This is a genomic window from Pseudomonas sp. C32, from assembly GCF_030417915.1.
In the GTDB taxonomy this organism is placed as follows: Bacteria; Pseudomonadota; Gammaproteobacteria; order Pseudomonadales; family Pseudomonadaceae; genus Aquipseudomonas.
Window position 1 is genome coordinate 170,742 of sequence record NZ_JAUHUK010000004.1, and the last position, 114,688, is coordinate 285,429.

96 protein-coding genes (1 of these 96 running past the window's edge) are annotated in these 114,688 nt (G+C 60.7%); 48 read left to right on the top strand and 48 right to left on the bottom strand.

Annotated elements, in window-relative coordinates; translation table 11 throughout:
- The 4 genes from QYH43_RS06290 to QYH43_RS06305 form a co-directional block, all read left to right on the top strand.
- Positions 1-1,009, top strand: the 3' portion of a protein-coding gene (locus QYH43_RS06290; RefSeq protein WP_095059600.1) for a ferredoxin--NADP reductase. Its footprint begins 14 nt before the window's first position; only the last 1,009 of its 1,023 coding nucleotides appear in the window; its start codon lies off the left edge, out of view; its stop codon occupies positions 1,007-1,009.
- Between the two features lie 16 nt (positions 1,010-1,025).
- A complete protein-coding gene (locus tag QYH43_RS06295) occupies positions 1,026-2,642 on the top strand; it encodes a FadD3 family acyl-CoA ligase (protein WP_095059599.1) in 1,617 nt (538 codons plus the stop codon).
- A gap of 94 nt (positions 2,643-2,736) precedes the next feature.
- Entirely contained in the window at positions 2,737-4,383 is a 1,647-nt protein-coding gene (locus QYH43_RS06300) for a DUF1302 family protein (RefSeq protein WP_095059598.1), read from the top strand.
- A gap of 73 nt (positions 4,384-4,456) precedes the next feature.
- Entirely contained in the window at positions 4,457-5,686 is a 1,230-nt protein-coding gene (locus QYH43_RS06305) for an NADH:flavin oxidoreductase (RefSeq protein ID WP_095059597.1), read from the top strand.
- Positions 5,687-6,468: 782 nt separating this feature from the next.
- Here the strand turns inward: QYH43_RS06305 and QYH43_RS06310 are convergent.
- Positions 6,469-7,302: an alpha/beta hydrolase gene (locus QYH43_RS06310; RefSeq protein ID WP_095061769.1), complete on the bottom strand. Its 834-nt coding sequence runs from the start codon at positions 7,300-7,302 to the stop codon at positions 6,469-6,471.
- Between the two features lie 260 nt (positions 7,303-7,562).
- Here QYH43_RS06310 and QYH43_RS06315 point away from each other — a divergent pair, with 260 nt between their 5' ends.
- Genes QYH43_RS06315 through QYH43_RS06325 form a run of 3 tightly spaced genes read left to right on the top strand, consistent with a single transcriptional unit; the run spans position 7,563 to position 9,720 of the window.
- Complete coding sequence (locus tag QYH43_RS06315) at positions 7,563-8,297, top strand: SDR family NAD(P)-dependent oxidoreductase (protein WP_095061768.1); 735 nt, start codon at positions 7,563-7,565, stop codon at positions 8,295-8,297.
- A 14-nt stretch (positions 8,298-8,311) separates the two neighbouring features.
- Positions 8,312-9,085 (top strand): SDR family NAD(P)-dependent oxidoreductase, encoded by a 774-nt coding sequence (locus tag QYH43_RS06320; RefSeq protein WP_301156660.1) that lies wholly within the window; start codon positions 8,312-8,314, stop codon positions 9,083-9,085.
- Positions 9,086-9,090: 5 nt separating this feature from the next.
- On the top strand, positions 9,091-9,720 hold the full coding sequence (locus tag QYH43_RS06325; RefSeq protein ID WP_218232140.1) for a nuclear transport factor 2 family protein: 630 nt from the start codon (positions 9,091-9,093) through the stop codon (positions 9,718-9,720).
- A gap of 761 nt (positions 9,721-10,481) precedes the next feature.
- Here the strand turns inward: QYH43_RS06325 and QYH43_RS06330 are convergent.
- Positions 10,482-11,675 (bottom strand): acyl-CoA dehydrogenase family protein, encoded by a 1,194-nt coding sequence (locus QYH43_RS06330; RefSeq protein WP_301156661.1) that lies wholly within the window; start codon positions 11,673-11,675, stop codon positions 10,482-10,484.
- Positions 11,672-12,844: an acyl-CoA dehydrogenase family protein gene (locus QYH43_RS06335; protein WP_301156662.1), complete on the bottom strand. Its 1,173-nt coding sequence runs from the start codon at positions 12,842-12,844 to the stop codon at positions 11,672-11,674. The genes QYH43_RS06330 and QYH43_RS06335 overlap by 4 nt, the downstream gene beginning before the upstream one ends.
- A 263-nt stretch (positions 12,845-13,107) precedes the next feature.
- Here QYH43_RS06335 and QYH43_RS06340 point away from each other — a divergent pair, with 263 nt between their 5' ends.
- The 16 genes from QYH43_RS06340 (at position 13,108) to QYH43_RS06415 (ending at position 29,844) form a co-directional block, all read left to right on the top strand.
- A complete protein-coding gene (locus QYH43_RS06340) occupies positions 13,108-13,998 on the top strand; it encodes a VOC family protein (protein ID WP_301156663.1) in 891 nt (296 codons plus the stop codon).
- Between the two features lie 12 nt (positions 13,999-14,010).
- Positions 14,011-14,886: a CoA transferase subunit A gene (locus QYH43_RS06345; protein ID WP_095152838.1), complete on the top strand. Its 876-nt coding sequence runs from the start codon at positions 14,011-14,013 to the stop codon at positions 14,884-14,886.
- A gap of 12 nt (positions 14,887-14,898) precedes the next feature.
- Positions 14,899-15,696 carry a CoA-transferase subunit beta gene (locus QYH43_RS06350; RefSeq protein ID WP_095061062.1) on the top strand — a complete coding sequence of 266 codons (798 nt, stop codon included), beginning with the start codon at positions 14,899-14,901 and terminating at the stop codon, positions 15,694-15,696.
- 15 nt (positions 15,697-15,711) lie between these two features.
- Positions 15,712-16,620: an enoyl-CoA hydratase gene (locus QYH43_RS06355; RefSeq protein ID WP_301156664.1), complete on the top strand. Its 909-nt coding sequence runs from the start codon at positions 15,712-15,714 to the stop codon at positions 16,618-16,620.
- A complete protein-coding gene (locus QYH43_RS06360) occupies positions 16,617-17,729 on the top strand; it encodes a nitronate monooxygenase family protein (RefSeq protein ID WP_301156665.1) in 1,113 nt (370 codons plus the stop codon). Before QYH43_RS06355 ends, QYH43_RS06360 begins: the two co-directional genes overlap by 4 nt.
- The gene (locus QYH43_RS06365; RefSeq protein ID WP_095152839.1) at positions 17,726-18,478 is read left to right on the top strand and encodes an enoyl-CoA hydratase family protein; all 753 of its coding nucleotides are present in this window, start codon (positions 17,726-17,728) and stop codon (positions 18,476-18,478) included. The genes QYH43_RS06360 and QYH43_RS06365 overlap by 4 nt, the downstream gene beginning before the upstream one ends.
- A 9-nt stretch (positions 18,479-18,487) precedes the next feature.
- Complete coding sequence (locus tag QYH43_RS06370) at positions 18,488-19,651, top strand: acyl-CoA dehydrogenase family protein (protein ID WP_060543480.1); 1,164 nt, start codon at positions 18,488-18,490, stop codon at positions 19,649-19,651.
- 10 nt (positions 19,652-19,661) lie between these two features.
- The gene (locus QYH43_RS06375) at positions 19,662-20,720 is read left to right on the top strand and encodes an acyl-CoA dehydrogenase family protein (protein WP_301156666.1); all 1,059 of its coding nucleotides are present in this window, start codon (positions 19,662-19,664) and stop codon (positions 20,718-20,720) included.
- A gap of 3 nt (positions 20,721-20,723) precedes the next feature.
- A complete protein-coding gene (locus QYH43_RS06380) occupies positions 20,724-21,875 on the top strand; it encodes an acetyl-CoA C-acetyltransferase (protein ID WP_060543482.1) in 1,152 nt (383 codons plus the stop codon).
- Between the two features lie 56 nt (positions 21,876-21,931).
- Positions 21,932-22,810 carry an SDR family oxidoreductase gene (locus QYH43_RS06385; RefSeq protein WP_095152842.1) on the top strand — a complete coding sequence of 293 codons (879 nt, stop codon included), beginning with the start codon at positions 21,932-21,934 and terminating at the stop codon, positions 22,808-22,810.
- Positions 22,811-23,386: 576 nt separating this feature from the next.
- On the top strand, positions 23,387-24,172 hold the full coding sequence (locus tag QYH43_RS06390) for an SDR family oxidoreductase (RefSeq protein WP_095152843.1): 786 nt from the start codon (positions 23,387-23,389) through the stop codon (positions 24,170-24,172).
- Positions 24,173-24,182: 10 nt separating this feature from the next.
- On the top strand, positions 24,183-24,653 hold the full coding sequence (locus tag QYH43_RS06395) for a MaoC family dehydratase (RefSeq protein WP_095152844.1): 471 nt from the start codon (positions 24,183-24,185) through the stop codon (positions 24,651-24,653).
- 7 nt (positions 24,654-24,660) lie between these two features.
- A complete protein-coding gene (locus QYH43_RS06400) occupies positions 24,661-25,869 on the top strand; it encodes an acetyl-CoA C-acyltransferase (protein WP_095152845.1) in 1,209 nt (402 codons plus the stop codon).
- 75 nt (positions 25,870-25,944) lie between these two features.
- Complete coding sequence (locus tag QYH43_RS06405) at positions 25,945-27,147, top strand: helix-turn-helix transcriptional regulator (protein WP_095152846.1); 1,203 nt, start codon at positions 25,945-25,947, stop codon at positions 27,145-27,147.
- Between the two features lie 101 nt (positions 27,148-27,248).
- The gene (locus QYH43_RS06410) at positions 27,249-28,625 is read left to right on the top strand and encodes a DUF1329 domain-containing protein (RefSeq protein WP_095152847.1); all 1,377 of its coding nucleotides are present in this window, start codon (positions 27,249-27,251) and stop codon (positions 28,623-28,625) included.
- Between the two features lie 178 nt (positions 28,626-28,803).
- On the top strand, positions 28,804-29,844 hold the full coding sequence (locus tag QYH43_RS06415; RefSeq protein WP_095061040.1) for a Rieske 2Fe-2S domain-containing protein: 1,041 nt from the start codon (positions 28,804-28,806) through the stop codon (positions 29,842-29,844).
- Between the two features lie 307 nt (positions 29,845-30,151).
- On the opposite strand, the gene QYH43_RS06420 is transcribed toward QYH43_RS06415, so the two are convergent.
- The 18 genes from QYH43_RS06420 to paaF all read right to left on the bottom strand — a co-directional run bounded on the left by QYH43_RS06420 (position 30,152) and on the right by paaF (position 50,442).
- Positions 30,152-31,042 (bottom strand): DUF2950 domain-containing protein, encoded by an 891-nt coding sequence (locus QYH43_RS06420; RefSeq protein ID WP_095152848.1) that lies wholly within the window; start codon positions 31,040-31,042, stop codon positions 30,152-30,154.
- 26 nt (positions 31,043-31,068) lie between these two features.
- The gene (locus QYH43_RS06425) at positions 31,069-32,535 is read right to left on the bottom strand and encodes a DUF3300 domain-containing protein (protein WP_301156667.1); all 1,467 of its coding nucleotides are present in this window, start codon (positions 32,533-32,535) and stop codon (positions 31,069-31,071) included.
- Positions 32,536-32,804: 269 nt separating this feature from the next.
- Complete coding sequence (locus QYH43_RS06430) at positions 32,805-33,365, bottom strand: YSC84-related protein (protein WP_095061034.1); 561 nt, start codon at positions 33,363-33,365, stop codon at positions 32,805-32,807.
- 356 nt (positions 33,366-33,721) lie between these two features.
- Positions 33,722-35,791: a phenylacetic acid degradation bifunctional protein PaaZ gene (gene paaZ / locus QYH43_RS06435; RefSeq protein WP_095152850.1), complete on the bottom strand. Its 2,070-nt coding sequence runs from the start codon at positions 35,789-35,791 to the stop codon at positions 33,722-33,724.
- Between the two features lie 58 nt (positions 35,792-35,849).
- Positions 35,850-37,103, bottom strand: a complete 1,254-nt coding sequence (locus QYH43_RS06440) for an OprD family porin (protein WP_095061030.1) — start codon at positions 37,101-37,103, stop codon at positions 35,850-35,852.
- A 34-nt stretch (positions 37,104-37,137) separates the two neighbouring features.
- Positions 37,138-38,784 carry a cation acetate symporter gene (locus tag QYH43_RS06445; RefSeq protein WP_095152851.1) on the bottom strand — a complete coding sequence of 549 codons (1,647 nt, stop codon included), beginning with the start codon at positions 38,782-38,784 and terminating at the stop codon, positions 37,138-37,140.
- Positions 38,781-39,089 carry a DUF485 domain-containing protein gene (locus QYH43_RS06450; RefSeq protein WP_095061026.1) on the bottom strand — a complete coding sequence of 103 codons (309 nt, stop codon included), beginning with the start codon at positions 39,087-39,089 and terminating at the stop codon, positions 38,781-38,783. Before QYH43_RS06450 ends, QYH43_RS06445 begins: the two co-directional genes overlap by 4 nt.
- Before the next feature lie 148 nt (positions 39,090-39,237).
- A complete protein-coding gene (paaE, locus tag QYH43_RS06455) occupies positions 39,238-40,314 on the bottom strand; it encodes a 1,2-phenylacetyl-CoA epoxidase subunit PaaE (protein WP_301156668.1) in 1,077 nt (358 codons plus the stop codon).
- 34 nt (positions 40,315-40,348) lie between these two features.
- Complete coding sequence (paaD, locus tag QYH43_RS06460) at positions 40,349-40,882, bottom strand: 1,2-phenylacetyl-CoA epoxidase subunit PaaD (protein ID WP_095152853.1); 534 nt, start codon at positions 40,880-40,882, stop codon at positions 40,349-40,351.
- Positions 40,869-41,630 (bottom strand): 1,2-phenylacetyl-CoA epoxidase subunit PaaC, encoded by a 762-nt coding sequence (gene paaC / locus QYH43_RS06465; RefSeq protein WP_095152854.1) that lies wholly within the window; start codon positions 41,628-41,630, stop codon positions 40,869-40,871. The genes paaD and paaC overlap by 14 nt, the downstream gene beginning before the upstream one ends.
- Positions 41,631-41,638: 8 nt before the next feature.
- Positions 41,639-41,920 (bottom strand): 1,2-phenylacetyl-CoA epoxidase subunit PaaB, encoded by a 282-nt coding sequence (gene paaB / locus QYH43_RS06470; protein ID WP_007943393.1) that lies wholly within the window; start codon positions 41,918-41,920, stop codon positions 41,639-41,641.
- A 126-nt stretch (positions 41,921-42,046) separates the two neighbouring features.
- The gene (paaA, locus tag QYH43_RS06475) at positions 42,047-43,036 is read right to left on the bottom strand and encodes a 1,2-phenylacetyl-CoA epoxidase subunit PaaA (RefSeq protein ID WP_095152855.1); all 990 of its coding nucleotides are present in this window, start codon (positions 43,034-43,036) and stop codon (positions 42,047-42,049) included.
- A 1,209-nt stretch (positions 43,037-44,245) separates the two neighbouring features.
- Positions 44,246-45,571, bottom strand: coding sequence for a phenylacetate--CoA ligase PaaK (gene paaK / locus QYH43_RS06480; protein WP_095061016.1), 1,326 nt, complete (start codon positions 45,569-45,571; stop codon positions 44,246-44,248).
- A gap of 99 nt (positions 45,572-45,670) precedes the next feature.
- Positions 45,671-46,882 (bottom strand): 3-oxoadipyl-CoA thiolase, encoded by a 1,212-nt coding sequence (pcaF, locus tag QYH43_RS06485; RefSeq protein WP_095152857.1) that lies wholly within the window; start codon positions 46,880-46,882, stop codon positions 45,671-45,673.
- On the bottom strand, positions 46,875-47,324 hold the full coding sequence (gene paaI, locus QYH43_RS06490) for a hydroxyphenylacetyl-CoA thioesterase PaaI (protein WP_095061013.1): 450 nt from the start codon (positions 47,322-47,324) through the stop codon (positions 46,875-46,877). Before paaI ends, pcaF begins: the two co-directional genes overlap by 8 nt.
- Positions 47,317-48,834 carry a 3-hydroxyacyl-CoA dehydrogenase PaaH gene (gene paaH, locus QYH43_RS06495; protein WP_301156669.1) on the bottom strand — a complete coding sequence of 506 codons (1,518 nt, stop codon included), beginning with the start codon at positions 48,832-48,834 and terminating at the stop codon, positions 47,317-47,319. Before paaH ends, paaI begins: the two co-directional genes overlap by 8 nt.
- Before the next feature lie 3 nt (positions 48,835-48,837).
- Positions 48,838-49,629, bottom strand: a complete 792-nt coding sequence (paaG, locus tag QYH43_RS06500; protein ID WP_301156670.1) for a 2-(1,2-epoxy-1,2-dihydrophenyl)acetyl-CoA isomerase PaaG — start codon at positions 49,627-49,629, stop codon at positions 48,838-48,840.
- A 39-nt stretch (positions 49,630-49,668) separates the two neighbouring features.
- Complete coding sequence (gene paaF, locus QYH43_RS06505; RefSeq protein ID WP_301156671.1) at positions 49,669-50,442, bottom strand: 2,3-dehydroadipyl-CoA hydratase PaaF; 774 nt, start codon at positions 50,440-50,442, stop codon at positions 49,669-49,671.
- A 348-nt stretch (positions 50,443-50,790) separates the two neighbouring features.
- Between paaF and paaY the strand changes: the two genes are divergently transcribed.
- The 3 genes from paaY (at position 50,791) to feaR (ending at position 53,486) form a co-directional block, all read left to right on the top strand.
- Positions 50,791-51,387, top strand: a complete 597-nt coding sequence (gene paaY, locus QYH43_RS06510) for a phenylacetic acid degradation protein PaaY (protein WP_095152861.1) — start codon at positions 50,791-50,793, stop codon at positions 51,385-51,387.
- A gap of 158 nt (positions 51,388-51,545) precedes the next feature.
- The gene (gene paaX / locus QYH43_RS06515; RefSeq protein WP_150703186.1) at positions 51,546-52,469 is read left to right on the top strand and encodes a phenylacetic acid degradation operon negative regulatory protein PaaX; all 924 of its coding nucleotides are present in this window, start codon (positions 51,546-51,548) and stop codon (positions 52,467-52,469) included.
- A gap of 102 nt (positions 52,470-52,571) precedes the next feature.
- Positions 52,572-53,486 (top strand): transcriptional regulator FeaR, encoded by a 915-nt coding sequence (gene feaR, locus QYH43_RS06520; protein WP_095152862.1) that lies wholly within the window; start codon positions 52,572-52,574, stop codon positions 53,484-53,486.
- A gap of 126 nt (positions 53,487-53,612) precedes the next feature.
- Here feaR and tynA read toward each other — a convergent pair whose 3' ends face one another.
- A complete protein-coding gene (gene tynA, locus QYH43_RS06525; RefSeq protein ID WP_095152863.1) occupies positions 53,613-55,901 on the bottom strand; it encodes a primary-amine oxidase in 2,289 nt (762 codons plus the stop codon).
- Between the two features lie 306 nt (positions 55,902-56,207).
- Between tynA and QYH43_RS06530 the strand changes: the two genes are divergently transcribed.
- Together QYH43_RS06530 and QYH43_RS06535 are read left to right on the top strand one after the other, a co-directional pair.
- The gene (locus QYH43_RS06530; RefSeq protein WP_095152864.1) at positions 56,208-58,247 is read left to right on the top strand and encodes an FAD-dependent oxidoreductase; all 2,040 of its coding nucleotides are present in this window, start codon (positions 56,208-56,210) and stop codon (positions 58,245-58,247) included.
- A gap of 64 nt (positions 58,248-58,311) precedes the next feature.
- Positions 58,312-59,238: a 1-aminocyclopropane-1-carboxylate deaminase/D-cysteine desulfhydrase gene (locus QYH43_RS06535; protein ID WP_301156672.1), complete on the top strand. Its 927-nt coding sequence runs from the start codon at positions 58,312-58,314 to the stop codon at positions 59,236-59,238.
- Positions 59,239-59,360: 122 nt separating this feature from the next.
- On the opposite strand, the gene QYH43_RS06540 is transcribed toward QYH43_RS06535, so the two are convergent.
- The 3 genes from QYH43_RS06540 to QYH43_RS06550 form a co-directional block, all read right to left on the bottom strand.
- The gene (locus tag QYH43_RS06540; protein ID WP_095060994.1) at positions 59,361-59,921 is read right to left on the bottom strand and encodes a cytochrome b; all 561 of its coding nucleotides are present in this window, start codon (positions 59,919-59,921) and stop codon (positions 59,361-59,363) included.
- Between the two features lie 199 nt (positions 59,922-60,120).
- Entirely contained in the window at positions 60,121-60,948 is an 828-nt protein-coding gene (phnX, locus tag QYH43_RS06545; RefSeq protein WP_095151648.1) for a phosphonoacetaldehyde hydrolase, read from the bottom strand.
- 152 nt (positions 60,949-61,100) lie between these two features.
- Complete coding sequence (locus tag QYH43_RS06550) at positions 61,101-62,210, bottom strand: 2-aminoethylphosphonate--pyruvate transaminase (protein WP_301156673.1); 1,110 nt, start codon at positions 62,208-62,210, stop codon at positions 61,101-61,103.
- A gap of 109 nt (positions 62,211-62,319) precedes the next feature.
- Between QYH43_RS06550 and QYH43_RS06555 the strand changes: the two genes are divergently transcribed.
- Entirely contained in the window at positions 62,320-63,183 is an 864-nt protein-coding gene (locus tag QYH43_RS06555; RefSeq protein WP_301156674.1) for a LysR substrate-binding domain-containing protein, read from the top strand.
- Between the two features lie 119 nt (positions 63,184-63,302).
- On the opposite strand, the gene QYH43_RS06560 is transcribed toward QYH43_RS06555, so the two are convergent.
- On the bottom strand, positions 63,303-64,175 hold the full coding sequence (locus tag QYH43_RS06560) for a LysR family transcriptional regulator (protein ID WP_095151645.1): 873 nt from the start codon (positions 64,173-64,175) through the stop codon (positions 63,303-63,305).
- A 269-nt stretch (positions 64,176-64,444) separates the two neighbouring features.
- On the opposite strand from QYH43_RS06560, the gene QYH43_RS06565 reads away from it, so the two are divergent.
- Positions 64,445-65,770 carry an MFS transporter gene (locus QYH43_RS06565; protein ID WP_301156675.1) on the top strand — a complete coding sequence of 442 codons (1,326 nt, stop codon included), beginning with the start codon at positions 64,445-64,447 and terminating at the stop codon, positions 65,768-65,770.
- Between the two features lie 68 nt (positions 65,771-65,838).
- Positions 65,839-67,230: an FAD-dependent oxidoreductase gene (locus QYH43_RS06570; RefSeq protein WP_095059592.1), complete on the top strand. Its 1,392-nt coding sequence runs from the start codon at positions 65,839-65,841 to the stop codon at positions 67,228-67,230.
- A gap of 2 nt (positions 67,231-67,232) precedes the next feature.
- Here QYH43_RS06570 and QYH43_RS06575 read toward each other — a convergent pair whose 3' ends face one another.
- Positions 67,233-68,645 carry a type VI secretion system Vgr family protein gene (locus QYH43_RS06575; protein WP_301156676.1) on the bottom strand — a complete coding sequence of 471 codons (1,413 nt, stop codon included), beginning with the start codon at positions 68,643-68,645 and terminating at the stop codon, positions 67,233-67,235.
- Positions 68,646-68,861: 216 nt separating this feature from the next.
- On the opposite strand from QYH43_RS06575, the gene QYH43_RS06580 reads away from it, so the two are divergent.
- The gene (locus tag QYH43_RS06580) at positions 68,862-69,566 is read left to right on the top strand and encodes a YebC/PmpR family DNA-binding transcriptional regulator (RefSeq protein WP_053161495.1); all 705 of its coding nucleotides are present in this window, start codon (positions 68,862-68,864) and stop codon (positions 69,564-69,566) included.
- 129 nt (positions 69,567-69,695) lie between these two features.
- Here the strand turns inward: QYH43_RS06580 and QYH43_RS06585 are convergent, their stop codons facing one another.
- The 4 genes from QYH43_RS06585 to QYH43_RS06600 all read right to left on the bottom strand — a co-directional run bounded on the left by QYH43_RS06585 (position 69,696) and on the right by QYH43_RS06600 (position 73,559).
- Positions 69,696-71,009 (bottom strand): leucine-rich repeat-containing protein kinase family protein, encoded by a 1,314-nt coding sequence (locus tag QYH43_RS06585; protein ID WP_301156677.1) that lies wholly within the window; start codon positions 71,007-71,009, stop codon positions 69,696-69,698.
- An 80-nt stretch (positions 71,010-71,089) separates the two neighbouring features.
- Positions 71,090-72,214 carry a cell division protein ZapE gene (zapE, locus tag QYH43_RS06590; protein ID WP_301156678.1) on the bottom strand — a complete coding sequence of 375 codons (1,125 nt, stop codon included), beginning with the start codon at positions 72,212-72,214 and terminating at the stop codon, positions 71,090-71,092.
- Between the two features lie 89 nt (positions 72,215-72,303).
- A complete protein-coding gene (locus tag QYH43_RS06595; protein ID WP_095059588.1) occupies positions 72,304-73,056 on the bottom strand; it encodes an anti-sigma factor in 753 nt (250 codons plus the stop codon).
- Positions 73,053-73,559, bottom strand: coding sequence for a sigma-70 family RNA polymerase sigma factor (locus QYH43_RS06600; protein WP_095059587.1), 507 nt, complete (start codon positions 73,557-73,559; stop codon positions 73,053-73,055). The genes QYH43_RS06595 and QYH43_RS06600 overlap by 4 nt, the downstream gene beginning before the upstream one ends.
- Positions 73,560-73,717: 158 nt before the next feature.
- Between QYH43_RS06600 and QYH43_RS06605 the strand changes: the two genes are divergently transcribed.
- Complete coding sequence (locus QYH43_RS06605; RefSeq protein ID WP_301156679.1) at positions 73,718-74,812, top strand: catalase family peroxidase; 1,095 nt, start codon at positions 73,718-73,720, stop codon at positions 74,810-74,812.
- Positions 74,809-75,354, top strand: a complete 546-nt coding sequence (locus QYH43_RS06610; protein WP_301156680.1) for a cytochrome b — start codon at positions 74,809-74,811, stop codon at positions 75,352-75,354. The genes QYH43_RS06605 and QYH43_RS06610 overlap by 4 nt, the downstream gene beginning before the upstream one ends.
- Positions 75,355-75,427: 73 nt before the next feature.
- Here QYH43_RS06610 and QYH43_RS06615 read toward each other — a convergent pair whose 3' ends face one another.
- Positions 75,428-76,579, bottom strand: coding sequence for a M14-type cytosolic carboxypeptidase (locus QYH43_RS06615; protein ID WP_301156681.1), 1,152 nt, complete (start codon positions 76,577-76,579; stop codon positions 75,428-75,430).
- 484 nt (positions 76,580-77,063) lie between these two features.
- Complete coding sequence (locus QYH43_RS06620; RefSeq protein WP_095059583.1) at positions 77,064-77,405, bottom strand: DUF3077 domain-containing protein; 342 nt, start codon at positions 77,403-77,405, stop codon at positions 77,064-77,066.
- 129 nt (positions 77,406-77,534) lie between these two features.
- On the opposite strand from QYH43_RS06620, the gene QYH43_RS06625 reads away from it, so the two are divergent.
- Positions 77,535-78,182, top strand: coding sequence for a LexA family transcriptional regulator (locus QYH43_RS06625; protein ID WP_095151636.1), 648 nt, complete (start codon positions 77,535-77,537; stop codon positions 78,180-78,182).
- Between the two features lie 39 nt (positions 78,183-78,221).
- On the opposite strand, the gene QYH43_RS06630 is transcribed toward QYH43_RS06625, so the two are convergent.
- The 4 genes from QYH43_RS06630 to QYH43_RS06645 are packed head-to-tail and all read right to left on the bottom strand — an operon-like array spanning position 78,222 to position 83,786.
- Positions 78,222-80,177 (bottom strand): acetyl/propionyl/methylcrotonyl-CoA carboxylase subunit alpha, encoded by a 1,956-nt coding sequence (locus QYH43_RS06630; protein WP_301156682.1) that lies wholly within the window; start codon positions 80,175-80,177, stop codon positions 78,222-78,224.
- The gene (locus tag QYH43_RS06635; RefSeq protein ID WP_301156683.1) at positions 80,177-80,989 is read right to left on the bottom strand and encodes a gamma-carboxygeranoyl-CoA hydratase; all 813 of its coding nucleotides are present in this window, start codon (positions 80,987-80,989) and stop codon (positions 80,177-80,179) included. The genes QYH43_RS06630 and QYH43_RS06635 overlap by 1 nt, the downstream gene beginning before the upstream one ends.
- Before the next feature lie 13 nt (positions 80,990-81,002).
- Positions 81,003-82,610, bottom strand: coding sequence for a carboxyl transferase domain-containing protein (locus QYH43_RS06640; protein WP_095059579.1), 1,608 nt, complete (start codon positions 82,608-82,610; stop codon positions 81,003-81,005).
- 12 nt (positions 82,611-82,622) lie between these two features.
- Positions 82,623-83,786, bottom strand: coding sequence for an isovaleryl-CoA dehydrogenase (locus QYH43_RS06645; RefSeq protein ID WP_095059578.1), 1,164 nt, complete (start codon positions 83,784-83,786; stop codon positions 82,623-82,625).
- A gap of 340 nt (positions 83,787-84,126) precedes the next feature.
- Between QYH43_RS06645 and QYH43_RS06650 the strand changes: the two genes are divergently transcribed.
- Complete coding sequence (locus QYH43_RS06650) at positions 84,127-85,821, top strand: AMP-binding protein (RefSeq protein WP_301156684.1); 1,695 nt, start codon at positions 84,127-84,129, stop codon at positions 85,819-85,821.
- Positions 85,822-86,484: 663 nt separating this feature from the next.
- On the opposite strand, the gene QYH43_RS06655 is transcribed toward QYH43_RS06650, so the two are convergent.
- The 3 genes from QYH43_RS06655 to QYH43_RS06665 form a co-directional block, all read right to left on the bottom strand.
- Positions 86,485-87,384, bottom strand: a complete 900-nt coding sequence (locus QYH43_RS06655; RefSeq protein ID WP_301156685.1) for a hydroxymethylglutaryl-CoA lyase — start codon at positions 87,382-87,384, stop codon at positions 86,485-86,487.
- A gap of 145 nt (positions 87,385-87,529) precedes the next feature.
- A complete protein-coding gene (locus QYH43_RS06660; RefSeq protein ID WP_057714129.1) occupies positions 87,530-87,931 on the bottom strand; it encodes a MerR family DNA-binding transcriptional regulator in 402 nt (133 codons plus the stop codon).
- Between the two features lie 149 nt (positions 87,932-88,080).
- Positions 88,081-89,016 (bottom strand): LysR family transcriptional regulator, encoded by a 936-nt coding sequence (locus QYH43_RS06665; RefSeq protein WP_301156686.1) that lies wholly within the window; start codon positions 89,014-89,016, stop codon positions 88,081-88,083.
- Positions 89,017-89,180: 164 nt separating this feature from the next.
- Here QYH43_RS06665 and QYH43_RS06670 point away from each other — a divergent pair, with 164 nt between their 5' ends.
- Complete coding sequence (locus QYH43_RS06670; RefSeq protein ID WP_057714131.1) at positions 89,181-90,410, top strand: acyl-CoA dehydrogenase; 1,230 nt, start codon at positions 89,181-89,183, stop codon at positions 90,408-90,410.
- A gap of 78 nt (positions 90,411-90,488) precedes the next feature.
- Here QYH43_RS06670 and QYH43_RS06675 read toward each other — a convergent pair whose 3' ends face one another.
- A complete protein-coding gene (locus tag QYH43_RS06675; protein WP_301156687.1) occupies positions 90,489-91,829 on the bottom strand; it encodes a phosphate ABC transporter substrate-binding/OmpA family protein in 1,341 nt (446 codons plus the stop codon).
- Positions 91,830-91,945: 116 nt separating this feature from the next.
- On the bottom strand, positions 91,946-92,758 hold the full coding sequence (gene xthA, locus QYH43_RS06680; RefSeq protein ID WP_095059572.1) for an exodeoxyribonuclease III: 813 nt from the start codon (positions 92,756-92,758) through the stop codon (positions 91,946-91,948).
- Between the two features lie 232 nt (positions 92,759-92,990).
- Here xthA and QYH43_RS06685 point away from each other — a divergent pair, with 232 nt between their 5' ends.
- The 3 genes from QYH43_RS06685 (at position 92,991) to QYH43_RS06695 (ending at position 99,105) form a co-directional block, all read left to right on the top strand.
- Entirely contained in the window at positions 92,991-93,641 is a 651-nt protein-coding gene (locus QYH43_RS06685) for an N-acetyltransferase (protein WP_095059571.1), read from the top strand.
- A gap of 65 nt (positions 93,642-93,706) precedes the next feature.
- Positions 93,707-95,434, top strand: coding sequence for an autotransporter assembly complex family protein (locus QYH43_RS06690; RefSeq protein ID WP_301156688.1), 1,728 nt, complete (start codon positions 93,707-93,709; stop codon positions 95,432-95,434).
- Entirely contained in the window at positions 95,431-99,105 is a 3,675-nt protein-coding gene (locus QYH43_RS06695; RefSeq protein ID WP_301156689.1) for a translocation/assembly module TamB domain-containing protein, read from the top strand. Before QYH43_RS06690 ends, QYH43_RS06695 begins: the two co-directional genes overlap by 4 nt.
- Before the next feature lie 115 nt (positions 99,106-99,220).
- Here the strand turns inward: QYH43_RS06695 and lpxH are convergent, their stop codons facing one another.
- Positions 99,221-99,973 (bottom strand): UDP-2,3-diacylglucosamine diphosphatase, encoded by a 753-nt coding sequence (lpxH, locus tag QYH43_RS06700; RefSeq protein ID WP_095151626.1) that lies wholly within the window; start codon positions 99,971-99,973, stop codon positions 99,221-99,223.
- Positions 99,970-100,473 carry a peptidylprolyl isomerase gene (locus tag QYH43_RS06705; protein WP_095059567.1) on the bottom strand — a complete coding sequence of 168 codons (504 nt, stop codon included), beginning with the start codon at positions 100,471-100,473 and terminating at the stop codon, positions 99,970-99,972. The genes lpxH and QYH43_RS06705 overlap by 4 nt, the downstream gene beginning before the upstream one ends.
- A gap of 267 nt (positions 100,474-100,740) precedes the next feature.
- Here QYH43_RS06705 and QYH43_RS06710 point away from each other — a divergent pair, with 267 nt between their 5' ends.
- Together QYH43_RS06710 and cysS are read left to right on the top strand one after the other, a co-directional pair.
- Positions 100,741-102,438 (top strand): glutamine--tRNA ligase/YqeY domain fusion protein, encoded by a 1,698-nt coding sequence (locus QYH43_RS06710; RefSeq protein ID WP_095059566.1) that lies wholly within the window; start codon positions 100,741-100,743, stop codon positions 102,436-102,438.
- Positions 102,439-102,453: 15 nt separating this feature from the next.
- Complete coding sequence (gene cysS / locus QYH43_RS06715; protein WP_095151624.1) at positions 102,454-103,836, top strand: cysteine--tRNA ligase; 1,383 nt, start codon at positions 102,454-102,456, stop codon at positions 103,834-103,836.
- Between the two features lie 199 nt (positions 103,837-104,035).
- Here the strand turns inward: cysS and QYH43_RS26900 are convergent, their stop codons facing one another.
- Both QYH43_RS26900 and QYH43_RS06720 read right to left on the bottom strand, forming a co-directional pair.
- Positions 104,036-104,260 (bottom strand): helix-turn-helix domain-containing protein, encoded by a 225-nt coding sequence (locus tag QYH43_RS26900; RefSeq protein ID WP_095059563.1) that lies wholly within the window; start codon positions 104,258-104,260, stop codon positions 104,036-104,038.
- Positions 104,257-106,086, bottom strand: a complete 1,830-nt coding sequence (locus QYH43_RS06720; RefSeq protein ID WP_301156690.1) for a sigma-54-dependent Fis family transcriptional regulator — start codon at positions 106,084-106,086, stop codon at positions 104,257-104,259. The genes QYH43_RS26900 and QYH43_RS06720 overlap by 4 nt, the downstream gene beginning before the upstream one ends.
- 393 nt (positions 106,087-106,479) lie before the next feature.
- Between QYH43_RS06720 and QYH43_RS06725 the strand changes: the two genes are divergently transcribed.
- Genes QYH43_RS06725 through QYH43_RS06750 form a run of 6 tightly spaced genes read left to right on the top strand, consistent with a single transcriptional unit; the run spans position 106,480 to position 112,430 of the window.
- Positions 106,480-107,574 (top strand): ABC transporter ATP-binding protein, encoded by a 1,095-nt coding sequence (locus tag QYH43_RS06725; RefSeq protein ID WP_095151621.1) that lies wholly within the window; start codon positions 106,480-106,482, stop codon positions 107,572-107,574.
- Positions 107,574-108,686: an ABC transporter ATP-binding protein gene (locus tag QYH43_RS06730; RefSeq protein ID WP_301156691.1), complete on the top strand. Its 1,113-nt coding sequence runs from the start codon at positions 107,574-107,576 to the stop codon at positions 108,684-108,686. The genes QYH43_RS06725 and QYH43_RS06730 overlap by 1 nt, the downstream gene beginning before the upstream one ends.
- Positions 108,683-109,549 (top strand): carbohydrate ABC transporter permease, encoded by an 867-nt coding sequence (locus QYH43_RS06735; protein ID WP_020801179.1) that lies wholly within the window; start codon positions 108,683-108,685, stop codon positions 109,547-109,549. The genes QYH43_RS06730 and QYH43_RS06735 overlap by 4 nt, the downstream gene beginning before the upstream one ends.
- A gap of 7 nt (positions 109,550-109,556) precedes the next feature.
- On the top strand, positions 109,557-110,357 hold the full coding sequence (locus QYH43_RS06740; RefSeq protein ID WP_095151619.1) for a carbohydrate ABC transporter permease: 801 nt from the start codon (positions 109,557-109,559) through the stop codon (positions 110,355-110,357).
- Positions 110,358-110,367: 10 nt separating this feature from the next.
- The gene (locus tag QYH43_RS06745) at positions 110,368-110,640 is read left to right on the top strand and encodes a DUF2160 domain-containing protein (protein ID WP_095151618.1); all 273 of its coding nucleotides are present in this window, start codon (positions 110,368-110,370) and stop codon (positions 110,638-110,640) included.
- Positions 110,641-110,687: 47 nt separating this feature from the next.
- Positions 110,688-112,430 (top strand): ABC transporter substrate-binding protein, encoded by a 1,743-nt coding sequence (locus QYH43_RS06750; protein WP_095059557.1) that lies wholly within the window; start codon positions 110,688-110,690, stop codon positions 112,428-112,430.
- Between the two features lie 169 nt (positions 112,431-112,599).
- Here the strand turns inward: QYH43_RS06750 and QYH43_RS06755 are convergent, their stop codons facing one another.
- Complete coding sequence (locus tag QYH43_RS06755) at positions 112,600-114,000, bottom strand: heavy metal sensor histidine kinase (protein WP_301156692.1); 1,401 nt, start codon at positions 113,998-114,000, stop codon at positions 112,600-112,602.
- Positions 113,997-114,671, bottom strand: a complete 675-nt coding sequence (locus tag QYH43_RS06760; protein ID WP_095059555.1) for a heavy metal response regulator transcription factor — start codon at positions 114,669-114,671, stop codon at positions 113,997-113,999. The genes QYH43_RS06755 and QYH43_RS06760 overlap by 4 nt, the downstream gene beginning before the upstream one ends.
- Between the last annotated feature and the right edge of the window lie 17 nt (positions 114,672-114,688).

Consider the following 114,688-nt stretch of genomic DNA (forward strand, 5'->3'; position numbering starts at 1 on the left):
GGCCCTGCGCGTGGCGCGAGTGATCGAGGAAACCGCCGATGCGCGCTCCCTCGTGTTCGACGTGCCGGAGCATCTGGGCGAACGTTTTCGCTATCAACCCGGCCAGTTCCTGACCTTGCGCGTACCTTTCGAGGGCGGCTGGCTACCCCGTTGTTATTCATTGTCCAGCACGCCGTTGCTGGATGAGCCGCTGCGGGTAACGGTCAAGCGTGTGCACGAGGGGCGAGCCTCGAACTGGCTGTGCGGCGAGTTTCAGGCCGGTCAGACCCTGGAGGTGCTGCCCCCGGCCGGGGTGTTTGTGCCCCGTAGCCTCGACGGCGACTTGCTGCTGTTCGGCGGTGGCAGTGGCGTGACGCCGGTGCTGTCGATCCTGCGTTCGGCGCTGCTCGCGGGTACGGGCCGGATCCTGCTCATCTACGCCAACCGCGATGAGAAATCAGTGATTTTCAAAGATGAACTCAAGGCCTTGGCCAGTGTTCATCCGCAACGCCTGCAAGTCGTCCATTGGCTTGATTCGGTGCAGGGCATCCCGAGCGTCGGGCAACTGGGCGAGCTGGCTCGGCCGTTTATCGATGCCCAGGCATTCATTTGCGGACCCGGGCCGTTCATGGACGCGGCCGTCAGCGCGCTGAAAAGCCTGGGCATGCCGGATCGCCGAGTGCATGTCGAGCGTTTCGTCTCGCTGCCCGGCGAGGGCGAACTGCCGCTGGTGAGCAGCAGCGAAGCGGCGGTGGCCGCGCAGTTGGCAGTGCGCCTGGACGGCGAGGAGTTTCAACTGGCCTGCGACAGCGGCGAGACCGTGCTGGCCGCCATGGAGCGAGCCGGTCTAAACCCGCCCAGCGCTTGTCGTGTCGGTGGCTGCGCCTCGTGCATGTGCACCCTGGAAAGTGGCGATGTCGAGCTGCTGCACAACGATGCACTGGATGCCGGCGAATTGGCCGAAGGCTGGATCCTCGCCTGTCAGGCGGTGCCCACCAGCGCGCAACTGCGTATCCGCTTTCCCGATTAATGAGCCCGAGCCCACGATGAATCAGAGCCTGAACCTTGCCGCGCCCCTGAGCGCAGCCCCTGCCACCCTGGCCCAGTTGGTCTTCAGCAGTGCCGAACGTTTTGCCGGACGCACGGCTATCGAGGACAACGGCCAGTGCATCGACTACGCGCAGTTACCCGAGCGGGTCATGGGCTTTGCCCGGGGCTTGATGGCCCTGGGGATCCAGGCGGGTGATCGGGTCGCAATCTGGGCGCCAAACTGTGCCGACTGGATCCTCGCTGCGCTGGGCATTCAGTGCGCCGGTGCGGTGCTGGTGCCGATCAACACACGCATGAAGGGGCAGGAAGCCGCCGATGTGCTGGAGCGTAGCGGTTGCCGAGTGTTGTTTGTCCAACAGCGTTTTCTCGACGTTGACTACCCCGCGTTGCTCGCTCCTCATCGGCCATCCAGCCTTGAACATCTGGTAATTGTCGATGGCGACGCGCCGGAGCAGTCTTCGGATTTGACGCTGGCACAGTTCCTGCGCGGTGCGGCGACCATCGATACGGACAGCGCCTTGCGCCGCGCATTGGCGGTCGGCCCCGAGGCCATGTGTGATTTGTTGTTCACCTCCGGCACCACCGGCAAACCCAAGGGCGTGATGAGCGGCCATGGCCAGAACCTGCGGGCCTTCACTGAGTACGTCAAAGTCATCGGCCTGGTGCCGGGTGACCGTTACCTGATCGTCAACCCGTTCTTTCATGCCTTTGGCTACAAGGCTGGCTGGCTGACCTGTCTGATCGGCGGGGCGACCATCCTGCCCCACGCGGTGTTCGACGCAGAGCAAGTGTTCCAGCGCATCGCCCGCGAGCGCATCAGCGTCCTGCCCGGCGCGCCGACGCTTTACCTGTCACTGCTGGCCCATCCGAAGCTCCAGCAGACCGACCTGTCGAGCCTGCGCATCGCGGTGACCGGTTCGGCAAGCATCCCGCCGAGCCTGATCGAGCGCATGCGCAACGAGTTGGGGTTTGCCGTGGTGACCACCGCCTACGGCCTGACCGAGTGCGGCGGGCTGGCGACGATCTGCGATCCGCAAGACTCGGCGCACGTGATCGCCGGCACCAGCGGACGACCGATTGCCGGCACTGAGGTGAGCATCCGCGACCCGAATAACCAGGCGCTGGACGCCGGGCTGACCGGCGAGATCTGCCTGCGTGGCTTTCACATCATGCAGGGCTATTTCCAGAACCCCGACGCGACCCGCGAAGCCATCGACGCCGAAGGCTGGCTGCACACCGGCGATGTCGGCCGCCTGGACGACGCAGGCAATCTGATCATCACCGACCGGCTGAAGGACATGTTCATCGTTGGCGGTTTCAACTGCTATCCGGCGGAAATCGAAGCAGCACTGATCCGGCATCCGGCGATTGCCCAGGTGGCGGTGATCGGTATCGCCGATGAACGCATGGGCGAAGTCGGCTGTGCCTGCGTGGTGTTGCGTGAAGGCAAAGAGCTGGACGAGGCGCAACTGATCACCTGGAGCCGCGAGCAAATGGCCAATTACAAGGTGCCGCGCCAGGTGCGATTTTTCAGTGCGCTGCCGCTCAACCCGTCGAGCAAGGTGGCGAAGAACGAACTGCGCGCGGTGGTGGCCAACGGCGCTCAGGCATGAGGAGCGCTCATCTCACCAAACGGACGATGTGCGTCACAGCGGATTTTTTCATGCTGTGGCGGCACAAGCAAAAACAACAAAAAAGGAGAGGAGCATGTTTACCCGAAACCTGGTAACCCGCCGTCCGGGGAGTCCATTCGATAGTCGCTGCCTGTTGGCAACGGCCATCACCTTCGTCAGTGCTACGGCCAGTGCTGCACCGACCATCGAGCTGGGGGAAGATACCACCCTGGATTCGTCGCTGACGGTCAACTACACAGCATCCATGCGTACCGCCAAGCAGGCCAGCCAATACCTCAACGACCCGAACAACGACGACGGCACGCGCAACTTCAAGCGCGGCTCGTTGATCAACAACCGCGTGAGCCTGTTCGGCGAGTTGCAGCTCAAGCACGACAATCTCGGTGCGGTGCTGCGCGGCAGTCAGTTCTATGACGATATCTACAACCAGAAAAACGCCAACGACTCGCCGCAGACGGTCAACAAGACTGGCCACAACGATGGCTTCAGTGACGAAACCCGACGCCTGAGCGGTAGCATGGCGCGACTGCTTGATGCGTACGTGTATGGCAACTTCGATGTCGGCGAGACCCAATATCTGTCGATCAAGGCCGGACGGCATCTGGTGGCCTGGGGCGAGAGCCTGTTCTGGGCCAACATCAGCCAGGGCCAGGCCCCGGTGGATGCCACCAAATTCAACGTGCCGGGTACCGAGGCCAAGGACTCTTACCTGCCGGTAGGGCAGGTGTCCGGGTCGTGGTCGCTCAATGAAGACCTGGCGCTGGTGGGCTACTACCAGTACGAGTGGGAAAAGACCGATCTCAACCCCGTGGGCGACTACTTCGGCAGCGATACCTTCGGTCCCGGTGCCGAGTTCTATCGTCTGGGCGCCGGGCAGATCGACAGCCTGCCCAACGGCCTGGCGGTCGGTTATGCCGGTGAAAAAGACGCCAGCGACAGCGGCCAATGGGGCCTGGGCGTGCGCTACCGAGTCACTGAAAACACCGAAGTGGGGCTGTTTCACTACCGCTATAACGAGCGTGTCGGTTCGTTGTTTTTCGACTTCACCGGCACCACCCAGTACTCGTCGCTCAAGGGCATTGGTCATGACGGAACCGCGTCGTCCTATCGCCTGGGTTACTTCGAAGACGTCAAGCTGACCGGTATCAGCTTCAGCTCCAAGGTCGGCGACTCGGTGCAGTATGCCGGTGACCTGAGCTACCGCGATGGCGCCTCGGTCTACCTGAACAACGGTGCGCCGACCACCGGGCAAATCTGGCAAGGCAACCTCAACGCCATGTACATCCTCGGCCCGAGCTTCCTCGCCCAGCAGACCACTTTCATGGGTGAAGTGGTGCATCAACACATTGACGGTGTGGACAGCCTGACGATCACCGGTGGTGGGGCCGGCGTAGACGGCACGTTCGACACGTTCGAGTCAAAGACCCAGACCCGTGGCTCGTCCTTACTCGGCGTTGGCGCCTACATGGACTACCCGTCCATTGCCAATGGCCTGGACCTGAGCACCAAGGTGGTCTGGACGCAGAACATCGACGGCAGTGCGTACCAGGGCCTGGGTCGCGACGAGAAGCGGCTGACGGTGGGTGGCGACTTCAAGTACCTGGGCAATTTCCAGGTCGGCATGACCTACGTCGCCTACCTGAGCTCCCCGGATGTCGCCCAGGGCCGCTTGTTGGCGGACCGCGATTATCTGTCGCTCAATGCCAAATACACCTTCTGATGATCACAGCTGCGTCGCGACATGGCGGCGCAGCTTTTATTTGTAGCCTGATAACAATAAAGAGAGGCCAGTCATGAATCCTCGTCCGACCCCGTCAGCGTTCAGCCCGATTGCGATTGGACCGTTGACCCTGAAAAACCGCTTTATCAAGGCTGCCACCAACGAAGGCATGAGTGCCGGGGGTGTACCTTCCAAACAGCTGGTCAAGCTGCACTCGGCCCTGGTCGCGGGCGGCACTGCCCTGACCACCGTGGCCTATTGCGCGGTGAGCAGCGATGGCCGCACCTTGCCCAATCAGTTGATCCTCGCCCCCTCCAGCGTGCCGCACTTCAAGGCCCTGACCGATGCCGTGCACCAGTCCGGTGGCCTGGCCAGCGCACAGATCACCCACGGTGGTTGCTTTACCTTTATTCGCGAACGTTCGACCAAGCGTCCGCTGTCGGCCAGCGGCGGCTTCAACAAGATCGGCTTGATGAGCGGCATGTTCCTCAAGCAGGCGATGAACGAAGCCGACATGCAGCAAGTGGTGCGCGACTTCACTCAGGGCGCGCGTCTGGCGCGGCAGGCGGGTTTCGATGCCGTGGAAATCCACATGGGTCACGGCTACTTGCTCAGCCAGTTCATTTCGCCGATGTACAACAAGCGCCGCGACCAGTATGGCGGCAGCCTGGAAAACCGCCTGCGCTTTCCACGCCGGGTGCTGCGCGCGGTGCTCGATGCGGTCGGCTCGGAAATGGCGGTGATCTGCAAATACAGCATCACCGAAGGCGTGCGCGCCGGTAACAGCGCCGAGGACGGAGCACAGATCGCCCGCATGCTGGAAGAAGAGGGCGCACACTTGCTGGTGCTCAGCGCCGGGATGAACGCCGAATCGATCACCACCATGTTCGGCTCGTCCTTCCCCAAGGAAAACCGCGTACAGCAGAAGAACAAGATTATCGCCCTGGCGATGGCTATCCAGCGTCGCAAAGAGCCGACCGTGGAGTTCCGTGAGCTGTATTTGCTGGAGCATGCGCGCAAGGTGCGGGCGGCGGTAAAGATGCCGCTGGCTTACCTGGGTGGCGCCAAGAGCCTGGCGAGTATCGAAAAGATCATGGCCGAGGGCTTTGACCTGGTCGCCATGGGGCGGGTGTTGCTGGCTGAAAATGACTACGTCAACAAACTCGCCAGCGGCGCCAGTCGCGATTCGATCTGCACCGCCTGCAACCGCTGCGTGGCCATGATGTACACCCCTGGCGGCACCTCCTGCGTACTGGGCCAGCCGGGCGATGCCGTGTTGAACAGCCAGAAGGCGGCGGGGTGACGGATACACCGGCGCCTGGGTCGCCTGTACGAGCTTGCTGGCGATGCGGCGGTGAAGCTGATGCCGCCATCGCTGGCAAGCCAGCTCCTACAGGTTTTGCGGGTGTATCCGGATTGTTGAGCGGTAGGGATATCTGTAGGAGCCGGCTTGCTGGCGATGCGGCGGTGAAGCTGATGCCGCCATCGCTGGCAAGCCAGCTCCTACAGGTTTTGCGGGTGTGTCCGGATTGTTGAGCGGTAGGGATATCTGTAGGAGCCGGCTTGCTGGCGATGCGGTGGTGTAGCTAATGCCGCCATCGCTGGCGAGCCAGCTCCTACAGGTTTTGCGGGTGTATCCGGATTGTTGAGCGGTACGAAAAATCTGTAGGAGCCGGCTTGCTGGCGATGCGGTGTTGAAGCGGATGCCGCCATCGCTGGCAAGCCAGCTCCTACAGGTTTTGCGGGTGTATCCGGATTGTTGAGCGGTAGGGATATCTGTAGGAGCCGGCTTGCTGGCGATGCGGCGGTGAAGCTGATGCCGCCATCGCTGGCGAGCCAGCTCCTACAGGTTTTGCGGGTGTATCCGGATTGTTGAGCGGTAGGGATATCTGTAGGAGCCGGCTTGCTGGCGATGCGGTGTTGAAGCTGATGCCGCCATCGCTGGCAAGCCAGCTCCTACAGGTTTTGCGGGTGTGTCCGGATGGTTGAGCGGTAGGGAAAGCTGTAGGAGCCGGCTTGCTGGCGATGCGGCGGTGAAGCTGATGCCGCCATCGCTGGCAAGCCTCGCTCACCACGTCGCCCGGATCAGCCGTTTTGCAGGAAATCGATGCAGCTGCGGTTGAACAGTTCGCGATGTTCCACCTGGACCCAATGTCCGCATCGGTTGAGCACGATGAAGCGGGCATTCGGTGCGCCGTCGATGATGCGCTGGGCGCCGCTGATTGGGTTGAAATGATCATTGGTTCCCCAGAAGCCAAGGATCGGGCACTGGATTTCACCCAGGCGTGCCTCCATGTTCTGCACCATCATCGTGCTGAACAGATTCTTCGGCTGGGTCACGGCCACCGCCACGCGTTCCTGCAGCAGGCTTTCCGGCAGGATCGAAGCGTCGAATAGCTGCAGGCTCATCATGCTGCGCATCTCTTCCAGACCGATGGGGCCAGCGCTGAACAGGCTGACCATGCGCACAATGCCTTCCATCTTGAAGTAGGTTTCCCGCTCCTCGACACCGCCCGGTGCCAGCAAAATCAGGCTCTGCGGCAGTTGCGGCAGGCGCAGGGCCAGCCCCAGGGCGATCGCGCCGCCCAGCGAATTACCCAGCAGCGTGCAACGCCGCACACCGATGGCTTCGAGGAACGCCGCCACGCAATCGACGAAGAAATCCAGGTTGTACTGCACGTCCTCGGGTTTGTCCGAGCGGCCGAAACCCGGTAGGTCGAGCACGATGTTGCGATAGCCCGCGGCGACCAGTTGCGGGTAGTTGCCCTTGAAATTGCTGAAACCACTGGCGCCCGGCCCGCTGCCGTGCAGCCACAGCACCACGGGGCCTGCGCCCTCATCCAGATAGTGCAGGCGCAGGCCGTTTGGCAGGCTCGCGTAATGGCCGACGGGCAGGGGCAGATCTACGGGTTGGTTCATGGGGTTCTCCATTGAAGGCGGATTCATGAAGCACAGCCGCGCCAGGCGCTGCTGCAGATTGAAGGGGAATACAGCGCCTGGCGTGGTGCGCGCCTTGCGAATGCTGGGCTTTGGCGGGGTTATCCACATCGTCCGTTCAGACCACGCGGTGGTAGTCCCATCGGACGATGTGTGCCCGGGCGCTTGCCGCTAATCATGCAGGGGACGGCGTGACTGCAAGGGCAGCGGGCCGCAGCGTATTTGCACATTCGGAGATTGCTATGAAGTTACTCAACAAAGTGGCCTTTGTGACCGGCGCCGCGCAGGGCATGGGCCAGGCCATCGTGCGTGGTTTTGTCGCCGAAGGCGCCAAGGTGGTGGCTGTCGATCTGAATCAAGCGGCCTTGGCCGAGAGCCTGGCAGACCTTGGCGACAAGGTCCTGGCCCTGTCCTGCAACGTCGGTGACAGCGCCTCCGTGGCCGATGCCATGGGCCAGACCGAACAGCATTTCGGCGGCCTCGACATTCTGGTCAACAACGCCGGCGTGGGCGGACTGGACAGCTTCCTCGAAACCCCGGATGAGAGCTGGTCGCGCGTGATCGGCGTGAACCTGGGTGGCACCTTTCTGTGCTGTCGTGAGGGCGCAAAACTGATGGTCAAGGGTGGCCGTAAGGGCGCGATCATCAACCTCTCCAGCACCGCTGCGCTGACCGGTGAAGGCCCAAGTCACTATTGCGCGTCGAAAGCCGGAGTGATGGGGCTGACCCGTTCGATCGCCCGTGAACTGGCGGCCAGCGGCATCCGCGTCAACACCCTGGTACCGGGGCCGACCAATACGCCGATGATGGCCGGCATCCCTGACGAATACATGGAAGCGCTGCTGAAAAACGTGCCGCTGGGACGCATGTGCGAGACCGATGAGATCGCCCGGGTTGCAGTGTTCCTGGCCAGCGAAGACGCCAGTTTCATGACCGGGCAGAACATCGCCGTTAACGGCGGCATGGCCTTTATCTGATCAGGGAGTCACCCATGAGCAAGCGTTTACAAGGAAAAATTGCCTTCGTTACCGGCGCCGGTTCCGGCATCGGCGAAGCCACTGCACTGCGTTTCGCCGAAGAGGGCGCAACAGTGGTGTTGTGCGGGCGCCGCATTGAGCCGTTGCAAGGCGTGCAGGAAAAAATCCGTGCCCAGGGCGGGCAGGCCGAGATCGCCGTGGCCGATGTCAGCGACGAACAAGCCTACGTCGGCGCGCTGCAAGCGACCGCGCAACGCCACGGGCGCCTGGACATCCTGGTCAACAATGCAATGGCCTACACCTGGGGCGGCATCGACACCATGACCACCGCCGACTGGCACGCCAACTTCGCCACTACCGTCGACGGGACCTTCTTCGGCACCCGCACCGCGATGCAGTTGATGAAAGCGCAGGGCGGCGGTTCGATCGTCAACATCGCCTCGATCTGTGGCCTGTTCGGTACCGCATGGATGGCCGGTTATTCGGCGGCCAAGGCGGCGGTGATCAACTTCAGCCGGGCGGCGGCCAGCGAAGGCGCACCGCACAACATCCGCTGCAACGTGATCATTCCGGGGGTGGTCGACACCCCGGCCACTGCTGGCATGCTCGGTGACGCCAAAACCCGCACCAACACCGAAAAGGTGATCCCGATGAAACGGGTCGGCCTGCCGGTGGAACTGGCCAACGCGATTGTGTTCCTGGCCAGCGACGAGGCGTCGTATGTCACCGGCGCCAGCCTGGCGGTGGACGGCGGGCGCGGTTCTGACCTGTACACGGTGCTCGACTGATGGGCCTGGAGTCCGCCGCGCTGCTTGAGCGCATCGATCGCCTGGAGTCGCTTGACGCTATCCGCCAACTGGCCGGCAAGTACGCGCTGGCGCTGGACATGCGTGACATGGATGCGATGGCTAACTGCTTCGCCCCGGACGTGCGCGTGGGCCGCGACAAGAGCGGTCGCGCGCACCTCAAAGCGTGGCTGGACGAAACCATGCGCAAGCAGTTCCACGGCACCTCCCATCACTTGGGGCAGCACATCATCGAGTTCAGCGATGCCGATCACGCCACTGGCGTGGTCTATTCCAAGAACGAGCATGAGACCGGTCCCGAGTGGGTGATCATGCAGATGCTGTACTGGGACGACTACGAGCGGATCGACGGGCGCTGGTGTTTCCGTCGTCGCTTGCCGTGCTACTGGTACGCGACCGACCTGAACAAACCACCGATTGGCGGCCTGAAGATGCGTTGGCCGGGGCGCGAGCCTTACGCTGGCAGTTTCCATGAGTTGTTTCCGTCGTGGGATGCGTTCTGGGCGCAACGTCCGGACAAGGACGCCTTGCCGCAGATCGCCGAACCCGCGCCGTTGGAAGGCTTTCTCAAAACCCTGCGCCGTGGGGCGGATGACCCGAAGATTCGCGTACGCTGACCAATCTGGGCGGCCCGTGCAGGTGCCGCCCTTTTGCTTGCGCGACGGTATACCCCTTTTGGCGCGCACCTTCCAGCTAGCCTGGGTTTTGCGGCTGTCCCCGATCCCCTGTAGGAGCGAGCCTGCTCGCGATGGCTTTGTGTTGGGCGACTTGTTTTTTGGTGGTGTACATATCCATTGCTGCGGTAACGGCGGCTTATGGTTTCGCCCTTACGGCGAGTCACTTTTGACAAACGCCTCAATAGTAACCAAAAAGTCTTGCCCCACCATTCGGCCCCTCGCTGAGGCTCGGGGTGCCCTCACTCCGGCATTGCTCCGTGGGCCCGCCGCGATCGGCCATCCATGGCCGTGCGCGGCTATCCCGGCATCCATGCCGGGATGCCCACTGCGCAACGCCTGCGTTCGGCCTCTGGAAACGGGGCAGGTAGATCAAGATCAAAAGCCAAAGCCAAGCGAGATCAAAAGATCGCAGCCTTCGGCAGCTCCTACGGGGAAATGTGCACGAGCTGCCGACCAGGCCGGCCGGTCGGCCGCCTCGAGTGCTTTTGATTCTTTTGCCCCCACGGAGCAGGACCGGAGCGAGGGCATGCCGAGCATTAGCGAGGCACCGAACGAAAGGGGCAAGAGCCCTTGGTTACTTGGGGCTCTTCCAAGTGACCCGCTGTAAGAGCGGAACCATAGGTGGTCGTTACCGCAGCAATGGATATGTACACCATAAAAGACACAATGCCATCGCGAGCAGGTTTTTGATGGTGTTCAGGTCATGCGTTCACCCGCGGTTCGCGCGGCATGCCCAGGGCCCGCTCGGCAATCACATTGCGCTGAATCTCGTTACTGCCACCGTAAATGGTGTCGGAGCGGGTGAACAGGAACAGCGACTGCAAGCGGCTGAGCTGGTAGGGCGCGGCGTCGAGGATTTCCCCGGCGTCGCCCAGCACGTCCATGGCCAGTTTGCCCAGATCGCTGTGCCAGGTGGACCAGGCCAGTTTGTAGATCATCGCTTCGCGTCCGAGGTTGCCGTCTTGCGCACCTGAAAGCATACGCAGTGAGTTGTAGCGCAGCACCTTGAGACCGGCCCAGGCCTGGGCGATGCGCTGGCGTAGCAGCGGGTCGCGGGCGGCACCGTTGGCGCGGGCGATCCGGATGATTTCGTCGAGTTCGTTGTGGAACTGCATCTGCTGGCCCAGCGTGGATACGCCACGCTCGAAGCCCAGCAATGCCATGGCGATCTTCCAGCCATCGCCCGGTTGGCCGATCAGGTTGTCGGCACTGGTGGCGGTGTGGTCGAAAAATACTTCATTGAACTCACTGGTGCCGGTCAGTTGCTGGATCGGTTGCACGCGGATGCTGTCCTGGGCCATCGGCACCAGCAGGAACGACAAACCGTGATGCCCCTGGCTACCAGGCTCGGTGCGCGCAAGCACGAAACACCAGTCAGCCTCGTGCGCCAGGGAGGTCCAGACCTTCTGCCCGCTGATCAACCAGTGCTCGCCCGTGGCATCGAGTTTCGCGCGGGTCTGCACGTTGGCCAGGTCCGAGCCGGCGCCCGGTTCCGAATAGCCCTGGCACCAGAACTGGCTGCCGTCGAGGATGCCGGGCAACAGGCGCTGCTGCTGGGCGGGGGTACCGAAGGTGGCGAGTGTCGGGCCGACCAGGCCTTCGCCGATATGACCCATGCGCCCGGGGCCACCGGCACGGGCGTATTCCTCATGGAAGATCACCTGCTGGCTGATGCTCAGTCCCCGTCCGCCGTGATCTTTCGACCAGCCCACGCCGATCCAGCCACCGGCAGCCAACTGGCGTTCCCAGGCTTTGCGTTCTTCGGGAAAGCTGTGCTCATCTCCTGGTCCACCGCGAAAGCGCAAGGGCGAAAACTCGCCGCTCAGGTGTTCGGCCAGCCACTGGGCGACTTCTTCGCGGAACACTTCGTCTGCACGACTGAAACCGATTTTCATGCTTGTTCTCCCAAGAGATGAGCCGCCAGGCGCTCGCGGTGCAACGCCGGACTGCCCAAGAGGTGTTCGCCGGCGCGGGCACGTTTGAAGTACAGGTGTGGATCGTATTCCCAGGTAAAACCGACGCCGCCATGCAGTTGGATCGACTCGGCAGCGCAATGGAAAAACGCCTCGCTGGCGTGGATTTTCGCAGTGGCGGCGGCTTGCTCAAGCGCTTGGGCCACAGCGGCATCGCCGTTCGGGTCCAGGCGTTCCTGGGCCACGCAGGCAGCGTAATAGGCCGCCGACCGGGCGCATTCGACTTGCAGCATCATGTCGGCGCAGCGGTGCTTGATTGCCTGGAAACTGGCAATGGTGCGTTTGAATTGCCGTCGTTCGGCGATGTACGCCAGGGTCAGGTCCAGGGCTTGTTGCGCGCCGCCGGTCTGCTCGGCGGCAAGGCCGATGGCGGCGATCAACAAGGTGTCGCGCAGCACTGTCCAGCCTTGTTCGGGGCCGCAAAGTAGCTGCGCTTCGCTGACCTGCACCTGATGCAATTCAATGCATGCCAGGCGGCGGGTCTGGTCCAGAGTGGCCAGGGGAGTGCGGACCACGCCCGGCGTATCGCCCGGCAAGACAAACAGGCTGATGCCCTGTTCGCCCTGAGTGTCGGGGGCACGAGCGGCGACAATCAGTAGGTCGGCCGAGGCGCCATCGATAACTTGTGCGTACTGGCCGTCAAGGGTCCAGCCGCCGAGGCGCGGTGCAGCCACGACTTGCACGCTGCGAGCCTCCAGCCCCGGAACACTGGCGAAGGCCAGGGTGGCGCGGGTTTCGCCGGCGGCAATCGCCCCCAGCCAGTACTCCTGAAGGGCTTCATTGTGCCCCAGCAACAGGGCGGGGGTGGCCAGGCACGCCGTGGCAAACAGCGGTGAACCCAGCAGGTAGCGACCGCTTTGTTCCAGCAGGATCGCGAGTTCGACAAAACCCAGGCCCATGCCGCCAAAGCGCTCGGGCACCATCAACGCTGGCCAGTAAAGCTCCTGGCCAATCCGCCGCCAGACTTCGGGATCATGCGCATCCGGGCGGTTCATCGCGGCACGCACGGCATGCGAGTCGCTGGCCTGGGCGAGAAAACGCTCGGCGCTGTCGCGAATCATCAGGTGCTCTTCGGTAAAAGCGAACTCCATGGGGGCGGTCTCTGCAAGGCGGATGGATGCGCAAAGTCTGAGCGGGTGGGAGCAGTGTTCGAATCACTAAAACGGACTAGGGACACTGCGTCATCGTGCTTCGCCCTGTAGGAGCCCGGCTTGCCGGCGAAGGCGTCCGTGAAATCGCCTTCGCCGGTAAGCCGCTCTCCCACAGATGCTTAGTCTCAACGGACGATGAAGTGCAAGGCGGCGCTTCGCACAATGCCAGCCACGTAAGCCATTCAGCCAACGAGGACCCAGGCATGATCGACATTCGCGGTTTGAGCTATTTCGTCTCGCAGATCGAAAACCTCAGCCATTGGCAGCGTTACGCCGAAGACGTGCTGGGCATGCAGGTACAGCCAGCGCCGGGCGGTGGCTTGTACGTGAAAATGGACGAGCGTCCGTTTCGCATGCTGATCGTCGAAGGCAGCGAGGCGCGTTATCTGGCTTCCGGTTGGGAGCTGGCCAATGAGCCGGCATTCCAGGCCGCACTTGAGCACCTGAGCGCGGCCGGCATCGAATGGCAGCCGGGCTCTGCCGCCGAGATCGATCAGCGCGGTGTACAGGCGCTGGTCAAAGTCACCGACCCCTCCGGCAACTGCCATGAACTGAGCTGGGGCCATCGCTCTGATTGCCTGCCGTTCGTGTCGCCCCAAGGCGTGCCGCGCTTCATCACTGGCGACATGGGCCTTGGCCACACGGTGCTGCCGGCGCCGAACTTCGACGCCACCCTGGCGTTCGCCAAGGATGTGCTCGGTTTCGAGCTGTCGGACATTTTCAACTTTCGTCCTGGCCCGTCGGCACCGCCGATCCGTATTCACTTCCTGCATTGCCAGAACGCCCGTCACCACAGTCTGGCACTGGCCGAGTACCCGGTGCCGTCTGGCTGCGTGCACGTGATGGTCGAGGTCGATTCGATGACCGAAGTCGGCCGTGCCCATGACCGCCTGCATGCCCACGACGTGAGCCTCTCGGCCACCCTCGGCCAGCACCTGAACGACCGCATGACCAGTTTCTACATGAAGACGCCGTCCGGGTTCGATCTGGAGTACGGGTTTGGTGGGTTGCAGGTCGACTGGGCCGAGCATTCGGCATTCGAATTCACTCGCGTGAGCATTTGGGGGCACGACTTTTCGGTCGGCCAACAGTAAGGAATGATCAACATGAACAAACAACTGACAGCGGCCGATGCGGTCGCTCAATTGCGCGATGGCATGACCATCGGTTTCGGCGGCTGGGGCCCGCGGCGCAAGCCGATGGCCATCGTGCGCGAGATCCTGCGTTCGCCGGTCAAGGACCTGACCGTGGTCGCCTACGGTGGCCCCGAAGTGGGCATGCTGTGCGCTGCCGGCAAGGTCAAGAAGCTGGTGTTCGGCTTCGCCACCCTTGATGCCATTCCGCTGGAACCCTACTACCGCAAGGCCCGCGAAGCCGGCGAGCTGGAGCTGATGGAACTGGACGAAGGCATGTTCCAGTGGGGCCTGCGCGCCGCCGGCATGCGCTTGCCGTTCCTGCCGACCCGTTGTGGCCTGGCAACCGATGTGACGCGCCTGAATCCGGAGCTCAAGACCATCCAGTCGCCTTATGCCGATGGCGAGGTGCTGCTGGCCATGCCGGCACTCAACCTCGACGTGGCGTTCTTGCATGCCAACGTCGCCGATCGCTTGGGCAACTGCCTGGTGACCGGTCCCGACCCATATTTTGACCACCTGTTCGCCCGCGCTGCCAAGCAATGCTTTGTCTCCTGCGAACGCCTGGAAGAACGCCTGGAGCTGAGCGCCGATCAGGCCCGCTTCAACACCTTCGAGCGTTACTTGGTGACCGGCGTGGTGCATGCGCCCCTCGGTGCGCACCCGACGCTCTGCGCCCCCGACTACGGCTGGGACCTCAAACACCTGAAAAACTATGTCGCCAGCAGCCAGGCGGACAACGGCTGGCAGGACTATGTGCAGACCTACATCGCCGGTGGCGAGCAGGCCTATCAGGCACAGAACGGTGGTGCCGACTCCATGGGCGCCTTGCCCCTTCCCGTGTTCTGAGGATTAGCGACTATGTCTGCAACCTGTGATTTCACACTCGCTGAACTGATGATCGTCGCCGCCTCCGAGGCCTGGCGTGGCAATGGCGAGGTGATTGCCTCGGGCCTGGGCGTGATCCCGCGTCTGGGCGCTAGCCTGGCCAAGCTGACCCACAGCCCGGAACTGCTGATGACCGACAGCGAGGCGTTCCTGGTCGAAGAACCGATCCCGCTCGGCCCGCGTGGTGACTATGTGCCGCGTTACTCGGGGTACATGTCGTTCGAGCGGGTCTTCGAATGCGTCTGGGGTGGTCGCCGTCACGCGATGATCGGCCCGACCCAGATCGACCGTTGGGGCCAGACCAATCTGTCCTGCGTCGGCGACTATCAAAAGCCCAAGACCGCGATCCTGGGTGTGCGGGGCTTGCCCGGCAACAGCATCAACCACCTCAACTCGTTCTTCGTGCCCAGCCATAACACGCGGGTGTTTGTCAGCGGCGAAGTGGACATGGTCTCCGGTGTCGGCTTCAAGGCCGAGCGCTGGCCCGAAGGTGCGCGCCGCGACTTGATGGACATCCATTGCGTGGTCAGCGATCTGTGCGTCCTGGATTTCAATGGCCCGGAGCGTGCGGTGCAGGTGCGTTCGTTGCACCCCGGCGTGAGTTTCGAGCAGGTTCAGGAGAACACCGGTTTCCCGTTGCTCAAGTCCGCGCAGTTGCACGAAACCGTGCACCCCACCCCTGAGCAGTTGGCCCTGATCCGCCGCCTCGACCCCCACGATTACCGCGCCACCACGATCAAGGGCAACCCGCCCGGCATCCGTACGGCCTGAGACAAGGAGGCGAGCATGCACAGCAGCGACAGTGAATTTATCGTCCGCGAGGACAAAGCCATCTACGAGACGGACACCCCGGTGCTGTACAGCGTGGCCGAGGGTATCGCCACGCTGACGCTGAACCGGCCAACCTTCAACAACGCGCAAAACTCGCAGATGACCTACGCCCTGGATGCGTGCTTTCGCCAGGCGGTGAACGACGACAGCGTCAAGGTCATCGTCCTGCGGGGCAACGGCAAGCACTTCTCGGCGGGCCACGATATAGGCACTCCGGGGCGCGATATCGACAAGCCGTTTGAGCGCGCGCACCTGTGGTGGGATCACACCAACAAGCCTGGTGGCGAGCAGCTGTATGCCCGCGAGCAGGAGGTGTACCTGGGCATGTGCCGACGCTGGCGTGAACTGCCCAAGCCGACCATCGCGATGGTCCATGGCGCGTGTATCGCGGGTGGGCTGATGCTGGCCTGGGTCTGCGATCTGATCGTCGCCAGCGACGACGCGTTCTTCCAGGATCCGGTGGTGCGCATGGGCATTCCGGGGGTGGAGTACTTTGCCCATCCCTACGAAATGAACCCGCGTATTGCCAAGGAATTTCTCTTCACCGGTGACCGCATGAGCGCCAACCGCGCCTGGCAAGTGGGCATGGTCAACCGCCTGGTGTCACGTGAAGAACTGGAGTCGGCCACCTATGCCCTGGCCGCCGGCATCGCCCGCCAGCCGCGCATGGGCCTAGCGCTGACCAAGCAGGCGATCAACCACGTCGAAGACCTGCAAGGCAAGCGCACGGCAATGGATGCCGTGTTCGCCTGGCACCACTTTGCCCATGCCCATAACGAGCTGTTGTCCGGTGACAAACTCGGCGGTTTCGATGCCAAAGGCATGGCTCGGGCCAACAAGCAGGCCGAGGACAAAAGCCAATGAACAGCTGGCTCGATACGCCGCTGACCGAGGCCCTCGGTTGCCGTTATCCGATTGTGCAAACCGCGATGGGCTGGGTCGCCGACGCCAATCTGGTGATCGCCACGACCCAAGCGGGAGGTTTTGGTTTCCTGGCAGGGGCGACCATCGCGGCGGATGAACTGGAAGGCGAAATTCTCAAGGTGATCGACGCCACTGGCGGCAGCAACTTCGGACTCAATTTCCATATGTTCCAGGACAACGCCACGCAGTGCGTCGACCTGACGATCAAGTACCGCTTGCGCGCCGTGAGTTACGGACGCGGCCCGGACAAACAGACCATCGCGCGTTTCAAGGCAGCCAAGGTGTTGTGCATTCCCACTGTTGGCGCATTGAAGCATGCGCTGAAGGCGGTGGAACTGGGCGCCGACCTCATTACCATTCAGGGCGGTGAGGGCGGTGGCCACACCGGTGGCGTACCCAGTTCGATCCTGCTGCCCCAGGTGCTGGCGGCGGTCAAGGTGCCGGTGATCGCGGCCGGTGGGTTTTCCACCGGACGTGGCCTGGCCTCGGTGTTGGCCGCTGGCGGCGCAGGCATCGCCATGGGCACGCGTTTTCTCATGACCCGTGAATCGCCGACCCCGGCCGCAACGCTCGAACACTATCTGAAGGTAAACGATCCGCAGCAAGTGCGCGTGACCACGGCGGTCGATGGCATGCGCCACCGCATGATCGAAAACCGCTTCATCAATCACTTGGAACAGGCGGGTTCCTTCGGTCGCCTGCGCATTGCTCTGGGCAGCGCCTGGCAGTGGAAGCAGCAGACTGGCATGAGCCTGGGACACATGGCCGCAGTGTTTGTTCGCGCGCTGCGTGAAGACCCTTCCGCGTTGTCGCAAGTGGTGATGGCCGCCAACCAGCCGGTGCTGTTGCAGCGCTCGATGGTCGATGGCGCACCGGACGAAGGCATCCTGCCCAGTGGCCAGGTTGCCGCCGCCATCGGCGAGTTGCTCAGTTGTCGTGAAGTCATCGAAGGCATCGCCAGCGAGGCCCAGGAATGCCTGGATGCGCTCCTGGCACGTAGCCAGGCACGCCCCTCTCACCATCCTGCCAGCATTGGAGAACCCCTATGAACCCGGCATTTACCACACAACTCAATCAGGGGATCGCTGAGCTGGTGATCGCCAAACCACCGGTCAACGCCCTGGACAGCCAGGAGTGGCAAGCCTTGGCGCAACAGATCGAAACCCTTGGTGCCAACCCCGAGGTGCGGGTGATCGTTATCCGCGCCGAGGGCCGCGGATTTTGCGCGGGTGTCGACATCAAGGAACTGGACAAGTACCCGGAGCGCATCGTCGAGGTCAATGCCGGCAATTACGCGACCTTCAAGGCCGTGCACCGCAACCCGGTGCCGGTGATTGTCGCGGTGCATGGTTTTGTCCTCGGTGGCGGCATTGGTATCACCGGCGCAGCGGACATCGTTGTCGCTTCTGAATGCGCGACCTTCGCCTTGCCGGAAGTCGACCGTGGGGCCATGGGTGGCGGTGCACATCTGCAACGTCTGTTCCCGGTGCAGAAAGTTCGCTACCTGTTCTTTACCGGCGACAGCATCGGCGCACCCGAAGCCCTTCAGTACGGTTTTATCGAGCGGATCGTCAGCAAGGACCAGTTGCGTGAAACCGCCTTGGGCATCGCGGCAAAAATTGCCGAAAAAAGCCCGGGGATGATTCGCATCGCCAAGGAAGCCTTGAACGGCATCGAAGACGGCAATCTGGAAGATAAATACCGCTGGGAACAGGGCTTCACCATGCAGGCCTACAGCAGCCCGGACTCCGCGGAAACGCGCCGGGCCTTCGTCGAAAAACGCGACGCCAAGTTCTGAGATAACGCCATGGACCTGACTTATACCCCCAAGCAAAACGCCTTCCGCGCCGAAGTCCGTGCCTGGCTGGCGGCCAACCTGCCACGCGAGCCCCTGGCGAGCTATGACACCCGCGAAGGCTTTGAACAGCACCGCGCCTGGGAGGCCAAGCTGTTCGAGAGCCGCTGGTCGATGGTGATGTGGCCGGCCGAACTCGGCGGTCGCGGTAGCGACCTGATCGAGTGGCTGATCTTCGAGGAAGAGTATTACGGTGCCGGCGCACCGATGCGCGTCAACCAGAACGGCCAGTTGCTGCTGGGACCAACGCTGATGGAATTTGGCACCCCGGAGCAGAAAAAGCGTTTCCTGCCACGCATGGCCGCCAGCCTGGACATGTGGGCGCAAGGTTGGTCGGAGCCCAACGCCGGTTCCGACATGGCGGCGATCACCAGCAAGGCGCTGCTCGACGGCGATCATTACGTGATCAATGGGCAGAAAACCTGGTCGACCCGGGCGATCTACGCCGACTGGCTGTTCGGCCTGTTCCGCAGCGAGCCAGGATCGGCTCGTCACCACGGTCTGTCGTTCATCATGGTGCCGCTGGACACGCCGGGGGTGAGCATTCGCCCGATCAAGGCGCTCAATGGCAAAGATGCTTTTGCCGAAGTGTTTTTCGACGATGTGCGAGTGCCGGTGGCCAACCGCATCGGTGACCAAGGACAAGGCTGGCACGTGGCAATGGCCACCGCCGGTTTCGAGCGCGGGCTGCTGTTGCGTTCCCCGGCGCGTTTCCAGGCCACGGCCCGCAAGCTGGTCGAACTGTATAAGGCGAACCGCGCCAGTGCCGACCGCGACCCGGGTCTGCGCGAGGCGGTGTTGGAGACCTGGATGGGCGCCGAGGCCTACGCGCTGTCGGCCTATTACACCGTCGGGCGTTTGAGCCGAGGCGAGCAGGTCGGCGCCGAGTCGAGCATCAACAAAATCATCTGGTCGGAGCTGGACCTGAAGATGCACGAGACCGCCATGCGCATTCTCGGCACGCGTGGAGAATTGCTGGACAAGGGCGCGCAGGCAGGTGATGCGGCGGGTTGGCTGGAGGGCTTCCTGTTCGCCCAATCCGGCCCGATCTACGCCGGCACCAACGAAATCCAGCGCAACATCATTGCCGAGCGGATGCTCGGCTTGCCGAAATAAGGAGCCGCCCATGGACTTCACTTTTAACGATGACCAGTTGGCGTTCCGCGAAGCCATCAGTCGTTTCCTGATGACCGAAGCCGCACCGGAAATGCTCAGGGAAATCTGGGAGACCGATGCCGGGCGTTCTCGGGACTTGCGCAACAAGATCGCTGATCAGGGCCTGACCGCCTTGTCGGTGCCCGAGGCTGAAGGTGGCCTTGGCATGGACGATGTGACCTGGGCGCTGATGACCCAGGATCTGGGTTACTACGCCATTCCTGATTCCTTGGCCGACACCGCCTATGTCGCCAGTGGCTTGCTCGCCGCTCTGCCCGCGGGGCATCCCGCCCGCGCCGATCTGTTGCCACGGATCGCCGATGGCAGTTTGCGCATGGCAATCAGTCATCCAGTCAATGCCCTGGTCAGCGACGCGCAACTGGCCGAAGTGCTGATACTCACCGACGGCGACGACATCCACGTGGTGCCGCGATCCGAAGTGAACGTGGAAAACCACCCTAGCATCGATGCTTCGCGACGTCTGGGCCGGGTGAGCTGGACTCCGTCCGCGGCGACCTGCGTGGCCAGCGGCGAGCAGGGTCGGGCTTTGCAGGAACGCCTGTTGGACCGTGGCGCGCTGTCGGTGGCCGGGCAACTGTTAGGGCTGGCGCAGCGCATGCTGGACCTGTCGGTGGACTACGTGGCCCAACGCAAACAGTTCGGCAAACCGATCGGCAGTTTCCAGGCGGTCAAACATCACCTGGCCGACGTTGCCCGTTACATCGAACAGGCCAAACCGGTGCTGTACCGCGCCGCCCATGCGTTGGCTCGGGGCGACGTCAACGCTGGCGTCTGGGTATCCCAAGCGCGTCTGGCGGCGAATGAGGCGAGCTGGATTGCCGCGCGCAAAGGCATCCAGGTGCACGGTGCGATGGGGTACACCTGGGAAGTGGATCTGCAAATGTTCATGAAGCGAGCCTGGGCCCTCGATGCGTCCTGGGGGGACCGCGGCTTTCACAAAACCCGTGTCAGCGACTACCTGTTCGCCGACGCCACCGGCCTGGGGCCGGGGCATACTTTCGAGGAATGAGTCATGGCACAGGCCTACATTGTTGATGCACTGCGCAGCCCTACCGGCAAACGCAAGGGAGGGCTGAGCGAGATCCACGCGATTGACCTGGGCGCCCATGTGCTCAAGGCGCTGGTGGAGCGCAATGCGATCCCTGCGGAAGATTATGACGACGTGATATTCGGTTGCGTCGACACCATCGGTTCCCAGGCCGGCGATATCGCGCGCACCAGTTGGCTAGCCGCCGGTTTACCCCTGACGGTGCCCGGCACCACAGTCGATCGCCAGTGCGGGTCGTCGCAACAGGCGCTGCACTTCGCCGCGCAGGCGGTGATGAGCGGCACCCAGGATGTGGTTGCGGTGGGCGGGGTACAGACCATGACCCAGATCCCGATTTCCTCGGCGATGCTCGCCGGCCAGCCGCTGGGTTTTGCTGATCCGTTCTCGGGCAGCGTCGGCTGGCGCGCGCGGTTTGGCCAGCAGCCAGTGAACCAGTTCTACGCGGCACAACGGATTGCCGATCACTGGCAGATCAGCCGCGAGCAAATGGAAGCGTTTGCTTTGCAAAGCCACGAACGCGCTTTGGCGGCCATCGCCAGTGGCCGCTTTGCCCGGGAAATCGTCAGCTGCCAGGGCCTGGCGGTGGATGAAACCCCGCGCCACAGCAGCCTGGCGAAGATGGCCGAATTGCAACCGGTGGACCCGCAATTTCCCTCGATCACCGCGGCCGTTTCCAGCCAGACCTGCGACGCCTCGGCGGCGTTGCTGGTGGTGTCCGAGGCGGCGCTCAAGCGCTACGACCTGACGCCACGGGCACGGATTCATCAGTTGACGGTGCTCGGTGACGATCCGATCTGGCACCTCACCGCCCCGATTGCGGCTACCCGCCGGGCCTTGGCCAAAAGCGGCCTGAGCATGGCCGACATCGACCGCGTGGAGATCAACGAAGCCTTTGCCTCGGTCGTCATGGCTTGGGCCAAGGAGCTGGATTACGACCCTGCGCGCACTAACGTCAATGGCGGTGCGATTGCCCTCGGCCATCCGCTGGGCGCAACCGGCGCACGACTGATGACCACGCTGCTCAACGAACTGGAGTGCAGCGGTGGTCGCTATGGCTTGCAAACCATGTGTGAAGGCGGCGGCCAGGCCAACGTGACCATTATCGAACGCTTGTGATTTTTTGCCGGCCGCCGCTTCGGGTGCGCGGCCACCCAACATTTGAGGAGTCAAACATGGCTATGTGTGCAGACCGCACCGTGATCATCACCGGGGCCGGCGGAGGACTCGGTCGCGCCTACGCCCTGGCGTTCGCTGCGCAAGGGGCCAACGTGGTGGTCAACGATATTCGCGCCGAGGCTGCAGAAGATGTGGCAGGTGAGATTCGCGCCAACGGTGGTCAGGCGATTGCCAACAGCGACGACATTACGACCCTGGCCACCGCGCAGCGCATCGTCGATGCAGCATTTGCGGCGTTCGGTGAAGTGCATGTGTTGATCAACAATGCCGGGGTGTTGCGCGACCGCATGTTCATCAGCCTCAGTGAAGAAGACTGGGACATGGTTATGCGCGTCCATCTCAAGGGTCATTACTGCCTGGCCAACATCCTGGGCCGCCGCTGGCGCGACCTGGCCAAGGCCGGCACACCGGTTGATGCGCGGATCATCAACACCAGCTCCGGCGCCGGCCTGCAAGGCTCGGTGGGACAGTCCAATTATTCGGCGGCCAAGGGCGGCATTGCTTCACTGACCCTGGTGCAAGCGGCGGAACTGGCTCGCTACGGCGTCACCGCCAACGCGCTGGCACCGGCCGCACGCACCTCGATGACCGAGGGCGCCATGCCCGACGTGGTGAAAAAACCCGAGGACGGTAGCTTTGATGCTTGGGCCGCGGAAAACGTTGCGCCGCTGGTGGTGTGGCTGGGAAGCCCTGCGTCGGCTCACGTCAGCGGTCAGATCTTCGAAAGTCAGGGCGGGCGAATTTCCCTCGGTGACGGCTGGCGCACCGGCGTCACTCGCGACAAAGGCGCGTTGTGGCAGGCAGAAGAAATCGGCGCGGCAGTGGATGCGATCCTCGCCGAAGCGCCGAAGGCGCAGAAAGTCTGGGGCACTTGAAGCCCCGCCTCACTCGCGGACTCACTCGATCAACTGTAGGAGCTGGCTTGCCAGCGATAGCGGCCTGACAGCCGACCTGGATTTTGACCGAGTAAATATCCATTCCTGCGGTAACGGCCACTTACGGTTCCGCTCTTACAGCGGGTTACTTGGAAAAGCCCCAAGTAACCAAGGGCTCTTGCCCCTTTCGTTCGGTGCCTCGCTGTGGCTCGGCATACCCTCGCTCCGGTCCTGCTCCGTGGGCCCGCCGCGATCGGCCATCCATGGCCGTGCGCGGCTAACCCGGCATCCATGCCGGGTTACCCACTGCGCAGAACCTGCGCTCGGCCTCTCGATGGGGCAAGAAGATCAAAAGCCAAAACCAAAGCGAGGCGGCCTACGGGCCGACCTGATCTCTGGTGAACGCGTCCCCCTGTAGGAGCTGCCGAAGGCTGCGATCTTTTGATCTTGCTAGCACCGCAGTGTATCCGTTGCACCACGTCATCCTTCTCCACCTTCATACCCCATTTTGACGATGCGCCCGCATCGCTCCCTCCGTACAACTGCAGCGTATTGATTTCTTCGGAGGTAGACGCTGTGAAACAAGCCCCCCCTTATGTGCCAGGTCATCAACTGCTGGCTGGAAAATCGGTGTTGATTACCGCTGCTGCCGGCGCTGGCATCGGTTATTCGGCGGCCCGCCGCAGTGCTGAGGAAGGCTGTCGAGCGCTGATGATTTCCGATGTGCATTCGCGGCGCCTGGAAGACGCAGTGGAGCGCCTCAAGGCCGAGACTGGTCTGCAGGCGATTTATGGCCAGCTGTGCAATGTCACTGTCGAAGACGAAGTCCAGGCCCTGGTGGCTGCCGCCGAAGAGGCGTTGGGCGGGGTCGATGTGCTGATCAACAACGCGGGCTTGGGTGGTCAAAAGCGCGTGGTCGAGATGAGTGACGAAGAATGGTTGCGGGTGCTGGATGTGACCTTGACCGGTACCTTCCGCATGACGCGGGCGATGTTGCCGCACATGCAGCGCCGTGGTTCGGGCGCCATCGTCAACAACGCCTCGGTGCTCGGTTGGCGGGCACAGAAGGAACAAGCCCATTACGCCGCCGCCAAGGCCGGGGTGATGGCGCTGACCCGCTGCAGTGCGCTTGAAGCCGCCGAGTTTGGTGTGCGCATCAATGCGGTATCGCCATCGATTGCCCTGCACGACTTCCTCAAGAAAGCCTCCAGTGAAGAGTTGCTAGCCAGTCTCGCCGGGCGTGAGGCGTTCGGTCGCGCCGCCGAAGTCTGGGAAGTGGCCAACGTGATGATGTTCCTGGCCAGCGACTATGCCTCCTACATGGTCGGCGAAGTGCTGTCCGTCAGTTCGCAACAGGCTTGAGGATTCAATCATGAGTCACGTTTTCAGCAGTGCCCAGGCGTTGCTTGCGGCCGAAGGCCTGGACCTGGGCCACACCGAATGGCTGACCATCGACCAGCAACGCATCGACCTGTTCGCCGAAGCGACCAGTGATCACCAGTGGATTCATGTCGACCCGGTGCGTGCCGCCAGCGGTCCTTTTGGTGCCTGCATTGCCCACGGCTACCTGACTCAGTCCCTGTCCAATCTGTTCATGCCGCAGCTGATGACCATCGAAAACATGGCCATGGGCGTCAACTACGGCAGCGACCGGGTGCGCTTCCCTGCACCGGTCAAGGTCGACTCGCGAGTGCGCGGCAGCGGCCAGATCATCCGCGCCGAAACCCTGGGCGACGCCGTGCAACTGGTGGTGCGCATGACCATGGAAGTCGAGGGCCAGACGCGCCCGGGCTGCGTGATCGACACCATAAGCCGCTACACCTTCAACCCAATTTCCGAGTGAGTTGCCCATGGACCTGAATGAAGTTGTCATCGTCGCCACCGCCCGTACCGCGCTGGCCAAGTCGTTTCGCGGATCCTTCAACGATACCGAGGCCCCGGTGCTGGGCGGCCATGTCGTGCGCGCGGTGGTCGAGCGCGCCGGCATCGAGCCGGCTGATGTCGAGGATGTGATCATGGGCGCGGCGGTCCAGCAGGGCACCCAGGCCTACAACATCGGTCGGCTCTGTGCCTACACCGGTGGATTGCCGGACAGCGTGCCGGGTATGGCTCTGGACCGGATGTGCGCTTCCGGCCTGATGAGTATCGGTGTGGCAGCGAAGGGCATCATGACCGGCGAGATGAACATCGCCATCGGCGGCGGCGTGGAATCCCTGTCGCTGACCCAGACCAAACACAAGAACAGCTTTCGCGCGCAGTCTGAAGCCGTGCTGCAGGTGATGCCCAGCGCCTACATTCCGATGATCGAAACCGCCGAGATTGTCTCGCGCCGCTATGGCATTAGCCGCGCCGCCCAGGATGAATACTCGCTGCAAAGCCAGCTACGCACCGCTGCCGCCCAGCGTGATGGCCTGTTCGACGAGGAAATTGTCGGCCTGAGCGTCGACAAGCTGCTGTTCGCCGCCGATGGCCAGCCCAATGGCCATGAACGCGTGGAGGTCCTGCGCGACGAGTGCAACCGGCCCAATACGCGCCTGGAAGATCTGGCCGGATTGAAGCCGGTGTGGAAGGACGGCAAATGGATCGAGCAGGGCGAGTTCGTCACCGCTGGCAACGCCTCGCAATTCTCCGACGGTGCCGCGGCCAGCCTGCTGATGAGTCGTGCCGAGGCCAAGCGTCGCGGATTGACGCCACTGGGCATCTACCGCGGTATTGCCGTGGGCGGCTGCGCGCCAGAAGAAATGGGCATCGGCCCGGTGATCGCCATTCCCAAGCTGCTCAAGCGCTTTGGCTTGGGGGTCGCGGATATCGGCCTGTGGGAAATCAACGAGGCCTTTGCCAGCCAAGTGTTGCATTGTCGCGATGCGCTGCAGATCCCGGCTGATCGCCTGAACGTGAATGGTGGGGCGATTGCCATCGGGCATCCTTTCGGTATGTCCGGCGCGCGGATGGTCGGCCACGCCTTGCTCGAAGGACGGCGGCGCGGTGTGCGCTATGTGGTCATTGCCATGTGCATCGGTGGCGGCATGGGCGCCGCAGGCCTGTTCGAACTGCCGTGAGGCGAGCGGAGCGCCGCGCCGTCGCGATTCAATCCATGGGGGCCCGCTGGTCGGGCCCGCTGCTGGGGAATGGTTATGCAAAGTCACATGCCCAATGCACAGGTCCTGGCGCAAATGGGCCTGGAGCTGGCCGAGTACGAACGGATTATCGGCAACATCTACGAAGCAGCGATGAATACTCGCTGCCTGAGCGACTCGTTGCGCGAGATCCGCGCATTGTTCAAGGCCAATTTCGTCACCCTGATCCTGCGGGTCCAGGATGAGCCGCTGTTGTCACCGATGGTGGTTGCCGGTGATGTCGAACTGGGGCAGGGCGGGATCAACCATTATGCCTACTACGCCAAATCCACCCTGTTCGAAGGCTTGCCCACCGACACCGTGTTCACCATCGATGAACTGATGAGCGATGCCGAGTGGGCCAGTTCGGCGTTTTACCTGCTGTACTGCCAACCCTACGATTGCTACCACATGCTCGGTGCCGATATCCGCATGCCGGATGGCGGCACGGTGCGCTTTCGGATCAATCGACCACAGGGTCAGCCAGCTTTCAGTGACACCGAGCGGGCCATGTGCGCCATGTTGTTGCCGCACCTGCGCCGGACCTTACACCTGTATTCGCAGCTCGACCGCAGTGAGTCCCTCGGCAGTCTGTATTCGCAGACGATCAGCCGCCTTGCGGTGGCGACCATCGTGCTCGATGAAAACGGCAGCGTGGTGCAACTCAATCCCGTGGCCCGGGACATTCTCGACAGTCAGGACGGCCTCAAGGTGGTGGGCGGTCGGCTGGAGGCCACGTATCCCAGTGACAATCGTGAATTGACTCGCCTGGTGCGAAATGCTTTTCAGCGAGCCAGGCAGGGTGTCGGCAAGGGTGTGCAGGTGGCTGAGGCGACGTCGATTTCCCGTCCTTCCGGACAGGTCAGCCTGGGGGTTGTGGTGGAGTTGATTCCCTCCCGGGATCTGCTCGAAGGCAACGGCAAGCCGACGGTGGTGGTGTATGTGCGCGATGCGGTGAGCAAGTCGCTGGTGAGTACGGTGTTGACGTCGCAACTGTACAACCTGACCCCGGCGGAAACTGCACTGGCCCTGGAACTGGCCAACGGTCTGTCGTTGGAGGAAGCCTCGGAACTGCTCAATATTCGCCGTAACACCGCGCGTGCGCACTTGCGTTCGATTTTCTCCAAGACCGGTGTGCGGCGCCAGACCGAGCTGGTGCGGATCATGCTCAACAGCGTGGTGGCCCTGGGCGCGCCACAGCCGACCGGGGCCCGGTTGTGAGGCGCGGCTGCGCAAAAATGCGTTAGTCCGTGCGGACGATGCTGCCAGGTTCCTGGGCTGTCGATACTGGGCAACCGTTGTCGAACCTAAGGAGAATAAAAATGACCGGCAGTAATCAGTCCCCTGGCTGGGCCTTGGTGTTGTTATTGGGGTGCAGTGCCATCGGCACGGTGCATGCCGCACCGGAAGACATCCCGCGATTGGGCAACGACTTGACGTGCCTGGGCGCGGAAAAGGCCGGCAATGCCGACGGTAGCATTCCAGCGTTCAGCGGCAAGTGGCTGGGTGCACCGCCCCACGTCGATTTCAAGGGCACGGGCAACCATCCGGTGGATCCGTACCCGGACGAAAAGCCGCTGTTCGTGATCACCGCGCAGAACATCGCGCAATACAGCGACTACCTGTCCGACGGCCAGAAAGCGCTGTTCAAGCTGTACCCGGGCACTTACAAAATGCCGGTCTATCCCTCGCATCGGGATTTTCGTTACAACGACGCGGTCTGCCAGGCCACGCGTGAAAACGCCAGTGTCGCGCGTTTGGTGGATGACGGCGAAGGCGTGGTCGGCAAGACCGGCGGCACACCGTTCCCAGTACCGCGCAGCGGCCTGGAACTATTGAAAAACGCCTCGACGTTTACCTTGCGCGCCTGGACCGAGGAATACGTCTCGGATAACGCCTACGTGCTTAAGGACGGCAACATCAACTGGGGTCGCGTGCATTCGCGCAACCTGGCACCGGCGCTGGAGCCAGGCAAGATTGGCGAAACCAGCGGCAACTCGTCGTTCTATCTCAACGAGACCTTGCTGCCGCAACGGGACAAGGGCGAGATCAATACCGGCACCGAGTTCTGGAACGATAAGACCGAACCGCGCCAGGCCTGGCGTTACGATCCCGGCACCCGTCGTGTGCGTCAGTCGCCGGGTTATGGTTTCGACATGTCGTTCCCTGGCAGTGGTGGCTCAATCACGGTGGACGAAGTGCGCCTGTTCAACGGTTCGGGCCAGCGCTACGACTGGAAGATCGTCGGCAAGCGCGAGATGTACATTCCCTACAACACCTATCGCCTGCACGCGGGCAATCTTAAGTACACCGATCTGCTGACCCCCGGCCACATCAATCCCGACGTCATGCGCTATGAGCGCCATCGAGTTTGGGAGCTGGAAGGCACTCTCAAACCCGGGTATCGCCACTTGTATGGCAAACGCAAGTTGTATGTCGACGAAGACACCTGGTTCCCGATGCTCGCCGACAATTACGACAACCGTGGCGAGCTGTGGCGTACCTCAATGGTCAACTACTTCTACGCCTACGAAAGCCAGCGCCAGCAAGCAGGCGTCGGCCTGTATTACGACCTCAATGCCGGCAGCTACCTGGCGTTCAACCTGATCAACGAGCAGCGCAACGGTTACCTGTTGAACAAACCCGGTTTCAGTCCCCGCGACTTTGGTCCGGAAGCCGCTCGGCGCTTCGGCCAATAACCCTCAAGCACGGCGCCCGTCGGGCCATGGGCGCCGATTGAGAGTGGCTCGCATTTGATCTAGTCCAACTGAAGGATGATCTGCTTGCGCGACTCCTCAATGATGTTCGCCATGGGATCACCCTGTATTTCTTGGGGGCATTGCCTGCCCCGAAGTCTGCACTCGAGGAACAATAACAATGACGAAACTCGCTGAAATCAACATCGAGAACGCCCAGCGTACCCACCGTTACGCGCGCGGCTGGCACTGTCTGGGCAATGCCAGCGATTACCGCGATGGCAAACCCCATACCCTGGAAGTCTTCGGCACCCGCCTGGTGGCCTTTGCCGACAGCCAGGGCACGATCAGTATTCTGGATGCCTATTGCCCGCACATGGGCGCGGACCTGTCCCAGGGCACCATCGAAAACGACAAGCTGGTCTGCCCGTTCCACCATTGGAAGTACGACACTGGCGGTAAGTGCGTAGAGATTCCTTACTGCAAACGCATTCCACCCAAGGCCAAGACCCGCAGCTGGTTGACCTGCGAGGAAAACAACCTGCTGTTCGTCTGGAACAACCCCGAAGGCCGCCCGCCAAAAGAGGGCGTGATCATTCCGCATATGCCTGAGATGGATGATCCGGATTGGGTTCATGACTGGAACATCGACACCATGCACATCGAAACCAACCCACGGGAGTTGGTTGATAACCTGGTAGATGCCCAGCACTTCGGGCCGGTGCACGGGACGCCGACGAAGTATTTCGCCAATGTGTTCGAAGGGCATATCGGCCATCAGATTTTCCATGGCGATTCCGAACGCCTGGGCGGTGACCTGATCGCGCCATCGGCTTACTACGGCCCGGCCACGCACTTCACGCACATCAGCTCGATGTTCGGCGACGTGCGCATCCACGCCATTTTGCTCAACAGCCACGTACCGGTGACGCCGAACAGCTTCGACCTGCGCTTTGGTTGCATGGTCAAGCGCGTACCAGGCTGGACTGAAGAACAAAACCAGGAAGTGGCCAAGGCCTATGTCCAGGGCAACCGCGACTCGTTCTATCAGGACGTGGTGATCTGGAAACACAAAATCCGTATCGACAAGCCGGTGCTGGCAGAAACCGACGGCCCGGTTTACCAGCTGCGCGAGTGGTACGAGCAGTTCTTCACCAATGAGGACGACGTGCCGGCATTCATGGCCGAGCGTCGCGAGTTCATTACGGTCGACGAGCGCTGACAGAGCAACAAGGCGCCTTCCCGCGATAAGCATTTGTCCTCGAAGGCGCCGCACGCAGCGGCCCTGCCACCTTGCAAGTCATGGCAGTGGAGCAGGTCGGATTCAAAGGTCATGAGAGCACTGACAATGAAAATAAAAAGTCTTCTTGCCTATGTCGTCCCCTTGTTTGTCCTGTTTTCCCTGGTGGTGACCGTGCAGGTTTCGGTACCGCCGGAATCCCCCAGCGTCCTGGCCTGCAAGCGTTATGCGAGCTGTGTCGCGATGAGTTCGAGTGTCCCGAACTGGCTTAATCTCCGTTAGGTAACGGTTATTGATCCTTGTCTACATCCACTTCCTTCCAACTGGCATCCGGATCGAAGCGCTTCATCGCTTGCCCGATTTTTTCTCCATCGGGCCCCAGGTCCTTCTCGAACACCTGACCTTCATGACTGATCATGAAGCTCATCACTCCGGTGTCGTTATATTTCGCTGGCCAGGCGATCAGCGCAAAACCTCGGCTCATCTTGTCGCCGATGAGATAGTTATAGGCGCCACCGGGCGCCGAAGGGCCCTGGCCTTTAAGGATGCGAAAGCGGTAGCCGCGCCATTCTTCGTCGGCAATGGCTCTGCCGAACGAAGGCCCGAGCGGGCTGATCTGGCCGCTGCCGTCGTCTGCCCAGTAGAGTCCGTCGTGCTTGCCTTCGGTGCTGAAGATTTTCTGTGCGTATTCGAGGGCGCCGTCACCGTCACGGTCCACTGCCGCGTAGTCCATCTGGGCATCGTGATAGGCCAGCACCGATTGCACCGCGTTAAGCTCGTTGCGGCCAATTCGACGCGCACGGATTTCGGCACTGCCGGCCTTCGTGTCGAAGCGCCAGCCATTGGCGTCCTCGACCAACGGAATAGGCATTGTCCAGTGGTCTGCACCGACGTCCAGAACAGCCTTTCGATCACCGGTTTTTTCAATCCGGTGTTGCTCGCGGTAATGCTGCAAAAATGCATCCACGTCTTTGCGCTGTACGCCTTCGCGCGGGATGAAGCTGTGCCATTCGCTGCCCAGTAACTCTGTCAGGCGTGCCTGGTCGGCGTGCTCCGTGCCCAATGCTTCGACGAACGCTTCGACAGCCTTTTCTGGCGTTGGAAATACCTGCTGTGCCGATGCGATACACGACCACAGCAAGCCGGCCGTCATCGCAAGCACCTGAGGAAGCGAGCCCATGAGTCGTTTCACTTGAGGATGATTTTTCAACGGCGGCCCCCCCTTTGACGCGATGGTGGATTGGACGGCCGACTGACCTGCTGACCGGCCGATCGCGAGGCTTGGGGACGTTGGGCAGAGGCCTGGCTGGCCCGGCCACGGTTGGCCTGAGCTTGAGTCCTCGACGGTGAGCGGGCGCCGGCGAACGCATTGTTGCGGGCACTGCCGGTACTGGCTTTGGGCCGCTTTTGGCTGGCTTGCCGCGTTTGCGCTTGACCGTCTCTACGCTGATTCAACTGAGAGGACTGATTTCTCTGTTGCTGATTATCCCGAGTATTTCTGGCCGTGCCCTGGCTTCTGTCAGCCGTTCTAGGCCGGTCTGCTCCTGCTTGTGCCCGATTTCTGTCCGAGGTTCCGGCTTGGGCTCTGCGTGCTTGGTCACGGGCTTCGAGGTTGCTGGTGGGCGGTCTTTCGATACCGGCCCGGTCCATGGAACTGCGGGCGTTTTCACGAGCCTGGGCACGTTGGGCGTTGTCGCCTCGGTAGGCTTCACGCTGATTCGCACCGTTGAGTTGTCGACCGTACTGTTCCCGGCTCTTGCCGTCGCGATAAGGCACGCCGTTGCGGTGAACCGGGTTGTGCTCCCAGTTACCGTTGTTGATTCGATTGTTGGCATTGATGTTGTTGTAACGGTCGACGTCGATGTCGACGTCGTTATCGTCCCAGTCACATTCGCCCCACAACGCCCCAACGATAGCCACGCCGGTCCCGAATGCCAGCCCGGCCATCAAAGCCTGACCTGGGTAATACGCAGGTGGCGGTGGATAGTACGCGGGAGGTGACGCCGGGTAAGCCCAGGTGCCATACGTGGTTGTCGGGTTATAGGTGGGCACGTACACCACCTGCGGATCGGCGGGCTGAATGATGATGGTGGAACTGCTGGCGGGGGCTGGAGCAGGGGCTTCCTGTGCGGGGGCCGGCGCCGGTGCGGGACTATTCTGGATGGTCACGTTCTGATATTGATTGCTCTGCAGGTTGCCTGCCGCCTGCGCCTGATGACGCAAGCGTTGCACGCCCTGCATGACATCGTCGGGCTGTGCCAGGAAGGCATCCCCCAGGCGTTGTACCCAGACGGGATCTTGCCCCAGCGTTGCCAGAACCTGAGGGAAGGCGACCAGGGCCTGCACGCTCGGATCCCAGGGCTGGCTCGCCACTTGTTTGACCGCATCGTCGCCCTTGGCGTCCGGATGAGCCTTCGACCAGGCTACCGCCTCCGTGATCTCGCCGGGGTAGGTGGTCGCCATCAGTACCTGGGCCAGCAGCGGGTCCGGGTAAAGCGCAATGGGTGCCAGCATCTGATCCAACTGTTCCTGGGTAAACACCGGGGTTTTGGCCAACGCCGCGGCGGGTGCCGGGTTGACGACGTTGGCGGGTGCGGTCGTTGACTGCGCCAGGCAGGTGGATCCGCTCAAAAACAGTACGGCTGACAACGTGTAAAGGACTGGAATGCGCATTGCACCCCCTATGTGGTCAGGCAGGCTTGAAGTGAGTGGATCAATGTCAGGCAGGCAAAAACCAACCCTGCGAGCCCTTGAGCTTAGCTTCAATGCAGTTTTTTGAAGGGCGCAAACAAACAATTTTTACCAATGATTCATTGCCGCACTGATTTGAGCGGTTGGCGCAAAGATTCACGGGTGTTTACGGGAGGCAACGGGAGGGCAAAATGTGCGCAGAAGAGGTCGATTCCCGCCAATACCTCTGACAGGAATCGATCTCAAAGAAGTCAGCGCTTGATAAGGGAAATCTTCGTACCCTCGATACTGATCCCGGCCATCAACCCTTGTTGGTCGAAGATGAAGGCGTAAGCGTCGTCTTTGATCGTCGAGCTGGACAGGTTTTTCGCAACCCCTTCATCCACCACGACAACGGTGGGGCCTACACCGATTTCCCAGCCTTTGGTTTCGGTGATGTATTTCAATGCCTTGTCGGTCATCAGAAACACCGCATAGCCATACGACTGGGCGCCGGCCTGCAGCCCCCACGACCCGCTGACCGAGTTGTAATAGTTCTCTACTTTAGTGCCCTTCATCAGCACGCCTTCGCCATAGCTACCACCGAACACGAGTCCTGCTTTGATGATTTTCGGGAAGACCAGTATGGCTTTGGCCTGGCGCGAGAGGGTTTCGGCAGTTGGATTGCTCTTGTAGAGCAGTTGCAACGCTTGGCGAGCGTCGGCATTCAGGTCCTCGGCACTGGCCGCTGCTGCAGTGTTCAGCAGACTTGCCGATGCCAGTGTTGCAACCGCGAGGAAGAACGACAGAAAGTACCGCATTGATTGAGTCATTTCCGTACTCCGAAGAGGGAGCATTGGATGCAAGGCAGCGATCAGCACCTGCCTCAGACAGGGACCGAGTTCGCTGAACGTTATCCGGCGCACCCTACAGTGTGTGAAATGCAGCTTCGCGCTTGAATGAGGCCCAAGGCCGCTGATCCATCGCGATGCCATCACCTGTTATGACCACCGGGCAATGTGCGGGTTCGTGTTCAAATGGTTTTTCATCAGGATTGGGTGCCTGGCGCCAGATTACATGGTGCTCAGCGCGTGCCGCGATCATCCGGCGTTGCTTGTTTTACGCGTTTGATCGCCGTTCAACGTTGAAGGATCGTTCCCACGGCGTGGGAACGATCTCTGAGGCGGGTTTAGTCCTCGCGCTTCACCACCAGCGTCAGGATGTCATAGCTGGCCACCAGCTCTCCCAACTGGTTGGTGACTTCCACGTCCCACGCCACCACCCCTTGCGGGATGCCTTGCGGGCTAGTCTTGCCCTGGTCGATCTTGCGCTTGCAGGTCAGGCGCGCCTGGATGGTGTCGCCGATGCCCACCGGGTTGATGAAGCGCAAAGTGTCCAGGCCGTAGTTGGCCAGTACCGGGCCGACGCCAGGGGAGACGAACAGACCGGCTGCCGCCGAGAGCACGAAGTAACCGTGGGCGATGCGCTTGCCGAATTGCGATTCCTTGGCCGCGATATCGTCGAAGTGCATATAGAAGTGGTCGCCCGACAGGCAGCCGAAGTTCACCAGGTCCGCTTCGGTGACGGTGCGACGGTGGGTCAGCAGCGACTCGCCGATCTGCAGGTCCTGGAAGTGGCGGCGGAACGGATGGACTTCAGTCTCGATGACTTTCGCGCCACGGACGAATTCGCCGGTGACTGCTGCCAGCATGGTTGGCGAGCCTTGCACCGCTGCACGTTGCAGGTAATGCTTCACTGCTCGCAGGCCGCCGAGTTCTTCACCACCGCCAGCACGTCCCGGGCCGCCATGCTTGAGTTGTGGCAGCGGCGAGCCGTGGCCGGTGGATTCGCCAGCGGACTCGCGATCCAGCACCAACAGACGACCATGCAATGCGGCCGCTACCGGGATGGCTTTGGCGGCGATTTTCGGGTCTTTGGTGATCAAACTCGCCACCAGGCTGCCTTTGCCGCGTGCGGCCAGGGCCAGAGCTTCGTCCAGATCGTCGTAGGCCATCAGGGTGCTGACCGGGCCGAACGCTTCGATATCGTGGGCGCCGCCTTCAGCGTGCGGGTCGCGGGCCTGCAACAGGGTTGGGGCGAAGAACGCGCCTTTGTCGACATTTTCACCGCGCGGTTCGAAACCGTCGCGGGCACCGAACAGCATGTCGCTGCTCTGCAACAGGGCTTCCAGGCGTTCGCTCACGTCTTTCTGCTGATCGTGGGAAGCCAGTGCGCCCATGCGCACGCCTTCCACCGACGGGTCGCCGACCACGACTTTGGCCAGGCGATCACGCAGGCGAGTAGCCACGGCGTCGATGTGCTTGGCCGGGACGATGGCGCGGCGGATGGCGGTGCATTTCTGCCCGGCCTTGGTGGTCATTTCCCGGGCGACTTCCTTGATGAACAGCTCGAACTCTTCGTCATCCGGGGTCACGTCCGGGGCGAGGATTGCGCAGTTCAGCGAGTCGGCTTCGGCGTTGAACGGTACCGAATTGCGGATCAGGTTCGGGTTGACCCGCAGCTTGGCCGCGGTGTCGGCGGAACCGGTGAAAGTCACCACGTCCTGGCCTTGCAGACGGTCGAGCAGGTCGCCGGTGCCGCCGATGATCAATTGCAGGCTGCCTGCCGGCAACAGGCCGGATTCGTCCATCAGGCGGACCACGGCTTCAGTCAGGTAACTGGTGGCGCTGGCCGGTTTGACGATGCACGGCATGCCGGCAAGGAAGCTCGGGGCGAATTTTTCCAGCATGCCCCAGATCGGGAAGTTGAACGCGTTGATGTGCACGGCCAGGCCGCCGCGTGGCACCAGAATGTGCGTGCCGGCGAAGGTGCCCAGTTTGCTCAGCTGCATCGCCGGGCCTTCGTGGACGACGTTGCCTGACGGCAGTTCACGGGAACCGAGGCTGGCGTAGGTGAACAACGTGCTGTTGCCGCCTTCGATGTCGATCCAGCTGTCGGCCCGGGTTGCGCCGCTGTGGTGGGAAATCGCGTAGAGCTGTTCCTTGCGCTCGCTCAGGTACAGGGCCAGGGCCTTGAGACGCTGGGCGCGCTGCTGGAAGTCCAGCGCCATCAAGCCGCTGATGCCTTGGCGGCGGCCATGCTCGATGGCTTCGGCGAAATCCGGGCGCTCTTCGTGGGTACGGGCGATTTCATGGCCGTCGATGGCACTGCGCAGCACTTGTGCGCCCTGTTGGCCGATCCAGCGACCGGCGATAAAACTCTGCAGGGTAGGGGCATGCAGGGTAGGGGCGTGAGACATCACGATTGCTCCTGATTGTGAAAAGTGTAAGTGCGGCCGCAGCCGCACTGTTTCGGAATTACCAAAGCGCCAGGGTGTAACCGACGATCAAGCGGTTCTCATCGATGTCGGTCGTCAAGCCATTACCGGAACGGAAGGTCACGTTGCGCCAGCGCAAGCTGACGTCCTTGAACGGGCCGCTCTGGATGACATAACTGATGTCGGTGTCGCGCTCCCATTCGCTGCCGTTGTCGACCCTGCCCGCCTTGACATGGCTGCCGTCGGTGTAGCGGGTCATGAAGGTCAGGCCGGGAATGCCTTGCGCCGCGAAGTCATAGTCGTAACGCAGTTGCCAGGAGTCCTCTTCGGCGCGGGTGTAGGTGTTGTAGGTCACCAGGTTGACCACGTACGGATCGCCACCGTTGAGAAACGGGAAGGCGCTGTCGCCGGACAATTGCTGGTAGGTCGCGCTGACCTTGTGGGCGCCGTGGGACACGGTGAACATGCTGTTGAAGTTGCGGTTGTCGATGCGTCCGGCCTTTTCGGCGCCATCGCCGCGACTGTCGAAGTAGCGTATGTCGCTGCGCAGGTTGAAGCCGCTGCCCAAAGGTTGCATATGCACCAGCCCGACGAATTGCTGGCGATAGATCTGTTCAAGCTTGCCGTAGTAGTAGCTCACGTTCAGTTGCGGGCTGAATGCGTAGCTGCCTCCGCCGAAATCGAAGTGATCACTGCTGGCGGCGCCGTAGCCGATGTCATCGTTGCTGGAAGAATCCCGCAGGTTGGCCTTGGTCAGACGTCCGGCGTTCAGGGTCAGGCCATTGATGTCCTGACTCGTCAACAAGCCGCCCTCGAAGGTCGAGCTCAAAAGGCGTGTGTCGTTATAGGTTGCGACCGGCAGCAAGGGTTGCAGGGTGCCGAGTTTCAATACGCTTTTGGATACGCGCAGTTTGCCGGTCAGCCCCAGTTCGCTGTACTCGTCGTCGGGCTCATGGCTCTGCGGGCCGAACGGCAGCAGCCCGGTGCCACGGCGATCAGGACTGGAGTCGAGCTTGAGCCCCAGTTCGCCCAGTGCGTCGAGACCGACACCGAAAGTACCGTCGGTGAACCCGGACTCGATGCGCGCAGTGAATCCCTGGGCCCATTCTTCGGCCTTGGATTGCGGCGCGTTGTCCTGACGGAAATCGCGATTGATGTAGTGATTGCGCATATCAATGCGGGCCTTGCTGTCGCCGATGAAGTCGGCCATGGCGCAGGGCGCGATCATGGGCAGGCTCAATGCGGCGGCCAGCGAAAACAGTGATTCAAAAGGTGCAGTACGTGCGGGTTTCATTATTTTTATTCCCTACCAACTCATCGGTCGTTATTCAGTGTTTGCTGGCGCCAGAGGCACCAATGCCAGTCATCGAACGGATGAACTGCGCCAGATAACGACCGCGCTCAAGGGCTGCACGGGGCGAGGTGTCGGTGACGGAAAACAGCCATGCACTGAAGAACGCCAGGCTCATGGAAAACAGCGCCGGGTTGGAGTAAGGGAACAGCGCCTTGTCGTGATGCAGCACGTTGACCCACACCGCCGGGCTCAGCACCAGCAAGACAATCGCCGACACCAGGCCCGCCAGGCTGCCGGTGACGGCACCCCGGGTAGTCAGGCCTTTCCAGTACATCGAAAGGAACAGCACCGGGAAATTCACCGACGCGGCGATGGCCAGCACCAGGCCCGAGAGGAAGGCAATGTTCTGCGATTCGAACAGCAGGCCAAGGATGATCGCCAGCACACCGATGCACAGGGTGGCGATGCGCGAAACGCGGATTTCCTGTTGCTCGGTGGCCTTTCCTTTACGCATCACGCAGGCATACAGGTCGTGGGACACCGCCGAGGCGCCGGACAGTGCCAGCCCGGCCACCACCGCCAGAATGGTGGCGAAAGCGACCGCCGAGATGAAACCGAGGAACAGATTGCCGCCTACCGCCTGGGCCAGGTGCACGGCGATCATGTTGCCGCCGCCGATGATCGCGCCGTTGGCGTCACGGAACGCCGGATCGGTGCCGACCATGACGATGGCGCCGAAGCCGACGATGATCAGCAGCAAGTAGAAGTAGCCGATAAAACCGGTGGCGTAGAACACGCTTTTACGCGCTTCCTTGGCATCGCTGACGGTGAAGAAACGCATCAGGATGTGCGGCAGGCCGGCGGTGCCGAACATCATGCCCAAGCCCAAAGAAATCGCATCGATCGGATTGGACAGCAAGCCGCCGGGGGCCATGATCGCGTTGCCCTTGGCATGCACGGCGGTGGCACCGGCAAACATCGCTTCAGTGCTGAAGCCGAAGTGCTTGAGCACCATGAATGCCATGAAGGTGGTGCCGAACAGTAGCATCACCGCCTTGATGATCTGCACCCAGGTGGTGGCGAGCATGCCGCCGAAGGTCACGTAGAACACCATCAATACGCCGACCAGCATCACTGCGTAGAGGTAGTCGATGCCGAACAGCAATTCGATCAGCTTGCCGGCGCCGACCATCTGCGCCACCAGGTACATCAGGGCCACGGTCAGGGTGCCGAAGGCAGAGGTCAGGCGCACCGGGGTCTGTTCCAGTCGATAGGAAACCACGTCGGCAAAGGTGTACTTGCCCAGGTTGCGCAGGCGCTCGGCAATCAGGAACAGGATGATCGGCCAGCCGGCCAAAACGCCCAGTGCGTAGAGCAAGCCGTCGTAGCCATTGAGGAACATCATCGCGGAGATGCCGAGGAACGACGCCGCCGAGATCATGTCGCCGGCAATCGCCAGACCGTTCTGGAAACCGGTCATGCCGCCGCCAGCGGTATAAAAATCGCTGGTGGAGCGGGTGCGAAGTGCCGCCCAGCGTGTCACGCCAAGGGTGAACAGCACGAACACCAGGAACATGCCGATGGCGTTCCAGTTCAGTGGGCGGGCGACGCCGTCGGCGGCCAGCGCAACATCCGTGACAGCCGCCAGCGGCAGCAGGAACAGCGCGAGAAGGCGGCTCATCGGGCGCACTCCTGCTTGAGTTTTTCATTCAGCGGATCGATCACGTTGTTGGCGCGATAGACATAGAACCCGGTCAGCGCAAAGGCCAGCCCGACGATGACGACACCCACCAGCATGCCCACGGTGGTCACGCCGCCGTTCAGGGATTGGCCGAGGGTAGAAGGGGAGAAAGCCACCAGCAGCACGAAGCCGTAGTAAATCACCAGCATGGCCAGGCTCAGCGACCAGTACAGCTTCTGTTTACGGCGAACCAGCTGGATGAAATCCGGGTGCTGGCGGATGAGTTCTACTTCTTGCGGGCTCATGGGTAGCGTCCTTTTTTTGTTTTTTTTGGGGTGACCACGGTTTTCCCCCTGTAGGAGCCGGCTTGCTGGCGATAAGGCCGGTGAAATCACCGGTGAAATCATTGGCCTTATCGCCAGCAAGCCGGCTCCTACAGGGAGGTGTTGCTTTTCAGAGCTGATCGAAATCCAGTACCACTTTGTCGCTGATCGGGAAGGCCTGGCACGACAGCACATAGCCGGCGGCCACTTCGTAGTCTTCCAGGGCGTGGTTGCTGTCCATTTCCACTTCGCCTTCGATGACCTTGCACTTGCAGGTCGAGCACACGCCGGCCTTGCACGAGTAGGGCAGTTCCGCACCTTGCTCGTTACCCGCGTCGAGGATGCTCATGCTGTTGCGCGGCAGGTCGAAGGCCAGGGCGCGGCCGTCGCTGATCACGGTGATCTGGCTGACCGCTGAATCCACTTGGCGCGCCGCCTCACGGGCTTCGCGTTTTTGCTCGCTGCCGGCGGCGGCGAACAGTTCGAAATGGATGCGCTCGGGTTGCATGCCCTTGGCCTTGAGGCTGTCGCGCACGGTCTCGGTCATTTCCTGCGGGCCGCAGATGAACGCGGCGTCGAGGGCCTTGACGTCGAGCCAGCGGCTGAACAGTTGCTCGCACTTGTCGGCGTTGATCCGGCCGTTGTACAGGTCGACGTCCTGCTGCTCGCGGCTGAACACGAAGATCAGGTTCAGGCGTTGCAGGTAACGGTTTTTCAGGTCTTCCAGCTGCTCGCGAAACAACGCGCCGGAGCTGGAACGGTTGCCGTATAGCAGCGTGACGCGGCTGTGGGGCTCGGTTTCCAGGGTGGTCTTGATGATCGACAGGATCGGCGTGATCCCGCTACCTGCAGCCACGGCCAGGTAATTGCCATGGCGCGCCGGGTCGAGTTCAACGCAGAAGTGCCCGGCCGGTGGCATCACTTCCAGGGTGTGTCCGGCTTTCAGTTGTTCGTTGGCAAACGCCGAGAAGCGCCCACCCGCCACACGCTTGATGGCGACACGCAACTCACCGTCGTTGACCCCGGTGCAGATCGAATAGGAACGACGAACTTCTTCGCCGTCCAGTTGGGTGCGCATCACCAGGTGCTGGCCTTGGGTGTAGTGAAAGCTGTCTTGCAATTCCTGCGGAATCTCGAAGGCGATGGACACCGCGTCACGGGTCTCGGCGCGCACGTCCTTGATGGTCAGGATGTGAAATTTGCTCATTGTTATTCTCCAGCTGGGACGGCCGATTCGCCGCTCAGATGCACTTGAAATAGTCGAACGGTTCCCGGCAATCGACGCAGCGATACAACGCCTTGCACGCGGTGGAGCCAAACTCGCTGAGCACCTCGGTGTGGGCGCTGCCGCACTGCGGGCACACAACCTGCGGGCTTTCACCGAGCAGGCTGCGCTTGCTGGTGCTGCCCTCGGGCGGTGCGATGCCGTAGGCGCGCAGACGTTCGCGACCGCTGTCGCTGATCCAGTCAGTGGTCCAGGCCGGGGTCAACTTGCGCTCCAGTTGCGGCGCCTTGAATCCGGCGAGTTCCAGCGCTTCGCGGATGTCGCTCTCGATCACTTCGGTGGCCGGGCAACCGGAGTAGGTCGGCGTGACCACCACGTGAAGGTGACCGGCCTGCCAGTCGAGGTAGCGGACGATGCCCAGGTCAACCACGCTGACCACCGGCACTTCCGGGTCCATGACCTCAGACAGAATCGCCCACGCAGCCGCCAGGTCGGTCGGTTGAGCCGGCCGGGCGCCGAGGTCGCTGGCGATCAACTCACCAGGTTGCATCGGGATACGCTCGTGGCAGGAACTGCATTTCAGCCAGCAGAATGCCCAGGTGTTCGGTGTGCAGGCCGGTACGAGCATTCAGGTAGAAATAGCTCGGCGCGGCAGGCACGGGCAGGGTGGCGCTGGTGAAAATCTGCTCGACCTTGGCTTGCCATTGGGCAGCCACGCTGGCGATGTCCGGGGTGATGCCGGCTGCGTTCAAGCGTTGTTCACTGTCATCGGCGGCGATGAGTTCGATGGTGAAGCGCCAGACTTCGGGGATTGCCGCGAGCATGCGCTGGTGGCTTTCCTCGGTGCCGTCACCCATGCGCTCGATCCATTCGCCGGAGCGGCGCAGGTGGTAGGTCACTTCCTTGACGGCTTTGGCGGCGATCCCGGCGATGCGTTCATCGCTGGACTGGCTCAGGCCCTGCAGTACCGGCAAATGCCAGGCGTCATAGAGGAACTGCTTGAGCATGGTCACCGCGAAGTCGCCGTTGGGTTGTTCCACCAGCAGCAGGTTGCGATAAGCGCGTTCGTCGCGGCGGAATGCGAGGTCATCAGCATTACGGCCGTCGTCCAGCAGTTCGGCGGCGTATTCCAGCCAGTTGCGCGCCTGGCCCACCAGGTCGAGGCCGACGTTCATCAGCGCCAGCTCTTCTTCCAGTGCCGGGGCCTTGCCGCACCATTGGCACAGGCGCTGGCCCTGGATCAGGGCGCTGTCGCCGAGGCGCAACAGGTATTCGATCAGATCAGTCTTGTTGTCCATGGTCGACCTCACATGTGCCCGACTTCGGCCGGCAGCTCGTAGAAGCTGGCGTGGCGGTAAACCTTGTCGTCCGACGGATCGAACAGCGGGTCTTTTTCATCCGGCGACGAGGCGGTGATCAGCGCCGAAGGCACCACCCACAGGCTCACGCCTTCGCTGCGACGGGTGTACAGCTCGCGCGCGTTCTCGATGGCCATGGTGGTGTCGGCGGCATGCACGCTACCGACGTGCTTGTGGTTGAGGCCGTGCTTGCTGCGCACGAAAACTTCGAAGAGGGTCCACTCGGACATTTCAGTTACTCCACATCGTTTGCTTCTGTAGGAGCTGCCGCAGGCTGCGATCTTTTGATCTTCAGCGGCTTCAAAAGCGCCAAAAGATCGCAGCCTTCGGCAGCTCCTACAGGGGGTCGGATTGCCTTATGCGGCGTTCTTGTTTTGTTTTTTGCGGGCGTGGGCGACGGCGGCTTCGCGAACCCAGGCACCGTCTTCAATCGCCTTGCGGCGGGTGGCGACGCGTTCCTGGTTGCACGGGCCGTTGCCCTTGAGCACTTCGTAGAACTCGCTCCACTGGATGTCGCCGAAGTCGTAGTGGCCGGTTTCGGCGTTCCACTTCAGGTCCGGGTCAGGGCAGGTGCAGCCCAGCAACTCCAGCTGCGGAATGGTCTGGTCGATGAAGCGCTGGCGCAGTTCGTCGTTGCTCTGGCGCTTGATCTTCCAGGCCATGGATTGCGCGCTGTTCGGCGAGTGTTCGTCGCTTGGGCCGAACATCATCAGAGACGGCCACCACAGGCGGTTGATCGCGTCCTGGACCATGTCTTTTTGCGCCTGGGTACCGTGGCGCATCATGGTCAGGAGGATTTCGTAGCCTTGGCGCTGGTGGAAGCTCTCTTCCTTGCAGATGCGCACCATGGCCCGGGAGTAGGGGCCGTAGGAAGTGCGCTGGAGCACTACCTGGTTGACGATCGCCGCGCCATCCACCAGCCAGCCCACCGCGCCCATGTCGGCCCAGTTCAGCGTCGGGTAATTGAAGATGCTCGAGTATTTGGCCTTGCCGCTGTGCAGCTTGGCGATTTCTTCATCGCGGTCGGCGCCCAGGGTTTCCATGGCGCTGTACAGGTACAGGCCGTGGCCGGCTTCGTCCTGGATCTTGGCCATCAGTTGCAGTTTGCGTTTGAGGCTTGGCGCGCGGGTGACCCAGTTGCCTTCGGGCAGCATGCCGACGATTTCGGAGTGGGCGTGCTGGGAAATCTGCCGGATCAAAGTCTGGCGGTAAGCATCTGGCATCCAGTTCTTGGCTTCGATCTTGATTTCTGAATCGATTTTTTCCTGGAAGGCGCGTTCCTCTTCGGACATCTCCGAGAGGTCCTTGATGCGCTTGACGCCTGTTTCTACGAGCTGTGCGTACATTTTTGTTCTCCCGCCTTGAATCTGTTCTGAGGCATGGAGAACTTTATAAGCGATACGGAAATTAATATCAAACACAAAATGACGTGTCGTATTTGTTTTTTGTATCGCTTTGGATGGGGGGTCGCTTTTTTTGGGGGGGGGTGTACATATCCGTTGCTGCGGTAATGGCGACTTATGGTTCCGCTCTTACAGCGGGTCACTTTTGGCAAACGCCCCAAAAGTAACCAAAAGGTCTCGCCCCTTACGTACGGCCCCTCGCTGAGGCTCGGCGTTCCTTCGCTCCGGCATTCATCCGGGGGCATTGCCCTCCGGTCTGCTTCGCTACGACCTACATGCAATGAGTTCGACTGCGTCGAACGGCGCTGCGCGCCAATCCCCGGATGAACACCTCCACTCAGCCTCCCGAGGGGGCGGGTGGATCAAAAGCGAAAGGCGAGCTAACGCTCGGCCTGATGAGTGGTGAGAAGCGTGGTGTACGCCAATCAACTGTAGGAGCTGGCTTGCCAGCGATGGCGGCCCAACAGCCGACCTGAATTCGCGGATGTATCACTTTCCCGAGATCAAAAGCGGAAGGCGAGCTAACGCTCGGCCTGGTGAGTGGTGAAGAGCGTGGGTGTACGCCAATCAACTGTAGGAGCTGGCTTGCCAGCGATGGCGGCCGACAGCCGACCTGAATTCGCGGATGTATCACTCTCCCGAGGGGGCGGGTGGATCAAAAGCTGCAGGCGAGCTGACGCTCGGCCTGATGAGTGGTGAGAAGCGTGGAGGTACGCCGATCAACTGTAGGAGCTGGCTTGCCAGCGATGGCGGCCCAACAGCCGACCTGAATTCGCGGATGTATCACTCCGTAGGAGCTGCCGAAGGCTGCGATCTTTTGATCCTGCCTGTAAAAAAACAGAGTCAAAAGATCGCAGCCTCGTTGCACTCGACAGCTCCTACAGGGGAGCGCGTACGCATCAGAAACAGGCCGGCCGGTAGGTCGCCTCGGACGCTGTTGCGGTACACGCCCACTCGTGAGGCCGAGCCACAGCGAGGCACCGAATGTCAGGGGCAAGAGCCCTTGGTTACTTGGGGTTGGGCGGCACTCCGTTTTTCCAAGTGACCCGCTGTAAGAGCGGAACCATTGGCGGCCGTTACCGAAGAAACGGATATACACACGAAACCCAAAAAAAAGCCCCGCAATAAGCGGGGCCATAAAGGGTGCAGCAGTCATGCTTTAGGACGTTTATCCAACACGTGGCAAGCCTTGCCCTCCGACCGTTTGATCGAATGAAACGGCTGCAAAACAATCCGCGAACTGATCCCGATGTACGTCTTGATGTGCTTGCTCAGCTCCCCGCAAACAGCCTTCTGCTGTTCCTCGGTCAGATGCTGGTGCTCAGCCTTGAGCTCGACATGCACATCCACGCTGTCCAGGTTGCCATTGCGATACAGATGAATCTCATAACACTCGGCAAGTTGTTTAACTTTGAGAACCTGTTCCTCGATCTGCGTCGGAAACACGTTAACGCCACGAATGATCAGCATGTCATCGCTGCGCCCGGTGATCTTGTCGATACGCCGCATCGGCCGTGCGGTGCCCGGCAGCAGGCGCGTCAGGTCGCGGGTGCGGTAGCGGATCATCGGCAGGGCTTCTTTGCTCAATGAGGTGAACACCAGTTCGCCCATCTGTCCGTCCGGCAGCACTTCGCCGGTGACCGGGTCAATGATTTCCGGGTAGAAGTGGTCTTCCCAGATGGTCGGGCCGTCCTTGGTTTCGGCGCATTCCATGGCGACACCCGGCCCCATGATTTCCGAGAGGCCGTAAATATCCAGCGCCGTAATGCCCAGGCGGTTCTCGATGGCGCTGCGCAGTTCGGCGGTCCACGGCTCGGCGCCGAAGATACCCAGGCGCAGGGCCAGTTTGTGCGGGTCGATGCCCTGGCGCTCGATTTCATCGGCGATGTTGAGCATGTAGGACGGCGTGACCATGATGATGTCCGGCTGGAAATCCTTGATCAGCTGTACTTGTTTTTCGGTCTGGCCGCCGGACATCGGAATCACCGTGCAACCCAGGCGTTCAGCGCCGTAGTGCGCGCCGAGGCCGCCGGTGAACAGGCCGTAGCCGTAGGAAATGTGCACCTTGTCGCCACGGTGGCCACCGGCGGCGCGGATCGAACGCGCCACCACGTTGGCCCAGGTGTCGATGTCGTTCTGGGTGTAGCCGACCACGGTCGGTTTGCCGGTGGTGCCACTGGAGGCGTGCAGGCGCACGATGTCGTTCATTGGCACGGCAAACATGCCGTAGGGATAGTTGTCGCGCAGGTCGGCCTTGGTGGTGAAAGGGAATTTCGCCAGGTCGTCGAGGGACTTGATGTCATCGGGGTGCACGCCCAGCGCATCGAAGCGCTGACGGTACAGCGGCACGTTGTTGTAGGCGTGGTTCAGGCTCCAGCGCAGGCGCTCCAGCTGATGCTGGCGCAGCTCGTCGATGCTGGCGGTTTCCAGCGGGTCCAGCACAGGATTCAGCACGGCTTGGGCTATTGGCATGTTCATGTGTTCACTCGAATTGTTTTTGTGTTCCAGCCCTTTTGCACAAGGGCTTTGAGTGCATGCCCCAAGGATACCTCTCGGCTCCTTGGGAATCGCGATTCTTTAGTGGGATAAACGCTCAATGATCAGCGCGATCCCTTGGCCGACACCGATGCACATGGTGCACAGGGCGTAACGGCCATTGCGTTCTTCCAGTTCGTGCAGGGCGGTGGTGACCAAGCGTGCGCCGCTCATGCCTAACGGATGACCCAGGGCGATGGCGCCGCCGTTGGGGTTGACCCGTGGATCGGTGTCGCTCAGGCCCAGTTCACGCAGCACCGCCAGACCTTGTGCGGCGAAGGCTTCGTTGAGCTCGATCACGTCCATGTCGGCCAGGCTCAGGTTGGCCACTTCCAGCACTTTGCGCGTGGCCGGGACAGGACCGATGCCCATGATCCGTGGTTCAACGCCGGCGGTGGCCATCGCGACAACGCGGCCCCGTGCGGTCAGGCCGTGGCGCTTGGCGACTTCCGGACTGGCCAGCAGCAATGCGCAAGCGCCGTCGTTAACCCCGGAGGAATTGCCAGCGGTAATGCTGCCGCCTTCGCGGAACGGCGTCCCCAGTTTGGCCAGTTGCTCAAGCGTGGTGTCGCCACGCGGGTGTTCGTCGTGCTCGACCACTTTCGCCGGGCCTTTACGCTGCGGAATTTCCACCGCGACGATTTCCTTGGCCAGACGCCCGTTGGCCTGTGCCGCAGCGGCGCGTTGCTGGCTGCGCAGGGCGAAGGCGTCCTGGTCGGCGCGGGAGATGTTGAACTGCTCGGCGACGTTCTCTGCCGTTTCCGGCATGGAGTCGATGCCGTAGGCCTTTTTCATCAGCGGATTGACGAAGCGCCAGCCGATGGTGGTGTCGAAGATCTCGGCTGACCGGGAAAACGCCTGCTCGGCCTTGCCCATCACCAGCGGTGCGCGGGACATGGATTCCACGCCGCCCACCAGCATCAAGCCGGTTTCGCCGCTGCGAATGGCGCGGGCGGCGGTGCCGATGGCATCCAGCCCGGAACCGCACAGGCGATTGAGGGTGGTGCCCGGCACGCTGACCGGCAACCCGGCCAGCAGCGCCGACATGCGTGCGACGTTGCGGTTGTCTTCGCCAGCCTGGTTGGCGCAGCCGTAGATCACGTCGTCGACCGAGGTCCAGTCGACTTGCGGGTGACGGCGCAGCAGTTCGCGCAAGGGTACGGCGCCGAGGTCGTCGGCGCGCACACCGCTGAGGACGCCGGCGTAACGGCCAATCGGGGTGCGGACTGCGTCGATGATCAGGGCGTCATTCATTGGGAGTCTCCTGCGCCAGCACCGGGCCGCGCACTTTGTAGGATTTGCCGTGGAACAGGGCGATCAACTGACCCTGCTGGTTTTCGATGCGCACGTCATAGTTGCCGGTGCGACCGGAACGGCTCTGCTCGATGCAGTCGGCGTTCAGCGTGTCGCCCAGGCGGGCCGGGGCGATGTAGTCGATGCTGCAACCGATGGCGACGGTGGCTTCGTTGTAGCTGTTGCAGGCAAAAGCGAACGCCGAGTCGGCGAGCGCGAACAGATAGCCGCCGTGGCACGTGCCGTGGCCCTGGACCATATCGGCCCGCACGGTCATGCCGACCCGGGAGCAACCGGGGCCGGCCGAGAGCAGGCGCATGCCCATTCCCAGGCTGGCGGCGTCACGCTGGAGCAAGGCCTGGGCGCATTCGCTGGCCAACGTCATGGCTTCATGATTAGTCATGGAGGTTTCTCCCTTCGGCGACGCGACGGCGCAGCAGCAGCGACGGCCGGTAGCGTTCTTCGCCATAACTGGCTTGCAGGTTTTCCAGCGTTTGAAGAATGTGCGACAGGCCAATGGCATCGGCCCAGGCCAGCGGCCCTTGCGGATAATTGACCCCGGCGCGCATGGCCAGATCGATGTCGGCGGCCGAGGCCACGCCTTGCAGCAGCGCGTCGGCCGCTTCGTTGGCGAGCATCGCTACGGTGCGCAAGACGGCGAGTGCCGGGCTGTCGCTGAGCAGGCTGACCTTGAGGCCGGCCCGTTGCAGCAGGGCAACGCCTTGTTCGAGCGCGACCGGATCGATCCCGGCCGAGTAGCTGATAGCGATGCGTTTGGCTTGTCCATAATCTGACGCCAGATCCAGCAGAATCAGATTGCGCAATCCATCTTCCTGGGCGCGCTGACAGGCCATGCGCCCGTCGCTCAGGGCCAGTACGGCATCGCCGACGCGCAGCAATCCTTGGCCGTCGCGCTGGATGATTTCGATGCCGTGTTCCTGCATGCGTGGAATCAGGCCCCGGGCGATGCCCAGATCACCTTCGATCACGCAGGTCTGGATTGCCGCGTCACTGCTTATTTCGGCAGGCTGTGGGCGCACCGCACCCTCGGCATAACTGTAGAAACCCTGACCGCTCTTGCGTCCCAGGCGTCCGCCGTCCACCAGTTCTTTCTGGATCAGCGACGGCAGGAAGCGCGTGTCCTGGTAATAGGCGTCGAACACCGAACAGGTCACGGCGTAGTTGACGTCGTGGCCGATCAGATCGGTCAGCTCGAACGCGCCCATGGCAAAGCCGCCGGCTTCGCGCATCAGGGCATCCAGTGTCGGGCAATCGGCGGCGCCTTCCTGCAACAGGCGCAGGCTTTCGGCATAGAACGGCCGGGCCACGCGATTGACGATAAACCCCGGCGTCGAGCGGGTGTGCACCGGTTTTTTGCCCCAGGCCTTGGCGGTGTCGTACAGGCATTCGGCGAGTTTCGGATCGCTGGCCAGGCCGGAGACAATTTCCACCAGCGCCATGACCGGTGCCGGGTTGAAAAAGTGCAGGCCGAGCAGGCGATTTGGATGTTCGAGTTGCGCGGCGATGCTGGTGATCGACAGCGACGAAGTGTTGCTCGCGAGGATGCAGTGCTCGCCGCAAATACCTTCGAGTTGACGGAACAGGGCGCGTTTGACCTCAAGGTTCTCGACGATGGCTTCGATGATCAGATCGCAGTCAGCCAGGGTTTCGATGGTTTCTGCCGCTTGCAGGCGGGCAATCGTCGCGCTACGCGACTCGGCGGACAGCTTACCGTTCTCGACTCGCTTGCCCAATTGCCGATCGATAGCTTCAATCGCTTGCGCGGCAGCGCCGGGACGATTGTCCAGCAGTAATACCGGATGGCCGGCCTGGGCCGCGACCTGGGCGATACCGGCACCCATGGCCCCGGCGCCGATCACGGCGATGCGTGCGTTGGTGTTCAGTGCGGTCATGACTCAGCGTCCCTTGAAGCTTGGGGTGCGTTTTTCCATGAAGGCGCCGACGCCTTCGCGGTAGTCCTCGCTACGCCCGGCCAGGCGTTGCAGGTCTTTTTCCAGTTCCAGCTGTTCGTCGAAACTGTTGCTCATGCTGGCGTTGAGGCTGCGTTTGATCAGTGCCAGGCCGTAGGTCGGTTGGGTCGCCAGATGGCGGGCCAGTTTCAGCGCTTCGTCGCGTAAATCGGCGTCGTCCACGCACTGGTAGATCAAGCCCCATTGCTCGGCTTGTTCGGCGCTCAGGCGATTGCCCAGCAGGGTCAAAGCCTTGGCGCGGGCCATGCCGACAAGGCGCGGCAGGGTCCAGGTGCCACCGGAGTCAGGGATCAGGCCGATCTTGCAAAATGCCTGAATGAAACTTGCCGAACGCGCCGCCAGCACCAGGTCACAAGCCAGCGGAATGTTGGCACCGGCGCCAGCGGCGACGCCGTTGACCGCGCAAATCACCGGCATAGGCAGGTCGCGCAACTGGCGGATCAGCGGGTTGTAGAACTTCTCGATGGACTCGCCCAGGTCCGGCGCAGTGCTGCCCGGCGCGACATTGCGGTCGCTCAGGTCCTGCCCGGCGCAGAAACCGCGGCCTTCGCCTGTCAGCAGCAGCACGCGCACGTCCGGGTTTTGCCGAACTTGCTTGAGTGCTTCCTTCACTTCGCCATGCATCTGGGTATTGAAGCTGTTGAGCTGGTCCGGCCGATTGAGGCTGAGCAGCGCGACGCCGGCGTCGATGGAAAACAGGATGTGTTCGAAGATCATGGTCTTGGCGCTCTCTTGGCGGTCGTTCGAGTTCTGGGATTACTGGCCGGTGAAGGTCGGCGTGCGCTTTTCCTGAAAGGCAGCGATGCCTTCGTCGCGGTCACGGGTGCCCGCCAGCACGGTGAAGGCATGGCGTTCGAAACGCAGGCCGCTGGCCAGGTCGGTGTCCATGGCCTTGAGCAGCGCTTCCTTGGCCAGGCGCACCGCCAGCGGTGCCTTGGTCGCAATATTGCGGGCGATGTGCAGGGCGCGCTCGACGGTGAATTCCGGCTGGGTGACTTCGCTGACCAGGCCGGCGCGCTGGGCCTGGCGGGCGTCGATCGCCTCGCCGGTCAGCACCATTTGCATGGCCATGGATTTGCCGACGGCGCGCAACAGGCGTTGCGTGCCACCGGCGCCGGGCATGATCCCGAGGTTGATTTCCGGTTGGCCGAAGCGGGCGTCTTCACCGGCAATGATGATGTCGGCGTGCATCGCCAGTTCGCAGCCACCGCCGAGGGCGAAGCCGTTGACGGCGGCGATCAGCGGTTTGCTGAAGCGGGTAATGGTTTGCCACGAAACCTGGCGCGGGTCGTCGAGGATGCCGACCAGGTTGCGTTCGGCCATTTCCTTGATGTCGGCGCCAGCGGCGAAGGCCTTGCGACTGCCGGTGAGGACCACCGCGCGGGTGTCGGGGTCGGCTTGCGCGATATTCAGTTCAGCGGCCAGTTCGCCCAGCAACTCGGTGGTCAAGGCGTTCAACGCTTGCGGGCGCAGCAGGGTAATCAGGCGGACGCCAGGCTCGATCAATTCGACGGCAAGGGTCAGAGGCATGGCGGATGCTCTCGCGGTGCACGCTCGGCGTGGTGCCGGCTTGTTATTGGATCGGCTGCGGGGGCCGGTTTTGCCCCAGTATAGCTATAACGTGATACGTAAATGCAATACGAAAATAGATTTAATGTGTCCCAATGGTGTGGATTTTGGTTTTTCATCTTCCTTGTAAAGGGATGCTGATAGCAGGGATATCCCAGAAAACATTGGGTTTTGTGGCGATTTTAGAGACGTCATGGCATTCGTCGGAAAGGTGTATTTCAAGTGATACGGTTTTTGGTCTTTGTGTTGTTAAAAGTGATGTGATACAAAATGAGTCATTAATCGCATCGCTTTGTGAAGGAAGTCTCCATGACCTGCTACAGCCTTGATGGCCTGACTCCAGTGGTTGATCCGAGCGCTTATGTGCACCCGTCCGCCGTATTGATCGGTGACGTGATCATCGGCCCGCATTGCTATGTCGGGCCGCTGGCCAGCCTGCGCGGGGACTTCGGGCGGATCGTGCTGGAGGAGGGCGCCAACTTGCAGGACACCTGCGTGATGCACGGTTTCCCCGACAGCGACACGGTGGTCGAACGCAACGGCCACATCGGCCACGGCGCGGTGTTGCACGGTTGTCGGATCGGTGCCGACGCGTTGGTGGGTATGAATGCGGTGGTGATGGACAACGCCCGCATCGGGCCGCGTTCATTCGTTTCGGCGGCAGCGTTCGTCAAGGCCGGGTTCGAATGCCCGGAGCAGTCGCTGGTCATGGGCGCCCCGGCCAGCGTCAAACGCAGCCTTAGCGATCAGGAAGTGGCGTGGAAGATGGCCGGCACCCGGGAGTATCAGCAACTGGCCCAGCGTTGCCTGACGCAGATGCAGGTCTGCGAACCGCTGAGCGAACCGGAGCCGGATCGCCCGCGTATCAGTGACAGCGGGTTACGCCCCAAAGGCAGCAACGCATGAACACCGACCCCCTGTAGGAGCCGGCTTGCTGGCGAAGCGGTGTCAGCTACCTTGGTGTCGACTGACACACCATCGCCAGCAAGCCGGCTCCTACAAGGGATTGGGCTTAACCCCATAGCTTTCGGTATATTCCTTTTCTTTTTTTGCACGGAACGCCCATGTCGTCCCTGACGCCCTTGAACCATCTGATTACCCGCTTCCAGGAGCAGACGCCGATCCGCGCCAGCTCCTTGATCATCACGTTGTACGGGGATGCCATCGAACCCCATGGCGGCACTGTCTGGCTGGGCAGTCTGATTCAGTTGCTCGAACCGATCGGCATCAACGAACGGTTGATCCGCACTTCGATTTTCCGCCTGACCAAGGAAGGCTGGCTGACCGCCGAAAAAGTCGGTCGTCGCAGCTACTACAGCCTGACCGGCACCGGTCGCCGCCGTTTCGACAAGGCTTTCAAGCGGGTCTACAGCACCACGATGCCGGCATGGGATGGCTCGTGGTGTCTGGTGATGTTGTCGCAACTGACCCAGGACAAGCGCAAGCAAGTGCGCGAAGAATTGGAATGGCAAGGCTTCGGCGCGATTTCGCCGATGGTGCTGGCCTGTCCGCGTAGCGACCGTTCCGACGTCAACGCGACGCTGCTCGACCTCGGCGCCCAGGAAGACACCATCGTTTTCGAAACCACCGCCCAGGACGTGTTGGCCTCCAAGGCGCTACGCCTGCAAGTGCGCGAGAGCTGGAACATCGAAGAGCTGGCGACCCATTACAGCGAGTTCATCCAGCTGTTCCGCCCACTGTGGCAAGCACTTCGCGAGCAGGAAAACCTGCAACCGGCCGATTGCTTCCTGGCGCGGATCCTGCTGATTCACGAATACCGCAAGCTGCTGCTGCGCGACCCGCAACTGCCGGACGAGTTGTTGCCCGGCGACTGGGAAGGCCGCGCCGCCCGACAGTTGTGCCGCAACATTTATCGTTTGATTTACGCCAAGGCCGAAGAGTGGCTCAACAGCGCACTGGAAACGGCCGACGGCCCGTTGCCGGATGTCGGTGAAAGCTTCTATCGACGTTTCGGCGGACTGAAGTAACACGTCATTGTTCCGGGAGTGGTGCGGTTCAGGAGACTTGAAGCATCCCGATGTCGTGTGGATTGACGTAGACAATAAAAATAAGCCTGCGTGAGGCCTGACATGATTTCTACAACTGCACAGCGCCATGATGGGTTCGACCTGTGGATCCATCAGATCAACCAGATCTGTGGCGCCTTCAACGCACAACCCCTGGGCAACGAGTTTGCCGGGCGTATCCGTGAATACCAGAGCGATGCGCTCAAGCTCAGTTTTGTCGACGTGTGCCAGGCCCGACTGTTTCGAACGCCCCATGAGGTCGCGGCGGGTGAGGGCGGCAAGTACTTCGCGGTGTTCCAGCTCGAAGGTTCGGCGGGCATGGCCCAGGGCGACGACAAGGTGTTGCTGTCACCCGGCGACATCACCTTGATCGACGCTGCGCGGCCCAGCGATTTCACCTACGGCGAAAATTCCCGGCAGCTGTCGTTGATCCTGCCGCATCAAGTGGTCGAGCAAACCCTGCGCTTCAATCAGATCAAATGCGGTCACCGGATCGCCGCGTCATCCCCCATCGCGATGTTGTCACACCGGTTGATCCTGGATGCCAGCCGTCAACAACACCTGACCCGGGAGGAAAGTGAAGCGACGCTGGAGGCGATTGTCAGCCTGTTGCGCCCGGCCATCAGCCAGAGCGACGACTGCACCGATCCGCATGAGCGCATTTTCCGCAAGACCTTGAGCTTTATCGACGCGAACATTCGCTCCGAAGAACTGTGCCCGGAATGGCTGGCACGGGAAGTCGGCATGTCGACCCGTGGCTTGTACCGGATGTTTGCCAAGAAGGGGTTGGTGGTGGCGCGTTACATCAAGAACCGTCGCCTGGATTTGTGCGCCGAATCCCTGCGGCGTTCGGGCAAGGAGCAGAAGTTGTCGGTGCTGGGTTATTCGTGGGGTTTTTCTGATTCGAGCTATTTTTCGACGGCGTTCAAAACGCGCTTCGGCATTGCGCCGGGGGAGTATCGCAAGCAGCACGCGTGATTGTTGTGCATGAACACCACCTGATCCTGTAGGAGCCGGCTTGCCGGCGATGGCGGTCTTGAGTCGTACGTCGAACTTTCGGACGCCATCGCTGGCAAGCCAGCTCCTACAGGGGTTACTGCGTGTCTACTTCGGTGCGTTGAGGTTCAAGGTCGGCGTTTCATCGAAGAAGTTCCACGGCTTCAACAGCACATGCACCCACTCCGTCGGCATGATCGGCCATTCCTCGGCCCGGGCGATGTGGGTGGTGCCGGTGGTCAGCCAGACCACGTCGTCGGTGTTCTCGATGGACTGGTTATCCTGAGTGAACTGCCCCAGCCCCGAGTCTTTGTCCGAGCGGTTCGGGTACTTGCCTTCCGGGTACTTTTCCTCCGGGTTGTACTGCGTCACCCACAGCTGCTTGTCCATGAAATTCAGGCGATGGTAGAGCCATTCGTCCTTGCCGAAGTTGGCGCCCTTGGCCACCGGATGCGTACCGCCGGCATACGGAATCAGTTGATAGGAAACGGTGTTGCCGACCTTGTTTTCCTTGCCGGGGTTGCTCAGCAGGCGCACGGTCGACGGGTCGAATTTCTGCGCTGCTTGCTGTTCGGTGGTGACCACTTTGGTGTCGGTCTGCATGGTGCTGGTGCGCGGGCCGCCACGGTCGTTGGGCAGCACCACCGGGTTCACTTCCACCAGTGAGTTCTGCTCGCCGTCCACGTCCATATCGAGGCGGAAGTTATAGATGTGCTGGTGCGTGGTGCCGACGATGTTGTGGTCCAGCAAGGTGCCGTAGCGCGTGTCTTCCTTGGCGGTGTCTTCGTGCATGGTCTTGGACTTCACGCCCTTGACCGCTTCGATGCCGGTGGCGCCGGCATCGATGCCGATGGTGCCGTTCTGCTGGAAGACCCAGTCGAAGATGTAGTCGTAGTTGCCGACGGTGCTGATCCAGCGCACCACCAGTTCACGCCGTTCGGTACTGAGGTTGGGCTGGCCCATTTCCTGGTGCTTGTATTCCGGGCCGGCGTAGCGCTCGAACACCGCCATGGCGCGCGGGATCGAGGTTGGGGCGCCAGTGTAGTCGGCGATGGTGGCGTCCAGCAGCACGGCGTTTTCCGGGGCGTCTTTACCACGGGCAATCGGCGAGGTCAGCGTGCCCATGCCGTAGTCGCCGGAGTCGAGGTACGCCTTGAAGTACCAGCCGACATCCGGGTCGCCGTAAGGCACGATCATGCCGCCCAGCGAGCCTTCGTACATGATTTTGCGCTTCTTGCCCTTGTCGTCATAAGTGACGGTGGACAGGATCGGGCCGACCCGCGAATCGAGGCGGACGTGGAAATCCCAGTTCTGCCAGTGAATGCTGTTGCCGGTGATGGTGTAGTTCTTGCCTTCTGGCTCGGTGATTTCCAGCGGCTTGACCGTCACGCCCTTGCGTCCGCGGCCGTCATACGGCGTCGGTTTCATCGGCACCGGAATGAGCGCATCGTCTTCGATCTTGATCAGCTTCTTCTGTTCCAGATCAACAATCGCCACCAGGCCTTCGATCGGGTGCGCCCAGTAGTTGCCGTCATCGACATTGAGGTAGCTGACGATTTTCAGCAATCGCTTGTCCTGCGCCAGGCCGTCCTTGCCATCGAAATAGCCGACGGTCAGCGGCGTGGCCACGACTTTCTTCACGTCGTTGATGCCGCGCTTGGCCAGGGCCTGCGCGTATTCGGGGCTGTTTTCCACGGCCGTTTGCACCGCGACGAAATCGTCCAGCAGCACCATACCGTGGGCGCCTTCGATCGGCTTCCAGGACTTGAGCTGTTTGCTGTCCAGATCCACCAACGCTTCGATCACATGCTTGCCGTCCAGCACCACAATGTTGGCCTGGCGCGGCTGCGTGACGTTTTGCCCGGTGTAGACGAAATTCCACACCTGATCCTTTGGCGGCGTCTTGACTGAGATTTCGGTGAAGCGGAAACCGGGTTTGTAGTTTTCCGATTGCTTGACGATGTCCACCGCCGCCGTGATTTCGGCTGCGCTCAGAGGATTGAGCGGGTTGGGGCGGGTCTCGACGACAAAGGTCGTGTCCAGGCCGGACTGGAACACCTGATTGATGAAGTCCTTGGACATGAAGGCCGTCTTGTCCTTGAACACCACCGGTACCGTCAGCTCCATGCGCTTGCCGTTGAGCATGGCCACTTTGCTGTTCGGCTTGACCTTGAGGTAGACCCCGTCCTTGGCGATGGTGAACAGGTTGGCATAGTCGTCCCACTTCACCGTGGCGCCAAACTCCTCAAGCCCTGCTTGCAGTGGCACCATGTCGGCATGGCCGCCATGGGCCTGGGCATTGCTCGCCCAAAAAGGCAGGCCAAGGGCGCTCAGGGAGATGGCCAGGGCGAGCCGGGCAAGGGGGGATCTTTTTGGCAGCGCGGTGGGGTTGAACATAGGGGAGATCCTGAGGAAAAGCCGGGTACGGGTGTTTTTGTACTTTGCTACAACTCGCGCAGTTCTGCTTTGGAATTGCTGCCAGATTTCTTTGGCTCTGTGCCGTCAATTGAATCGCCCGAGTGATCCTGCATGAGGATTGACACCCGGAGGGTGAGCCTGAGGGTGTTGCTGCGCATTTCGATCATTAAGTTGTGAGTTTAGGTCATTGAGTGAGAGCGAAGCGGCTCTTAGTCTGTCGGACATGTCAGATGGGGGCCGTAGAGCTCCTGCATATTTCCGTGATCGCTCGAAGTGGAGTTACCGATGACCGCCGCTCATTACCCGCACCTGCTGGCTCCGCTGGACCTGGGTTTTACCACCTTGCGCAACCGCACCTTGATGGGTTCAATGCACACCGGCCTTGAAGAGAAACCGGGTGGCTTCGAGCGCATGGCCGCGTACTTCGCCGAGCGGGCCCTTGGCGGCGTCGGCCTGATGGTGACTGGCGGTATCGGCCCGAACGAAGAGGGGGGCGTGTACTCCGGTGCAGCCAAGCTGACTACCGAAGAGGAAGCGCTCAAGCACCGCATCGTCACCCGTGCCGTCCATGATGCGGGCGGCAAGATCTGCATGCAGATCCTCCATGCCGGTCGTTATGCCTACAGCCCGAAACAGGTGGCGCCCAGTGCGATCCAGGCACCGATCAACCCGTTCAAGCCCAAAGAGCTGGACGAGGAAGGCATCGAGAAGCAGATCAGCGATTTCGTCACCTGCTCGGTACTGGCGCAAACCGCCGAGTACGACGGCGTGGAAATCATGGGCTCCGAAGGTTATTTCATTAACCAGTTCCTCGCCGCCCACACCAACCACCGCACCGACCGCTGGGGCGGCAGCTACGAAAATCGTATGCGCCTGCCGGTGGAAATCGTCCGTCGTGTGCGTGAAGCGGTAGGCCCGAACTTCATCATCATTTTCCGCCTGTCGATGCTCGATCTGGTCGAGGGCGGCAGCTCCTGGGAAGAAATCGTGCTGTTGGCCAAGGCCATCGAACAGGCTGGCGCGACCATCATCAACACCGGTATCGGCTGGCACGAAGCGCGGATTCCAACCATCGCCACCAAAGTGCCGCGCGCGGCCTTCAGCAAGGTCACGGCCAAGCTGCGTGGTTCGGTCAATATTCCGCTGATCACCACCAACCGTATCAACACCCCGGAAGTGGCCGAGCAGATCCTGGCGGAAGGCGATGCCGACATGGTGTCCATGGCGCGGCCGTTCCTGGCCGATCCGGACTTCGTCAACAAGGCCGCCGAAGGGCGCGCCGATGAAATCAACACCTGCATCGGTTGCAATCAGGCCTGCCTCGATCACACCTTTGGCGGCAAGCTGACCAGTTGCCTGGTCAACCCGCGTGCCTGCCATGAAACCGAACTCAACTATCTGCCGGTGCAGCAGTTGAAGAAAATTGCCGTGGTCGGTGCCGGTCCTGCCGGTTTGTCCGCCGCGACCGTGGCCGCAGAACGTGGTCACCAGGTGACGCTGTTCGACTCGGCCAGCGAAATCGGTGGTCAGTTCAACATCGCCAAGCGCGTGCCAGGCAAGGAAGAGTTTTACGAAACCATTCGCTACTTCAACCGCAAGTTGCAGACCACCAACGTCGAGGTGTGCCTGAACACCCGTGTCGACGTCGCTGCACTGGTCGAAGGCGGTTACGACGAGATCATCCTGGCCACCGGTATCGCGCCGCGCTTGCCGGCGATTCCGGGCGTGGAAAACGCCAAGGTGCTGAGCTACCTGGACGTGATCCTTGCGCGCAAACCGGTCGGCAAACGTGTCGCGGTGATTGGCGCCGGTGGTATCGGTTTTGACGTCTCGGAATTCCTCGTCCATGAAGGCGTAGCGACCAGTCAGGATCGTGCTGCGTTCTGGAAAGAATGGGGCATCGATACGCACCTGGAAGCTCGCGGCGGCGTTGCCGGTATCAAGGCTGCGCCTCACGCGCCGGCCCGCGAAGTGTTCCTGCTGCAACGCAAGAAATCCAAGGTTGGCGATGGTCTGGGCAAGACCACTGGCTGGATTCACCGCACCGGTCTGAAGAACAAGCAGGTACAAATGCTCAACAGCGTTGAGTACTTGAAGATCGACGACGAGGGCCTGCACATCCGCATTGGTGAAACCGGCGAGCCGCAAGTGCTGCCAGTGGACAACATCGTGATCTGTGCCGGGCAGGATCCATTGCGCGAGCTGCATGACGGGCTGGTGGCGGCGGGGCAGAACGTGCACCTGATCGGCGGCGCGGATGTCGCGGCGGAGCTGGATGCGAAGCGGGCGATCAATCAGGGTTCGCGGTTGGCGGCCGAGCTGTAACACACATTCAGACCACCCACCAAGGTGCTGCTAAGATGCCGGATCTTTCCAAAGATCCGGCATCATGCTTTCTTCTCCAGACAACTGGCTTCCTCACGCTCCCCTCGAACCCCTTCACCTCGACTGGCTGGCCCGCGCCGGCATCGAAGTCGCGATCCTGCGCCTGGATCAGATCGATCCGCTGATCAGTGGCAACAAGTGGTTCAAGCTGATCGAACACCTCAGGGCGGCAGAAGTCGCGGGCGCCGAGGGCATCATCAGCCTCGGTGGCGCCCATTCCAATCACCTTCATGCGCTGGCGGCGGCGGGCAAACGATTCGGTTTTTCCACTGTCGGGCTGTTGCGCGGCCATCCACAGCAAACCCCTACGGTGGGGGATTTGCAGGCATTTGGCATGCAGTTGCACTGGTTGGGTTATGGCGGATATCGCGCCCGGAATGAACCGGGTTTCTGGCAGCCGTGGCAAACCCGATATCCGACGTTGCATCCGGTACCTGAGGGGGGCGGTGGTTGGCTTGGCGCTCGGGGTTGCATGCAGTTGAAGGAAACGGTTTGCACGCAACTGGACGGTTTGGGCTGGAGCGACTACGACGGCTGGTGGCTGGCCTGCGGCACTGGCACCACACTGGCCGGTCTGGTGCTGGCTGAGGCGGGGGAACATCCGGTTTACGGCGCGTTGGCGGTGCCTGATGACCATGGCGTGGCGCAACAGGTCGAATTGATCATGGAGCAAGCGGGGGCGGTGGATCCGGTGTATGAACTGTTCGATGCCAGTCGCGGCGGCTTTGCGAAGGTCGATCCAATGCTGCTCGACTTCATCGAACAGACCGAGCAGGTCAGCGGCATTCCACTGGAGCCTTTGTATACCGGCAAGGCTTTGCTGGCGCTGGAGCAGCAAGTCGAAGCAGGACAGTTTGCCAGGGGCACACGACTTGTCTTTATCCACACGGGCGGCTTGCAGGGGCGTCGCGGGTTTGATTCACCGATCTGAAGGGCATCGCCAACCAGTGTGGGAGCGAGCCTGCTCGCGATGAGGTCAGGTCATTCAATACATCTGTTGAATGATAGGGCGCCATCGCGAGCAGGCTCGCTCCTACAGTTTTACAGGTGGTCTCAGGTATCGCGGTTCACCCGTTTTGGCATCATCCGCAACAACGTGTTATCGCCCACCACATAATGGTGATACAGCCCGGCAACAGCATGCAGGCCGATCAGCCAGTAGCCAATGGTGCCACCGAGCACATGCCAGCCTTCCAGTTGTTTGGCGAACGCCTTGTCTTCGGCCACCAGCAACGGCAGGTCGAAACCGTAGAACATCACCTGATTGCCTTTGGCGCTGGTGATCAGCCATCCGAGAATCGGCATGGCGATCATGAAAACATACAGCGCCCAATGCATCAGCCTGGCCAGCACCGTTTGCCAGCGCGGTGAGGCCGGAAAGATTTGCGGGGCCGGGCCGAGGCTGCGCGCGAACAATCGCAGCCAGACCAGAACGAATACGGTCAGGCCGAGCATGAAGTGTGATTCGACGATCAGCGTGCGGCCGCCACTGCCCTTGGGAAAAATCCCTCGAAGCTCGATACAGGCGTAAACCAGCACCAACAGGACCAGCATCAACCAATGCAGCGCAATCGATACGGTGCTGTAGCGCGAGGCGGAGTTTTTCCATGGCATACAGTGTTCCTCAGAGGTCCGGTTTAAAGCCACCGTTCTTGTTCGACGGTGTGCTTTAACTCTAAGCCCGTTTCACTGGGTTTGCCTGAGGCTATTGGTCGCGGGATGCTCTGATTCCGCTAATAGACAGGAAAAACGCACCGCCCCCCTGTAGGCGCGAGCAGGTTCGCTCCTACAGGGGGGCTGTGTTTTGTTGTGATCAGCTCGACTGCGGCATCTCGCCATTGGCCAGACGCTTGTTGATGTCAGCGATCACTTCCGGCAAATCGGTGATGGTGTCGATCATGTAGTGCGGGCGCGAGCCTTCGAACATGGCGTGGATGCGCTTGCGTTCGCTGTCCAGTTTGTCACTGGCCAAGGCGCGATAACCTTCGTAGTCCAGACCCAACGCGTTGCCCGAGCAGATCAGTGCCACGGTCCACATCCCGGCACGACGGCCTTCAAGAATGCCTGGCACGGTGTCGTCGATCTTCACACAAGCGGCGACATCGTCGATGCCCAGGGCGATGACGTTGGCCAGCGCCTGGGCCGGCCATGGACGGCCGTTCGGCACTTCGTCGGTGGCGACCACGTGGTCGGCAACGTAGCCGTTGGTAGCGGCCAGTTCGACCACTTTGTCCATTACCTGCTTCGGGTAGCCGGAGCAGGAGCCGATCTTGATCCCTTGTTGGCGCAAGTTGGCGATGGTGTCCAAAGCCCCCGGGATCAGCGCCGAGTGTTCGGCGATTTTTTCAATCTGCAGCGGCATGAAACGTTGGTAGATGGCGGTGACGTCATCGTCGGTCGGCGTGCGGCCGAATACTTTGCGATAACGCTCGGCAACTTCCGGCTGATCGCACAGGGTGCGGATGTGATCCCACTTGCCCATGCCCATCGGGCCACGCGCTTCTTCGATGGACACCTGGACGTCGAACTCGGCGAAGGCTTCGACGAAAATCTGGGTTGGCGCGAAGGAACCGAAGTCGACGACGGTACCGGCCCAGTCGAGGATGGCGGCTTGCAGCTTGGTTGGGTTGGTGTAGTTCATGTCTGGAAATCCTTTGGCAACTGACTAATGGGGGCTGCTTTTACTGTGGGAGCCAGCCTGCTGGCGATGAGTGCCTGACATTCAACGGATGTGTTGGCTGACAGTCCGCTATCGCGAGCAGGCTCGCTCCTACAGGGGGAATGTGGTGTGGGTTAGATTTCGAGCACTTCCATCTCGCGCAACACTTCAGCGATCGCGGCTACGGCTTCGCGCATTTCGGCCGGTTGGACGTAGCCGATGCAGCCGACGCGGAAGGTTTCGACCTGGGTCAGTTTGCCGGGGTAGAGGATGTAACCCTTGGCCTTGACCCGTTCGTAGAAATCCTTGAACGCGTAGCGCGGATCTTTCGGGGCGTGGAAGGTGGCGATGATCGGCGCCTGGATCGCGGCCGGCAGGAAACTGCGCAGGCCCAGTTTGCCCATCTCTTCCATCAATGCCTGGCAGTTGGCAGCGTAGCGCTTATGCCGGGCCGGCAAGCCGCCTTCTTCGTTGTATTGCAGCAGGGCTTCGTGCAGCGCGGCGACCACGTGGGTCGGCGGAGTGAAGCGCCATTGGCCGGTCTTGGCCATGTAGGTGTGCTGGTCGTAAAGGTCCATCGCCAGTGAGTGCGAGTTGCCGGCGGCGCTGGCCAGGGACTCTTTGCGGGCGAAGACGAAGCCCATGCCCGGCACGCCTTCCAGGCATTTGCCTGATGCAGCGATCAGCGCGTCGAACGGGATTTGTTGCGCGTCCACCGGCAGGGCGCCGAAGGAACTCATCGCGTCGATGATCAGGCGTTTGCCGTGTTGTGCAATGACCTCGGCGATTTCCGGCAGCGGATTGAGGATGCCGGTGCTGGTTTCGCAGTGAATCAGCGCCACGTGAGTGATGTCGGCATCGGCGCGCAGCAGACGGTCGACGTCGGCGGCGGTGGTCGGTTCGTCTTCAGCGGTTTCAAAGGTGCTTAAGGTGCGGCCGAGCACTTCGCAGATTTTCGCCAGGCGCTTGCCGTAGGCGCCGTTGATCAGCACCAACACTTTGCCGTCGCGAGGCACCAGCGTGCCGATTGCCGCTTCGACCGCGAAAGTGCCGCTGCCTTGCAAAGGCACGCAGTGGTGGGTGGCGGCGCCGTTGATGATCGCCAGCAGTTGCTCGCACAGGCTGGCGGTCAGTTGATTGAAGCGGTCATCCCATGAACCCCAGTCAACCATCATTGCCTGACGGGTGCGGGCCGACGTGGTCAACGGGCCGGGGGTGAGCAGGATGGGGGCGGCAATACTCATTCTCGTGTCCTCGCATTCGATGGGATGAAGCTACGGGGCTTAAATTGCAATTTGCCGACTTATCAATCAAATTGTTTATTGTTATGCCAGCCATCAGTGAGGGTTATCCATGAACCTGTTCCAGCTCCGCGCCTTTGATGCCGTGGCCCGGGAAGGCAGCTTTACCCGGGCGGCCGCACGGTTGTTCATCAGTCAGCCGGCAGTCACCGGGCACATCAAGGCTTTGGAAGAGCACTACCAGATCACCTTGTTGCGCCGCACCGCCCGACGGGTGGAGCTGACGGAGGAGGGCACCAAGCTCGCGGCGATCACCCGGGCGATGTTTGGCCTGGCTGAAGAAGCTCAAGTGATGCTGGAGGCCAACCGACAATTACTGACCGGACGCCTGGAAGTGGCGGCGGACGGTCCGCACATGGTCATGCCAATGCTCGCAAGCCTGCGGGCACGTTATCCGGGGATCACCGTGAACCTGCGCTTGGGCAATGCCCAGGAAACCCTGGCAGCGCTGTTGTCCGAGCATGCCGACGTGGCGGTGCTGACCGAAGTCGAGCCGCGCAAGGGCTTGCACTTGCAAGCGCTGAGCGAATCGCGGATTTGCGCGCTGGTGCCGCACACGCATCCTTGGGCGCAGAAGCCCAAAGGCGTGCAGCTCAAGGAACTGGATCAGGTGATCATGGTGTTGCGTGAACCGAGTTCGATTACCCGGCGCACCTTCGATGAGGCGTGCACCCAGGCCAAGGTCAATCCACGGGTGTTGCTGGAACTGGACAGCCGCGAAGCGGTGACCGAGGCCGTGGCCGCCGAACTGGGGGTAGGGGTGGTGGCATCAGTGGAGGTCAGCCACGATCCACGGGTGACTGCGGTGCCGATCATTGGCGAGGGGCTGGTGAACCGGCACATGATGGGGTGCATGGAGCGAAGGAGGGATTTGCGGTTGATTCAGGCGTTTTTCGGGTTGGCGCCAGTCAGGTAGACCGAGTTGCCTGCAATCGCGGGCAAGCCCACACACAGGGATTTATTCTAGTTCGCCGATATTGTGTGCAACCCGATACCTGTGGGAGCGTGGCTTGCCCGCGATGGCGTCGGACCTGCCTACACCAGACTCTCGCGCACCATCTCCAGAAAAGTCGCCACCACCCGTCGTGAACTCTGCTCGCGCAAGCACACCAGGGTTTCCGTCAGCCTGCGTTTGCAATCCGTAATCGGCAACGCACATACCCGCGAATCCGCACCAAATTCGGCCGCCGACACTACGCCTACGCCAATCCCGACCACCACCGCCTCTCGCGCAGCTTCCCGCCCTTCGACCTGAATCGCCGGACGGATGCGAAACCCGGCGCCGGCCATTTCCTCTTCCAGCGTCTGGCGGGTCACGGAACCGATTTCACGCAGCACCAGTGGTGTGTCGTCGAGGTCAGCCAGGCAGATGGATTCACGATCGGCCCACGGATGATTGCGTGACACGAACGCCACCATCGGGTCGTTGCGCAGCGGCAGGGAGAGCAGGCGTTCATCGCTGACGTCACGGCCCAGCAATGCCAGATCAGCCTGATAGTTGAAGAGCCGGAACAATGACTCATCGGTATTGCCGGTTTCGATCTTCACGCTGATCCCGGGGTAGCGCTCACAGAACCGGGCAATCTGCGGCAGCACATGGACCGGTGCATCCACCGCCAGAATCAGGCTGCCAGTCTGCAAGGCCTGGGAATCCTGCAACAGTTCCTGGGCCTCGGCTTCGATGACGAACAGTTTCTGCGTCACGCCGAGCAGGCGCTCGCCCAGATCAGTCAGGCGTACCGATCGTTTGTTGCGGTGAAACAGCAACACGCCGTAGCGCTCTTCGAGTTTGCGCACCTGGTCGGAAATCGCCGGTTGCGTCAGAAACAGGCGTTCGGCGGCCTTGGTAAAACTTCCATGCACTGCCACGGCGTGGAAAGCCTTGAGCTGGGCGTGGGACACCGACATGGGAATCTCCAGTAACAAGCTGAGCTTATATTTGAAATACGATAAATCGATTTCACTTATTAATCAGTAATTGTTTTTATCCACCTCAGCCCCGGTGACTGGTCAGTCGAACAGCAGCGGGAGGCATGAGCCTGTGCGTGCAACTACAGGACTCATCTGACCGGTATCCGCCGCAGGGACAGGGCGATATCGCAGTGCTCAACAATAAAAACACAGGCGTTTTCTTCCAAATTCTGCCGGCACACTCACACCCTGAGGTCAGAACCACAATGAACAAGCACATCGGCACCATCAAGCGTTGGCGCATGCAGATCTTCGCGATCACCTGGCTCGCCTACGCCGCTTTCTACTTCACTCGCAAAGCTTTCTCTGTCGCCAAACTCGGCATTGGCGAAGACCCGACGTTCATGCTCGACAAAATGACCATGGCCAACCTCGATGCCATTTACCTGGCCGCCTACGCCGTGGGCCAGTTCGGTTGGGGCATCCTGGCCGACCGTTTTGGTCCGCGCGTCGTGGTGCTCGGTGGTTTGCTGATTTCCGCCGGTGCGGCGCTGGTAATGGGCAGTTTCGCGACCTTGCCGATTTTCGCCACCTGCATGCTGATACAAGGCCTGGCGCAGTCCACCGGATGGTCGGGACTGTGCAAAAACCTCGGCAGTTTCTTTCCCTCCGAGCAACGCGGGCGGGTATTGGGCCTGTGGAGTTCCTGCTATGCCTTTGGTGGTCTGGTGGCTTCGCCGTTTGCCGGCTGGTGGGCGTACACGCTCATCGGCAGCTGGCATGCGGCGTTCATTTCCAGTGCGGCGGTGGTTGGGCTGGTCGCCGTGCTGTTTTTTATTTTCCAACGCAACAAACCGGAAGACGTCGGCCTGCCGGCGGTGGAGCCGGAACCTGAGCTGACCGCCGAACAAGCTGACGCGCAAAGCAAAATCAGCATGTGGGAGCCTTTGAGGGAGATCCTGCGCAACCGCACCGTGCTGGTGCTGGGTTTGGCGTACTTCATGCTCAAACCGGCGCGCTACGCGATTCTGCTGTGGGGGCCGGTGATCGTTTTCGAACAGATGCCCTCAGTGGGCAAGGTCGGCGCGGCGATCATTCCGACTGCGTTTGAACTGGCCGGATTGCTCGGGCCGATCATGATCGGTCTGGCCTCGGACAAACTGTTCGGAGCCCGTCGCATGCCAGCCTGTGTGATCAGCCTGTTGGCATTGACCGTGTCCTTGGCGTTTTTCATGGGCGCCCTGCATACCGGCAGCGTGCTGCTGGTGGTGATACTGCTGTTCGTCATGGGCCTGACGCTTTACGGACCAGACTCGATGATCAGCGGCGCGGCCGCCATTGACTTCGGCACTGCCAAGGCGGGTGCCACGGCGGCCGGTTTCGTCAACGGCTGCGGGTCGGTCGGGGCGATCCTCGGTGGATTGCTGCCGGGCTACTTCGACACCGTCACGGTGTTCATTGTCTTTGCCGGCTGCGCGATGTTCTCCGCACTCGTCTTGATCCCGCACTGGAACAGCCGCCCCGGTGGCCTGGGTACCCATTACGCCTACGTGCCCAACCGGGCAATGGCCATCAAACCCCTGCGAACCTGAATCCTGTCCCGCGCAGCCTGCTGCACTGGTGGCAGGCCGGCGTGTGGACGTCTGACTGGAGATGACCCATGAGACCCTTTTGGCTGGACCAGGCCTTGAAGGCTGATACATCCGAACCCTGCCCGCCACTGGAGGGCGACAGCCGCGCCGACGTCTGCATTGTCGGCGGTGGTTACACCGGGTTGTGGACCGCGATCATGCTCAAGGAACAGAACCCCGAGCTGGATGTGGTGCTGATCGAGGCAGATATCTGCGGTGCTGGCGCCAGTGGTCGCAATGGCGGCTGTGCGCTGTCGTGGTCGGCCAAGTACTTCACCCTTGAGCGGCTGTTCGGTGTTGAAGAGGCCGTGCGTCTGGTCAAGGAATCCGAGCGCAGCATCCATGCCATCGGCGACTTCTGCGAGCAGTACGCGGTGGATGCCGATTATCGCCTCGACGGCACGCTCTACACCGCCACCAACCGCGCGCAATGTGGCTCGACTGACGCGGTCATTGCGGCGCTGGAGCGCAATGGCATCAACTCGTTCACCCAGCGACCAGTGGCCGATGTGCAGCGCATGGCCGGTTCCAGCAAACACCTGGAAGGCTGGTTTTCCCCGGCAGCGGCCAGTGTGCAGCCGGGCAAACTGGTGCGCGGGTTACGCCGTGTCGCCCTGCAATTGGGTGTGAGGATTTACGAAAACACCGCGATGACCGGGCTGGAAGAAGGCAAGCCGGCGGGAATACAAACGCCGAACGGTACGATTCGCGCCGATCGGGTGGTGCTGGCGATGAACGCGTGGATGGCTCGCGCCTTCCCGCAGTTCGAGCGCAGCGTGGCGATCGTTTCCAGCGACATGCTGATCACCGAACCTCGGCCGGACCTGCTCAATGAGATCGGCTTGACCAGCGGCGTCACGGTGCTCGATTCGCGGATTTTCGTGCACTACTACCACAACACCCCGGACGGCCGGATCATGCTTGGCAAGGGCGGCAACACCTTCGCCTTTGGCGGGCGCATGCGGCCGGTATTCGATCAACCGTCGCCTTATGCCGGCTTGTTGCAGAGCAGTCTCGCGGATTTCTTCCCGGCGTTTGCCGACGTCAAGGTCGAGGCAACCTGGAACGGCCCGTCGGATCGATCGGTCACCGGGCTGCCGTTCTTCGGGCAGATGAGCGCCAGTGGCAACGTGTTCTACGGTTTTGGCTATTCCGGCAGCGGGGTCGGGCCGTGTCATATGGGCGGGCAGATTCTGGCGTCGATGGTCCTGGGCCTGGACAACGCCTGGACCCGTTCGCCACTGGTGAACGGACCGCTGGGCTTTTTTCCACCGGAGCCGATTCGCTACCTGGGGTCGTTGATGGTGCGCAACGCCATCCGCCGCAAGGAGCGCGCCGAAGACCACGGACGCCGCCCTCGTCACCTGGATGTGCGCCTGGCGAAGTTCGCGGCGGCAGCGGGCAAGGCCGACAAGGGCTGATATCAAAGCTCGAAATCCGAACGATTGACCAGCCAATCGAGCAGCAGGCGGCTGTCACCGACGGGTCTCGGATTGGGCGCAGGGCGCGGCGGTTCGAGTGGGGCCATGACCGCGCAGAGCACTGGCCGGTCCGGATCACTGTCGAGGAAACTGACCAGCACATCGCTGCCGGCCACGGGCAGTCGGCTCAGGTTGCCAGGGTCCTGCGCGCAGGCCAGTGCAACCGGCAGCCAAAGCCCGGCAGATTCGTCTGTATCCGTTTGCAGGGAAGACCAAATGTTGACCCGAATCCGCCCTTGTTCATCCCGGTCTGCCGGCTGCCCGATCGGGCCGCACACCCGGGCCGGCTGATAGCCCGGAATGTTGGGCCGGGGTTGCTTGAGTGCCGGCCGGAACGCGGTCGACCAGGGAATGGCAGTGAACCGGTTGTGGTACTCCAGCGTCACGCCCGGCGTGTTTTCGGCAAAAGGGGAGATCGGTTGCCCTTGATGCCACACCTCGGTGACCAGCCATTGATCATTGAAACTCGTCAGCGGATGTCCCGACACCTGCACAATCCGCGCACTGCGCAATGCACCCAGATGGCTCCGTCCCTCTATTTGTAGCTGTCGACAACGCAGCCGCTCCAGCTGTCGACGACTGAGCTGATCGCGGGCAGGACTGCGCAACGGTGGCATGGTGGGCGGCAGTGAGTGATTGGCGGCGCCATCGGTAACGTTTGCCGTACCTCGATTTCCAGGGACAGGGCGCGGCGGCGAGGGCCGCGACACATGGCGCTGAAACAGTTCAGTGATCATCGGCTCTTTCGTTTCATCGAACGCGTCGCTCTGGAACGTCGTCAACAATGCGTCCTGGGGGAAGCTCAGGCTGTCATCGGCCAGAACCAGCACGTGCCCGTCGCGCTGATGCTCGAAGTGGTAGTGGATACCTTCTTCTTCGCAGAGCCGTTGCAGCAGGTCCAGGTCTGTTTCCTCGTACTGAATGCAAAACGCTCGCACAGGGTACTGGCCGGTGGTCAGTTCGAAGCGATAGCTGTCGGCGGGCAGTTCATTTTCCTCCAGCAACCGGTGCAGGATCATGGGCACGCTCAAGTGCTGGAAAATGCGGCGGCGATGTTGATCCAGCGTTTTCAGGCGGGGGATCAGCTGCAGTTTGTAGGCGACCTGGAAGGTGCCACGGTATTCGAGACCGGTACTGCACAAAACGCCATGAACGCCCTGACCTGGGCCTAGCCCGAGGTAGGCCGGTTGATTCTGCAATCGCTCCAGGCTCAAGGCCGGAGCCAGGCCGATCACCTCGATCTCGAAACGATAGGGCTGGTTGAGCGCTTCATGACCACTGAACCGCACCACCTGAAAGTGCAAATCATCGTCGAGCAGGGACAAGGTGAAGGGACTTTGCGTGTCGTTATGCATCGAACTCGCTGCTGCCATGGAATACGGGTGAAGAGGGTACGAAACCGCAGCGCTTTGTGGTCATCGCAAATCGACTTTTCAGAATCGCCCTACAACCGCCGGTGAAGATGTCGATGCACGTCAGAATTTTTGGTCGATTGCCGACTTTAGGCCGTATAAACTTGCGCAAAGCGTCGGCCAATAGATGTCTCGGCGCCATCGACAAGAGAGTGAGTAATGGGCGCACAGTGGAAGGTTAAACACAAAGAAGCGGCAGCCAATGCCAAGGGCAAGATCTTCGGCAAACTGGTGAAGGAAATCACCATCGCTGCACGCAACGGTGCCGATACCACCACCAACGCACACTTGCGTCTGGTGGTCGAGCAGGCCAAGAAAGCCTCAATGCCCAAGGAAACCCTGGATCGCGCCATCAAGAAAGGTGCGGGCCTGTTGGGCGAAACCGTGCAGTACCATCGCGTGACCTATGAGGGGTTCGCACCGCATCAAGTGCCGTTGATCGTTGAATGCGTTACCGACAACATCAACCGTACCGTGGCGGAAATTCGCGTGGCGTTCCGCAAGGGGCAATTGGGCGCTTCGGGCTCGGTGGCGTGGGATTTCAACCACGTGGGCATGATCGAAGCCTCGCCGGACACCCCGGACGCCGATCCGGAAATGGCCGCCATCGAAGCCGGTGCTCAGGATTTCGAGCCGGGTGAAGACGGTGCAACCCTGTTCCTGACCGAACCTACGGATCTGGACGCGGTACAGAAAGCCCTGCCGGAACAAGGCTTCACCGTGCTGTCGGCCAAACTGGGCTACCAGCCGAAAAACCCGGTCAGCGGCCTGAGCGATGAGCAGATGGCTGAAGTTGAAGCCTTTTTGGAAGGCCTCGATAACCATGACGACGTACAGGATATGTTTGTCGGGTTGGCGGGTTAAGTCTTTGTGTCAATGACGGTTCTGTTGCCTGGCAGGCCGTCATCGCGAGCAGGCTCGCTCCCACAGGGATTTGTGTAGATGACACAAAACCTGTGGGAGCGAGCCTGCTCGCGATTGACCGCGAAGCGGTCAGGTGGCATTCAACGCCTGGATAATTTCATTGAACCCAGGTCGAGTCAGCACTTGCGGCTGACAACATTGCTGCTGCAAGTCTTCCAGCACCTCTCGCTGCTCATCGCTCAACCCTGAGTCGATCCGCTCCAGCAATTCCCCCAGCAACACCCCGAACGCCCGCACTTCGATTCGCTGCAACGCCTGGCTTGCAAGGCTGTCATCCGTGGCGTGAAACGACGCTGCGCCAAAATCGCCTAGCAGGCAGTCACCGTGCTCATTCCACAAGATGTTGTGGCCGTAGAGATCGCCGTGGGTGATGCCATGCCGGTGCAGGTGCTCGGCGACCGATGCGATACCACAAGCGATACGCAGCGCCACCGCGGCGCTGAAACGCAGGTCGCCGGCATACACGTCACGGCTGCAGGACGCCAGGCTTGGCAGCCCGGCGAGGTTGCGGTAACTCGGCGCGATCAGTTGCATGACCAGCCCGGCCGTTTCCTGCGGGTGATCCACAATCCGGCCTTCGACGCGGATCAGGTTCGGGTGCAGACCGGCGGTAATGCACGCATTCATCTCATGCAGCGGTGAACCATCGCTGGTCATCTCACCTTTGTAGAGCTTGACCGCAACCGGCATCGCCGGCTGCTGGGTAGATTGCCAGAGGGCCTGATGGATGACCCCGGAGGCGCCTTCGCCCAGTTGTTGTTCCAGGCGCAACGTCGACCAGTCAATGCGCGGGGTGGCGTCGAGGGCGGCGGCATCGGCTTCGGTTTCCAGCGGGTTACCGGCATAGGCCAGCCACGTCAGGCTCGGCAGGGCCAGCAGCCATTGCGGTAATTCGGTCAACTGATTGGCGGCGATGCGGATCAGCTCCAGCCGATGACAATTGCGCAACGACGCCGGCAACGCTTGCAAACGGTTTCCCGCGAGCATGAGCTTTTGCAGGTGCAGACATTCTCCCAACTCAACCGGCAGCGTTTCGACGCAATTGTCGGTGAGAATCAGCCAACGCAGCCGCGGCGGCAACGCAGTGCCGGGGACATGGGCAATGCGGTTGGCCTTGAAGCCGATCATTGTCAATTCGGCGCATTGGCCGAGGCAGGCCGGCAACTCGGTGAAGCGGTTATCGGAACAGAACAGCACGCGCAATCGAGTCAGGCGGTGCAAGTCTTCTGGCAGCGAGCTCAAGGCATTGCCGCTAAGGTTGAGCACCTCGAGCGAGTCCGCCAGCGCGAAAATTTCCTGTGGGAATTCGCTCAGGTCTTCGGCCAGATCCAGGCGTGTGATGCCCGACAGCTGGCCGGCGCGCAATTGTGCAAGGGTGTGCATGAACAGGTTCGCTATTGATCAAGGAGCAGGCACTTGGCCCGGGAATGGGCGACATGATAGCGGGAACGGCATGTTTCCTGTCAGGCCGGCTCCCTGACTTCCATCAGTTGCCCCAAACGACTGCGGGTACGCGCCAGATCAATGGCATCACCGCCCAGGCTGTCACGCAGCGATTGCTGCCCCAACAAGACCAGGTGCTTGTCCTGGTCGTAAAGCACGTCGATCAGATTGATAAAGCGCTGTTGCGCGGCAATCGTGCATTCGCTCAGTGGTGGCAGGTCATCGATGACCCAGCTGTCGAAGCGTCGGCACAACTCCAGATAGTCCATCACCGCCGTGGGGCGGTCGCACAGGTCGGCGAAGGTGAAGCCGATACGCCGTCCTTCGCAGAACCGTGCCTGGAACTGCCGGGTGCCGACAGGCAGTGACACGGGCGGCGCGTCGCGTTCAGGCAGGTTCAGCGACAACCGTTGTGCGGCGCTGGCCGGCCAGACGTAATGACCTTGGGTGAAGAGCTGTTGCGCATGGGTGCGGGCCTGGCTGCGATAGTCGTGGGGGCCGCCGACTTCCATGACCTGCATGCGAGTGTTGATCAGGTCGATCACCGGTTTGAAGCGCGCGTGATACAGCGGGTTGGGCAACAGGCCCTCGGGTGGGTAATTGGAGGTGACCAGCAGCAGGGTGCCGCGCTGGAACAGGGCCTTGAACAGCCGTGTGATGAGCATGGCATCGCCGATGTCGTGCACATGGAACTCATCGAAACACAGCACCCGACAATCGCTCAGCAATTCATCCAGAGAAGTCGTCAATGCGTCGGGCTGCTCGCGATGGGTGAACATGCCCTGGTGCAGGCGAGCAAAAAAATCATGGAAGTGCAGACGCTGTTTTTTTTCCAGGGGAGCGGCCTGGAAAAAACCGTCGAGCAACCAGCTTTTGCCGCGCCCCACGGCGCCATGCAAGTAAAGGCCGGGAAGGGCGCTCGTCGAGGGCCCCGACAACGCTGAGGCATACAAGGCCATGCAGTCGATCACACGCTGTTGGCTGTGGCTGAGCGTGTAGCCCTGGGAGTGCGCCTTGTGGCGGAAGTAGTCGTGGATGGCTTGACCGCTCGCAGCGCAGCCCGGCACCGATGCCTTGCCAAATAGGCGGCGCAACGCGGACCAGCGCGGTGTGAGTCGCGAACGTTTGGGTGGTCGAACGGCCACGTGATATCACCTTCATTGACTGGCGAGCTCCCCCGAGCCGCTGCGGCGTAGTGTAACCAGAGCCGGTTTTTGCTGCGATACGTTGATCCCTAGAATTGCGCGGTCTGTCTGAGCATCTGCGCTGCCGGTGTGTCCGCCGGGCTGACCATTGCGTAGTTGTAGCCACCTCCCGACCAATACTCGGCCTGCAAGCCGTTATCACGACGACTGCCTCTTGGCAGCAGGAAGTTTTTCGGCCCCGGTGGCCGGACATAAAAACTGATTTTCTGTCCGCCCTGATTTTCATAAACCACCATCGCCGCCGGCCCTTGCTCGGTACTGAGCAATCGCCCACTGGCCGGTTTGAACCCCGCACCCGAGAGGTCAGGCAGGCGATTGGCCTGGGTGAAATAGCGGTCGAGCCAGCCTTGCATGTCACCGTCATCGCTGACCTTGTAGTCCGCCGGCAGGATGCCTTGCTGGGCAATCAGGCGATACGCCTGCAAGGCGTCGGTCATCGGTAGCGGAGCGGCGGCAATCGTCATCTCGCGTGCTTGCCAGCCGCTGACGCCGCCCACGCTGACGGCGATGAACAACACCGCCGCGCTGGCCAGGTGACGGCGCGACTGGCGTTTCAGGCGTTGGCGAATCGCAACCGGATCGAGGTCCGGGTTGGCCGGTTGCTGCAAGGCGCCACCGAGGGCTGCGCGCAGTGCCTGGGCGTCCTGCTGCCAGGCACGGACCTGTGCGGCAACGTCCGGGTTGCTGGTGAGAAAAGTCTCGATCAGACGTCGGTCAGCGTCGCTGAGTTGATGGTCGACGTAAGCGTGAAGGTCACGCTCGTCAGGGGGCATGCTGATCATTTGAGTCTCCGCAGGGAAGGGCGATTGATTTCGCCATCGCTGAGCTGGCGCAGAGCCTGTCGAGCCCGGGACAGACGGGACATCACGGTGCCGATGGGAACGTCGAGAATCTCGGCGACTTCTTTGTAGCTCAGGCCTTCAACGGACACCCACAGCAGCAACGCGCGTTGCTCGGTGGGCAATTGATCGAAGGTGGTAAGGGTCGACTGGGCGATGACGGTGCGTTCCACCGAAGGCTGCGGGTCGTCACGCCCGGTGAAAAATTCGAGCATGCGCGCATACCTACGGGAACGTCGGTGCGCATCGAGAAATTGGCGATAGAGAATTGAAAACAGCCAGGCGCGCAAATCACCGTCGACACGTTTATCACCCCAACTCGACAGCGCACGCTCCAGGCTGGCCTGGACCAGGTCGTCGGCGCTGCTTGGGTTGCGCGTCAACGACACAGCAAATCGCCGCAATCGGGGAATGATTTCTCGCAGTTGTTCGTCGATATCGTTCATGTGGTTCTGGCTAGTCACTACGCTGTGGACTAGGAAGACGCCCGGTACGGGAGGTTATTCCACGCCTGGAAAAATAAACACCACACGTGGGAATAAACCGGTGTGCGGTTCGTCTGCTTGATTCTTCTCACTTGTGGCCGATGGCCCTGGAGTCTTTCATGGTAGATCGATCATCACCGCCAACGGGGCCGGACCGGCCACCGCTGAGTGCCGCGAGCCTGACACTGCGCCTGACCGGCATTGCCGTCGTCGTCGCTGTACTGGCCGGGGCGTTTGCCTACGTCAATGGCACCTTCGACCCACAGCGCCTGACGCCGAAAAAGCTGATCAATGTGCTGGAAACCAACAACGGCGTGCACCCCGGTTTCCGTCGCAACCACTCCAAAGGCGTGTGCGTGATCGGGCACTTCGAAAGCAGCGGTGAGGCGCGCAGTTATTCAACCGCCCAGGTGTTCAATGAGGCGCGGACCCCGGTGGTAGGGCGTTTTGCCTTGCCGGCGGGTAATCCTTATGCGCCGGACAACGCCGTGCCGATCCGCAGCCTGGCACTGCGCTTCACTCAGGCCAACGGCCAGCAATGGCGCACCGGGATGAACAGCATGCCGGTGTTCCCGGTGGGTACGCCGGAAGCGTTCTACCAGTTTCAACAGGCCCAGTCGCCCGATCCGGCGACCGGCAAACCGGACCCTAAAGCGGTGCCGGCGTTCTTCGGTTCGCACCCGGAATCCGCGCCGTTCCTGGCGTGGGTCAAGACCGCCAAACCGTCGGCAAGCTATGTGACGGAAACCTACAACAGCGTCAACGCGTTTTACCTGGTCAACGCCACCGGGCAGCGCCAGGCCGTGCGCTGGAGCATGGTGCCGGTGGCGCAAGACGTGCCGGGTGCGATGGCATCCGAAGGTGGCGACTTTCTGGAAAAGGATCTGGTGCAGCGCATCGCCGCAGGACCCTTGCGCTGGCAACTGAATCTCACCCTGGCCAACCCGGGTGACCCGGTCGACGACGCCAGCAAGGCCTGGCCCACAGGGCGCAAAGTCTTGAACGCCGGGACCCTGGTCCTTGAGAGCACCCAGCCGCAACTCAGTGGCGAATGCCGTGACATCAACTACGACCCGCTGGTATTGCCTGCCGGGATCGAAGGGTCCGACGACCCGTTACTCGCCGCTCGTTCAGCCGGTTACGCCAATTCCTACCTGCGTCGCACCAGCGAAGTCAGTCAATTGCCCGCCGCCAAACAGGAGACCCGGCAATGAGCACTCAACCGAACCACTTCGCCCCGCTGGCGCGTCTGCTGCACTGGCTGATGGCACTGATGATCATTGCCATGCTGTTTATCGGCGCCGGTATGGTCGCCTCGGTCTCCGAGCGACATGAATGGCTGATCCATCTGCACAAACCCTTGGGTATCGCCATTTTGCTGCTGGTGATCGTGCGGCTGGTGGTGCGCTTCTCCACCACGCAACCACCGCTGCCGGCGGACCTGCCGGGTTGGCAAGTGTTGGCGGCCAAGGCGTCGCATGTCTTGCTGTATGCCTTGATGTTGGGTTTGCCATTGCTTGGCTGGGCGATGATTTCGGCGTCGGGTGAGCCGGTGATGCTCAGTGGTTCGCTGCAGTTGCCATCCATTGTGTCGGCGAATGCGCAGGTGTTTGCATTCCTTCGCAAGGCGCACGGGTATCTGGCGTATTTGCTGTTTTTGACCGTATTGCTGCATCTGGCGGCGGCGTTGTTTCACGGTTGGGTGCGCCGCGATGATGTGCTGGACAGCATGTTGCGGGGCAGGGATCGCGGTTAGAAAACTGCGGAAATCCGTGGCGAGGGAGCAAGCTCCCTCGCCACAGTGTGTGCTCATTTTCCTGCGAAGTTGATCAACGCAGGGAGTCGACCATCTCCGCCACCGTCGTCAACACATCCTTGCCCAACTGTTTCGAACGCTTGCCTGACCACCCCGTCAGCACATTCGGCGCATCGTTGTTGTCCTTGAACGGCATTTCCAGGGTCAGCGACAAGCAGTCGTACTGCTGGCCAACGCTGTTGCAGGCCAAGGTCATGTTGGCTTCGCCCGGTTTGTCGAGGGTGTAGCCGTGGGCGGTCTGGAAGTCCTTGGTCAGGTGCTTCAGATGGCTGCGGAAGTGTTCTTCGAGTTTGGCGATGCGCGGTGTGTAACCGGGATTACCTTCGCAACCGGCGGTAAACACGTAAGGGATTTCTTCATCGCCATGGATGTCGAGAAACAGATCGACGCCGTACTTGTCCATCTGCTGCTGTACGAAAAAGACCTCCGGGCTGATTTCCTGGCTGGCGCTTTGCCAGGCGCGATTGAGGTCCTGGCCCATGGCGTTGGTGCGCAGGTGACCGTGGAAAGCGCCGTCCGGGTTCATGTTCGGCACCAGGTACACGTCGGCGCTGGCCAGCAGTTTGTTCAGGACCGGGTCGTCGCGCTTTTCCAGGCGCTCGATCACGCCTTCCATGAACCATTCGGCCATGTGCTCGCCCGGATGCTGCTGGGCGATGATCCACACCTTGCGCCGGCCTTCAGCGCCGGTGCCTTTGCGTAGCAACTGGATGTCACGCCCTTCGACGCTCTTGCCGGTCGCCAGCAGTTCGGTGCCGGCCTTGGTCAGGGCTTGCTCGATCAGCCAGTCGTGGCGGCCACGGCTGTAGGGTTCGAAGTAGGCAAACCAGGCGTGGGTGGCGGTAGCTTCGAGGCTGAAGCGCAGGCAATCGCCTTCGAAAATGGTCGGCACCCGGAACCAGTTGACGTGGTCGTAGGAAGCGACGGCCTGATAGCCATCCCAGGCTTTGTTATACGAGGATTTGCTGGCGTTGCTCAGGCGGAACCAGTGTTCCTGACCGACATGCAGGCCGCTGGCCTTGAAGTGGAACCACTGGAAATGCGGGCTGCGGGTATCGGGCTTGATGGCCAACAATGCTTGCAATGGATTGCTGATATCCAGGACTTCAATATTGCCACTGTCGAAGTTGGCACTGATATCGAAAGAGGATTTCGCCACGGTCATAATCGTTTCCTGAATATGATTTTTATCGCAGCTACTTTACACGCAAGACAGGGGTGAAACCGAGGGAAATTGCGGGGTGTGAGGGGGGCGTCCTCCATGACGCGGACGCAGCTTAGAGACTGTGCGATTGATTCTCAAGTGCTATTTCTATTTTAATTTTAGCTAATGAAGACGGGCTTCTCTTGCCAGCTGATGCTCTTTTGATATTATCCGCGCCATCAAATTGGCAGTGCCCAAAAAGACTTCATTAGCCTGAAGCCAAAGCCAGAAAAACTGGCAAAAAAAAGACCCGGCAAAAAGCCGGGTCAAAAACCGTGATTAGCCTGATGAGGAGATAGTCCAGGAGACCGACCTAAGGTCCCTGGTCCATCGACTGATCTCGCGACCAGTTGTTGCAATAATAATCATTCTCGTTTGCAAGTCAAACTTTTTTATCTATTCGATTGGAAAATTCTTTTCCGTCCTCCCTTTTTGCATCCCGAATTCAACCTCTTTGATGCCCTTCCAGCGAGCGATCCACCATCGCCTTGGCCATGTCGATCATATGCACCGTCGAAAACGCCAGGTCCCGGTTTGCTCCTTGCAAATGACTGGCTGACTCGAACGCCGTCGCGGCGGCGCATCGCAACAGGTCCGAGGCATGGACCAGTGCCTCCTCACTGCTGACATTGCGGTTTACATCAAAGAATCGCGATTCGTTCATGTCCTCTGAAACAGTCGGTTTCAAGTAATAGTCCAGCGCACGCTGTGCAGCGGCGGACCCCTGCGGCGAGGTGAGGGACGTGTCCATTTGCATGTCGGGCAGGTCGTTGGCGGGTTGGTTCATGGCGATGGCAAGCTCCGTGATTGATTCAGATCCGTGAATCCATCCTAGTACGATTTGTATTTGTGACGATCAATTAAATACTACAATGTGTGTTTTGATGGCCGGAGTCGCCCACGTATCGTGCCGCACATGGATAAATGGATCGAATTGGTCAAGGCCAAGATGAGTGAACTCAAGATCACTCAGGAAATACTCGCCGAACGTCTCGGAATGTCCCAGGGTGGCATAGGTCACTGGCTCAACAAGCGCCGCGAGCCTGGCATCGATGACATGAATCGCGTGTTGCATGCGCTCGGCCTGGGGTTCCTCGAAGTGGCCCTGGTGATCCGCGAGCCGCAGGCGTCTCAGGACGACGAGCTTTCGCTGACGCACAAGTACAACCCGTACTTCCGCTACCCCGTCAGTGACTGGCGCGAACCTGTCGAAGCACGCGATGGCGAGTTGGCGGTGTATGGCAAGGCGCAGTTCGAATTGACCGACTATCACGCCCGGGGCGCGGCATTCTGGTTGAAGGTGGTGGGTGACGCAATGACCGCTCCCAACGGCGTCAGCATCCCGGAAGGCATGCTGATCCTGGTGGATCCGGACGTAGAGGCGGAGCCCGGCAAACTGGTCATTGCCCAATGGCCTGGCAGTGCCGAAGCGACGTTTCGCAAGTTGATCGAGGAGGGCGGGCAGCGTTATCTGGTTCCGCTCAATCCGACCTATCCGAAAGCCCTTTACTCAGAAGAATGCCGAATCATCGGCGTGGTGGTTCAGGCAACCACCAGGTTCTAGTCAGATCGGTCCACGCAAAGCGTAGGACCGATCTTCATTTCAAGCCTCTTCCAGCTCGACCAGCGCACTGCCTTCGCTGACCATCTCGCCTTCCTGGCAATACAGCGCCTTGATCACTCCGGCATGGGGCGCACGAATGCTGTGCTCCATCTTCATCGCTTCCAGTACCACCAATTGCGCCCCGGCTTCCACCGATTGGCCGGCCTCTACCAGCACGCGGACGATGCTGCCGTTCATGGGGGCGGTCAGGCCACCTTGATGGCTGTGGCTGGCTTCGACGGCGCTGATCGGGTCGTAAGTCTCGATGCGGCGCAGTTCACCGTCCCATTGCAAGTACACAGAGTCGCCATGGCGAATGGCGCGATGCTGGCGACGTAAACCGTTGTGCTCGGTCAGCAAGTACTCACCCTTGAGCTGTGCTGTGTGAGAACAATCGTTACCCAAGGTCAGTGCGCGATCCTGGTCCTCACAACTCAGGTGCAAGGTGATTTCACGAGGCAGGCCGGAGCGGAAACCGCTGGCGTTCGACCAAGGCGAACTCGGGTCATCGGCGCGGGTTGCATTCGGCTGGCTTTGGGTAAATGCCTGTGCGGCGGCTTGCCAGAATTCGTCATCTAGTTGCGAAGGGGCCGGCAGCAGTTGTTCCTGATAGCGCGGAATGAACCCGGTATCCAGTTCGGCGGCGGCAAACGCGGGATGGGCAACGATGCGACGCAGGAAGTTGATGTTGGTCTTCAGCCCGCCGATGGCGAACTCATCGAGCATGCTCAGCAGGCGCAAACGGGCCTGCTCACGGTCCTCACCCCAGGCAATCAGCTTGCCCAGCATCGGGTCGTAGAACGGCGAGATCTCGTCACCTTCTTCGACGCCGCTGTCCACCCGGCGACCCGCGCCCGGGGCCGATTCGCGGTACAGCGCCAGGCGGCCGGTGGCCGGCAGGAAGTCATTACCCGGATCCTCGGCATACAACCTGACTTCAATCGCATGGCCGATCAACGGAACCTGATCCTGGGTCATCGGCAAGGCCTCGCCACGGGCCACGCGGATCTGCCAGGCCACCAGGTCGAGGCCGGTGATGGCTTCGGTGACCGGGTGCTCGACTTGCAGTCGCGTGTTCATCTCCATGAAGAAGAACTCACCGCGCGCATCCAGCAAGAACTCCACCGTACCGGCGCCGACGTAACCAATGGCCTGCGCCGAGCGCACAGCGGCTTCGCCCATGGCGCGACGCAGTTCGGGGCTCAGCCCCGGCGCGGGCGCTTCTTCGACGACTTTCTGGTGCCGACGTTGAATCGAGCAGTCACGTTCGTTGAGGTACAGGCAGTTGCCGTGCTGATCGGCGAATACCTGGATTTCCACGTGACGCGGTTTGAGCAGGTATTTCTCCACCAGCATCCGCGAATCGCCGAATGACGATTGCGCTTCACGCTGGGCCGAGGCCAGGGCTTCGGCCAGTTGGCTGACGTCTTCGACCACTTTCATGCCTTTGCCGCCACCACCGGCCGTGGCCTTGAGCAACACTGGGTAGCCAATGCGTTCGCAGGCATCGCGGAAGGTGTCGAGGTCCTGGGCTTCACCGTGATAGCCCGGCACCAATGGCACGCCAGCGGTTTCCATCAGGGCTTTGGCGGCGGACTTGCTGCCCATGGCGTCGATGGCCGAGGCGGGCGGGCCGAGAAAAATCAGGCCGGCGTTTTCGATGGCGCGGGCGAACCCGGCGTTTTCCGACAAAAAGCCATAGCCGGGGTGAATCGCCTGGGCACCGCTGGCCTTGGCCGCCGCGATCAGTTTGTCGATTTGCAGGTAGCTGTCGGCGGCTTTGCTGCCACCGAGGTCGACGCGAACATCGGCTTCCCGGCTATGGCGAGCATCACGGTCGGTGGCGCTGTGCACCGCGACGGTGGTCAGGCCCAGAGCCTTGGCGGTGCGCATCACCCGGCAAGCGATTTCGCCACGGTTGGCCACCAGTAGCGTGGTGATAACAGGTGCGCTCATCAGCGGGGCTCCTTGGTGGTTTCGGCTTGCCAGTTCGGCGGACGTTTTTGCAGGAAGGCGCGCAGGCCTTCCTGGCCTTCAGGGCTGACGCGGATGCGGGCGATGGCGTTTTCGGTGTAGCGGCGCAATGCCGGGGTCAGTGAACCGTCGCCGACTTCGCGCAGCAGCTCCTTGCTGGCGCGCATCGCGGCCGGACTGTTGAGCAACAGATTGACGATCCATTGCTCGACTTTCTGTTCCAGCTCGGCACTTGCATAACTCTCCGACAACAAACCGATTTCCTGCGCCCGTTGCCCGCCGAAGCGCTCGGCGGTCAAGGCATAACGACGGGTCGCGCGCTCGCCAATCGCTTGCACCACGAACGGGCTGATCACTGCAGGTGCCAGGCCGATGCGTACTTCCGACAGGCAGAACTGCGCGTCATCGGCGCCGATGGCCATGTCGCAGCAACTGATCAGGCCCAGGGCGCCACCAAAGGCTGAGCCTTGCACCACGGCCAGGGTCGGAATTTTCAGTTTGGCCAGGTTGTACATCAACTCCGCCAGTTCCCGGGCGTCATCGAGGTTGGTGGCGTAATCGAGTTCGGCCGATTGCTGCATCCAGGCCAGGTCGGCGCCGGCGCTGAAGTGCTTGCCGCGACCGCGCACGATCAGGAATCGCAGGCTGGAATTGCTCGCCACTTTATCGAGGGCGAGGATCAACTCGCGGATCATTTCGGCGTTGAAGGCGTTGTTCTTTTCTTCACGGCTGAGCCATAGGGTCGCGAAACCACGGGGGTCGGTCAGCAGTTCGAGGGTGTTGAAGTCGCTCATGTTCTTCTCCCGATCACATCCGGAACACGCCGAAGCGGCTCGGTTCGATTGGCGCGTTCAACGACGCGGACAAGGCCAGGGCCAGTACGTCGCGGGTTTGGGCCGGGTCGATGACACCGTCGTCCCACAAGCGCGCGCTGGAATAATAGGGGTGACCCTGTTCTTCGTACTGGTCGAGTATCGGCTGCTTGATCTCGGCTTCCTGCTCGGCGCTGAAACCCTGGCCGCTGCGTTCAGCCTGCTCACGCTTGACCTGCACTAGCACGCCGGCCGCCTGTTCGGCGCCCATTACGCCGATGCGCGCGTTCGGCCACATCCACAGGAAGCGCGGGTCATAGGCGCGGCCGCACATGCCGTAGTTACCGGCGCCAAAACTGCCGCCGATGATCACGGTGAATTTCGGTACCTTGGCGCAAGCCACGGCAGTCACCAGTTTCGCGCCGTGCTTGGCGATGCCGCCGGCCTCGTATTTCTGACCGACCATGAAACCGGTGATGTTCTGCAGGAACAGCAGCGGAATGCCACGCTGGCACGCCAGTTCGATGAAGTGTGCGCCTTTCTGAGCGGCTTCGGCGAACAGGATGCCGTTGTTGGCGAGGATTGCGATCGGGTAACCGTGCAGGTAGGCAAAGCCGCAAACCAATGTAGTCCCAAACAGTGCCTTGAATTCATCGAACACCGAACCGTCCACCAGCCGTGCAATCACTTCGCGCACATCGAATGGCTGCTTCGCGTCGGCCGGGACCACGCCGTACAACTCGTCGCTGCCGTACAGCGGCGCGATCGGTGCGCGCTGTTGCACCTCACCGAGTTTGCGCCAGTTGAGGTTGGCGATGCTGCGGCGGGCGAGGGCAAGCGCGTGTTCGTCGCTCTCGGCGTAATGGTCCGCTACCCCGGAGATCTTGCAGTGCACATCGGCCCCGCCAAGGTCTTCAGCGCTGACCACTTCACCGGTTGCAGCTTTCACCAGCGGTGGACCGGCGAGGAAAATCGTCGCCTGTTGGCGGACCATGATCGCTTCGTCGGCCATTGCCGGCACATAAGCGCCACCGGCGGTGCAAGAACCCATGACCACGGCAATCTGCGGAATGCCCATGGCGCTCATGTTGGCCTGATTGAAGAAGATCCGGCCGAAGTGTTCGCGGTCCGGAAACACTTCATCCTGACGCGGCAGGTTGGCGCCGCCCGAATCCACCAGGTAGATGCACGGCAGGCGATTCTGCTGCGCGATGGTCTGGGCGCGCAGGTGCTTCTTCACTGTCAGCGGGTAATACGAGCCACCTTTCACGGTGGCATCGTTGGCGACAATCATGCATTCGATGCCTTCCACGCGACCGATCCCGGCAATCACGCCAGCCGCGGGAACGTCTTCTCCATAAACCTCGTAGGCCGCCAGTTGGCTGATCTCCAGAAACGGCGAACCCGGATCGAGCAGGCGATTGATGCGCTCGCGAGGCAGCAGTTTGCCCCGCGAGGTGTGGCGTTCCTGAGCCTTGGGGCCGCCACCTTGCGCCACTTGAGCGAGCAAAGTGTGCAGGGCGTCGACCTGCTTGAGCATCGCCGCGCTGTTGGCCGCGAACTCCGCTGAACGGGGGGTGAGCTGGGTATGCAAGGTTGCCATGGACAGCTCCGTTTAGCGGGTTTCGTTGAACAGTTCGCGACCGATCAGCATGCGACGGATCTCACTGGTGCCCGCGCCGATTTCGTACAACTTGGCGTCACGCAGCAGTCGGCCGGCCGGGAATTCGTTGATGTAGCCGTTGCCGCCGAGAATCTGGATCGCGTCGAGGGCCATTTGCGTGGCGCGTTCGGCGCTGTAGAGGATCACGCCGGCAGCGTCCTTGCGTGTGGTTTCGCCACGCTCGCAGGCCTGGGCCACGGCGTACAGATAAGCGCGGCTGGCGTTGAGTTGGGTGTACATGTCGGCGACTTTGCCCTGGATCAGCTGGAATTCGCCGATGCTTTGGCCGAACTGCTTGCGGTCGTGGATGTACGGCACGATCAGGTCCATACAGGCTTGCATGATCCCGGTAGGGCCGCCGGACAGCACGACGCGTTCGTAGTCGAGGCCGCTCATCAGCACTTTCACACCACCGTTGAGCACGCCGAGGATGTTTTCTTCCGGCACTTCGACGTCATCAAAGAACAGTTCGCAGGTGTTCGAACCGCGCATGCCGAGCTTGTCGAACTTGTTGCTGCGGCTGAAGCCTTTCCAGTCGCGCTCGACGATGAAGGCGGTGATGCCGTGGGGGCCTTTTTCCAGGTCGGTTTTGGCGTAAATCACGTAAGTGTTGGCATCCGGACCGTTGGTGATCCAGGTTTTGCTGCCGTTGAGCACGTACTTGTCGCCACGTTTGTCGGCACGCAGTTTCATCGAAACCACGTCGGAACCGGCATTCGGCTCGCTCATGGCCAGGGCGCCGATGTGTTCGCCGCTGATCAGTTTTGGCAGGTATTTGGATTTCTGTTCGTGAGTGCCGTTGCGGTTGATCTGGTTGACGCAGAGGTTGGAATGCGCGCCGTAGGACAGTGCCACCGACGCCGAACCACGGCTGATTTCTTCCATTGCGACAACGTGAGCCAGATAACCCAGGCCGGCACCGCCGTACTCTTCCGGCACGGTAATGCCCAGCAGGCCCATGTCGCCGAATTTGCGCCACAGGTCAGCGGGGAACAGGTTGTCGATGTCGATCTGAGCGGCGCGCGGGGCGATCTCTTTAGCGACGAAGGACTGAACCTGATCGCGCAGCATGTCGATGGTTTCACCGAGGGCAAAGTTCAGGGATGGGTAGCTCATGGGTCACCTTTTGGCTTTTTTGTAGGGTAGGGAGGGCAGTGCTACAGCTCTCACCTTTACGTTAACGTAAGCCTGTGACGAATGGCTGTCAATCACCCTTTACGTTAACGTCAACTTAAGCGAGAGTAGAGCCAGTTCAAGATAGAGCGCGGCTCATCCTGTGTTGATGGCCAGTGGCGAGGGGGCTTGCCCCCGTTTGAGTGCGCAGCACCCACAAGGTCTTCGAGACATCGGAAATTTTGGGGCTGCTGCGCATCCCAACGGGGGCAAGCCCCCTCGCCACAGGTCACTCCTACAGGTTGCCGCGGCAAGCCCATCAATAAAGACAATAGGGGTCGTCATGGATCAACCCAGTGCAAGTTCGCAGCGTAGTTACACCCGCGGTTCTCAGGACAAAGCCTTGCTGGCGATGACCATCGGCCAGGCCTTCGACAACACGGTTGCGAAGTATGCGAGCGCAGAGGCGTTGGTCGTACGCCATCAACAGCTGCGCTACACCTGGCGACAACTGGGGGACGCGGCGGATCTGCATGCTAGAGCATTGCTGACGCTGGGCCTGCAAGCCGGGGATCGTCTCGGCATCTGGGCGCCGAACTGCGCGCAATGGTGCATAACGCAGATCGCCACTGCGAAAATCGGCGTGATTCTGGTCAATATCAATCCCGCCTATCGCAGTTCCGAACTCGAGTACGTATTGAAGCAGTCCGGCTGCCAATGGCTGGTGTGCGCCGGGGCCTTCAAGACGTCCAACTATCACGCGATGTTGCAAGGCCTGGTGCCGGAGCTGGCAGAACAATCCATTGGCCAATTGCAGTGCGAGCGCTTGCCTGATCTGCGCGGCGTCATCAGCCTGGATGTGCAACCGCCGAATGGTTTTCTGCCGTGGTCGCAACTGGCCGATCTGGCGGGCAGCGTTTCGGTCGAGCAGTTGCGCCAGCGCGAGGACAGCCTGCATTTCGATCAGCCCGTAAACATTCAGTACACCTCAGGCACTACCGGGTTCCCCAAAGGCGCGACCCTCAGTCACTACAATATTCTCAACAACGGTTACATGGTCGGTGAAAGTCTCGGGCTGACGGCCGATGATCGCCTGGTGATTCCAGTGCCGCTGTATCACTGTTTTGGCATGGTCATGGGCAACCTTGGCTGCATGACCCACGGCAGCACCATGATTTACCCGAACGATGCATTTGACCCGTTGCTGACGCTGAACACGGTCGCTGAAGAAAAGGCTACAGCGCTCTACGGCGTGCCAACCATGTTCATCGCCATGCTGGATCAGCCGCAGCGTGCCGAGTTCGACCTGTCGACGTTGCGCACCGGGATCATGGCGGGCGCAACTTGTCCTATCGAGGTGATGCGCCGGGTCATCAGCGAAATGCACATGAGCGAAGTGCAGATTGCCTACGGCATGACGGAAACCAGTCCGGTGTCATTGCAGACCGGTCCTTCAGACGACCTGGAACTGCGCGTGACCACCGTCGGCCGCACTCAACCGCAACTTGAAAGCAAAATCATCGATGAGTCGGGCAACCTTGTGCCCCGCGGAACCATCGGCGAGCTGTGCACGCGTGGTTACAGTGTGATGCTCGGTTACTGGAACAACCCCGAAGGTACGGCAGAAGCCATTGATCAGGCCGGCTGGATGCACACCGGTGATCTGGCGAGCATGAATGAGGAGGGTTACGTGTGCATCGCCGGACGTAACAAGGACATGATCATCCGTGGCGGTGAGAATGTTTACCCACGGGAGCTGGAAGAATTCTTCTTCACTCACCCGGCCGTTGCGGACGTGCAGGTGATTGGCATTCCTTGCTCGCGTTATGGCGAAGAGATCGTTGCCTGGATCAAGTTCCATCCGGGCCACAGCGCCACCGAGCAAGAGCTGCAAACCTGGTGCAAGGAGCGCATCGCGCACTACAAGACGCCGCGCTACTTCAAGTTTGTGGAAGAGTTTCCGATGACGGTAACCGGCAAGATCCAGAAATTCCGGATGCGTGAAATCAGCGTCGCGGAGCTCAAAGCGATCCCGTAGGAGCCGGCTTGCTGGCGATGCGCGCGCCGCGGTCCATCAGACAGACTGCGTCATCGTTCATCGCCAGCAAGCCAGCTCCTACGGGATCGAGAATTCCAAATCGCAGACAGCACAAAGGGGAGCCGAAGCTCCCCTTTAATTTGTCGTTGCGCGTGCTCTTTTTTTATTATTGAGGGTCGGTCTGTTTTTGTTTTTGGCAACCGTTGCCCTTTACCGCTGTTTTTTGCGACCCCCATTCGGGATCAAGAGCAAACGTATTTTTTTGAGCGCTGATCTACTTTTTCGCTGAGCGATCCAACCAGTACGGGAGCTACCTGAGGGTAGTTTTATTGTTCTCTGTCCGGTTGCGGGTAACTCCGAAAAGCACCCTGAAAAGCACATCTTCTCCAAAAAAATCTGTTAGCTGCGTCTCTGCCGTGTTGTTTTTGTTATGTCAGAGTCGTTACGTTTTGTTTTTATTAGGGTTGCTGCAATTTTTTTTATTCTTGTTGTGCGATAGATATAGCAGGAGCCGTGCCAACTTTTTAAAACCCTTTAAAATCAATGCTTTGGGTTTTATCGGGATTTTGCCTCTCAGGTAATCCCCTATATTTTGTTTCCGTGTTACTCGCTTTTGCCCACGTTTCGGACCACAGCGGTAACACCCGGACATATTCCCCCCACTTATTGCGCGCTACGTACCTTGGCCACCCGAGAACCGGTAGGCCGCCCCAGCACGTTGCAAATCTGCTGACCGGCACGGATCAGGGCATCCAGGTCGATTCCGGTCTGAATACCCAGGCCGTTGAGCAGGTAAACCACGTCCTCGGTGGCAACGTTACCGCTGGCGTCCTTGGCGTAAGGGCAGCCGCCGAGCCCCGCGATGGAGCTGTCGAACACCGCGATGCCTTCCAGCAGGCTTGCATAGATGTTGGCGACCGCCTGGCCATAGGTATCGTGGAAATGCCCCGCCAGTTTGTCCCGGGGCACATCGGCCGATACCACGTCGAACATCCGGCGGGTCGCGCCAGCTGTGCCGGTACCGATGGTGTCGCCCAGGGACACTTCATAGCAGCCCATGGCGTAGAGCTCGCGAGCGACGACGGCGACCTGTTCCGGGGCGACGTTACCTTCATAAGGGCAGCCCAGCACGCACGACACGTAACCGCGCACACTCACGCCGTGCTGTCTGGCGGCGTCCATGATCGGTACGAAACGCTCCAGGCTTTCGCTGATCGAGCAATTGATGTTGCGCTGCGAAAACGCCTCGGATGCCGCCGCGAATACGGCCACTTCCTTGACCCCGGCTGCGAGGGCATCTTCAAAACCGCGCAAATTGGGGGCGAGTGCGCCGTAGACCACACCGGGCTTGCGCTGAATCTGCGCGAAAACCTCGGCGGACCCTGCCATCTGCGGCACCCACTTGGGCGACACGAAGCTACCGACTTCTATATAGCCGAGCCCGGCGGCGGTCAGTGCGTCGACCAGTTGCACCTTGTCGGTAACACTGATGGGTTGGGCTTCATTTTGCAGACCGTCGCGGGGGCCGACTTCGACAAGGCGTACGTGGGAGGGAAGGGACATGGGGTTCGACCTGTGCTGATTGTTCGAAGAGCCCTGTAGGAGCGAGCCTGCTCGCGATGGGCTCCCAGCCACCGCGGTTATTCAGCAAGCACGCGTTATCGTTAACGACCATCGCGAGCAGGCTCGCTCCTACAGGGGCCGGGTTTTACTGAATGACTTCCTGGCTTTTGAGCGTCTGCTCCAGCGCCTGCACGCAGCGCTCTTCCGCCGTATCGAGTTCCAGTTTCATCTGCTCGATATCGAGCATTTGCTGTTCAAGCTGCTCCCGGCGCTCGCTGATTTTCGCCAGCATGCTGTGCAGTTGCTTGGTGTTACCGCTGGACGGGTCGTAGAGTTCGATCAACTCACGGCATTCGGCCAGGGAGAAGCCAATGCGCTTGCCCCGCAGGATCAGCTTCAGGCTGACCTTGTCACGGGGCGAATAGATGCGTTCCTGACCACGGCGTTCAGGGCTGAGCAGGCCTTGCTCTTCATAAAAGCGAATGGCGCGGGTGGTGATGTCGAGCTCGCGGGCGAGGTCGGAAATGCTGTAGGTCTGGCTGCTCATGGAAGCGCTCACGAAAGGTCATGGCGCTAAGCTAATGGCAGGTTGACGTTTACGTCAAGGGGCGAAAAGGATCGCAGCCTGCGGCAGCTCCTACAGGAAAATGCGTATCCATGTAGGAGCTGCCGCAGGCTGCGATCTTTTGAATGGCTTTACACCATTTTAGCGTCGAACTTCTTCTCATGCGCCGTCACCTGCTGGCACAACTCGATCATTTGTTCGCGCATCCAGCGGTTGGCCGGATCCTGGTCGGTGCTTTCATGCCAGTACAGGTGCGTCTCCACCGGCGGCACGTCGTTGACCGGCAGATTTAAGGCGTGCAGCTCATTGCGACGGGCAAAGCGCTCCGGCACGGTCATGACCATGTCCGTCTGCTGCATCACTTGTGATGCCATCAAATAATGCTGAGAGCGCAGGGCGATCTTGCGCTGGATACCCATCTTGCCCAGCGCGAGGTCAACATAACCAAGGCCGCTGCGACGGCTGGAAATATGGATATGGGTCAGCCCCAGGTAATCATCGAGGGTGAGCTTTTCCTTGCCCGCCAGCGGATGCCCCTTGCGCATGGCACACACGTAGCGGTCTTCCATCAATTTGACGTGGCGAACCTGCGGGTCGGTGTTGAGCGGCGCATCCACGGCGAAATCGAGGCGACCGGCTGCCAGCTCCTTGGTGGTTTCGCGGCGCTTGGACAGGAAACTTTCAATGATCACCGTCGGCGCGAGACGACGCAGGCGCTGGAACAGCGGCGGCAGGATCACTGCTTCCGTGAGGTCGGTCATGCTGATGCGGTAGGTCTTGTTCGCCTGTTGCGGGTTGAAAATGCGGCTTTCCTGTACGGAGATGCGCAGCAGCGAGAGGGCGTTGCGCACCGGGCCGATGATGTTCTGCGCCATCGGTGTGGGCACCATGCCCTGGGCGGTACGCACGAACAAAGGGTCGTTGAAGGTCTCGCGCAGGCGGGCCAGAGCGTTCGAGACGGCTGGCTGGGTGATGCCCACGATTTGCCCCGCACGGGTCAGGTTCGCTTCGGTATAGATCGCGTCGAAGACGATGAAAAGGTTCAGGTCGACCTTGCTCAGATTCATTGCGCGGCACTCTTATTGTGTGGACGGGCTGGCCTTGAAGATCAGCCGATCATATATCGGTGATGAATGTTTATACACGCCGAGAATAGGCTAGGTAAATTATCAACGCTGTTCTAGCATCGATACATGACCTAAACAACCTCCCCCAAGAAGGTATCTCGCTCATGGATTTCGCTTATTCGCCCAAGGTTCAGGAACTGCGTGAGCGCGTGACTGCGTTCATGGACACCTACGTTTACCCCGCCGAAGCGGTGTTCGAACGTCAGGTCGCCGAAGGCGATCGCTGGCAGCCGACCGCGATCATGGAAGAACTGAAACTCAAGGCCAAGGCTGAAGGCCTGTGGAATTTGTTTCTGCCTGAGTCCGAGCTGGGCGCCGGGCTGACCAACCTTGAATATGCGCCGTTGGCGGAAATCATGGGCCGCTCACTGCTGGGGCCTGAGCCATTCAACTGCTCGGCGCCGGACACCGGCAACATGGAAGTGTTGGTGCGTTACGCCAACGAAGAGCAAAAGCAGCGTTGGCTCGAACCCCTGCTGCGTGGCGAGATCCGCTCGGCCTTCGCCATGACCGAGCCGGACGTCGCGTCCTCCGACGCCACTAACATGGCCGCCCGTGCTGTGCGTGACGGTGACGAGTGGGTCATCAACGGTAAGAAATGGTGGACTTCCGGCGCTTGCGACCCACGCTGCAAGATCCTGATCTTCATGGGCCTGAGCAATCCCGACGCACCGCGTCACGCCCAGCACTCAATGATTCTGGTGCCGGTGGATGCGCCTGGCGTGAAGATCGTGCGCCCGCTGCCCGTGTTCGGTTACGACGATGCACCTCACGGTCACGCCGAAGTGCACTTTGAAAATGTCCGGGTGCCGTACGAAAACGTCCTGTTGGGCGAAGGACGCGGCTTCGAAATCGCTCAAGGTCGCCTTGGCCCAGGGCGGATTCACCACTGCATGCGTTCGATCGGCATGGCCGAGCGCGCGTTGGAGCTGATGTGCAAACGCTCGGTGAATCGCACGGCGTTCGGCAAACCGCTGGCTCGCCTGGGCGGCAACATCGACAAGATCGCCGACTCGCGGATGGAAATCGACATGGCGCGCCTGCTGACATTAAAAGCGGCGTACATGATGGACACTGTCGGCAACAAAGTGGCCAAAAGTGAAATTGCGCAAATCAAGGTCGTGGCGCCGAACGTGGCCTTGCGGGTGATCGACCGGGCGATCCAGATTCATGGCGGGGCAGGGGTTTCCAACGACTTCCCACTGGCCTACATGTATGCGATGCAACGCACCCTGCGCCTGGCCGATGGCCCGGACGAAGTGCACCGTGCGGCGATCGGTAAATTCGAGATCGGCAAATATGTGCCGAAAGAGATGATGCGCAGCGGGCAATAAGACCGCAAAGAATTTGTGGGCAGTGAGTATGTGTGGCGAGGGGGCAAGCCCCCTCGCCACATTTGTTCGCATTGCAATTCAATACACCCAAACCTCAACCCGTCGATTCTTGATCCGCCCCTCATCCTTGCTGTTGGCAGCCACCGGCATTTCGGCGCCGAATCCGCGAATCTCGCGGAACACTACGCCGTCCTTCACCAACTCCCGCCGCACCGCCATGGCCCGCAGTTTCGACAGCAGATCGGCGCGAGCCGGGTCACTCTTGGCATCACCAAACCCCACCAGTGTCACTTGCCCAGCCGTTTTATCGTGCTGCTTTATATAGTCGAGCACCCGTGTCAGGTCCTGCCGCGCCTTGTTGTCCAGGCTGGCGCTGCCTTCTTCGAAGCGAAAGTTCACCGACAGGCGCTGGGCATGACGGCTGAGGGACTGGTAGCCCTCGGGCATCAGCGCATTCGGCGTGACGGTCATGGCCTGGACGGTCTGGGCGATAAATCCGTTGGCGGCGACAATCGCTTGCCCTTTGCTGCTCTGGGTGTAGTCCACCAACGATTGGGCCCAGGGATTTTTCCCGGTCGGCGGCAGGTAAAAGAACAAACGACGGGACAGCGGATAGTCTTCCGTGGCGATCAGGCTATTGAGCGGCAGCATGGCTTGGGATTGGCCGTCGATGATGGCGACGGCTTTGGCCTGGCGCACATAGGGCAGGCCGATAAAGCCGATGCCTTGCGGGTCTGCGCTGACAGCGTCTGACAGTTGTTCGCTGGATTCGAAGCGTTTGGCGGTGCTGCTCAGCGTTTTCCCGCGGCCATCAAGGACCAGATCCTTGAACGTGTCGTACGTACCGGATTGATCATCCCGCGCATACAGATGAATCGTCCCACCGTGTCCGCCGACTTCTTCCCAGGTTTTGGCGTCGCCACTGAAAATACGCGCCAATTGTGTGGTGTCGAGTTGATGCAGCGGATTGTCCGGATGAAGGATGATCGCCAGGCCGTCGATGGCGATGACCTGTTCGGCCGTGGGAGTTTTCAGATCGCCCAGGGGTTCGAGGCTGGCCAGTTCGCTGTCCTTGATCGAACGCGACGAGGCGGCGAGATCGGCGGTGCCGGTTTTCAGTGCGGTAAAACCGGTGCTGGAGCCGTGGGCCGCCAACTCCACGATGACTGGTCGGCCTTGCCCGGTTTCACCCACGATACGTAGTTCGTTGGCCGTGTCTGCGGGCTCGCGATGAACATTGCGCAGACCTTGTTCACGCAGCAACCCTTCGACCAGCGCCGGCCCCAACGCTGCGCCAATGGTGTTGGAGCCCTGAATGCGCAGCACCGGGCCGTGCTCGGGCATCGGCAAATTGTCGGCCGAGACCAACGGCGGCAAGCCAAGGCTGAGTGTCAACAGGAACAGCACGCGCAGCATCATGCCGGCACCTTATATAGCAAAGGAGGTGTCGGGAGATTAAGTCAGTGAGGTTGCTAAAAGATGACAGTCAAAAGATCGCAGCCTGCAGGATTTTGCAGGCGGCGATCTTTTGCTTTTTAGCTCAATTCGAGCCAGATCGGCGCATGATCCGAAGGTTTTTCCATACCGCGCAGTTCGTAGTCGACGCCGGCCGCTTTGACCCGTGGCAACAGACCGTGGGACGCGAGGATCACGTCGATACGCAGCCCGCGCTTGGGCACGTCCTCAAAACCACGGCTGCGGTAGTCGAACCAGCTGAAGACATCCGCCACTTCCGGGTTCAGGTGCCGGAAGCTGTCAGTCAGGCCCCAATTCTTCAGGCGTGCCATCCACTCGCGCTCTTCCGGCAGGAAGCTGCATTTGCCGGTTTTCAGCCAGCGCTTCATGTTGTCCGGGCCGATGCCGATGTCGCAGTCTTCCGGGGAGATGTTCACGTCGCCCATCACTACCAGCGGTTGATCGTTCTTGAACTGGCTTTCCAGCAAGTGCTGCAAGTCGTTGTAGAAACGCTGCTTGGCCGGGAATTTGGTCGGATGGTCGCGGCTTTCTCCCTGTGGGAAATAGCCGTTCATGATGGTCACCGGCACGCCATTGGCGTCGGCGAAAGTACCCCAGATGAAACGCCGTTGGGCGTCTTCTTCATCGGTGGCGAAACCTTTGTGCAGGGCCAGGGGTTCCTGGCGCGAGAGCAGGGCGACACCGTAGTGGCCCTTTTGCCCGTGGAAATACACGTGATAGCCCAGTGCCTGAACCTCGGCCAGCGGGAACTGTTCGTCGTGGACCTTGGTTTCCTGCAGCCCGATCACGTCGGGCTGATGTTTTTCGATCAGCGCCGCCAGCTGATGGGGACGGGCGCGCAGCCCGTTGATGTTGAAGGAGACGATCTTCATGGTCGGCAGTCCTGGCAAAAGGGCGATGCTATCTGACATGTAGGAATCGGGCCAGTGTTGGGGGGAGGGGATTCGCCTTTGTCTGTCAGCAATGTATTGGCAGCGAACCTGCTCACGAAGGCCATTTCATTGCCTACACTCAATTCCGATCCGCCAGGAACTGTGTCCGCCCAAATGAGCTCGTAACAACAAGAGCGCAGCCGTTCGAGCTGTGCCGGGGAGAACGACCGTCATGCCCGAAACCTCGACCGCCATCGCTGATATTCACATGCTCGACAGCGGCTACGCCCGCGAAGCGCGCTCCTTGTTGTATCAGGCTTACCGGCATGAACCGACATTCGCCTACCTGTTCGAAGCCGAACGTCCCGGTTATGAACAGCGGGTCCGCGCCACCGTGCGCGAACTGGTCACGCAGCATTTTCTTCAGGATCTGCCGGCCATCGGCCTGTTGGTCAACGATCGCTTGATCGGCATCGCCCTGATCGCCCCGCCACAACGACGCCTGGGTATCACTGAAAGCTGGGCCTGGCGTCTGCGCATGGTGCTCAGTACCGGTTTTCGCTGCACTCGGCGCTACCTTGAGTATCACGATGCTGTGGCGGCGTGCGTGCCGAACGACTCGGTGCATGTCCTGCCATTGCTGGGCGTGCATCCGCAGTTCCAGGGCAAACATTTCGGCGAACAACTGTTGCAAGCCGTGCATAACTGGTGCGCGGTGGATGAAAGCTCTCAGGGTGTGATCCTCGATACCGGCAACCCTCGCTATCTGGATTTTTACAAGCGCCAGGGTTATGAAGAAATTGGCGAGGTCGCGATAGGGCCTATCCGCGAGCACGTATTTTTTCATCCCAATCCGCAGGTGTTACAGGCAGCAACCGGCTAGACAGCGAACTTTTTGCGCGCTGAAGGCTCTATCGCGCTCTCAAGCTCGTGATAGCATTCGCGCCTATGAAGTTTCCAGGAAAAATTACCAGTGGCGTGCTAATGCTGATTTCCAGCTGCACGGCGCTGGCGCAAAGTGAGTTGGATGTGCGGATCACACCGTCCAACAATGAACTGAAGGCCAATATAGAGGGCTATATCGGCAGCCTCGGTGATCGTGACGAAGAAGCCTTGCAGCGCTTCAGTCGTGGCGCCGAGGAACAGGCGCGCAAGGCCGCCCAGGCCTTGGGCTATTACCAGCCGCAGATTGACAGTGACGTGAAGGACGGCGACAAGCCGCGCCTGATACTGACCATCGACCCGGGTGAACCGGTGCATTTACGCAACGTCACGGTGCGCATCGACGGTCCTGCTGCCGCCCTCAAGTCCTTTCGTGTTCCCAATAGTGATGCCCTCAAAACTGGCGCGGTGCTCAATCACGGGCATTACGAAGACGCCAAACGGTTGATCCAGAACCAGGCGTCGCGTTACGGCTTCTTCAGCGGTCATTTCACGCGCTCAAAATTGTCGGTGGACCCGCGTGCCGGTGTCGCCGATATCGAACTGATCTACGACAGCGGCCCGCGCTATGCCTTTGGCAACGTCGGATTCAAGGGCGACTCGCCGTTCGACGAAGGCTTGCTGCAACGCATGGTGCCGTTCAAGGCCGGTGAACCGTACGACTCGGAATTGATCGCCGAACTCAATCAGAACCTGCAATCGAGCGGCTACTTCGAAAGTGTGCGCGTGGACGCAGCGCCTGCGGCGTCCAAAGACAATGTCATCCCGGTGGACGTCGAACTGGATACCCGCAAGCCCCGGACGATGGGCCTCGGCCTCGGTTACTCCACCGACGTCGGGCCGCGGGTCAAGGCTAACTGGACCCGGCACTGGGTCAATCCGCAAGGACACAGTTATGGCTGGGAAACCGAAGTCTCGGCGCCCCGGCAAAACGTCGGCCTGTTCTATGACATTCCGCTGGATCCGCCCCTGACCGACAAACTGCGCTTTGCCGGTGGTTACCAGAACGAAGACATCGCCGGCACCGACACCCACAGCGAGCTGCTGAGTATCGGCCCGGAATGGCACAGCAAATTGCCCAGTGGCTGGAAGCGCGTGGTGTCGTTGAAATGGCAGCGTGAGGATTACTCACTGGGTGACGACGCTGGGTCGAGTACGTTGCTGATGCCCGGCGTGAGCTATTCCTACCTGAAAAGTGACAACCGCATTGACCCGCACAATGGCTATCGCCTGCAATTCGAGTCCAAAGTGGCGAAAGAAGGGCTGGGCTCCGACAACAACCTGCTTTACGGCACCGCGCTGGTAAAAGGTCTGACCACGGTGTTCGATAATCACCGTTTCCTCGGGCGGGTGCAGGTCGGTGGCAGTGCCACCAATGGCTATAAGTCCATACCGCCCTCGCTGCGTTTCTTCGCTGGTGGCGATCAGAGCGTGCGCGGTTACGATTATCAAAGCCTGTCGCCGGAAAACAACGAGGGCGACCGCATCGGCGGCCGTTACATGGTTGCCGCGAGCGCGGAGTATCAATACTCGGTCGCCGAAAAGTGGCGGGTCGCGACGTTCGTTGACCAGGGCAACTCTTTTAATACGCTTGAATTGCCGAACCTCAAGACCGGGGTCGGTATCGGCGTGCGCTGGGTGTCACCGGTGGGGCCGATCCGCCTCGACCTGGCCCATGCACTGGACGACGATGGCGGTATTCGATTGCACTTTTCCATGGGGCCTGAGCTGTGAATCGTGGCTTGAAAGTAACGCTGCTGGCGATTCCGGCACTGTTGATGTTGGTGGTTTTGACGCTGGCCACGGTATTGGGCACAGCAACGGGCAGCCGCTGGGCATTGGGTTTCGTACCGGGTTTGACCCTGGACAATTTTCAGGGCCGGTTGGGCGGACAGTGGAGCGCCGATCGCGTGCTGTGGCAGCAGGACAGCAGCCGGGTTGAACTGAGCAAAGTCATTTTCGCCTGGTCGCCCTTGTGCCTGACGCGCATGACGTTGTGTATCGAGCAGTTGAAGGCCGATCAGGTCAGCCTGCAATTTCCTCCCGGTGTCGAAGAAAAAAGTAGCGGGCCCATCAGTCTTCCGGATTTGAATCTGCCGGTGGCGCTCGAACTGGGAGACATTCAGGTCGGCAGCCTGCTGTTCAACGGCAGCGAAGAACTCAAGGGTTTGCAACTGGCGGCGCACTGGACGGTCAACGGCTTGCAGATCGACTCAGTGAAATTGCAGCGCGATGAACTGAGCCTGAACCTGTCCGGCCTGTTGCAACCGACGGGCAACTGGCCGCTCAAGGTTGAGGGCAAACTGACCCTGCCTTCACCGGGCACCGAGCCGTGGGCACTGGCGCTCAAGGTCGATGGCGACCTGCTGAAAACCTTGAACCTGAAAGCCGACAGCAGCGGCTATCTCAATGGGCAACTGACCGGTGAACTGCAACCGCTGGTGGAAAACCTGCCGGCCAAAGTGCGCATCACCGCCGATGGCTTCAAGCCGAGTGCCGATCTGCCAGATACCCTGCAACTCAATCAACTGGAACTGACCGGCGCTGGCGACCTGAAAAACGGTTACGCGCTACAAGGCAAGGCGAGTTTGCCGGCAGAGAAAGGCCCGGTCGCACTGGCGCTGCAAGGCAAAGTCGACGCCAACGGCGCACAAATCGCCGCGCTGGACCTGATCGCCAACGACAAACAAAGCCTCAAGCTCACCGGGCAACTGGATTGGAGCAAAGCCCTGAGCGCCGAAGCTAAAATCGACTGGCTGGACTTCCCGTGGCACCGGTTGTATCCGCTGATCGATGAGCCGGAAGTGGCGTTGCGCCGCTTCAACGGTGAGGTGTCCTACACCGACGGCAAGTACCTCGGTCATTTTGAGGCCGCTGCAGATGGCCCGGCGGGTGCCTTCACGTTGGCGAGCCCGTTCGCCGGCGACCTGAGCAAAATCTACCTGCAACAGATTCAACTCCAGGCCGGGCAGGGCAAGGCCGAAGGCCATCTGAACCTGCAATTCGCCGATGGCATCGCCTGGGACACCGCGCTGGACCTGTCGGCCATCAACCCGGCGTACTGGGTCGCGGAGTTACCGGGTACGCTGGCGGGAGCGTTGCGCAGCAAAGGCGAGATGAAAAATGAAACGCTCAGCCTCAACGCCGACCTGGACCTGAAAGGTAAATTGCGTGGCCAACCGGCGGTGATCCAGGCCAAAGCCGATGGCGTTGGCGAGCAATGGAACCTCAACGCGCTGCAAATCCGCCTCGGCGACAACAGCATCACCGGCAAGGGTAGCCTGCAACAGAAACTCGCCGGGCAGATCGATATCAAGCTGACGCGTTTGGCTCAACTCTGGCCGGAGCTGCGCGGCCAGATCAATGGTCGCGTGGATGTCGCCGGTACGCTCAAAGCGCCGCAGGGCAAGCTCGGGCTGCAAGGCGCGCAATTGGTGTTCCAGGACAATCGCCTGCAAAGCCTGAACCTCGACGCCACCCTCGACAGTGCGCAGCGGGCGAAAATCGACCTCAAGGGCAGTGGCATCCAGGCCGGTGACACGTCACTCGGGACGTTGACGGCCAGCGGTCAGGGCGACATCAAGAACCAGAAACTCGCCCTCGACCTGCAAGGGCCGAAGCTGAAACTGGCCCTGGGGCTGGACGGTGCGCTGGACAAAGGCGACTGGCGCGGGCGGTTGGCGAGTGGTGATATTCAGGCCGGTGGGCAGGACTGGAAGCTGCAAGGTCCGGCGAAACTCGAACGCCTGGCGGACGGTAAAATCAACTTTGGCGCCCATTGCTGGGCGTCCGGCCAGGCGAGCCTGTGCGGTGAAGATTCGCGCCTGATGCCGGAGCCGAAGCTGCGTTATCACCTCAAGCAATTCCCGATCGACAGCCTCGCCCAATGGCTGCCCAAGGATTTCGCCTGGCAGGGTCGACTCAATGCCGACCTGCAACTGGACTTGCCGGCCAGCGGCCCGAATGGCCTGATCAGCGTCGACGCCAGCGGTGGCACATTGCGCATCAAGGAAAAAGACCAGTGGATCGATTTCCCGTACCAGACCCTGAAACTCACCAGCAAGCTCACGCCTAAACGCATCGACACCGACCTCAATTTCGCCGGTGCCAAGCTCGGCGAGCTGATGCTCCAGGCGCAGATCAATCCGTTGCTCAAGAACAAACCAGTGTCGGGCTCATTCCGCTTGAATGGGCTGGACCTGTCGGTGGCGCGACCGTTTGTACCCATGGTCGAGAAATTGACCGGTCGTTTGAATGGCAGCGGTACGATCTCCGGTGGTCTGTTGGCGCCGCAGGTCAATGGCAGCTTGCAGCTCAGTGATGGCGAAGTGTCCGGCCCCGAGTTGCCGATGGAACTCAAAAACCTCAACCTGCAAGCGCTCATCGCTGGCGAAAACGTGCAACTGAACGGCGGCTGGAAAAGCGGCAAGAGCGGGCAGGGGACCTTGAACGGCAACATCGCCTGGGGTCAGGCGCTGGTGGTGGACCTGGCGCTCAAGGGCTCGCAGTTGCCCGTGACGGTGGAGCCTTACGCCAAGCTGGAAGTGGCGCCGGACCTGAAAATATCGATGAAGGGTGACGAGTTGGCCATCGCCGGCAAAGTGCTGGTGCCCAAGGGTGACATCACCATTCGCGAGTTGCCGCCTTCGACGGTCAAAGTCTCTGATGACACGGTGATAGTCGGTCAGCAGACAGAAGAGGGCAAGCCGCCGCTGGCGATGAAAATGGACATCGAAGTGCTGGTCGGTGACGAGAAGTTGAGCTTCGCCGGGTTCGGCCTGACCGCCAATGTGCAGGGGCATGTGCACATCGGCGACAACATGGACACCCGGGGTGAATTGTGGCTCAACGACGGTCGTTATCGCGCCTATGGGCAGCGGCTTTCGGTGCGCCGGGCGCGGTTGCTGTTTGCCGGACCGATCGATCAGCCGTATCTGGACATCGAAGCGATTCGCCAGACCGACGACGTGATCGCCGGTATTCGTCTGAGCGGCAGCGCCGAGCAACCGACCACGCAGATTTTCTCCGAACCGGCCATGAGCCAGGAGCAGGCATTGTCCTATCTGGTGCTCGGACGTCCGTTAAGTACCAACGGTGAAGACAACAACATGCTGGCACAGGCCGCACTCGGGTTGGGCCTGATGGGCAGCTCCGGGGTGACCGGTGGGCTGGCCAAGAACCTGGGGATCGAGGACTTCCAGCTCGACACCGAGGGCAGCGGCAACGCCACCAGCGTGGTGGCTAGCGGCAACATCTCGGAGAAGCTCAGCCTGCGTTATGGCGTCGGCGTGTTCGAACCGGCCAACACCATCGGCCTGCGCTACAAGCTGAGCAAAAAGGTCTACCTCGAAGTCGCCAGCGGTGTGGCCAGTTCGCTGGACATCTTTTACAAGCGGGATTTCTAAGCCGTATCCGCGCTGTGGCGAGGGCGCTTGCTCCCGCTGGGCCGCGAAGCGGATCAGAACACGGTCAATAAAATGTGGGAGCGAGCCTGCTCCCACAGGTTTTTGTGTGTGGCAGTCAGATCGAGGGAGCCTGCAATTGCGGCGGCGGGGTGAAATCGAACGGTGCCAGCGCAAACCCGCTGTCATCCACCTGCAATGCCCAGCCTTGACGGTCCCAATCCCCCAGCACAATGCGCCGTGCCGCTTGTTCGCCCAGTTGCAACTTGTGGATGGCGGGGCGGTGGGTGTGGCCGTGGATCAGGGTTTTCACGCCGTATTCCTGCATGATCCGCGGAATCTCCTCGGGCGTGACATCGACGATGTCATTGGCCTTCATCCGTGTTTGCGCACGGCTTTCACTGCGCAGCTTACGGCCCAGTTTATGGCGGGTACTCAAGGGCAAATGGCGCAGGATGAACAGCGTGATCGGGTTGCGCAGGTAACGCCGCAACTTCATATAGCCGACGTCGCGGGTGCAAAGGCTGTCGCCGTGCATCAATAGCACCGGCTCGCCGTTGAATTGCACGACACACGGATCCTTCAACAAGGTACAGCCGGCCTGTTTGCAAAAAGCCTTGCCGAGCATGAAGTCACGATTGCCGTGCATCAGAAAAATGGCCGTGCCGCTGTCGCTCAACTCGCGCAGGGCCTGGCAGATGGAACGCTGGAAAGGGGTCATGGCGTCGTCGCCAATCCACGCCTCGAAAAAGTCGCCCAGAATGTACAACGCACTCGCCGAGCGGGCGCGTCCGGCGAGCAAATCCAGAAACGCCCGGGTTATGTCCGGGCGCTCCTCTTCCAGATGTAAATCTGAAATCAGCAATATCACTCAATGATCTCGGCTTTCTCGATGATCACGTCGTCTGCTGGTACGTCCTGGTGGCCGGACTTGGAAGTGGTGGCCACGCCTTTGATCTTGTCGACAACGTCGGTGCCGGCGGTCACTTTACCGAATACCGCGTAGCCCCAACCCTGAGTGTTCTTGCCGCTGTGGTTGAGGAAGCTGTTGTCTGCCACGTTGATGAAGAACTGCGCGGAAGCCGAATGCGGCTCCATGGTGCGGGCCATGGCGACGGTGTACTTGTCGTTGGAGAGGCCGTTGTCAGCTTCGTTCTGGATGCTTGGGCGCTTGTCTTTCTTTTCTTTCATGCCTGGCTCGAAACCGCCGCCCTGGATCATGAAGTTACCGATGACACGGTGGAAAACGGTGTTTTCGTAGTGACCGGCCTTAACGTACTCGATGAAGTTGGCCACGGTGATCGGGGCTTTGTCGGCGTTCAGTTCGAGGACGATGTCGCCATGGTTGGTCGTCAGTTTGACTTGGGTCATGATCGGGACTCTTTTGAGTTGAAGCGTATTAAAGGAATTCGTGGTGTTGGAACCTCACGTTCCGCCACCGGTTCAGCCTGTCTCGGCCAAGGTGCGCAGTTTAGCGTGCCGGGCGCGAATTTCGAGGCTGTTTTTTCATTTAGAGCCTATTAAATACGACGGTTTACAGGGTGCGCTCTGTCAGGCACTTGACGGCATCGGCTATGATAGCCGCTTTGTTTTGTCCGGCCTTCATTACGGCCACGCACTTGTACGTTCAAGGATCCTATGAGCAAGCCCACTGTCGACCCTACCTCGAATGCCAAGACCGGCCCTGCCGTGCCGGTCAACTTCCTGCGGCCGATCATCCAGGCAGACCTGGACTCGGGCAAGCACACGCAGATCGTTACCCGTTTCCCGCCTGAACCCAACGGCTACCTGCACATCGGCCACGCCAAGTCGATCTGCGTGAACTTCGGCCTGGCCCAGGAGTTCGGCGGCGTCACGCACCTGCGTTTCGACGACACCAACCCGGCCAAGGAAGACCAGGAATACATCGACGCGATCGAAAGCGACGTCAAATGGCTGGGCTTCGAATGGTCCGGCGAAGTGCGCTACGCCTCGCAGTATTTCGACCAGTTGCACGACTGGGCGGTTGAGCTGATCAAATCCGGCAATGCCTACGTCGATGACCTGACCCCGGAGCAAGCCAAGGAATACCGTGGCAGCCTGACCGAGCCAGGCAAGAACAGCCCGTTCCGTGATCGCTCCGTGGAAGAAAACCTGGACTGGTTCGCCCGCATGAAGGCCGGCGAGTTCAAGGACGGCGCCCGCGTACTGCGCGCCAAGATCGACATGGCCTCGCCGAACATGAACCTGCGCGACCCGATCATGTATCGCATTCGCCATGCGCATCACCACCAGACCGGCGACAAGTGGTGCATCTACCCGAACTATGACTTCACCCATGGTCAGTCGGACGCCATCGAAGGCATCACCCACTCGATCTGCACCCTGGAGTTCGAAAGCCACCGTCCGCTGTACGAGTGGTTCCTCGAGCACTTGCCTGTGCCGGCCAACCCGCGCCAGTACGAATTCAGCCGTCTGAACCTGAACTACACCATCACCAGCAAGCGCAAGCTCAAGCAACTGGTCGATGAGAAGCACGTGCATGGTTGGGACGACCCGCGCATGTCCACGCTGTCGGGCTTCCGTCGCCGTGGCTACACGCCGAAATCGATCCGCAACTTCTGCGAAATGATCGGCACCAACCGTTCCGACGGCGTGGTCGACTTCGGCATGCTCGAATTCAGCATCCGCGACGACCTCGACCAGAGCGCGCCGCGTGCCATGTGCGTGTTGCGACCGCTGAAAGTCGTGATCACCAACTACCCGGAAGGCCAGGTCGAGAACCTCGAACTGCCATGCCACCCGAAAGAAGACATGGGCGTGCGCGTCCTGCCGTTCGCTCGCGAAATCTACATCGACCGTGAAGACTTCATGGAAGAGCCGCCGAAGGGCTACAAGCGCCTGGAGCCGGCCGGTGAAGTGCGTCTGCGTGGCAGCTACGTGATCCGTGCCGACGAAGCGATCAAGGACGCCGATGGCAACATCGTCGAACTGCGTTGCTCGTACGACCCGGAAACCCTGGGCAAGAACCCTGAAGGCCGCAAGGTCAAAGGCGTGGTGCACTGGGTGCCGGCCGCGGCCAGCGTCGAGTGCGAAGTGCGTCTGTACGATCGTCTGTTCCGTTCGGCCAACCCTGAGAAGGCCGAAGACAGCGCCAGTTTCCTGGACAACATCAACCCTGATTCGCTGCAGGTACTCACCGGTTGTCGTGCGGAGCCTTCGCTGGGCAACGCACAGCCGGAAGACCGTTTCCAGTTCGAGCGCGAAGGTTACTTCGTCGCGGATATCAAGGACTCGAAACCAGGTCAGCCGGTATTCAACCGTACCGTGACCTTGCGTGATTCGTGGGGCCAGTGATTCAAGGAAGTTAACGTGCTAACCATTTACAACACGCTCACCAAGAGCAAAGAAGTCTTCAAGCCTTTGGATGGCAACAACGTGCGCATGTACGTCTGCGGGATGACCGTGTACGACTACTGCCACCTGGGCCACGGCCGCAGCATGGTTGCGTTTGACCTGGTGACACGCTGGTTGCGCTTCAGCGGTTACGACCTGACTTATGTGCGCAACATCACCGACATTGACGACAAGATCATCAACCGGGCCAACGAGAACGGCGAATCGTTCGAAGCGTTGACCGAGCGCATGATCGCGGCGATGCACGAAGACGAAGCGCGCCTGAACATCAAGAAGCCGGACATGGAACCGCGTGCCACGGATCACATCCCTGGCATGCACGCGATGATCCAGACCTTGATCGACAAGGGTTACGCCTACGCCCCGGGCAATGGCGACGTGTACTACCGCGTCGGCAAGTTCATGGGCTACGGCAAACTGTCGCGCAAGAAGATCGAAGACCTGCGCATCGGTGCGCGCATCGAAGTCGACGAGTCCAAGCAGGACCCGCTGGACTTCGTGCTGTGGAAAGCCGCCAAACCGGGCGAGCCGAGCTGGGAATCGCCGTGGGGCGCCGGGCGTCCAGGCTGGCACATCGAATGCTCGGTGATGTCGACCTGCTGCCTCGGTGAGACTTTCGACATTCATGGCGGCGGCAGCGACCTTGAGTTCCCGCACCACGAAAACGAAATCGCCCAGAGCGAAGCGGCCACCGGCAAGACCTACGCCAACGCGTGGATGCATTGCGGCATGATTCGCATCAATGGCGAGAAGATGTCCAAGTCCTTGAACAACTTCTTCACCATTCGCGACGTGCTCGACAAGTACCACCCGGAAGTCGTGCGTTACCTGCTGGTGTCGAGTCACTACCGCAGCGCCATCAACTATTCGGAAGACAACCTCAAGGACGCCAAGGGCGCACTCGAGCGTTTCTACCACGCGTTGAAAGGCCTGCCGACTGTCGCGCCTGCTGGCGGCGAAGCGTTCGTCGAGCGCTTCACCACGGTGATGAACGACGACTTCGGCACGCCGGAAGCCTGTGCGGTGCTGTTCGAGATGGTCCGCGAGATCAACCGCCTGCGCGAGAGCGATATGAACGCAGCGGCCGGTCTGGCAGCCCGTTTGAAAGAACTGGCCAGCGTGTTGGGTGTGTTGCAACTCGAAGCCGATGACTTCCTGCAAGCCGGTGCCGAAGGGCGCGTGGACGCAGCCGAAGTCGAGGCGCTGATTGCCGCGCGTCTGGCAGCACGCGCCGACAAGGACTGGGCCGAATCCGACCGCATCCGCGACCAGCTCACCGCCATGGGCGTGGTGCTGGAAGACGGCAAGGGCGGCACGACCTGGCGTCTGGCTGACTGATTGCTGTAGTCGCTACAAACAAAACCCGCCTTGTGCGGGTTTTTGTTTTTAGGGGCTGCTCGCTAATTCTGCTCTGACAGGGCGGGCGTCATCGCTGGCAAGCCAGCTCCTACAAGGTCGCGCCGTTCGCCAAATTCACGTACACCTCGGGCACTGTAGGAGCTGGCTTGCCAGCGATGGGGCCTGTCCGGGCAACCCATCATTCCGTCTGGCGCAGCCGTTTGTAGAGGGTATTGCGACTAACCCCCAACCGCCTGGCCAGATACGAAATATTCCCCCCGCAGCCATTCTGCTCTGACAGGGCGGGCCCCATCGCTGGCAATCCAGCTCCTACAAGGTCGCGCCGTTCGCCAAATTTACGTACACCTCTGGCACTGTAGGAGCTGGCTTGCCAGCGATAGGGCCCGTCCGGGCAACCCATCATTCCGTCTGGCGCAATCGCTTGTAAAGGGTGTTACGGCTCACCCCAAGCCGCCTGGCCAGATACGAAATATTCCCCCCAGCCGCCTGCAACTGCCGATTCAAATCCTCCACATCATTCAAATCCACGGCAATCGGTTCCGCCGTCTCGACCGGCTCCATCTCCAGATCAACAAAGAAATCATCCGGCAAATGCTCCGGCCGTATCGGTTGTTCCTCGGCCATGGCCAGGGCTACCTGAATCACGCTGCTGACCTGACGTAAATTGCCTGGCCACGGGTGACGGCTGAACAGTTCCAGCACTTCGTGACTCAACCCGGCCCATTGGCTCGGCTCGCGGTGTTGTTCCCACAGGCGTTTGAACAGCGCCTCTTTATCACTGCGTTCTCTCAAGGGCGGCAATTCCAGGGTCAGGCCGCCGATGCGGTAGTACAAATCCTCACGAAACCGCCCCAACTGCACCTGTTCGCGCAACGAACGGTTGGTCGCGGAAATGATGCGCAGGTCCACCGGGAACAACTCACTGCTGCCCACCGGTTGCACGCAACGCTCCTGCAATACCCGCAGCAAACGCGCCTGGGTCGGCAGCGGCATGTCGCCGATTTCATCAAGGAACAACGTGCCTTTGTCAGCCTTGCGAATCAGCCCGATGCTGCCTTTCTGATTGGCCCCAGTGAATGCGCCTCTCTCGTAGCCGAACAGTTCAGATTCGACCAGTTCGGCGGGGATCGCGGCACAGTTCACCGCAATAAACGCCTGTTTGCTGCGAGAGCTGGCTTGATGCAGCGCTTTGACGAAAACTTCCTTGCCGACCCCGGTTTCCCCATGGATCAGCAACGGAATGTCTTTTTCCAGCAAGCGCTCGGCCTGGCGCACGGCTTTTTCCACGCGGCTGTCGCCAAAATGCAGGGTGTTCAGGCTGATCGCAGCAGGCGCCGCCACGGGTTCAGCAAACACTCGCGGCTGCACCGGCACTTGTTGCGGCCTTTTCAAAAGGCACTGAAAGCGGTTGCGCCCGGAAGCTTGCAGAGAGAAGGGCAGGCCTTCGGGTTGATTGAGCAGTTCCAGCAGCGAAACCTTGAACAGGCTTTCAACGCTGATCCGTGACAACCGAACGCCGAGCAAATTATCGGCGCGGCGATTGGCCGAAAGCACCTGGCCGCTCTCATCGAAAATCAGCAACCCGGCCCACTGGCTGTCGAGGTTGTTCAGCCCAGTGTTGAACGTCAGTTGAAAATGCTGACCGTGGAACAGGTTGAGGATCAGCCGGTTTTCCACGGTCTGGCTCATCATCTTGACCATGCCCAAGGTGTGGGACGGCGGCAGGTAGCTGTCGCTGGAGACGTCGAGCACCGCAATGACTTTGCGTTCAGCATCGAAAATCGGCGCGGCGGAACCGGTCATGAAACGGTTGGCCTTGAGGAAGTGTTCGTCATGCTCAATGTGCACCGCCTGCTCGCAGGCCAGCGCAGTGCCGATGGCGTTGGTCCCGCTGCAACGTTCCATCCAGCTGGCGCCGGCGCTGAACCCGCGGGTCAGGCTCGGTTCAATGAAACGCTGGGTCCCCCATGACGTCAGCACCTGGCCCTGATTGTCGGCGAGCATGATCAGGCAATTGGAGTTGCTGAGGATGTTCTCGTAGTACGGCAGCACTTCCTGATGGGTGGTCTGCACCAGGGAATGCTGGCTCTCCAGCAGTTGCGCGATGTCCGCGGCCGGCAATTGGTCGAATGTCGGCGTGCTCTGGTGACTGAGGCCGAACGCGCGGCAGCGTGACCAGGAGTCCTGGATGATGGCGTCGTGGGAGAGCGGCGAGGCGGGTGCGGCCATGGCAGTCGATCTCTGGGAAAGCTTTTATTGTTTTTATGGGTTTTGCACATCACGTTGAATCTCACACGTGACGGTTCTTGCGCGCCACGCCTTTGTAGGAGCCGGCTTGCTGGCGATGGCGATGGCGATGGCGATTTCGATGACGCCATCGCCAGCAAGCCGGCTCCTACAGGTGGCCGTGAACAGTCCGTAGAGTGTTGTTCACTATTGTTCATTGTCAATCGCTCGACTGTTCAATTGTTCATTTCAAATTGTTCATTTGTGTTCAGCAACGAACGCCATTTTTCTTCCTTTTTCAGGATTTCCAAACTGAATCAATAACTTGAGTTTTCTGGCACGAATGTCGCTGTAGTGCTCCGGTCGCTTGACTCAAAAAAATAAAAAGGCCGAGCCATGTCACTCACCCTGGAGCACGTCAGCCGCACCGTCGAGGGCCAGACCTGGATCGACGATGCCAACCTGAGTTTCGAACCCGGATCGTTCAACGTTTTGCTTGGGCGTACCTTGTCCGGCAAAACCAGTCTCATGCGGCTGATGGCCGGTCTGGATAAGCCTGACAGCGGTCGCATCCTGATGAATGGCGTCGATGTCACCCAGCGACCTGTGCGGTTGCGCAACGTGTCGATGGTGTACCAGCAGTTCATCAACTACCCGACCATGACGGTGTTCGAGAACATCGCCTCGCCGTTGCGACAGGCCGGGATCTCCAACGAACAGATCCAGAGCAAAGTGCTGGAAACCGCGAAGATGCTGCGCATCGAGAAGTTCCTCCAGCGGCATCCCCTCGAACTCTCCGGTGGTCAGCAACAACGCACGGCCATGGCCCGGGCGTTGGTCAAGGACGCGGAGCTGATCCTGTTCGACGAACCGTTGGTCAACCTCGACTACAAGTTGCGCGAAGAGCTGCGCCAGGAAATGCGCGAGCTGTTCAAGGCGCGCCACACCATCGCCATTTACGCCACCACCGAGCCCAACGAAGCGTTGGCCCTGGGCGGCACCACGACGATTCTTCATGAAGGCCGGGTGATTCAGAGCGGGCAGTCGTCCTCGGTCTATCACCAGCCGCAGTCAGTGCTGGCGGCCGAGCTGTTTTCCGAACCGCCGATCAACCTGATGCCGGGGCGCATTGCCGGCAATGAAGTGAGCTTCGCCAACTTCGTGCACTTCCCGCTGAACGTCGATCTGCGTCCGGTGGGCGAGGGCGAGTTTCGCTTCGGCGTGCGGCCCAGCCATATCTCGCTGGTGCCGAGTAACGACGACGACCTCGAGCTGGCAGTGACCGTCGAAGTCGCGGAAATCAGTGGCTCGGAAACCTTCCTGCACGTGCGCAACGAGCATTTCCTGTTGGTGCTGCACTTGCCCGGCGTTCACGAATACGACGTCGATGCGCCGATTCGCATCTACATCCCGACCCATAAACTGTTTGTGTTCGATGCGCAGGGGCGGCTGGTCCAGGCGCCGGGCCGGCGTGTCGCGAGGGTTGCCTGATGGCCGAAATCCGTTTGCAGAACCTCGCCCACAGCTACAGCAAATCCCCGGTGGGACCTGAGGATTATGCGATCCGCGAGATGGATCACATCTGGGAGCAGGGCGGAGCCTACGCCTTGCTTGGCCCCTCGGGCTGCGGCAAGTCGACCTTGCTCAATATCATCTCCGGGCTGCTCAGTCCGTCCCAGGGGCATGTGCTGTTCGATGGCAAAGCGGTCAACAACCTGACCCCGGAGAAGCGCAACATCGCTCAGGTTTTCCAGTTCCCGGTGGTCTACGACACCATGACGGTGTTCGACAATCTGGCCTTCCCGCTGCGCAATCAGGGCATGGCCGAGGCGAAAGTTCACAGCAAGGTGCAGGAAATCGCCGAAGTCCTCGACCTGCAGAATCTGCTGAGCAAAAAAGCCCGCAACCTCACCGCCGACGAGAAACAGAAAGTCTCCATGGGCCGTGGGCTGGTGCGTGACGATGTGTCGGCGATTCTCTTCGACGAGCCGCTGACGGTGATCGACCCGCACCTGAAGTGGAAACTGCGGCGCAAGCTCAAGCAGATTCACGAGCAGTTCAACATCACCATGGTCTACGTCACCCACGATCAGCTGGAGGCCTCGACTTTCGCCGACAAAATTGCGGTGATGTACGGCGGGCAGATCGTGCAGTTCGGTACGCCAAGGGAACTGTTCGAGCGACCCAGCCACACCTTCGTCGGCTACTTCATTGGCAGTCCGGGCATGAACCTGATCGACGTGCAGCCGCAACCGGGTGGCGTCGGTTTCGCGTCGACCCATCTGCCGTTGTCCGAGGCCATGCAGCAGCGCATTGCTGAATCGGAGTGGAAAACCCTGAAGGTCGGCATTCGTCCGGAGTTCATCCATGTGTGGGACGAAGCCTTTGATGACGCGTTGCGGGCAAACGTCGTACACGTGGAAGACCTCGGCACCTACAAGATCATGACCCTGAACCTTGATGGGGCTCCGCTGAAAGTGCGTCTGGCGGAAGACAAGCCGGTGCCACAAGGCACGGCGTACATCAGCTTTCCGGCGCAGTGGTTGATGGTCTATGCCGACGAGTTCCTGCTGGAGGCGCAAGCCCACGAGGTGCAGCGATGAACAAGGTGCAGAACAATAAAGCCTGGTGGCTGGTGCTGCCGGTGTTCCTGCTGGTGGCGTTCAGTGCCGTGATCCCGATGATGACGGTGGTCAACTACTCGGTGCAGGACATCTTCGACCAGTCCAGCCGCTACTTCGTTGGCGCCGACTGGTACAAACAAGTGCTGCTCGACCCGCGCCTGCACGACTCGCTGCTGCGCCAGTTCATCTATTCGGCCTGCGTGCTGCTGATCGAAATCCCCCTGGGCATCGCGATCGCCCTGACCATGCCGACCAAGGGCCGCTGGTCGTCGGTGGTGCTGATCATCCTGGCGATTCCGTTGCTGATCCCGTGGAACGTGGTCGGCACCATCTGGCAGATTTTTGGCCGGGCCGACATCGGTCTGCTGGGGGCGAGCCTCAAGGCCATGGGCATCAACTACAACTATGCGGCGAACACCATGGATGCCTGGGTCACCGTGCTGGTGATGGACGTCTGGCACTGGACGTCGCTGGTGGCGCTGCTGTGCTTCTCTGGCCTGCGGGCGATTCCGGACGTGTACTACCAGGCGGCGCGGATTGACCGGGCCTCGGCCTGGGCGGTGTTCCGGCACATCCAGTTGCCCAAGCTCAAGAGTGTGTTGCTGATCGCCGTGATGCTGCGCTTCATGGACAGTTTCATGATCTACACCGAGCCGTTCGTGCTCACCGGTGGCGGGCCTGGCAACGCGACGACCTTCCTCAGCCAAACCCTGACGCAGATGGCGATCGGGCAGTTCGACCTGGGGCCGGCCGCCGCGTTTTCGCTGGTGTACTTCCTGATCATCCTGTTGGTGTCCTGGCTGTTCTACACCGCCATGACTCACTCCGACGCCAACCGCTGAGGCCATCATGAGCAAGAGAAAGCTTGTTCCACTGCTGCTCTACATCCTGTTCCTGCTGGTGCCGATCTATTGGCTGCTGAACATGTCGTTCAAGAGCAACGGCGAAATCCTCGGCGGCCTGACGCTGTTCCCCCAGGATTTCACCCTCCACAATTACAAGGTGATTTTCACTGACCCGGCCTGGTACACCGGTTACCTCAACTCGCTGTACTACGTGAGCCTGAACACGGTGATCTCCTTGAGCGTGGCGCTGCCGGCGGCGTATGCGTTTTCGCGTTATCGCTTCCTTGGCGACAAGCACCTGTTCTTCTGGTTGCTGACCAACCGCATGGCGCCGCCAGCGGTGTTCCTGCTGCCATTTTTTCAGCTGTACTCGTCGATCGGGTTGTTCGACACGCACATCGCCGTGGCCCTGGCCCATTGCCTGTTCAACGTGCCACTGGCGGTGTGGATTCTCGAAGGCTTCATGTCCGGCGTGCCGAAGGAAATCGACGAAACCGCTTACATCGACGGCTACAGTTTCCCCAAGTTCTTCGTGAAGATTTTCATCCCGCTGATCGGCTCCGGCATCGGCGTGACGGCGTTTTTCTGCTTCATGTTTTCCTGGGTCGAACTGCTGCTGGCGCGAACCCTCACCTCAGTGAACGCCAAACCGATCGCGGCGGTGATGACGCGCACGGTCTCGGCGTCCGGCATCGACTGGGGCGTGCTGGCGGCGGCGGGGGTGTTGACCATCCTGCCGGGCATGCTGGTGATCTGGTTCGTTCGCAACCACGTGGCCAAGGGCTTTGCCCTGGGCCGGGTATGAGGAGCTGATGATGGAATGGATGAGTTGGACGGTCCCCACGGCGGCATTTTTTAGTGTCATCGGTTTGATCCTGGTGGGCATGACCACCTGGGAATTGCGTTCGCCGAGCATTCTGCGACGAGGTTTTTTGCCGATTGCCACCACCCGTGGCGATCGGCTGTTTATCGGTCTTCTCGGCAGCGCCTACCTGCATTTGCTGGTAATCGGCGTCACCGACTGGAGCATCTGGGTCGCCTTCGCGATGTCCCTGGTGTGGCTGTTGGCTGTGATGCGTTGGGGCTAGTCGAATCGCTCGGCAATGTTGCTCCGAAACTTAAACAGGAGGTCTCTATGTTCGACAAAAACAATAAGCTGCGACATAGCATTTCATTGGCAGCCATGCTGGCACTCAGCGGTTTGAGCGCATCGGCCTGGGCCGACGCCTATGAAGACGCGGCGAAGAAATGGATCGGCGCTGAGTTCAAACCGTCGACCCTGACGGCCGATCAACAACTGGAAGAGCTGAAGTGGTTCATCAAGGCCGCGGAGCCGTTTCGCGGCATGAGCATCAAAGTGGTCTCGGAAACCATCGCCACCCACGAGTATGAATCCAAGGTGCTGGCCAAGGCCTTCAGCGAGATCACCGGCATCAAGCTGACCCACGACTTGCTGCAGGAAGGCGACGTGGTGGAAAAGCTGCAAACCCAAATGCAATCGGACAAAAACATCTATGACGGCTGGGTCAACGACTCTGACCTGATCGGTACGCACTTTCGCTACGGCAAGACCGAATCGATCACCGACCTGATGGCCAACGAGGGCAAGAACTTCACCTCGCCGACCCTCGACATCAAGGACTTCATCGGCATCTCCTTCACCACGGCACCGGACGGCAAGATCTATCAATTGCCTGACCAGCAGTTCGCCAACCTGTACTGGTTCCGCGCCGACTGGTTCGAACGCGCAGACCTGAAGGCCAAGTTCAAGGAAAAGTACGGCTACGAGTTGGGCGTACCGGTGAACTGGTCGGCCTATGAAGACATCGCGAAATTCTTCAGTGAAGACGTCAAGGAAATCGACGGCAAACGCGTTTACGGGCACATGGACTACGGCAAGAAAGACCCGTCACTGGGTTGGCGTTTCACCGATGCCTGGTTTTCCATGGCCGGTGGTGGCGACAAGGGCATCCCCAACGGCTTGCCGGTGGACGAGTGGGGCATTCGCGTCGAGGACTGCCATCCGGTGGGCTCCAGCGTGACACGCGGTGGCGACACCAATGGTCCGGCGGCGGTGTTCGCCACCACCAAATACGTAGACTGGATGAAGAAGTACGCACCACCGGAAGCGGCGGGCATGACCTTCTCCGAATCCGGGCCGGTGCCCTCGCAAGGCAGCATCGCTCAGCAGATCTTCTGGTACACCGCATTCACCGCCGACATGACCAAACCGGGCTTGCCGGTGATGAATGCCGACGGCACGCCGAAATGGCGCATGGCGCCGTCACCGCGTGGACCGTATTGGGAAGAGGGGATGAAACTGGGTTATCAGGACGTGGGTTCCTGGACCTTCATGAAGTCCACGCCTGAGAAGCAAAAACTGGCGGCCTGGCTCTATGCGCAATTCGTGACGTCGAAAACCGTCTCGCTGAAGAAAACCATCGTCGGCCTGACCCCGATCCGCGAGTCGGACATCAACTCGCAAGCCATGACCGACCTGGCGCCGAAACTCGGTGGCCTGGTCGAGTTCTACCGCAGCCCGGCCCGCGTGCAATGGACCCCGACCGGGACCAACGTGCCGGACTATCCTCGCCTGGCACAACTGTGGTGGAGCCACATTGCTGAAGCCGCCAGCGGCGAGAAAACCCCGCAACAGGCGCTTGATGGTCTGGCCAAGGATCAGGACGCCATCATGTCCCGCCTTGAGCGCTCGAAAGCCCAAGCCACTTGCGCGCCGAAAATGAACCCGGAACGCGACGCGCAATACTGGTTCGACCAACCGGGTGCGCCTAAGCCGAAACTGGAAAACGAGAAGCCGAAAGGCGAAACCGTGAGCTATGCCGAACTGCTGAAATCCTGGGAGGCAGCGCGTAAGTAAGGAGGTTGTGTTGTGAAAGCGAACGGCACCGGAAGGTGCCGTTTTTTGTTGTCTGATCCACCGTCATCGCTCGCAAGCGAGCTCCTACAAGGGATTTCTGCCGCCCACATAATTTGCACCCACTGCCGGCCCACTGTAGGAGCGAGCAGGCTCGCTCTCACATGGGCAGTTATGCGTCGGCTTTTGGAAACCCCAACCGAAACACCGTCATCGTTCCCGGCAAACTCTGCACCTGTGCTACGCCCTGATGCAGGCTCATGATCGAGCGCACAATCGCCAGACCCAGTCCGGTGCTGCCTTGCGCACGAGATCGGCTGCTGTCGACCCGGTAAAAGCGCTCGAACAGATGCGGCAGATGCTGCGCTTCGATGCCGGTGCCGGGGTTGCTGACGAGCAGCGAAGCCTCTGTTGCGCCGCACTCGATCAGTAGTGAAACGGTTTCTCCGGGTGGACAGTGGCGCAGCGCATTGGACAACAGATTGGAGATCGCCCGTTGAATCATCAACCGGTCGCCCAGCACCCGCGCGCTGCCAACCACACTCAGATCGATCCGCTTCTCCTGGGCCGACAGCGCAAACAGATCGGCGACTTTCAGCGCTTCATCCTCCAGCTCGATCAACTCAAAAGGCGCGAGCGACTCCGGATGACTGACCTGCGCCAGAAACAGCATGTCGCAGACGATCCGAGCGACACGCTCCAACTCTTCAATGCACGACACCAATACATCTTTGTACTCTTCGGTCGTGCGTTCCCGGGACAGGGTTACCTGCGCCTTGCCCATCAGATTGTTGATCGGCGTGCGCAGTTCATGGGCCAGATCATCGGAGAACTGCGATAGCTGCTGCACACCGTTGTCGAGGCGGTGCAGCATGAAGTTGATGCCTTGCGCCAGTTCGCTCAACTCCTGCGGCATGTTTACCACCGACAGTCGATGGTCAAGATCCTGGGTCGATACCATCGCCGCCACTTTGCGAAACTCGCGCATCGGAGCCAGGCCTCGTTGCACCGTCACCCAGGCACTCAAGCCAATGAAGATCAGCAGCCAGGGCAACGCTATCAGCGTCGAGCGCAGATAGGCCCTGAGCAATGCCTGGTCGTGGGCATTGTCCATCGACAGCAACACCGGAACACTGGTGCCATCCTTGAGGCGAATCAGCTTTGACAGGGTGAGATATTTCGCGCCTTCAGCACCGGTGCTGTCGCTGTAGGTCAACTGATCGCTGGTCGCTCGCACGGCTTTGAGTTCAGGGCGTGGATCGACCATGCCGGTGCCGGACTTCAGCAGCGGGGAACGCTGGTTGCTTCGGTCGTAAATGGTCAACGTGAGATTGTCGTGGCCCATGACCTGATCGAGCAGGATATGCGGCTTCGAACTGATTTCACCGGGGTCGGTGTACAGCGACAGGCTGTGTTCAATCTGCTCCATCTTGCTGGCCAGACTGTCCCGGGAGAGCGTATTGAGCTCATGGGTCAGGGCGAAGTAAGCCAGTACTGCGAGGAACATCACCAACAGTGCCCCAAGAATACTCATGGTCAGTCCCAGCCGTAGCGACAGGCTCGCTGGTTTCATTCCCGCGCCTCCAGAACGTAACCGACGCCGCGCAAGGTGTGGATCAGCTTGCGGTCGAACGGATCGTCGATTTTCGCCCGCAAACGCCGTATCGACACTTCAACCACGTTGGTGTCGCAATCGAAGTTCATGTCCCACACCAGTGAAATAATCTGCGTGCGGGTCAGCACTTCGCCGGACTGACGCATCAGCAGATGCAGCAGGGCGAATTCCTTGGTGGTCAGGTCGATACGTTGCTCGCCGCGAAAGGCACGGTGACGACCCGGATCGAGCTCCAGATCGGCGACTTTCAGAACCTGCGGCACCGGGATGTTTTCACTGCGGCGCATCAGCGTGCGTACCCGTGCGAGCAGTTCGGGAAACTGGAATGGCTTGACCAGATAATCATCGGCGCCCAGGTCGAGACCACGAATCTTGTCGGCCAGACGACCGCGGGCAGTGAGCATCATCACCCGGGTGGAGTGCGTGTGACGCAGTTGTTCCAGCACGCCCCAGCCATCCATCTCCGGCAGATTCACGTCCAGGATCACCAGGTCATACGCCTGCTGTTGCGCCAAGTGCAATCCATCGGCGCCGGTGGCCGCGTGGTCAACGACATAACCACTTTCCGTCAGTCCCTGATGTAAGTATTCGGCAGCTTTAAGCTCGTCCTCGACGACTAGGATTCGCATGATTAATCACCACTTAT

What these genes read in the sequence shown, in the direction of transcription:
- QYH43_RS06625 (WP_095151636.1), top strand. Translation starts at nt 77,535, where the DNA reads ATGGATAAATGGATCGAATTGGTCAAGGCCAAGATGAGTGAACTCAAG.
- feaR (WP_095152862.1), top strand. Translation starts at nt 52,572, where the DNA reads ATGATTTCTACAACTGCACAGCGCCATGATGGGTTCGACCTGTGGATC.
- paaF (WP_301156671.1), bottom strand. Translation starts at nt 50,442, where the DNA reads ATGCCTCTGACCCTTGCCGTCGAATTGATCGAGCCTGGCGTCCGCCTG.
- QYH43_RS06360 (WP_301156665.1), top strand. Translation starts at nt 16,617, where the DNA reads ATGAACAGCTGGCTCGATACGCCGCTGACCGAGGCCCTCGGTTGCCGT.
- QYH43_RS06345 (WP_095152838.1), top strand. Translation starts at nt 14,011, where the DNA reads ATGAACAAACAACTGACAGCGGCCGATGCGGTCGCTCAATTGCGCGAT.
- paaB (WP_007943393.1), bottom strand. Translation starts at nt 41,920, where the DNA reads ATGTCCGAGTGGACCCTCTTCGAAGTTTTCGTGCGCAGCAAGCACGGC.
- QYH43_RS06380 (WP_060543482.1), top strand. Translation starts at nt 20,724, where the DNA reads ATGGCACAGGCCTACATTGTTGATGCACTGCGCAGCCCTACCGGCAAA.
- QYH43_RS06755 (WP_301156692.1), bottom strand. Translation starts at nt 114,000, where the DNA reads ATGAAACCAGCGAGCCTGTCGCTACGGCTGGGACTGACCATGAGTATT.
- QYH43_RS06585 (WP_301156677.1), bottom strand. Translation starts at nt 71,009, where the DNA reads ATGCACACCCTTGCACAATTGCGCGCCGGCCAGCTGTCGGGCATCACA.
- QYH43_RS06445 (WP_095152851.1), bottom strand. Translation starts at nt 38,784, where the DNA reads ATGAGCCGCCTTCTCGCGCTGTTCCTGCTGCCGCTGGCGGCTGTCACG.
- QYH43_RS06610 (WP_301156680.1), top strand. Translation starts at nt 74,809, where the DNA reads ATGAGCACTCAACCGAACCACTTCGCCCCGCTGGCGCGTCTGCTGCAC.
- QYH43_RS06675 (WP_301156687.1), bottom strand. Translation starts at nt 91,829, where the DNA reads ATGATGCTGCGCGTGCTGTTCCTGTTGACACTCAGCCTTGGCTTGCCG.
- paaK (WP_095061016.1), bottom strand. Translation starts at nt 45,571, where the DNA reads ATGAACATGCCAATAGCCCAAGCCGTGCTGAATCCTGTGCTGGACCCG.
- QYH43_RS06640 (WP_095059579.1), bottom strand. Translation starts at nt 82,610, where the DNA reads ATGGCAACCTTGCATACCCAGCTCACCCCCCGTTCAGCGGAGTTCGCG.
- paaX (WP_150703186.1), top strand. Translation starts at nt 51,546, where the DNA reads ATGTCGTCCCTGACGCCCTTGAACCATCTGATTACCCGCTTCCAGGAG.
- QYH43_RS06615 (WP_301156681.1), bottom strand. Translation starts at nt 76,579, where the DNA reads ATGACCGTGGCGAAATCCTCTTTCGATATCAGTGCCAACTTCGACAGT.
- QYH43_RS06425 (WP_301156667.1), bottom strand. Translation starts at nt 32,535, where the DNA reads ATGCGCATTCCAGTCCTTTACACGTTGTCAGCCGTACTGTTTTTGAGC.
- QYH43_RS06655 (WP_301156685.1), bottom strand. Translation starts at nt 87,384, where the DNA reads ATGTCCCTTCCCTCCCACGTACGCCTTGTCGAAGTCGGCCCCCGCGAC.
- QYH43_RS06440 (WP_095061030.1), bottom strand. Translation starts at nt 37,103, where the DNA reads ATGAAACCCGCACGTACTGCACCTTTTGAATCACTGTTTTCGCTGGCC.
- QYH43_RS06370 (WP_060543480.1), top strand. Translation starts at nt 18,488, where the DNA reads ATGGACCTGACTTATACCCCCAAGCAAAACGCCTTCCGCGCCGAAGTC.
- QYH43_RS06630 (WP_301156682.1), bottom strand. Translation starts at nt 80,177, where the DNA reads ATGAGCGCACCTGTTATCACCACGCTACTGGTGGCCAACCGTGGCGAA.
- QYH43_RS06315 (WP_095061768.1), top strand. Translation starts at nt 7,563, where the DNA reads ATGAAGTTACTCAACAAAGTGGCCTTTGTGACCGGCGCCGCGCAGGGC.
- pcaF (WP_095152857.1), bottom strand. Translation starts at nt 46,882, where the DNA reads ATGAATGACGCCCTGATCATCGACGCAGTCCGCACCCCGATTGGCCGT.
- paaZ (WP_095152850.1), bottom strand. Translation starts at nt 35,791, where the DNA reads ATGTCTCACGCCCCTACCCTGCATGCCCCTACCCTGCAGAGTTTTATC.
- QYH43_RS06420 (WP_095152848.1), bottom strand. Translation starts at nt 31,042, where the DNA reads ATGGGCTCGCTTCCTCAGGTGCTTGCGATGACGGCCGGCTTGCTGTGG.
- QYH43_RS06530 (WP_095152864.1), top strand. Translation starts at nt 56,208, where the DNA reads ATGACCGCCGCTCATTACCCGCACCTGCTGGCTCCGCTGGACCTGGGT.
- paaI (WP_095061013.1), bottom strand. Translation starts at nt 47,324, where the DNA reads ATGACTAATCATGAAGCCATGACGTTGGCCAGCGAATGCGCCCAGGCC.
- QYH43_RS06550 (WP_301156673.1), bottom strand. Translation starts at nt 62,210, where the DNA reads ATGAGTATTGCCGCCCCCATCCTGCTCACCCCCGGCCCGTTGACCACG.
- QYH43_RS06375 (WP_301156666.1), top strand. Translation starts at nt 19,662, where the DNA reads ATGGACTTCACTTTTAACGATGACCAGTTGGCGTTCCGCGAAGCCATC.
- QYH43_RS06340 (WP_301156663.1), top strand. Translation starts at nt 13,108, where the DNA reads ATGATCGACATTCGCGGTTTGAGCTATTTCGTCTCGCAGATCGAAAAC.
- QYH43_RS06740 (WP_095151619.1), top strand. Translation starts at nt 109,557, where the DNA reads ATGAGCAAGAGAAAGCTTGTTCCACTGCTGCTCTACATCCTGTTCCTG.
- QYH43_RS06635 (WP_301156683.1), bottom strand. Translation starts at nt 80,989, where the DNA reads ATGAGCGACTTCAACACCCTCGAACTGCTGACCGACCCCCGTGGTTTC.
- QYH43_RS06570 (WP_095059592.1), top strand. Translation starts at nt 65,839, where the DNA reads ATGAGACCCTTTTGGCTGGACCAGGCCTTGAAGGCTGATACATCCGAA.
- QYH43_RS06600 (WP_095059587.1), bottom strand. Translation starts at nt 73,559, where the DNA reads ATGAACGATATCGACGAACAACTGCGAGAAATCATTCCCCGATTGCGG.
- QYH43_RS06535 (WP_301156672.1), top strand. Translation starts at nt 58,312, where the DNA reads ATGCTTTCTTCTCCAGACAACTGGCTTCCTCACGCTCCCCTCGAACCC.
- paaD (WP_095152853.1), bottom strand. Translation starts at nt 40,882, where the DNA reads ATGCAACCTGGTGAGTTGATCGCCAGCGACCTCGGCGCCCGGCCGGCT.
- QYH43_RS06450 (WP_095061026.1), bottom strand. Translation starts at nt 39,089, where the DNA reads ATGAGCCCGCAAGAAGTAGAACTCATCCGCCAGCACCCGGATTTCATC.
- QYH43_RS06410 (WP_095152847.1), top strand. Translation starts at nt 27,249, where the DNA reads ATGACCGGCAGTAATCAGTCCCCTGGCTGGGCCTTGGTGTTGTTATTG.
- QYH43_RS06660 (WP_057714129.1), bottom strand. Translation starts at nt 87,931, where the DNA reads ATGAGCAGCCAGACCTACAGCATTTCCGACCTCGCCCGCGAGCTCGAC.
- QYH43_RS06295 (WP_095059599.1), top strand. Translation starts at nt 1,026, where the DNA reads ATGAATCAGAGCCTGAACCTTGCCGCGCCCCTGAGCGCAGCCCCTGCC.
- QYH43_RS06650 (WP_301156684.1), top strand. Translation starts at nt 84,127, where the DNA reads ATGGATCAACCCAGTGCAAGTTCGCAGCGTAGTTACACCCGCGGTTCT.
- QYH43_RS06760 (WP_095059555.1), bottom strand. Translation starts at nt 114,671, where the DNA reads ATGCGAATCCTAGTCGTCGAGGACGAGCTTAAAGCTGCCGAATACTTA.
- QYH43_RS06690 (WP_301156688.1), top strand. Translation starts at nt 93,707, where the DNA reads ATGAAGTTTCCAGGAAAAATTACCAGTGGCGTGCTAATGCTGATTTCC.
- paaA (WP_095152855.1), bottom strand. Translation starts at nt 43,036, where the DNA reads ATGTACGCACAGCTCGTAGAAACAGGCGTCAAGCGCATCAAGGACCTC.
- QYH43_RS06540 (WP_095060994.1), bottom strand. Translation starts at nt 59,921, where the DNA reads ATGCCATGGAAAAACTCCGCCTCGCGCTACAGCACCGTATCGATTGCG.
- QYH43_RS06300 (WP_095059598.1), top strand. Translation starts at nt 2,737, where the DNA reads ATGTTTACCCGAAACCTGGTAACCCGCCGTCCGGGGAGTCCATTCGAT.
- QYH43_RS06405 (WP_095152846.1), top strand. Translation starts at nt 25,945, where the DNA reads ATGCAAAGTCACATGCCCAATGCACAGGTCCTGGCGCAAATGGGCCTG.
- QYH43_RS06620 (WP_095059583.1), bottom strand. Translation starts at nt 77,405, where the DNA reads ATGAACCAACCCGCCAACGACCTGCCCGACATGCAAATGGACACGTCC.
- QYH43_RS06730 (WP_301156691.1), top strand. Translation starts at nt 107,574, where the DNA reads ATGGCCGAAATCCGTTTGCAGAACCTCGCCCACAGCTACAGCAAATCC.
- QYH43_RS06430 (WP_095061034.1), bottom strand. Translation starts at nt 33,365, where the DNA reads ATGACTCAATCAATGCGGTACTTTCTGTCGTTCTTCCTCGCGGTTGCA.
- paaG (WP_301156670.1), bottom strand. Translation starts at nt 49,629, where the DNA reads ATGATCTTCGAACACATCCTGTTTTCCATCGACGCCGGCGTCGCGCTG.
- QYH43_RS06580 (WP_053161495.1), top strand. Translation starts at nt 68,862, where the DNA reads ATGGGCGCACAGTGGAAGGTTAAACACAAAGAAGCGGCAGCCAATGCC.
- QYH43_RS06595 (WP_095059588.1), bottom strand. Translation starts at nt 73,056, where the DNA reads ATGATCAGCATGCCCCCTGACGAGCGTGACCTTCACGCTTACGTCGAC.
- QYH43_RS06665 (WP_301156686.1), bottom strand. Translation starts at nt 89,016, where the DNA reads ATGAATCTGAGCAAGGTCGACCTGAACCTTTTCATCGTCTTCGACGCG.
- QYH43_RS06725 (WP_095151621.1), top strand. Translation starts at nt 106,480, where the DNA reads ATGTCACTCACCCTGGAGCACGTCAGCCGCACCGTCGAGGGCCAGACC.
- QYH43_RS06710 (WP_095059566.1), top strand. Translation starts at nt 100,741, where the DNA reads ATGAGCAAGCCCACTGTCGACCCTACCTCGAATGCCAAGACCGGCCCT.
- QYH43_RS06415 (WP_095061040.1), top strand. Translation starts at nt 28,804, where the DNA reads ATGACGAAACTCGCTGAAATCAACATCGAGAACGCCCAGCGTACCCAC.
- paaH (WP_301156669.1), bottom strand. Translation starts at nt 48,834, where the DNA reads ATGACCGCACTGAACACCAACGCACGCATCGCCGTGATCGGCGCCGGG.
- QYH43_RS06685 (WP_095059571.1), top strand. Translation starts at nt 92,991, where the DNA reads ATGCCCGAAACCTCGACCGCCATCGCTGATATTCACATGCTCGACAGC.
- paaE (WP_301156668.1), bottom strand. Translation starts at nt 40,314, where the DNA reads ATGAGCAAATTTCACATCCTGACCATCAAGGACGTGCGCGCCGAGACC.
- paaC (WP_095152854.1), bottom strand. Translation starts at nt 41,630, where the DNA reads ATGGACAACAAGACTGATCTGATCGAATACCTGTTGCGCCTCGGCGAC.
- QYH43_RS06735 (WP_020801179.1), top strand. Translation starts at nt 108,683, where the DNA reads ATGAACAAGGTGCAGAACAATAAAGCCTGGTGGCTGGTGCTGCCGGTG.
- QYH43_RS06320 (WP_301156660.1), top strand. Translation starts at nt 8,312, where the DNA reads ATGAGCAAGCGTTTACAAGGAAAAATTGCCTTCGTTACCGGCGCCGGT.
- QYH43_RS06705 (WP_095059567.1), bottom strand. Translation starts at nt 100,473, where the DNA reads ATGACCCAAGTCAAACTGACGACCAACCATGGCGACATCGTCCTCGAA.
- QYH43_RS06605 (WP_301156679.1), top strand. Translation starts at nt 73,718, where the DNA reads ATGGTAGATCGATCATCACCGCCAACGGGGCCGGACCGGCCACCGCTG.
- paaY (WP_095152861.1), top strand. Translation starts at nt 50,791, where the DNA reads ATGACCTGCTACAGCCTTGATGGCCTGACTCCAGTGGTTGATCCGAGC.
- QYH43_RS06350 (WP_095061062.1), top strand. Translation starts at nt 14,899, where the DNA reads ATGTCTGCAACCTGTGATTTCACACTCGCTGAACTGATGATCGTCGCC.
- QYH43_RS06335 (WP_301156662.1), bottom strand. Translation starts at nt 12,844, where the DNA reads ATGGAGTTCGCTTTTACCGAAGAGCACCTGATGATTCGCGACAGCGCC.
- QYH43_RS06310 (WP_095061769.1), bottom strand. Translation starts at nt 7,302, where the DNA reads ATGAACCAACCCGTAGATCTGCCCCTGCCCGTCGGCCATTACGCGAGC.
- QYH43_RS06385 (WP_095152842.1), top strand. Translation starts at nt 21,932, where the DNA reads ATGGCTATGTGTGCAGACCGCACCGTGATCATCACCGGGGCCGGCGGA.
- QYH43_RS06645 (WP_095059578.1), bottom strand. Translation starts at nt 83,786, where the DNA reads ATGAGCTACCCATCCCTGAACTTTGCCCTCGGTGAAACCATCGACATG.
- QYH43_RS06330 (WP_301156661.1), bottom strand. Translation starts at nt 11,675, where the DNA reads ATGAAAATCGGTTTCAGTCGTGCAGACGAAGTGTTCCGCGAAGAAGTC.
- QYH43_RS06745 (WP_095151618.1), top strand. Translation starts at nt 110,368, where the DNA reads ATGGAATGGATGAGTTGGACGGTCCCCACGGCGGCATTTTTTAGTGTC.
- QYH43_RS06560 (WP_095151645.1), bottom strand. Translation starts at nt 64,175, where the DNA reads ATGTCGGTGTCCCACGCCCAGCTCAAGGCTTTCCACGCCGTGGCAGTG.
- QYH43_RS06400 (WP_095152845.1), top strand. Translation starts at nt 24,661, where the DNA reads ATGGACCTGAATGAAGTTGTCATCGTCGCCACCGCCCGTACCGCGCTG.
- QYH43_RS06555 (WP_301156674.1), top strand. Translation starts at nt 62,320, where the DNA reads ATGAACCTGTTCCAGCTCCGCGCCTTTGATGCCGTGGCCCGGGAAGGC.
- QYH43_RS06395 (WP_095152844.1), top strand. Translation starts at nt 24,183, where the DNA reads ATGAGTCACGTTTTCAGCAGTGCCCAGGCGTTGCTTGCGGCCGAAGGC.
- phnX (WP_095151648.1), bottom strand. Translation starts at nt 60,948, where the DNA reads ATGAACTACACCAACCCAACCAAGCTGCAAGCCGCCATCCTCGACTGG.
- tynA (WP_095152863.1), bottom strand. Translation starts at nt 55,901, where the DNA reads ATGTTCAACCCCACCGCGCTGCCAAAAAGATCCCCCCTTGCCCGGCTC.
- QYH43_RS06365 (WP_095152839.1), top strand. Translation starts at nt 17,726, where the DNA reads ATGAACCCGGCATTTACCACACAACTCAATCAGGGGATCGCTGAGCTG.
- QYH43_RS06305 (WP_095059597.1), top strand. Translation starts at nt 4,457, where the DNA reads ATGAATCCTCGTCCGACCCCGTCAGCGTTCAGCCCGATTGCGATTGGA.
- QYH43_RS06670 (WP_057714131.1), top strand. Translation starts at nt 89,181, where the DNA reads ATGGATTTCGCTTATTCGCCCAAGGTTCAGGAACTGCGTGAGCGCGTG.
- QYH43_RS06750 (WP_095059557.1), top strand. Translation starts at nt 110,688, where the DNA reads ATGTTCGACAAAAACAATAAGCTGCGACATAGCATTTCATTGGCAGCC.
- QYH43_RS06575 (WP_301156676.1), bottom strand. Translation starts at nt 68,645, where the DNA reads ATGCATAACGACACGCAAAGTCCCTTCACCTTGTCCCTGCTCGACGAT.
- QYH43_RS26900 (WP_095059563.1), bottom strand. Translation starts at nt 104,260, where the DNA reads ATGATGGGTTGCCCGGACGGGCCCTATCGCTGGCAAGCCAGCTCCTAC.
- QYH43_RS06565 (WP_301156675.1), top strand. Translation starts at nt 64,445, where the DNA reads ATGAACAAGCACATCGGCACCATCAAGCGTTGGCGCATGCAGATCTTC.
- QYH43_RS06355 (WP_301156664.1), top strand. Translation starts at nt 15,712, where the DNA reads ATGCACAGCAGCGACAGTGAATTTATCGTCCGCGAGGACAAAGCCATC.
- xthA (WP_095059572.1), bottom strand. Translation starts at nt 92,758, where the DNA reads ATGAAGATCGTCTCCTTCAACATCAACGGGCTGCGCGCCCGTCCCCAT.
- QYH43_RS06720 (WP_301156690.1), bottom strand. Translation starts at nt 106,086, where the DNA reads ATGGCCGCACCCGCCTCGCCGCTCTCCCACGACGCCATCATCCAGGAC.